The following is a 112,944-nucleotide window of genomic DNA, read 5'->3' as shown; positions in this document are numbered from 1 at the left end:
ATACAGATCCTCCGACACGGGGCGGACCTCCGTGAGACCGCTTTCCTCCCGGACCTCCCGCAGCGCCACGGCCAGCAGATCCCGGTCTCCGTCGGCGTGGCCGCCCAGCCAGGCCCAGGAGTCATAGAGCCTGTGATAGGCCATCAGGACCTGCTTCCGGTCCGGGCTGACCACCCAGGCGGAAGCGGTAAAATGGGCGGCGGTATTGGCTCTGGTGTACAGATCCTCGTGGCTGTCAAGACGGCGGAGCAGCTCTTCCCGGTCCCGTTCCTCCTGCTCGTTCCACGGGCGGTAGGCGATGAGCTGTTGACGCAGAAGCTCCATAATGATCCCTCCGAAAAAAGCGTACAGCGGGAGAGTATCCGCTGTCGGATACGGTAGTTGCAGTCGACGAAAATATTTTTATATCCGGAAAAAGCGACAAAATATTTCTTGGGCTTATCATACCATATTTTGTGGAAGAAGAAAAGAACTACCACAAAAAAAGAAGACAGGCTGGACAGATTTCACCATATTTTGCGAAAAATAAGAACAAAAGAACGCGGAAAGTGCTGGAAAATAGGCTGTCTCGTGAAAAATGTCGAACGATTGTTGGAAAATTTAGCTGTGATTCATTGAAAAAGTTAGGAGAACGTGCTATTTTAAATAAAACGCGACTTGAAACCGTTAAAACCGTCGCAAATTTGGGAAAAAGGGAGTGCATTATGGATCAACGTAAGACGGTATTGCTGGCAGACGCCGGCGAGGAATTTCGCACGCTGCTGTGGGAAGAAATGGAAAAGACAGGCGAGTTTTCTGTGGAGATCGCGCGGGATGGAAATGAGATTCTGAAGCGGGTAAAGGAACGAATGCCGGATCTTCTGGTTATGGATGTGATGCTGCCGGGCATGGACGGCATCAGCGTGCTGCGGCAACTGCAGAAGCAGGGAGACGCCCCTATGACCATTCTGGTCTCCGGCTTTGTCTCCGACCGGATGCTGGCGGAAGCATCAGAACTGGGGGCGGCGTATTTTCTGCCAAAGCCTTTTGAAACGGCCGCACTGCTGGATAAGATGCGGGGCTTGTTTCTCAAAGCGCCCCAGGAGAGCTTACCCAGTCTGAAAACCATGGTGACTTCCGTGATCCATGAGATCGGCGTCCCCGCTCATATCAAGGGCTATCAGTATCTGCGGGAGGCCATCATGATCACGGTGCGGGATATGGATGTCATCAACGCGGTGACGAAGGTTCTCTATCCTGAAGTGGCCAAGCGGTTCGCCACAACGCCTTCCCGGGTGGAGCGGGCCATCCGCCACGCCATCGAGGTAGCCTGGGACCGGGGCGATTTGGAGACCTTGCAAAAATATTTCGGATATACAGTTAGTGTTTCCAAAGGTAAACCTACCAATTCGGAGTTCATCGCCATGATTGCGGACCGGCTGACACTGGAGCAGAAAAACGGAAAAGCCTGGCAGGATTGACGTCTCCGGTTCCGATGTTTGCAGAAAATTGGAAATCGGGCTTGGCAGAGAGAAAAAATTGTGTTATTCTGTTTTCCAAACGAATAAGGAAAGAAGGAAACACAATATGACATATACATTCCAGCCCCGGGGCGTCTGCTCCCGGGCCATGTCGGTAGAGGTGGACGATCAGGGCGTGATCCGTGATCTCCAGGTGGTAGGCGGCTGCAACGGCAACCTCCAAGGTATTTCTGCGCTGGTGAAGGGCATGAAGGCAGAGGAGGCCATTGCCCGTCTGAAGGGCATCAACTGCGGCGGCAGAGGCACCTCCTGCCCCGACCAGTTTGCCCGCGGACTGGAAGCGGCCATGGCGCAGAAGTAAGCACCCATTTGTGACCGCATAGGAACCGGAACGGCTTTTGCCGTTCCGGTTTTTCTTTATTGCTGACGAGGGGAAGCACCTGCCGTCCACAGTCCGCATAGAATGGGCCAGCGAAACAGAATCGCGGACCGAACGCAACAGGGGATGATGAACGATGGCTTATTCCGACCGGGAGCTGCTGGCGCGGCTGATCCAATGCGAGGCGGGCGGGGAAGGGGATACGGGAATGAAGGCGGTGGCCGGCGTGGTGATGAACCGGGTCCACGCCCGGGGCGGGGAATACGCCCGGGTGGGCCGGGGCAGCATCCGCAACATCATTTTCCAGCCCTACCAGTTCGTGTGCGCCTCCGAAACGGAACGGGGCACCTACAACCCCCAGAATATTTTCAATATGCGGCCGGAGCAGATCCACTTCGACATTGCCGACTGGGCCATCGCGGGGAACCGCATTCCCGATGTGGCAGAGTCTCTGTGGTTTTACAATCCCTTCGGCCCTCAGTGCCGGAGCAGGTTCCCCTCCGAGGTGGGCTACTGGCAGACCCGCATTGGAGATCATTGCTTTTATAATCCAACGGATGCCTATTATAGAACTTGAGAGGTGTTTTTATGCAGCGTTTCAATACTTACCAGACAGCGCCGGTCCCGTCCGGCGGGAGCGACTGGCAGGCGGAGATCAATGGCGGCGGACAAACGGAGGCAAGGAGCGTCGGTGATGCGCGCTCCTGGCAGTCACCGGAGGGATCGGAGTACGTCACCCTGCCCGGTGGACAGATGATGCCCATGGGCAATATGCCGGGGATGCGGACAGATCTGCCAGAGAACGTGATCCAGAACCCCCTCAGCGTGGAGGAGGCCCACAACGGCTCCATCAAGGCCATGCTGGCCAGAAATGAGGGAAACTATGTAGTGGCTACGTTTCTGGTGGGGACGCAGGGAACGGTTTCCTGGGAGGGAATCCTCTATGATGTGGGCAACGACTTCATCACCATTTACCAGCCGGGGCGGGAGCGGTATATCGTGACGGATATTTACGCCTTGAAGTATATCGAATTTTACGATACCCGCCGCCGAGAGCAGTGCGAGGCTATGCTGAAGCAGAACGGCCTTTGGAACCAGAGGTAAAAGTTTACAGAAGGGGATTGCGGAGAAAAAAGCACTGTGATACAATCAAATACTGTCGATAAAGTGGTAAATTCTCCGCGACGGAAAGGAAGAGTGTGCGCGGGAAACCCAAGAGGGGGAAACGGGCGATGCGCTGCCAGTGGCGGAAAGAGCGAGCCCGTTTCGAGGAAGGCCCCCGGTTTTCGGGTGCAAAGCGCACGGAAACCGGCTGGGTCAACGGTGTATTCCTGCTCCACGCGGGGCGAAAAGACTTTTTCGACACGCTGCAATCAGCACGATCAAACAAATGAGGAGGAATCCCAATGGATTTTGAAAAGCTGTCCGCAGAGAGATACTCTCTCCGGAAATTTGATACCCGCCCTGTGGAGCAGGAGAAGCTGGATCTGATTCTGGAGGCAGGCCGCAACGCTCCCACCGCCCATAACAATCAGCCCCAGCGGATCTTCGTGTTCCGGAGCCCCGAGGCTCTGGAAAAGGCAGACGCCTGCATGGACTGCCACTTCCACGCCCCTGTGGTCATCGGTGTAGGGTATGACCCCAAGGAGTCCTGGCACCGGGAACATGACGGCAAGGATCACGGCGAGATCGACGCCGCCATTGCTGTGACCCAGATGATGCTGCAGGCGGCAGATCTGGGCCTTGGCACTACCTATGTGGGTATGTTCCGGCCGGTGGATCTGGTCAAGACCTTCCCGGAGATGGAGGGATTGAACATGATCGCCATGCTGCCTCTGGGGTATCCTGCGGAGGGCGCCCATCCCGCCAAGCTCCACGGACTGCGCAAGCCCATGGAGGAACTGGTGAAGTACCTGTAACCCCTAAGAAAACACCGAGGCTTTCAAGAAAGCCTCGGTGTTGAGTCTGTCAATAAAGTAGCAGATTCTCCGCAACGGTAAGGAAGGGTGTGCGCGGGAAACCCAAGAAGGGTGTCCTGCGCCATTGAAATCCTAAGTTTTCAGAACTTTTATAAAGTTCTGAAAACTTGTTCAGCGGGGAGAAAAAATTTTTTCGACACGCTGAAACACCGAGGCTTTTAAGAAAGCCTCGGTGTTCTTTTTTTGAGATGGAGAGAAATTTGATCAGCGGTGTCTGCGGCCCCGGTAGCCTCTGCTGTAACTGCGGGCATTGCGGCCGTAACGGCGACGGCGGCTGAGACCGGTCAGCCGGAAAATCACCAGCAGCACCAGCAGTACCGCCAGCACGATGGCCACGGTTTTCACGGCGGGCTTCTTGAAAAACAGCGTTACGTTATGGCGGAACACCATAAACTTGTCCGCAGTCACATCGCTGCTGGCAAGAAGATCCACGGAAGCATAGACGGTGTCGCCGTCCCGCAGTTCCATGGTGCCCAGCTTGTCTCCGGCGGTGATGGGGGCTTCCACGGCCTCCGGCAGGGAGATGACCCGATCCAGCTCCGCTGGGTCCAGATCCCGGGGGAACAGGGACTCCACATTGTTGGCGGGATGCACCGTTACATAGTCGGTTTTGGACAGGCTCACCGGAACCTCCTGAATGATCTCCTTGTCCTCTAAAATGGTGCGGTAGGCGAAATTCTTGAAGCCGTAGTCAAAGAGGTGGGAGGTTTCGGAAAAGTTCAGCAGGTTGCCTACGCCGTTTTCCTCGATCCGCTCCGCACCCATGACCACGCTGACAAAGTGCAGTTCCCCTTCCTGGGCGGAGGAGATGAGGCAGTGCCCAGCATCGCTGGTGGAGCCGGTCTTGATGCCGTGAGCCCGCTTATCCCGGTAGCCGATGACACGCCAGGTGGACAGCAGATGGTTGGTGGTGTACAGCGTCCGCTCCTTGCTGAGATTGGTGGCGGGGATGACGGCCTTGGCGCTGTCGCAGATCTCCATGAATTCCGGATACTGCATGGCGGCCTTGGTGATAAGGTAGAGATCCCAGGCGGAGGTGTAGTGATCCGGGTCATGCAGTCCGCTGGGGTTGACGAAGTGGGTGTTCTCACAGCCAAGGGCTTTGGCCTTGGTGTTCATGGTGTCCACAAAGGTGGCGATGGAGCCGGCGTCCCACTCCGCCAGAATGTTGCAGGCCTCGTTGGCGGAGACGATGAGCATACATTGCAGAAGCTGCTTGACCGTCATGACCTCCCCGGCCTTGATCCCGGCACTGCTGCCGTCCGCATGGTAATAGGTGTCGCTGAAAGCGCTTTCAGAGGCGGTGACCTCCTGATTCAGCAGTGTTTCGTTGCCGCTGACCTTCTCCAAAATCAGCAGAGCCGTCATAACCTTGGTCAGGCTGGCAGGATAGTTTTTCTCATGGATGTTTTTGGCATAGGCCACGGCGTCGGTGTTCACGTCCGCCAACAGCGCAGCCTTGGCCTGAATGTCCGGGACCTCCAGCGCTCCGGCAGCGGGGGTGAGAAACAGCCCGGTAAGGCAGGTGCAAAGTAAAAAAACCGAGATAAAGCGTTTGAATTTCATATCTTTCTCCTGAAGAATATGGTATACTGGTAGAGACAGAAATCGTCAATGACCGTATTCGTTGTGATTCGACATTTTTAGTATATCAGATTCGTCAAAGGAGTTCAACCATGGGAGCGAAGTTAAAAGCTGTCAGAACGGAACTGATCCTTCTGGGCCTGACGGCGGTGTTTCTGGGCGGACTGCTGACGGTCTCTTACCGGGACCGGACCACCGCGGAAGTGGCGGTGACGGCGGAGCACACCCTGCCGCCGGAGGAGGTCGAGGTCACGCTAGTGGATCTGAATACCGCCGAAGCGGAGGAGCTTGCCACTTTGCCGGGGATCGGCGAGGGGCTGGCGAAGCGGATCGTTGACTACCGGACGGAGCATGGACCCTTTGAAGGCCCGGAGGGGCTGATGGAGGTCTCCGGCATCGGCGAGAAGAAGTTAGAGGAGCTGCGGGATTACATCACCGTGAGCAATGGCGCATAAAAGGAGCGGAAACTTGAAAATTTTAGTGGTGGATGACGAAAAGACCCTGGTAAAGGGTATGAAATTCAACCTGGAAAATGAGGGCTACGAGGTGGAGTGTGCCTACGACGGCGCGGCGGCGCTGGAGCTGGCCCGGGAGGGACGGTTCGACCTCATCATTCTGGATGTGATGATGCCGGAGATGGACGGGCTGGAAGCCTGTATGAAGATCCGGGAGTTTTCCAACGTGCCCATCATCATGCTGACGGCCAAGAGCGAGGACGCAGACAAGCTCATGGGTTTTGAGTGCGGCGCGGATGACTATCTCACCAAGCCCTTCAACATTCTGGAGCTGAAGGCCCGTGTCCGGGCACTGCTGCGGCGGGCCGCCGGGGTCCAGCGGAGTCAGGGAAGTCTGCTGACCGTAGGCAAGCTCACCCTGAATACCGAGGAACGGGTGGCTATTCGGGACGGGGAACCGGTGGAGCTCACCGCCAAGGAATATGACCTGATCGAGCTGCTGATGCGGAACCCCCGGCGGGTGTACAGCCGGGAGAACCTGATGAATGTGGTGTGGGGCTACACCTACGCCGGAGATTACCGCACGGTGGATGTGCATATCCGCCGCCTGCGGGAAAAGCTGGAGGAAAACCCGGCGGAGCCGGATCATATCCTGACCAAGTGGGGAGTGGGCTACTATTTCAAAGGATAAGGCTTCCAAGAGCAGGCACATGGCCCTTTGGGGCAGCCTGCAAGTCAAATTCGGACTGAGCTACATCGCCGTCATCGCGGCGGTGCTGCTTTTGCTGAACACCTATCCGCTGCTGGTCAGCGAGGATCTGGTGTTCCGCTCCAAGGAGACGAATATGACCGGCAGCGTGTCGGTGGTGGTGTATTCTCTGGCAGGTCTGAACCGGCTGAATCAGGAAAACGTGGCGGCTGCCATGGCGGTGGTGGAGGAGACGGGACTCAGCCGTGTTCTGGTGACGGACAGCGCCGGGTTGGTGCTCTACGATACCCGGGAGACCGGCAGCGCCGTTGGAAAGTACACCTTCTATTCCGAGATCGTGCAGGCATTGGAGGGATATGACGCCTTTTCCTGCTCCTACCGGGACGGGGCCTTCCGCAGCCGCACGGCCTCTCCGGTGCTGTATCAGAACCGGATCATCGGCGCGGTGTACGCCTACGAATATGACACAGAGCAGGCGGCGCTGTTAGAGGGACTGCAAAGCAACCTCCTGAAGCTGTCCGCCGGTATCGCGGCGGCGGTGGTGCTGCTGAGCATCCTGCTCTCCCGGATGCTGACCCGGAAGATTAGCACCCTGCTGACGGCCATCCGCAAGGTCCGGGCCGGTGCCTACGAGCACCGGACCAACATCTCCGGCCGGGACGAGATCGCCCAGATCGGAGAGGAATTCAACAGCCTGACGGATCGGCTTCAGACCACGGAGACCTTGCGCCGCCGGTTTGTGTCTGATGCCAGCCATGAGCTGAAAACGCCGCTGGCTGCCATCCGGCTGCTGACGGATTCCATTTTGCAGACAGACCAGATGGATATGGAGACAGTCCGGGATTTTGTGACGGACATCGGCAGCGAGGCGGAGCGGCTCAGCCGCATCACCGAGGACCTGCTGCGCCTGACCCGGCTGGACAGCGACCTTCTGGACGCACCGGAGACGGTGGAGGTGGCTCCGGTGCTGGAACAGGTCATGCGGATGATGAGCCTGCTGGCCCAGAAGAAGGGCACGGAGCTGACCTACCGCATGGAGGAAAACTGCCGGGTGTCGGCCACCAAGGGGGAAGTCCATCAGGTGATCTACAACCTGACGGATAACGCCGTGAAATACAGCGGCAAAAACGGTAAGGTCCGGGTGGAACTGCGACATGAGGACCATGACGTGGTGCTGACGGTGGCGGATAACGGCCCCGGCATCCCGGAGGAGGATCTGCCAAAGGTGTTCGAGCGGTTTTACCGGGTGGACAAGGCTCGTTCCCGTGCCGCAGGCGGCACTGGTCTGGGACTTTCCATCGTTCAGGATACGGTGAAAAAACGGGGTGGTATGGTTTCTGCTGCCAACCGGCCCAATGGCGGTGCGGTATTCACCGTTCGCTGGCCTGAGGCGGAAGGAGGCGATCACTCATGAAAAAACGCTGGATCGCCATTGCGCTACTGGCCGTGCTGCTGATGGGGATCGGCGGTGCCATCGGGAAAGTCGGCGTCCGCCAGGAGAGCGACGGCAGCGCCTATGCGTTGTATTTTGTGGAGCGGGATCTGCGTTCCGCCGATGGCGGAGACGCCCTCCGGTCCGAGGAACGGACATTAGAGGACAGCGGCCTCTCTACGGAGGAACTGGCGGCAGCGCTGGTGACGGAGCTGTTGAAGGGTCCGGCAGACCCCACGTTGAAAAGCCCGTTCCCAAAGGGAACAGCCCTGCTTTCCGCAGAGCAGAAGGGAACGGAGCTGCGGGTGGATCTCTCTGCGGCTTACAGCACCCTTTCCGGCGTGGGACTGTCTCTGGCGGACTATGCCATTACCCTGACGCTGACGCAGCTGCCGGACGTGGCCCGTGTGCGGATCACCGTGGCGGGCCGGGAGCTGGACTACCGCAGCCGGCAGGTGTTTTTGGCCCGTGACATTCTGACCGTCCCAAAGGAGGACGTGGTGGGCACTGTGGACGCTTCCCTGTACTTTGTGAACGGCGATGGCGCGCTGACGGCGGAAGCCAGAACACTGAACCTCTACGAGGGCGATACGCAGGTTTCCGCCGTGGTGCGGGCACTGGAAAACGGTCCGGAGACCAAGGGCCTGTCCACCGTGCTGCCGGAGGGGTTCAAGGTCCGGAAGGTGTGGCTGGAAGAGGAGATCTGCTATGTGAGCCTGTCCTCGGCGTTGCTGGAGGGCCAGCCGGAGCCGGAGACCCTGTCTCAGGCGGTTCTGGCGCTGGAGCAGTCCTTACTGTCGCTGGAGAGTGTGGAGGAAGTGCGGTTCCTGGTGGACGGCGAACTGGCAGACACCTACGGTCCTATTGACCTGCCGTAAAGAAGAACGAAAAAAGGGCCGTCCGGAAATATGCCGGACAGCCCTTTTCTCAATCATTGAATTTGTCGATGGTAACGGTATCGCAGAACTCTGTTTTCAAGGCTTGCAGCTTGGCGAAGGTCTCCGTCCCGCAGTGGCGCTGCTGGTCCTCCGGGGTTTGCCAGGTTTCCACCAACAGAAGCGCGTCAGGGTCCTGAGCGTCCAAAAAGTAGTCGTATTTCAGGTTGCCGGTTTCGTGAATGGAGCAGGCCCGGACGCCTAAATCGGAAATGGCCTTGAAGAATTCCTCCCGCTTGCCGGGTTTGCAGTGATAGGTGACATTCCATGTGAGCATAGTGGTTCCTCCGTTAAATCAATTTTTCCATGTCCGCCGGAGTTGGGGCGGTGAAATACAGGTGAGTGCCGGTGACCGGGTGGGTCAAGGCCAGCGCGTAGGCGTGGAGAGCGGGGCGGGAGATCAGGTCCGGGTCCTCCGTGCCGTAGAGCCAGTCTCCGGCCAGCGGACAGCCGATGTGGGCCATGTGGACCCGGAGCTGGTGGGTGCGGCCCGTTTCGGGCCGTAGCTTTACGAAGGAGAGGCCATCCCGCTGGGATAAGACCTCGTAATGGCTGACGGCCCGCTGCCCGTCGGAGCGGACCATGCGGCGGACGGCAGAGGTCTCATCCCGGCCGATGGGGGCGTCGATGATGCCGGTGGGCGGCTCCGGGCAGCCCACGCACACCGCCCGGTATTCCCGGGAAAAGCCATCCGTGTGGAGGGTGCGCCGCAGGCGGTCATGGATATAGCCGCTTTTGGCCACGGCCATGAGGCCGGTGGTGCCCTTATCCAGCCGGTTTACCACATGAAAGATAAAGTCCGGCCCCCGCTGATAGGCCAGCGCCCCCGCCACGGTGGGGGTGTCCGGCAGAAAATTGGAGGCGTGGGCCGTCATGCCGGCGGGCTTGTTGAGGATCAGCAGGTGTTCATCCTCATAGACGATGGGAAGGGGCCAGTTTCCCGGCGAGGGAAGGAGCTTAGGCGGGCGCAGATCGTCAGACCGCACCGCTACCACATCCCCGGTATGGACCGGGTCCACCGTCCGGGCGTGGATGCCATTGACCCGGATGCCGTTTTCCGCACGGGTGAGCCGGGCTACGGCGTGGGTGGAGAAGTGGAGCTTCGCCTTCAAAATGTGCCGAACGCAGACGCCGTCCTCCTCCGGCGTCACGGTGTAGGTGATAACCTCCATCAGCTTTTCGCCAGATAGGTCCTGAGGCTGCCCAGCGATGCCGCGGCGTCGCCGGTTCCCAGATCATACACCGCTTGCAGCTTGTCGCTGCGGCGCTCCAGCCGCCCGATCTCAATGGGTTGGCTGGGGTGCAGTACCCACGCCTTTCCCTGCTGTTCCCAGTTCAATAGCTCCCGAAGGGCATTGTTATAGACGTTGTGGCGGTTTTTGAGCTGCTCTGCCAGCGCCGGGTAATGCTTGTACCACAGGTCGATGGGCTTGGGGTTCATGGGCTTCTTTACATAGCTTTTGTCACGGGTGAGGATCACCACCACCCGGTCAAAGCCCAGCTTTTCGGCGGCTCTGAAGGGAATGGAGTCCGCAACGCCGCCGTCCAGATACAGCTTGCCGCCGATCTTCACCGGCTGGGACACGAAGGGCATGGAGGCGGAGGCCCGGATCACGTCCATCTGGGCCATGGCGTGTTCCAGACGGATATATTCCGGCTGGCCGGTCTCCACATTCGTCACCACCGCCCAGAAGGGGACGCCGGAGGCGTCGAAGGTGTCATCGTCAAAGGGGTCCAGCTCTCGGGGGACCTTTTCATAGGCGTATTCCGTGTCTACGATGTTGCCGGTTTTCAGCAGGGGGATCAGCCCCATGTAATGATGGTCGGCGTTGAAGCGCTTGTTGTAGCGGATCACCCGTCCCGGCTGCCGGGAGAGGTAATTCACACCGAAGGCGGCCCCGGCGGACACGCCGATGATGCCGTCGAACTGGATTCCGGCGTTGTAGAAAACGTCTAAGGCCCCAGCGGTATACATTCCCCGCATGGCTCCACCTTCCAAAACAAGACAGGTTTTCATAGCTTAGCCTCCTATCGACACTTGCCGGTTTCAAAAAATTAGTATATAGTATATCACGGAAAAAACAAAACGGCAATCTCGGATTGTCGGAAAAGGAGAACCGCTATGCTTTTATCCGCGGAGCATCTGTCCATCAACTTTGGCAGCCGCCAGCTGTTGGAGGATGTGAATTTTTATCTGAACGAGGGGGACAAGGTAGGCGTCATCGGTATCAACGGCACCGGCAAGTCCACCTTTTTGAAGGTTCTGGCCGGGAAATTAGAGGCTGACGCCGGAACAATCTCCCGAAATCCCAACGTGCAGGTAAGCCTGCTGGAGCAGAATCCCCCCATGGAGGATGACGCCACCGTTCTGGAGCAGGTATTCCTGCATTTCCCCAAGGAATTCCGGGAGCTGAACGAGTACGAGGCAAAAACCATGCTCAACAAGCTGGGCCTGCCGGACTATGAGCAGAAGGTGGGGACCCTCTCCGGCGGACAGCGGAAGCGGGTGGCGCTGGCGGCGGCGCTGATCCACCCGGCGGATGTGCTGGTGCTGGACGAACCCACCAACCATCTGGACGCGGAGATGACTGCCTGGCTGGAGGACTGGCTTCGCCGTTTCAAGGGCGGACTGGTGATGGTGACCCATGACCGCTATTTTCTGGAGCGGGTGGTGAACCACATCACGGAGCTGAGCCGGGGCAAGCTGTATCATTACGAGGCTAACTATTCCAAATATCTGGAGCTGAAGGCACAGAGGGCGGAAATGGCGGAGGCCAGTGAGCGGAAGCGGCAGTCCATCCTGCGGACGGAGCGGGAGTGGATCATGCGTGGCTGCCGGGCCCGGACCACCAAAAGCCGGGACCGTATCGAGCGATATGAGGCCCTGAAAAATCAGGAGGCCCCGGAGACGGACGATACCATGCAGCTGGCGGCGGCGTCCAGCCGTCTGGGTAAAAAGCTGATCGAACTGCACGATGTCAGCAAGACCTACGAGAGCCGCACGGTTATTCGCGACTTCTCCTACAATCTGCTGCGGAATGACCGCATCGGCATCGTGGGGCACAACGGCGCCGGAAAATCCACGCTGCTGCGGCTGTTTGCGGGGGAACTGTCCCCGGACAGCGGCACGGTGGACATCGGCACCACTGTGAAGATCGGCCACTTTTCTCAGGAGGGTCGGGAGCTGGATCTGAACCAGCGTGTCTACGATTTTATCCATGACATCGGCGACGAGGTCCGCACCGACGAGGGTACCTTCACCGCCAAGGCCATGATGGAGCGGTTCCTGTTCCCCAGCGATTTGCAGTCAGTCCCCATCGGACGGCTCAGCGGCGGAGAACGGCGGCGGCTGTACCTGCTGTCCATTCTGATGGAAGCCCCCAACGTCCTGCTGCTGGACGAGCCGACCAACGATCTGGACGTGATGACCCTCTCCATTCTGGAGGACTATCTGCAGGGTTTCCCGGGTCCCATCCTCATCGTGTCCCATGACCGATTCCTACTGGATAAGCTGGCGGAGCAGGTCTTTGAGGTGCGGGACGGCGAGGTGCTGCGTTACAGCGGCAACTGGTCCGACTGGAAGGCCAAGCGGAAAGAGGAAGAAGCGCCCGCCAAGGCGGAAAAGCCCAAGGCGGCTCAGGAGCGGCCCCGGGAGCGGAAATTGAAATTCTCTTTCAAGGAGCAGCGGGAGTTCGAGACCATCGACGAGGACCTGGCGGCTCTGGAGCAGCAGATCCGGGAGTGCGAGGAAGCCCAGGGGGCCTGCGGCAGCGATTATGTGAAGCTTCAGGAATTGCAGGCTAAACAGGCGGAGCTGGAAGCCGCTCTGGAGGAAAAAACAGAGCGGTGGATGTACCTCACGGAGCTGAAGGAAAAAATCGACGCACAGTGAGTTTGCGTTAGAATGGATTCAATCAAAAGAAAAAGGAGCGGCAAAGGGCATCCCGCATAAGAACAACAAAGATATACTGTTCGGACCGCATTGAGAAGCTGCCTGCACTAATATTTAGGGCAGGCAGCTTCTTTGGCATATATCCGGTTGTCGTACTCCGCAGTCAGCTCCTGTATCGTAAAGGGACAAGTGCAGTATATTGACGAGATACTTGTTAAACCATTCCTCTGTCCAGTAACTTCCACAGTTATAGTTGTAATAGCAGAGCACCCCTATTTCATTTTGGCAATTCACCCGTTTCCGGAACGTAGCAATGACCTTATATGCCTCGTTCTTTCGAACAGCAGATCAAGGTATACAATGAACGATTTGAGCGAAGCACAAAAACATTTATGGAGACACTTGCCGATATTTAAGAGAGCTGTATTCAACCAACATCAAGTCAGGCCAATGATAGAACGTTAAAAAATAAGTATTATGATATCACATCTCAGCCTATCATCAATCATGAAATTGACTGATGGATATAGGGATCCAAAGGTCAGAAAGTCAAAAATGACTTGTGAAAAATCAGAGAAAGGCCGAAAGATGTCCCATATTGAACTGCATGATATCGTGTGTGGTCCCGTCAAGATTTGGACCTGTTGACAAAGTGGCGCGCAGATCCTTTCTGTGGTAAAATAGTTATAGGAGGGATGCAGCATGATGGGACACCAAAGCAGACAAATGGCAATGCTTTTCGTAGATATAGAGTCACTGATTCCAGAAACCCATCTGCTGCGGAGATCGAGCGGATGGTATCCTTTGATTTCATCTATGATCTTCTGGCACCATATTATCCGGCAACAGGCCGTCCATCTGTCGACCCTGTCAGTATGTTCAAAATGCTCTTGATCGGATACCTGTATGGCATCAAATCAGAGCGGCGGTTGGTGGAGGAAGTTCAGCTCAACATCGCCTACCGATGGTTTTGTGGATTTGAACTGGATGACACGATCCCAAATCACTCCACATTCAGCAAGACCAGAACACGAAAATGGCAGCAGAGCAGCCTTTTTCAGAAAGCCTTTTATGAAATAGTCAAGCAATGCATAGACAGCGGGCTGATTGACGGAGAAGCCATGGCTGCGGATGGAAGCTATATTCCGGCCAACGTATCAAGAGAAAGCTGGATCAATGTAGAAACAGAAGTTGAACAGAGTATGCAAAGCTATCTCGATTCTTTGGATGAAGAGCTTTCCAATCAGCCGGGTTTCAAAAAGCCGCCAACAAAAATTGTAAGGAAGTGCCGTACCACCAGCCAAACAGATCCAGACAGCGGTTATATCAATCACGGCAGCAAACGCGGCATCGGGTATCTGATGGAAGCAACTGTGGATTGCAAACACGGCATCTTAACAGGCGTTGATGTGTATTCTGCCAATGAGAAGGAAAGCGTCCTGATCTTGCGGCATTTGGAACGGCAAATCAATCTTGGCATCCCAATGAGCCGGCTTGCTCTGGATCGCGGATACGAAACTGGTGCTGTTCACCGGGGGCTGGAGCTTCTGGGCATTATCGGATATATCCCCGCAATTCAATTCTCCAATCCACCTGAGAAATATGGATTCTCCTACGATCCACAGCTGGACGCATTCATCTGTCCGGAAGGAGTTCCTCTTACGTACCACAGGCTAAATTGCAGCAAATCGACGGGCAAATATCTGCGTTGCTGCCAGGTCGAGGGCGATGTCTGTATGCACTGTCCAAAACGGCTGGGCTGTTTTGACAAGGCTGGAATTCGGCGCAGAGTGCTGGCCAGCAGCTGCTATCCGGCATTTTTCAGAGGGCATCAGCGCGTGGGAACTCCTGAATACCTGTCCATGATGCGGCTTCACAAAATCTGGGCCGAGGGCAGTTTCTCCGTCTTGAAACGGGAACACTGTATTTCAAGGATTCGAGAAAGGGGCATTCTCGCGGCTACGGAAGAATGCCTCCTTGCCGCCATGGCCCTAAATCTTAAGCGGATGGCAAAATGCCACCTTTCGCTATCTCACAATTTATTATTCTGCTGGAACCACTGTGGGTTTCAGCAGTTTTTTGCTTTTGTCAACAGGTCCAGATTTATGCGCAAATTTATTTGCAGGTTCCAGCTGAATGAAGTCAGCCGGCAATAGAGGCGTCGTCCAGAGCCGCCTCCAAATGCTTCATGTCCATGTACTTCTTGTTGCCCCACTGGGTGCCGGCCACATGGCGAAGCCGGGCGCCGACCAGCATCAGGGCAGAATTGCCGTCTGGGAAACTGCTATCCGGATTTTTTCAGAGGACATCAAGCAAGGGGTGGGAACGCCTGAATACCCGTCCATGCTGCGGCTTCGCAGGATCTGGACTGTGGGCAGTTTCTCCGCCTTGAAACGGGAACACTGCATTTCAAATATTAGAAAAAGGGGCATTCTTGCAGTGATGGAAGAATGCCCCTTTGCTATCATGGCTCTACATCTTAAACAGATGAGAAATGCCATTTTTTCTATCTCTAAATTTGCAACAGCCCATCAAAAGGGGTGTACCATTCGTTGAAATACCGCGACGCATAATGGCAAAAAATCATGGCTATGCCAAATACAGAACGCATATATCTTGTAAACAGGCATTATAAACAGAAGGAGTCTGTCATTCAAAAGTCGATCCGCTCTGCACAGCTATGGAAAAGTGCTGCTACGGTCAGTTGTTTGCAGTCAGTGCACTATACAGAGGATTTTTCTCGCCATCTGCCACAAGCTGAGAGAGCATCATATCCAAATGCTGAAACGCCACAGTTTTCAAATCATAGCTGCCATTTTTCAGCGCCCAGTCAATGGTGAGTCCGCGCGAAAAAATAAGCAGAGAGTTTGCGATAAAGTCCACAGGAAACTGTGCTTTCAGCTCACCGCTTGCAATACCGTTTTGCAGGATGTTCAGCAGCGTTCTATACATCACACGCTCCTGAGAGTAAAAAAAGGTATTGCCGTTATCGATTTGCTTGAACTGTCCGGAATACTGGCGCACGATAAACTGCACGCCCTTTTCCGACACATAATCATACTTTAAAGAAAATAGCTGATACAGCTGGTCGATGCTGGCGCCGCTGAGCGGTTTTTCCCGAATCGATTTAGAGATAAACTCATCGTATGCGATGTACTGTTCCTGAAAGACCGCATCCAGCGATGTGAAATAGTGGTAAAATGTACCGACGGAAATATTGGCCGCCTTGCATACATCTGTAATTTTCAGCGCCGCAAACCCTTTTTTGGTTCCCAGCTCCATGGTTTTCTTAAATATTTTCTGCCGTGTCCGCAGTGCTTGCTTTTTTCTGGAGGTCAGCTCCTGATTCTGCTTACCGGCCTGATCATTTTTTTCCAATATAGACACCCTCACAATTCCGTGCAGAGTTTTTATTGAATATATTCATATTACCTGTTATCGCACATAATTGCAACAAAAGTTTCTATGAAAAAATTCGATTCATGTTAAATTTTTCCACCAGATAAGATCTATAGGAAAAACTCTGAACAAGCTTGACATGATTTCAAAGCAATGCAGCACATGATTGGTCGCTGCTGCGATTCGATATAATAGATGCGGATCGCTGGGGAAGCCTGTTGCCTGCAGTCAAACACGCGGTCAAATACAACCCAGCCATTTCCAATACGGGACACTGATCAGAAAAGCTGTTAGAGACAGCATCTCGTATACAAAGCAGGCTTTTATTGTTCCCCGATGAGAGATGGTATTCTGCATACAGTTGAACGCCGGAAGGAATACTAAATTCTGGTAAGGCGTGAACCAGCAGAGCATAGTTGCGTAAATAACAAAGCCGATGCCCAGCGGACAGATTCCTACTGCCTGAAAAACCGGCAGCAATACTGTCATTGTCAGGGTAATGGTTGCCATCAGGGAGATCAGCAGCAGCCTTAGCAGCATAACGCTCACCGCCACTACAAGGATCAGAAGCCAGGTATTGTCCACTATGCTGAATATCGGCAGCAGCAGTTCCTGAAGCCACTTATTGATGCCAACCTGTTTCAATAGGATTCCGATGTTTAGTGCGCCGCCCAAAAATACAATCAGCGGCCACGGCACAGATGTAGATAGCTCATTGGGCTCCAACACCCCCAGAAGGAAGCAAGCCAGCGCACCGCAGAGAGAAACTGTTGTGGCATCGATGTGCAGAATATTCTCGAAGATCCATAGTAGCAGGCAGACCCCAAGAATCACGCCGATCTTCTTTTCATCCTTAGAAGGCTTGCCCATCTCATCCAGCTTCTGCCGAATATATGCCCCTGAGATTTGCCGTTTCTCACTGGGGCGGCAGGCCGTGAGGATGAATAGAAGCATTCCGCCTGCTACGATCACCAGCCACGGTAGCATGCACGCCAGCCAGTAGAGGAATGTTGCGCGCTGCTGAAGCTCCTGCGGCAAAATGGCCAGCATAGCATAGCCGTTGGTTCCTGCCGTTTTGAATGCCGGACAAAGGAAGCCGAACCCGATCACAGCGGCCAGAAACAGTCCGTATCGCCCGGAAGCCTCCGCCGGATATTCCATGGCATCCGCAACGCTGCAGGCCATGGTCGCTCCCAGGATCATCTTCGCTGTAGCGCTTGGGATCAGCGGCGAGCAGATCAGCCCCACCGTCAGCAACGCTAATACCTGGCCTAAAAAGGTGGGGGGGAAGTGCTGCATCAGCTTCAGTGCAATCCGCCGGATTAGTCCGGTACGATTTACTGCCGTCGTGATACAGAACACACCTACAAACAGCCAAACCGTGGAATTGGTGTAGGAGCTGAATGCACCGGATACATCTGTGATTTTCATTATGACCCACAGACATTGAAGCAGAAGCGCGACCATCCAGTCGCTGATGACCGCACCTGCCCACCAGCATATCGCAAGGAACACCGTACCCAGCACCATCATGGCACTGCGGCCGGTGCTGCCAACGCTTTCCGCTGCAGCCTGCAGTGCAGCCGGAGACGGCAGTACCACGCAGAACAGGATGCACAGTAATGCACCTAAGCATCCCATTATGGCCCTTTTTATAGAAATATGCCCTTTCACCAAAGCTGTCCCCCTTCGATGGAGTAAAAACAGGGCGGATCGCCGTGAGAATTCTCTGGCGATGCCGCCCCGTTCTGTTTTAGCTGCACCGATATACTGGCATCAGGTCATTACTCACACAACCATCCGCCATCCGCCGCAATCACAGCGCCGGTCACATAATTGGACGCATCAGATGCAAGGAAGATCACACTCCCGATCACATCCTCCACGCTGCCCAGCCGCCGCATGGGAATCTTGCGCACAATGCTGTTGTATACCTTTTCGTTTTCAAATTCCTTCTTGTTGATCTCTGTCACAATATAGCCGGGAACCAACGCATTGACGTTGATATTGTAGCGGGCCCATTCCATCGCCAATCCCTTGGTGACCTGAGCCAGACCACCCTTGGCCGCGAGATATGGCAGCACCAGCTTGCCGCCTACATAACCATAAACGGAGATGGTATTGATAATACGGCCATAATTCTGCCGGATCATCACCTTGCCAACAGCCTGTGCCACCATAAACGCACCGCGCAGATCCACATTCACCACGCGATCCCATTCTTCCATGGTCAGATCTTCTGCTTTTTTGGTGATTGCGGCGCCGGCGTTGTTCATCAGAATATCAATGCGGCCAAACTCCGCCATAGCCTTGTCCACCATGGCGTTGATAGCGCTCTGATCCGTTACATCCGTGGGAACCGCCAGTGCGCGGCGGCCCATGGCTCGGATTTCCTCTGCTGTGGACTCACATTCAGAAACCGTGCGGCCGACAACGACGATATCGGCGCCGGCATTGGCCAATCCGAGTGCCAGAGCATGACCAATATTTTTCGTTGCGCCAGTGACCAAGGCCACCTGCCCAGTCAGGTCAAAGGTAGGAAACTTCATATTTAATCCTCCATATGTACTTGATCAGATTGCATGATCCAGAGAGCTTTCCAGCATAGCAATATATTTCTCAAAGGTCAGCTCCTTCAGACCATTTCCAATAAAGATTCCCTGCGGGTCCAGCATGTGAATGATCTGCAGCTCCTTCTCAGTAGGTGCCTTCGTTTCCTTCAGATCATTAGATATCAGCAGCTCCCATGGAATCTCCTTTTTCACATCCTCCACCGTTACATTCGGGTGGATGCTGTCCAGCATCAGCTCCCGCGTTTCCGGATGGAACCGGAAGATGCATTTGTCCGTAATGACTGCCGCCGGACCGCCTCTTGGCAGGCCGGAGCGTTCCCGGCTGTCTCCGCCAGTAAGATAACCGGGAGAGGTGATGTAATCTACCCGTTCCAGAAAGCGCCGCCGCTGCAAAGGAATGGAAATGACAGTGCGGCCCGCACAGCTGGCGATATCGTTGGCGCCGCCGCTGCCGGGAAGCCGAGAGGCCGGGGCAAAATAATTGCCGTCCCCGAAAATCGCCGTACTGTTCAAGTTTCCGTAGCGATCGACCTGTGCGCCGCCCACCATGCCGACATCTACAAAGCCGTTCTGCTGATCGGCAAACAGCCGCCACAGCGGCATGACGGTCATGGCATTCTCGCTGCATGCGCTGTCACCAATCCCCAGGATCAGCCGCTTCGGCCGGGGCCCCAGCGCACCGCCCTCTGTGGCAATCATGGCACTGGGGGCATGGGTCTTCTGCGCCAGCAGAGCGCCCAGGAGTGGGTTGCCCACGCCGGCAAAGATCACCTCGCCGTCCTGTATCTCACGGGCAGATGCAACAATCATCAGCTCACTTAATGTGTACTCCATGTTCCCCACCCCTTAATAAACGCTGGGGTTGAACTTCTCTTCCATCTGATGGAGCTTCATGAGACGTTCAAAACCCACTTCACGCAGATATTCATTCCAGTCCTCTACACCATAGCAATAGCGCTCCATCCAGATCTCAAAGCCCTCGCGGGTTTTAAACGCCTTCATCTGCTGACTATGGAAGGGCAGGTCGTAAATGTAATCATAGGCCATGTTCCATGGATGGCTGGCAAAGGGCACTTCACACACCGCATCCACGGTGTAACCCGGAACAATGGTCAAATTCGGCGTCTTTCGGATCAGCTCCTGGTCCACCAGCTTTTCACAGGTCAGAATCGTATGCTTTGCAGCTCGGGCTATATTTTCTGCGCTGGCGGAAATGCCAAAGTACTGCCCGTTTCCAAACCGATCTGCCCGGGAACAGTGAATCAGAGCCACATCGGGCTGTGCTGCCGGCACCAAAGAAACTTTTTCCCCAGTATAGGGGGCTTCCATTTCCTGGATCCGGCTATTATATTTTGCAAAATCAGATCCGAGGAAAGACTTTGTCGGCAGGAAGGGCACCCCCATAGCGCCAGCCAGAAACCGCAGGGACATACCGTAATTGGAATACTCTTCCAATTCTATCTCCCTAGGTACCTTCTGCTCCACACAACGCCGGAAGTTATAACCAAGGCCAGCCACGGCATAAGCAATCCAAGCTACCTCCGCCTTCTTCACCAGTCCTGCGCCGATGAGAATATCTGCGGGTTCTGCAGGGCTTTCACAGATCAGCGTTAGGTTTCCGATTCGCTGCCGGGCAATCTCGTACGCATGAGCCACACACTGGGTTCCGCCCATACCGCCAAAGGCCACCGTACTTCCCTCATGAACAAACTTCTGGACAGCCTCTGTCAGGGTCATCCTCTTATCCTGTTTTTTTCTGAATTCATTTGCACCCAAGAAATTACACTTCCTTTTGTAGGAGAACCGGGATTTGCTTCCGCAAATCCCGGCCCCCAGTCTTGTTTTACACAGAGGGCATTCCTTTACAGGCACTCGATCAGGACGGCCGTACCCATACCACCGCCTGCACACAGCGTTGCTACGCCGTACTTCTGACCTCTCCGGCGCAACTCATACATCAGTGAGATGATAATACGCACACCAGTGGCACCTACCGGATGGCCAAGAGAAATGCCGCCTCCGTTAACGTTCAACTTCTCCAAGGGAATGCCCAGTTCTCGCTGACAGGCCACACACTGGGCGGCAAAGGCTTCGTTGATTTCAAAAAGGTCAATGTCTCCAATCCCAAGCCCTGCCTTCTCCAGAACTGCCCGAGTGGCGCTGATGGGGGCGATGCCCATCACCTCAGGAGGCACTCCGGTGGTAGCAACGGACACTACCCGAGCCAGTGCCTGTACGCCGCTAGCCTCCGCATAGGCACGATCCATCAGCACTACACCGGCTGCAGCGTCATTCATGCCAGAGGAATTGCCGGCAGTCACGCGGCCGTTCTCTTTAAAGGATGGGTTCAACTTTGCCAGTGTTTCCAGTGTTGTACTCCGTCTGGGATACTCATCGGTGCCATATACTATATCTCCCTTTTTGCCATGCACCGTTATAGGGATAATTTCCGCCTGAAAATGCCCTGCATCAATGGCGGCTGCTGCCCGTTGCTGAGAAAGCAGTGCGTAGCGATCCATGTCCTCACGGGTGACGTGATAGGTATCCGCCACATTTTCTGCGGTAATACCCATGGCGGGACCTACACCCAGATTCGTCAGAGAATCCCACATGGAGTCTCGCAGCTCCATATGGCCGAACTTCTGCCCATAGCGGGCGTTGAATACCATGTGTGGTGCGGTGCTCATGCTGTCAGCGCCCCCAGCAAAAATACACTTTGCTTCACCGGCCTTGATCTGGTAGTAGCCCATTTGCACTGAGGACATAGATGAGGTGCAGTTTCGATGCACCGTAATGCCCGGAACAGAATCTGGGAGGCCTGCCTTTATCAGTGCCACACGGGCCAGATTGTTCTCCTTATAGGTCCGCTGGTAGTTGCACCCCCAGATCACATCGTCCACGCAGGCAGGATCAATGCCGGAACGGAGCACCAGCTCCTTCATGATGGGGATGGACAGATCCAACGCGGTCAGGGTTTTGAACTGGCCGCCGATGGTGCCGATGGGGGTTCTGCATCCGGCGGTAATTACAATGTCGTTCATCATTTCAGTTATCCTTTTTCTGTAGACTGATGGCCGCCCGTTCAGCGGTCGGCAAAAGAGGGCTTCCGCTTCTCCAGAAACGCATGCATGCCTTCTTTCTGGTCATAGGTAGCGAACATACCGCTCCAGTTTTCCGCCTCCATGGCAACGGCCTCCGTTACAGAGGTCATCTCCATGCCGGCCAGAATTGAGTGTTTAGCAACCTCCAGTGCCGCGCGGCTCTTTTTTGCGATTTTCATCGCCATCTCCATGGCTGCTGTCAGCACGTCTCCATCGGATACCACTCGGTTTACCAGCCCGATCCGCTCTGCATCGGCTGCAGAAAGCGAACTGCCTGTAAAGATCATCTCCATCGCCTTAGCGCCGCCGATCAAACGAGGCGCACGGATGGTACCGCCTGCTCCGGGCATGATACCAAGGCCGATCTCCGGAAACCCAAGCTTTGCCGATTCTCCGCAGATGCGGAGGTCACAGGCCAGCGCCAGCTCCAGTCCGCCGCCCAGCGCATAGCCCTCCATAGCGGCGATCGTTGGCACCGGCAGTTGCACCATGCGATTATAGACTGGAGAGAATGCAAACGCCTTCGCCCCTTCAGGGTCACAGTCGGCCATTTGGGCGATATCGGCGCCGGCAGCAAAGTTCTTGCTGCCGTGAAGAATCACGCACTTGACCTCTTTTCGGGACTCGATTTCGCTGATGCATGCATCCAACTGGTCAATAAGCTCTCTGTTTAGGGCGTTCAAAGCCTCCGGGCGGTGAATGGAAACTACCGCCACAGCACCTTCATAGCGTACAGAAATCCCCATACCCTTACCCCTTCGGTGTGTAGTCGTAGAAACCCTTACCAGACTTTCGGCCATACTCGCCCTTTGCATAGTGCTCCGTCAGGCAGGCAGCTGGCAGGTCGGCCTTGTCACCGGATGTGCGGAATCGCTCCATGTAGACATTGTACTCTAGATCCAATCCGGTCATATCCAGGGTCTCAAGCGGCCCCATGGAGTGACCCAACGCCCCCTTGACGGCGGTATCAATGGCCTCTGGCGTTGCAATACCGGCATCAACCAGATAACAGGCTTCACGAGTCAGTGCGCTAAAAATCCGGTTTACCACAAATCCATAAATTTCCTTTTCAATTTTCACCGGCGTCTTGTCAATGGACTGCACAAAGCGGAACGCCGTATCAAAGGTATCCTGTGAGACGTGGGGGCCTTTCACCACTTCCACAATCTTCATCACCAGTGCCGGGTTGAAGAAGTGAACATTCAGCACGTGGGAAGGATCCTTCACCGCATGACAGAAGCGGGAACTGACGATATAGGAGCTATTGCTGGCATAGATACAGTGAGCGGGAGCGTATTCATCTAATGCCTTCAGGGACTTGATTTTGATCTTCAGAATATCGGGTACCGCATCAATAATTAGGTCTGCCTCCCCCGCGGCCTCCTGAATGTCTGAGGAGTAGTGCAAAGCTGCCTGTGCCTTTGCAGCAGCCTCAGCGGAAAGCTTCCCCTTCTGTACCCGCTTAGCAAACCAGTCATCCGCAAAGGCCTTTGCCTTTTCCAACTGGGCGGGGAATACGTCATAGGTGGTCACTTGGTAACCATGGAGTGCCACCTGCATAGCGATCTGTGTGCCCATCAGGCCCGCCCCGGATACTGTTACATGTTTGATTTCCATCTATCAGCCCTCATTCTTGGAGTCATCAATGCCGGCCAGGCGCTTGACAATATTCTTCCGCTTCTCCACATCGTAGTTGGTGCGGATACCGATTTTCTCCATGATGGGAGAACCACCGCCGTGGATACCCGCGGCCTGCTCCATACCACACCATGCAGAGACAGTGAAATCGTCTAAGAATCTGAACAGCCGGTGTTGGTTTTCCGCACTGATCTTAGGGTTGCGCATGATATACTTCTCCAGATAGGGTCGAGTCTCGGGGTTCAGCCAGTCACCCTCGAAGGGCAGAGTCGCCGCCATGCCTCCGGTGGTGGAGATAAGAATGTCATACTCATGCATAATGTTCTTACCCGCATGGAAGCGGCCGCAGTTGGTGTACATAAAGTTGGGCTCCCGCGCACCGGATGGAGTAACCTTGGAGGTGGTAGAGGCGGCAATACCCGCACCGTAGACTAGTTCGGCGGTAGCCTCCAGCTCGGCCAATTCGTCCTGAATATGGGGTGCCTTTGGCACACCGTTGTATTCCGCCACCAGTGCAGTGGCACCGATGAACACATCCGTGATGGCAGGCTTGCAGCCGCAGTAGCTGAAACGGTGGTTGTTGGCGAAGGACAGTGCCAGACGGCCGCCGAAGTCCGCCTCACCGCACATGAAGATACGCTCGTTGGGAATGAACACATGATCCAGCACAGTCATGGTGTCACAAATACCATAGTTATTATAGGGGGCTTTCAATTCAATGCGGGGATTGGGAGAAACGGGGCGGGAAATCAGAGTCACACCTTCAGCGTCGGCGGGAACCGCAAAGGCCACGGCCCAGTCGGCATCAGCTCCCTTCAGAGCGCGGGTGGGCAGCACCAGAATTTCGTCGGCATAGGGAGCAGTGGTGTTGTGGGCCTTGCAGCCGGAAACGATAATGCCGTCCTCACGGCGCTCCACAATGCGCATGTACAGATCGGGATCCACCTGCTCAGAGGGACGCTTGGATCGGTCGCCCTTCACGTCGGTCTGACCAGCATTGCCAACCAGATCGTTATCCTGATACCACGCCAGATACTTCTTGAAGCGCTCGTGGTAGTTAGTGCTATAGTGCTGATCCACCTCATAGGTAGAGACGTATAAGGCATTAATGGCATCGCAGCCCATGCATCTCTGAATGCAGCCGCCAGCCAGATGACCCAGTTCCCGGATCATGGCCTGTTTTTTCAGCAGATCGTCTGGCGTCTGATAGATATGGGTAAAGCGGTTAATCGTGTGACCGGTAAGATGAGAGGTTGCGGTAGCCAACTCCCGGAGTTCGGGATCGTCGGACATGGCAGCATCGAAAGTGATGCCCATAATGTTCTGGCCACCCAGCAGTCGAGGGTCGTTACGCTCCACCAGTTCGCCATTGATATAGACGTTTTTGCGCATGGAGTTCAGTTTTTCCTGGTATTCTTTGAATGTACGCATTCCTATGCTCTCCTATTTGTTAGTTAAAAGAAAGGGCTGGCAGTCATATGTGTTTCAAATGACTGCCGGCCCTGTTTCATCACATTCTGTCGATCAACGCTTTCTGGCCGGAAGATCAGCAATCGATCTGGGGGATATACTTCTTTTCCTGTTCGCCGATCTTGCTCATGCCAAGGAAGTTCACCAGTTCGCTGTGGTTTGCCTTCTCCAGAGGAATGCCGGCCTGCTCGTGGTTCTCTCCAACAAATTCGATAGCCTTGCGCAGAGCGGGATACATGTAGTTGATAGGCACCAGAGCGAAGTGGCAAATCTTGGGCTTGATATACTCGATGTCCTTACGGGTCAGGGAATCCAAACCGCCGCAGACCACCAGAGAAACACGACCGTCCATGGCATCCACAAACTGCTTGATATTCTCCACCATGTTGCCGCTGGCGGTATAGGACTTGCTGATGCCCTGCACCAGATCGGCACCGGCTTCCAGATACATCTGGGCGCGTCTGTTGCGCTCCTCAACATTTGTAATGTCTGTACGGGCAATGATCAGGGTGTCCTTATAAAGGCGGTTTTCCGCAGCGGCACGGATCTTACCGGCAGCCTCTTCGGCAGAAATGGTGGTGTTCAGGTCGGTGACACAGATGGGGCAGCGCTTGGGACTGATTTGATCCTCGATAACAACACCGGAAGCACCGGCTCTCTCAAAATCATTCACCGTCTTGATGGTAGTCACGGCATTGCCGTAAGCGGTATCAATATCAGCAATCAAGGGCTTGTCCAGCACATAGCACATATTGCTGACAGCATAGACGTTGTCGCTTCTGCTGTACAGCTCGGCATCAGGCAGTCCCATCGCCATAGCAGCCAGCGTAAAGCCACTGGAGAGAACGCCGTCAAAGCCATCCACTTCGTTAATAATTTTAGCGGAAATTGCGTCACCGCAGCCGCAGGTGATCACGGTTTCCTTTTCCGCCATAAGGCGGCGGAGGGTGCTTCTGTCAGTCATCATTGTAGATCATCCTTTCATAAACACAATTAGAGCACAACTATTGGAGGAATTCTCAGAAAAATGATAAGGAACATGGTTTCTTGCTAACAGTTTTTTTCATGGAGGAGGAAAGCCGGGCGGGCCGGATCAAACATGCGGGGCCGACCAGCCCGCCCGGAATGGATGGATCAGATACTGGCGTTCTCCTCGTCAGGATCCACGCCCTTATATAGAATAGTGGTGTTGCCGGTCAAAATGTTCTTAAGCAGCACAAACAGGCTTTCAACCGTCATCATCACATACGCTACCGGAGGCAGATAGTACATGAACCACACCGGCAGAGACGTAGTGCCCGCAATGAAGGTCAACTGGTCATTGGTTGCAGAGATGGCATACTTGATGGAAAATCTGCACATTAGAACATAAGCCGCAATCTCCAAAATCGGCAGAATAATGGCGTCGATCCGCTGTGCCTTCTGGGGCAAGCGGTTGGTCATTGCCACAATACGCGGCATAACACCGGAAGCCAGCGCTAAGCACATAGAAGGGAGAATCGTAAGCGGCATAATATAATAGGAAACGATTTCAAACGTGCCTATCAGCGCCGTGTTGGAAAGGTTCCGCACCAGCACATCTACGGTGATGTAGAGCATCATGACAAACACGCCCGCACCTCCCAGCGCAAGGAAGATGTTTTTGATCTTGCTGTGAATAGCATACAATTGATCCAATGTTTTCATAGCAATGATCCTCCTTTACAGCATCATACTGGGCAGGTAGGTGACAACCTGCGGGAACAACACCATCAAGCCGCCCACAATAACCGTTGCCACAAGAGCAAATATCATGGACTTTTTGAAGGGGCCCTCCACCGGGATGCCCGCTGTGCCGCACACAGAGTAGACGCACACGCCCACAGGCGGCGTCAGCTGGCCGATGACACAGCAGAAGCAGACGATGATACCGAACCACAGCAGATCCACATTCATCTGCTGCATGACGGGCAGCAGTACTGGAGTAGTCATAACGATGACGGCGGTGCCCTCCATCAGCATAAACAGGATGAAATAAACCAGAATGCAGATGCAGAGGATGATCTTGGGCTGGCTCATCAAAGGCTGAAGCAGTTCCACGAACGCGTCGGAAACCTTGCTCAAAGACATGAACTTGCCAAAGATCTTGGCGCCGATCATAATCAGCATGACCATGGCGGTAATATTCACTGTGCTTTTTGCGGAACGGATCAAAAAGTCCTTGGTCACCTTTTTCAAGCACAGCGCACAGATGAACGCCACGGTAGCGGAAACCGCACCAGCCTCGGTAGCTGTCATAAAGCCGGAATAAATGCCGCCGAAGATGGTAATGGCAATTATGCAAGCCACGGTGATAGATACGATGGCATTCTTGCGATCCACATGGACAGGCTTGAAGGTCTCCACCGGCTTGTTCTTACCCTCTCTGTTGAGGAAGAACAGGTTGCAGCCGATGAACACCAGCGTGGTCAGGATGCCGGGGATCAGGGAGGCCACAAACATCCGGCCAATGGGAGTCTCGGTGGTGATGCCGTAGACAATAATGGTTACACTGGGAGGAATAATACCGGCCAGAGATCCGGCAGAGGCAGAGGTTGCCGCCGCCAGATCGGAGCTGTAGCCCCGCTTGACCAGCTGGGGATAGGCTGCCTGCCCCAGAGCCGCAGATGTAGCCGTGCCAGAGCCGCAGACTGCGCCCAAAAACGCGCCCAGAATGCAGCAGAAGGTTCCCAGAACACCTTTGCGGCCCTTAGAGATGTTGTAGAGGATGTTGAATAGATCCTCCACAACGCCAGCCTCCAGAATCAGCTGTGCGCAGAGCACATACAGCGGAATGGTAGTCATGGAATAGGTTGCGACCGTGGTAAATGTGGTATAGCTCAAAAGGCCGGACAGCAGAGCGCTTTTTCCCAGCGCGATGATGCCCACGATGCCTACTGCCAGCAGCATGGAATGGATATACAAGCCGCCCAGCAGCAGTACAATCAGGGTAATACCGGCGATCAGTATCGCGGCACCTGTTGACATAGATTACCTCCTGTTATCTTACATTTGCGAATCGGGTGAAATGCAGAATTTACGCACCGTACTTTTCAATCAGGCCGTCCAGAGCCTCATCAACGCCGTCAATCATTTCGGCGCCGTTCTGAACCATGCAATCTCTCCACAGCTTGCAGATCTTAGCGCCGGGAACGCCGCTGTCTTCCAGCATCTCAGCATACTGAACCCAAGTATTGACACAGGCAGCGTTGACCTTGTCCTGCAGTTCCTGAGGCAGAGAGGTATACTCCACAAACTTGCCGCCCCGGCTCTCAACAGTGGCCTTGACCTCTTTGGTCTTCTCATCCCAGTAAGCGCAGCCATCGGGACGAACCCGATCGGCAGCGTCAGTAAGGATCTGCTGGTAAACCTCGGGCAGGCTGTCCCAGAAGTCCTTGCTCCAGCCCATGCCGGCGGTGAAGTGGCCAAAGCTCAGGCCTTCAATGGCATACTTGTAGAGCTCGTCCAAACCGTAAGAAGCCCAGTCAGGAATCTGCTGGAAGCCGCCGTCCGCGGTGCCGCGGGACAGGGTGTCGTACAGGTCATATGCGGTCACATTCAGAGGAGTAATGCCCAGGTCGGTGGCCAGGAACTGCTGGGGACGGCTGGAGGTACGGATAATCAGACCGGACCAGTCGCTCATGGTTGTGATATCCTTGGTGGTGGTGGAAATTGCATTTCTCGGAGGATTGTTATGGGCGATGAAGTGAACGCCGTTATCCTCGAAGTACAGCTGGTTGAAGTTCTTGCCGTCAGCGATTTCCTCTGTGCTGTTCAGCAGATCCACATATGCGTTGGACACGATCTCGGAGGTAGAGACCTTGATGGGCAGCTGAGGCACATCGCCGGCAGGGAACCGAGAGGTGTCATAGATGGGGGTCAGGGGCATAGCCACATCGGCCACGCCATCGCGCAGAGCGTCGTACTCCTTGCCGCCCTCCACCAGCTCGCCGGACATGTAGGTTTCCCAGGTGATCTTGCCATCGGACATTTCGGTGACCAGATCCATGAACGGCTGATAGAAGCCGGCATAGCAACAGTGAGTGGCGTTCAGAGCAGAGGTGCTGACAATCTTCAGAGGAGCCTCGGCAGAAACGTCATAGCCGTAGGAGTTGGGGCCAGAGGAAGCAGTAGCGTCGTTGCTGTTGTCCTGAGCGGGGGCATCAGTCTTACTACCGCCGCAGGCAGCCAGGGAAAACACCAGTGCAAGGGACAAAATCAGAGCCGTGATCTTTTTCATTTGGTTCTTCCTTTCTTGTTGTCTGTTTCATATTTTACCGGTCTCACCAGGGGATCACAATCTTTTTTCGCGGATGTAGTTAATGAGGTTCCCGCACTCCACGATGTCCTTTGTTCTTTGAGGAATAGGGATGCAAGGCAGAGTGGTTTCACCGTTGATGGTAACTTCGTTCTTGTCCCAGTCCAATTCAATGGTATCCCAGCGCTTCACAGCCTTCAGAATACCGGGGACCTCGACGAGTGCCACGCCATTGGAAACCTCGCCTTTGTAGAAGCTGGGATTGAAGCTCTCCGCAAATACGGTACGAATACCAAGGGCTCGCAGAGCCTTAAACGCAACATAGTGGGGATGCCCGTAGCCAAAATTTTCGCCGCCTACCAGCACATCACCATCCTGAACAGCGGCGGCAAAATCAGGGTCATAGTCCGTCATGCAGACCTTTTTCATCTGCTCAATATCCGTCAGGGTAATATTGGCAACACCCACAATATTATCAATGTCGTAATTGGTCTCCTTAAAGACCCAGGCAGCCCGTCCTTTGATTTTGGGAAGCATGAAAATTCCTCCTTTCTTCTTGATTTACAGAACCTTGCGGGGGTCAGTGATCTTACCGTTCAGCAGGGATGCTGCAATGGTATAGGGGCTGGCAGTATAAATATCTGCCTTGGTGCAACCCATGCGGCCGGGGATATTCAATGTGCCGGTGGACAGGGCCACCTCTCCGGGAGTCAGGGTGCCCAGCTTACCATAGCAGAAGTCGCAACTGGGATAATACACGCAGGCGCCGGCGTCGATGAGCTTGCCCATCATGCCGTTACCAGCAATTTCTTTCTGGAGCTTGACGGAAGCGGGGACCGCATAAAGCCGGGTGCCATTTGCAATGTGCTTGCCTTCCAGGACCTCCAAAACCTGACGGAAGTCACTGATACGGCCGCTTGCGCAGGAACCGACATAGCCAGCGTCAATTTTCATGCCCTCGAAGTCGGAAATCGAAACCGTGTTGGCAGAAGAAGGCGGTGCAACCAGGACAGGAGCGACTGTAGCCAAATCCAGCGTATACTCCTTGGCATAGTGCGCATCGCTGTCAGGTGTCACATGTGTGTATTCTTTACAGCCCGTACCACTGAGGAAGGCATCTGTAACGTCATCCTGTTCACAAACGGCTGTTACGGCAGAAAGGAACATGGCCTGATTGCAGAGAGTAATACGATCATCCATAGTGAGGTTTTTTAGCCCTTCGCCGCCGAATTCCAGGCACAGGGAGCAGGCGCCGGAGGGGCCAAGACGCTGAACCAGTGTGTGGAACACGTCCCGTGCGGTAACACCCTTTTCCAGCTTGCCAATAAAATTCACCCGCAATGTGCCGGGAACTACAATGGAGACCTTTCCGGTAGCCAGTGCCTCAATCACCGCGTTGCGAACACTGATAGCGCCAGCGCCGACGGAGCCAAGTGTGCTGACATGTCCATCAAAGTGGATCAACATGGTACCAGGAACTACATAGCCCTTTTCCATAATGACCTGATGGCCAATGCCTACGTCCTCCCACAGCTGAATTCCCATTCGTTTGGCAAAGCTCCGGGTTTTCACATGAACCTCGCGGCTCTTAGAATCCCCTGCAGGATTGAAATGATCGATGAAAAAAAGAAATTTATCCGGATGGGCTACGCTGGTCACACCCAGCTCATCCATCTGCTTTTCGTAGGAGTCAATGTAGCCGGGGTAATCGTATGCCACGGTCAGATCTGGTTCAAAAAGTGCTTCATCACCGGCGCGCACCGCACGGCCGAGGTTCTTAGAGAGAATTTTCTCAATAATCGTTTGACCCATAAAGGTCTCCTTTCCCACCGTTTTATCGAACATTTTCATAGAATGAATTCGATGAATGTATTTCATATATAACTCGTTTTCCCGAATTTGTCAATATCAACAGGCTAAAAAGATAAATCCCCCGATATTTTTGACTGCTTGCATAGTTTTTTGACGTTTTTTTGTGACTTTTGCTTGCGCAACGCACATTTGCTTTGCTTAATAAATCTAATAACCCGCAAAAAATAGTGTGAACAGCACCCCATCTGTTAGACAGTATGATATACTATCTAACAGATGGGGTGGCTGGATCAAGGAAGAACGGTTTCTCGATTTCAATCCGGCCATCGCTAAGGATGTTCCGAACCTTTTTGACGAGTATGTCCATTACTATAATTATGAGCGGCCAGCGGCCGCTCTGGGCTACAAGAGCCCAGTTCAGTATAAGACCGAACTGGGCTTCTAAAATTCGGCGTTTTTGGAGCGTCTACTTTTCCTTGACAGATGCATTTCAAGATGGTTTTAATTACACGCGATTTTACATGTAAAAAGGAGCAGCAAACAAGCGATACACAACGGAATTCAAAAAAGAGCTGTAGAAGCAGTGAGAGTGTATGAGGTTGGAGGGCATGGCCGCATCCAAAGCTGGGAACGCATCTATCTGGCCGAAGGTCCGGAAGGCTTTGCTGTTGAACGCCGCGGCAGCGGCTGCGGCTGCGGGCAGAGGTGGATTACTTAAAAAATTTGCAGGCCTTGGTTTTGGGAAACGAGCGACGCCGGCGCAGAAAACGCAGGTAGTTCAAAAGCTGAGGCGAAAACATTCTCTGGATATTCTTCTATCAATTGCTCAACTGTCCCGTGCGGCGTTCTACTATCATCTGAAACGGATGGATTGCCCAGACAAATACGAGGCTGCCAAAGCAGAAATCGCAGCCATCTACCACGAAAATAAAGGTCGATACGGTTACCACCGTATTACAACAGAACTGTATAGTATTTCCAAGGAGGTAGAGAAAATGTTGTCTGAAAGAATATATAAGTTCAGACGCAAGAGTGGACTTTCTCAAGAGCAACTTGCAGAGAAAATAGGCGTTTCAAGACAGGCCATATCTAAATGGGAAAGTGGAACATCAACGCCTGAATTAGAAAAACTGTTGGCATTAAGCGAGTGCTTCAACATTACTCTTGATGACCTTGTGAAGGAAAAAACAATCAATCAGGGTACAATGGAAGCACCGCCGAAGGTAGAAGATGCCAAAGTTTCGAAAGCCATAGAGATGAAGGTAGGTATTGGCCTTTGTTTGATTGGTGCTGTATGTCTAATCCTTTTCGGAGTTTTGATGGTCATGAGTCCAAGCGCAACAGAGCAACTAAATACTGCTTCGACGATTACTCTAAGTGAATCTGGCGCACTTCCCATCCTATGTGTGTTTTCGATGGTTGTAGGCCTAGTACTAATACTACGCAAAAAATGAAATGGATGGTAAAGCGTATGAAAAAGCTGAGTTATTTGTTTATTGCTATTGCAATCTTGCTATCTGACATTATGTGTTTCGTGGTTGCCTATAATTATCGTGATATGCTTTGTGGCATTGAGCACGCAGCTTATAGTGCACCCGCTAATGTTGCATTTCTTTCTGCCATTCCATTTGGCATTGGAATTATCATATGTGCTGTTGTGGCATACACACTTCACAAGAAAGCCCGATAATATGCATCAAGCCCACAGAGTAAATCCGGTAAATTTATGAGAGGCTCCACCCAATAAGGATGGAGCCTCTTTTTATGTCCCCTAATGAATAAATCTACATTAGGATTGGCTAACCGAGCAGTAGCAACAATTAACATAAAAGGGAGTTGCAAAAAGGGAAATGGGCGCTTCTTTTCTGTTTCAGCCTGCCGAAAACCCGGTCAGGCTGTTCATGGTTCACATACGGAATATAGATTCCGTTTCAGAGCACCAGCTGCAGCCGTTCCAACTGACGCCGGTGTTCCTGTCCTGTGGTCATCAGGTAGATGCGGGTGGTTTCAATGCTGGAATGGCCCAAGATGTCCGCCAGCTTTGCAATGTCCTTGTAGACCCGGTAATAAATCGTGGCAAACAGATGCCGGAGATTATGGGGAAATACCTTGGAGGGCTCCACATCGGCTTTTTGGCAGAGCCGCTGCATCTCCGCCCAGATCTGGCATCGCCCCATGGGCTTTCCGCCTTTGGTGAGGAAAATCTCACCAGAGGTAATTTTTTGCTTTTTCGCGTATTTCAGCAGCCTCCTGCACAGCTTTCCCGGCAGCAGGATGGTGCGGATCTTTCCCTTCAGAGAGATGGTGGTACGGCCTTCCTGTGCCGCCTCCACGGTGATATAGCGCACCTCGCTGACTCGGATGCCGGTGGCGCAGATTGTTTCCATGACCAGCGCAATCCGCTCCCGTCCTGACTCGCGGGCTGCCGTGATGAGACGCTCATAGTCCTCACGGCCCAATTCCTGTCCGGCGTCCCGGAACAGACGATGCTGAACCTTCAGATAATGGATGCGGCAATCCGGCCAGCTGAGAAAAGTAAATAGATCATTGATGGCAGCCATGGATGCGTTGACGGTGGAGGGGGAATAGCCACCCACGCTTTGCAGATGTTCTTTCCAAGCTACGACAGCGTCTTTGGTAACAGGCCGCCCATCCAGGTACAGGAAGAAAGCCCGCACGCTTCGGAGGTATTTTTCAATGGTCGCAGGGGTTCGTTCCGCCCGAACAAGGTGGGAAGCGAAGGCGGCGATCTGTTCGCCGGTAAGATAGTGTTGTTCCATGGCAGTTCTCCTTATAATGAAGTATGATGTGTTTCATTTTACCGGTTGGAAGATACCCTGTGCAAGAGAAAGCACAACGCATCAATTCGGGCACTTCTCAGGTGGGTGTGATATTAACTCTGTTAGAGCAAAGATTCAAGTCTTTACGGATTCTTTCTGGCCTTTGGATACCGACTTTGGTCAACAGCACGGATTGGCAGGTATGAAGCCAACGCCGCCTGTGGCGGCGCTGGCGCAAGCATAGCATTTGTATGACAAACGCGCTTACTGGGGCTCGCCCCAGTCCCCAATGCCGCCTGCAGGCGGCAACTTTTCGGCAGAATTGCCAGAATGTGAGTGCAAAAATCGGGTTCGGCCATATTGCCAAACCCGATAACAGCGGACTGCCCTAAAGCGCTTCAGACAACATTGTCAAAAGCGGTAGACGCTGAAAACCGGGTTCGGCGAAATCACCGAACCCGGTCAGACTTTTTGACAAAGTTGTCTAAAAGTAAGGGTTGACAAAGTGTCAAACCTTACTTACCAGATCATCTCCCACACTACACGAACCAGCGTTACCATCCAGGACAGCACCGCAAGCCCCACCAGCACAAGGAAAATGCCGTCCGCCAGAGCGATATGGGCCAGATACCACGGGCGGAATACCGTGATGACCAATGCCCCGTACAGCAGTGGTACGGACAGGCGTAACATTTGCGCCAGACGGATACCCCCCCCCAACAGCGCCAGCCCCAATGATAAAACAGCATACATCATGTTCCGAGCCTCCTTCTTCGATTTGTGGTATGTTACCATCGGCAGACAGACTTTACAAGAGCCTGTCTGCCGATTTTCCCTTCTTTGGGTGTCAATAAGACACCCTTGATTGGACGCCCAGGGTGTCTATTGCACACCCTTGACCTTAAAGCTTTTGCAGGAGCTTTTGATTCCGGGATATTCACCACGCTGTTTTTTCGGGAGGGGTAGTGAGGGGTATCTGTAAAAAACGAAAACCGCTCTCGGCAACATTGCCGGAAGCGGTCTGGAGGTAGTTTATGAGCAAACAGACACATCGGACCTGCGTCCGCATGAGTGCCGAAGAATACAGCTGGCTCATGGAACGAAGCAGGGCGGCAGGGCTGTCTGCCAACGCATGGCTTATGGAGCAGCTCGCTGGCAATCGTCCCATCATCAGTCGAAATGGCGTCATGCCGGACTTTCTCTGCCTGCTCAATCAGAAGGGGCGGGAGATCAACGCCGTGGCTCGTGCCTTCAACAGCGGATATGGCACGGCAGAGGAACTCCGGCAAGCACTCGACTGTCTGAAGGACATTGCCCAGGCAGCATACGAGATCAGGAAGGAGGGATTCACCCATGCGCCGTAAGCGCAAAAAGCCGCTTCCCAGAGGGAACCTGCGGGACAACAGCAAAAGCATCTCCGTCCGGATGACAGAGGAACAATCTCAAAGGCTGGAACGCTATCGGGAACTGACCCGCCTGCCGGTCACCACCTACTTCCGCAAGCTCATTGCAGAGAGCGAGATCGTGGAAAGGCCCAGCCGGACCAGGTTTCGGCTCTACGAGGAAGTCAACAAGATCGACTCCAATATCCGCCAGATTCTGCGGAATCCCCGCGCAAAGGAACTGGACCGGGAGGCGACGGATGGAATACGTCTCCTGCTGGAACACATTCTTGAACAAGCCTACCATATAAACGCCCACCATGATCTGAACCACAAGGATGGGCAGTAAACCCCCGCCCATTCGCCCCGTGCCGCCCTGTGCGGCGTTCTTCCGCAATGGGCAGTGTCCTTGCCCATCCCCTCCGGCAGAGGCCCCACAGGCGGCGTGTGGGCAAACTTAGTAAACAAGAGTAAGAGGAGAGCCTATGGAGCAAAAAGCCAATATCACCATCGATAAGGAGCATATCACCGTGGAGCGGACGCAGACAGCCTGCGGGCGGGAGATTCAAGTCATCTCCGTGTTTCCACGGCATGGCAGTGAAACCGTGGAGGATAAGCTGAAAGCCCTTGCGGAACTGGACTTCCGGCAGGGAAAGCTGTGCGCGTAAAGTGCTGGACAATTCAGACCGTTCGGGGTATTGTGGCGTCGCAATGCTCTGAACGGTTTGACAAAGAAAAGGAGGGCTGTATGAATCAGTCAAACCAAATCAGGAAAACCGCTCTTTACTGCCGTCTCAGCCAGGACGATGGGATAGAGGGCGATTCGAACTCGATCCAGAATCAAAAAGCCATTTTACAGAAATTCGCGGAAGATCACCATTTCCCCAGCCCCTGCTTCTATGTGGATGACGGTTTTTCGGGAGGAACCTTCCAAAGACCGGCGTTCCAGCAGATGATCTCAGACATGGAAAACGGCGAGATCGGGATCATTGTGACCAAGGATCTCAGTCGCCTCGGTAGAAATCAGCTTCACACGGGACTCTACATTGAGGAACGCTTCCCCATGTTCGGCGTCCGCTACATTGCCATCAATGACAATGTGGACACCGACAGCAGCGAGAGCAACGACCTCATGCCGTTCAAGAATTTGTTCAACGAGTGGTTTATTCGGGACACCAGCCGGAAGATCCGTGCGGTGCTGAAGGCCAAAGCGGAACGGGGCGAACGGCTGGGGACCAGAGCACCTTACGGCTACCGAAAGGACCCGGACACGAAAAAACTAATCGTGGACGAAGAGGCGGCAGCCATCGTCCGCAGGATCTTTGCCATGTGCGCCGGCGGCAGTGGCCCCAGCCAAATTGCCCGCATTCTCAAGAAAGAGCAGATCCTAACGCCCACCATGTACGCCTATACCAAGTACGGCATGACTCATACGGGATTGGATACCCAGCGCCCATATCACTGGTCTGGGGATACAGTAGCGGATATGTTGGAAAACGAGATCTATCTGGGCAATACCGTCAATATGAAATACAGCACTAAATCCTATAAGGATAAGCGACGGGTGGAGCATTCCAGAGAAGAATGCCTGGTGTTTGAGAATACCCATCCCGCTCTCGTTACACAAGAAGTTTGGGACATTGTGCAGCGGGTACGAAAGAACAAGCGCCGAAGAACCAATATGGATGAGCAGAACAAGTATTCCGGCCTTGTATTCTGCGCCGACTGCGGTTCCAACATGGTACTGCACTGGACGCATACCATGTCTGCCAGCTACAACCACTTCACCTGCCGCACCTACAAAAAAGATGGTGAAGCCTGCACAGGCCACTATATTCGAGAGTGCGTTCTGGATGAGGTGGTACTAGAGGACTTACGGAGAGTAACGGCCATGGCACGGGAACATCCGGAGGGATTTGCCGCCTATATCGGCAGCAGGCAGTCCACCGAGATCCAGCGGGAGATCCGCAGGCAGGAGAAAGAACTGGCCGCCATGCGAAAGAGGAAAACGGAAGTGGACACCATCTTCAAGAAGCTGTATGAGGACAGTGTGCTTGGATGTATCTCCACGGAGCAGTTCCAGATGCTTTCCGGCAGCTATACGGAAGAGCAGAATCAAATCGCCGCAGGTATCCCGCAGAAAGAGATGGACATCCAACGCCTGCGGGAAACGGTGAATGGGACGGATGGTTTCATTGACAAGGCGAAGCGGTACACAGACATTACGAAACTGACACCGGAACTGCTGCGGCTGTTCATTGAAAAGATTGTGGTTCACGAAAAAGAGGTGAAATGGTCTAAACACGCGCCCCAGACCGTGGAGATCTACTACAATGGCATTGGCTATGTCGGCAGCGGCCAGCAGGATGTGGAAGAAACGATGGAAGCACCGGAACCCCTACAAACCCAGGAAACGGAAGAACCCCGGCAGGCATCGTAAATACGATGACCTGCCGGGGTATCCCCGGAATTAGTTATTACCCCTGTCAGGGGGGAACAAAAGCCGCTCCTTTTTCATTTGGATTTGAATATGCGCTTTTACAGCCGGTCTTCTTTCGTTTCCGCGTACCAGAGATTATAGGTCTGGCGGTAGATGTTCGCGGCATCCTCCGTGTGGCAGACCATCCGCACCCGGCAGGGATGGTCATGGGTCCGAAGATCCTCCATGATGGCTTTCAGCGCTACGGAGGCCGCCTGGGCCATGGGATATCCGTAGACCCCGGTGGAGATGGAGGGAAAGTCCACGGAATCAATGCCGTGTGCGCGGGCAAGCTCCAGACAGCTCCGGTAGCAAGCGGCCAGCGCCGCCGCCTCGCCATGCCCGCCGCCCTGCCAGATGGGTCCTACGGTGTGGATTACGTACCGGGCTTTCAGGCGGTAACCCCGGGTCAGCTTGGCCTGGCCTGTTTCACAGCCGTGGAGGGTCCGGCACTCCGCCAGCAGCTCCGGTCCCGCGGCGGCATGGATGGCGCCGTCAACGCCGCTGCCTCCCAGCAGAGTGCGGTTGGCGGCGTTGACGATGGCTTCCGCGTCGGACGCGGTAATGTCTCCTGTAACAATGGCAAAACGGTCCATATAAGCACCTCCCGGATGTAGAGAATCGTGAATGGTATAAAATCAGCATAGACTGTCTGAAATAAAAAAGCAAGAGACTGTCAATAAAATGGTAAATTCTCTGCGATGGGAAGGTAGGGCAGCCGTTAGCGGCTTTGCCGCTCTACGGATGCCGCATACCCCTTGCGGGTGAAGGGTGTGCGCGGAAAACCCAAGAAGGGGAAACAGGCGAAGTGCCGCCAATGGAGATTTCCGCGACGGAAAGAAAGGGTGTGTGCGGGAAACCCAAGAGGGGTGTCCCGCACCATTGAAATCAAATATTTTCAGAACTTTTACAAGTTCTGAAAATAAGGGCAACGGGAAGAAAAGATTTTTTCGACCCGTTGCGCCCCCGATTTCCGGGCGCAAAGCGCACGGAAACCGGCTGGGCCGACGGTGTATTCCTGCTCCACGCATGGCGAAAAGACTTTTTCGACACGCTGAAGGCAAGTGTAAACTTTTTTTGAACTGGTGAAAAATTTCACGAATTGGGTTGCCGTCGAGGCAAAACCACAGTATAATAAATTTAATGCATTAAGAAATCGTTAAGAAGCAGGAGGAGACCCGTGAACACGAGCCGCTATTATCAGTATATTTTTCCGGGGACCATTGCGTTTTCCGTTGTGCTGATGCTCATTGGCCTCAGCATGGGCCATCCGGAACAGCTCCTGTCGGGGCTTTGGAAGATCGTCACCATGCAGGATCTTCTGATCACAGACTATATCCACATTGCGGGCCCTGCCGCCGCTTTTGTCAATGCGGGACTGGTGACCATCATTTCCATTCTCATCATCAAGCTGGCCAAGGATCCCTTCAACGGCTTTACCATTGTGGAGATGGGGCTGATGGCGGGCTTCTCCCTGTTTGGAAAAAATGTGTTCAACATCTGGCCCATCATTTTAGGGACATGGCTGTATGCCCGGTATCAGAAGGAGCCGTTTTCCAAGTATGCCTCCGTGGCCCTGCTGGCGACAGCGCTGGCACCGCTGGTGAGCTATATGGCACTGGGCAGCGTCCACGCCAGCCTGCCGCTGGGCGTGTTCACCGGTATTCTGGTGGGCTTTTTGCTGCCATCCCTGTCGGCCTACACCTATAAGATACAAAACGGCATGAACCTCTACAACATGGGCTTTGCCTGCGGTCTGTTCGCCATGATGGTGGTGCCGATCCTGACGGCCTTCGGTGACAAGCCGGACTCGGTGCTCTACTGGTCCACGGGCCTCAATTTTGAACTGAGCCTTGCCTGCGGCGCCCTGTGCGTTGTGTTTATCCTCATTGGCACCTTCGGCTGCGGCGATCCCGCATGGGCTGTGTGGGCCGGATACCGGCGCCTGCTGAGCACCACGGGCCGGGCGCCCAACGATTATCTGCGTATGTTCGGCGCCGGGCCGGTAATGGTGAATATCGGCATCAACGGTCTGATCGGCATTGCCTATGTGCTGTTGGTAGGGGGTGACCTCAACGGCCCCACTCTGGGCGGTATTTTCACCATTATGGGCTTCTCCGCCTTCGGAAAGCATCCCCGGAACATCATCCCCGTGATGTTCGGCGTGTGGCTGGGGGCCTACGGTATGCACTACGAACCCAATTACCCGGCACTTCAGCTGGCGGGCCTGTTTGGGACCACGCTGGCCCCCGTTGCCGGCCACTTCGGCCCGGTATGCGGCATACTGGCGGGGTTCATCCACTCGGCGCTGGTGCTGCAGACCGGCGGCCCGGTGGCGGGATTGAACCTGTACAACAACGGCTTTTCCGGCGGCCTCATCGCCATTGTGCTCTATCCGACTCTGACGGCCATTATCCGCCATCGCCGGCCGAAGCTCCGGGATGCGGATTACTATGACCTCTTTGAGGCAGATCAGCCCATCAATATGTCTAACTGGCATACCCACCGCCCCACGCCTGAGGAAAAGGCCGCGGAAGCGGCTGGCCGCATGACGGATGATCTGCCGGAGCGGGAGGGCTTTCAGCGGATGCAGAAAAATGAGAAGAAAGAAAACGGGTAGGACTTGCCCTTTGGGTAAGTTTGTGACATAATATCCTCTGAACCATTAAGCTTTTGGGTATAAAGGAGCAGAAAAAATGACCCCAAAGAAAATTGCCCTGCTGACGGACTCCAGTGCCGACCTGCGTTGGGATAAGGCCAGGGAAAACAATATCTTTTTTGTCCCGCTGCGGATCCTGTGCGAGGACGGCGAATATCTGGACGGCGTCAACATCACCGGCCCGGATATTTATCAGCGGCTTCATAACGGCGAGCTGCCCCAGACCTCCCTGCCCCGTGTGGAGGACTTCAGCGCGAAGCTCCGGGAGATCTTTGATCTGGGATATGACGGCGTGATCGCCGTCATGCTGTCCAGCGGCCTGTCCGGGACCTATAATCTGGCCCGGATCCTGGCGGGAGAATGTGCGGAGCAGGGCTATGCCATGAAGGTGTTTGACTCTGTCAGCGGCGCTTTGGGTCAGGGCATGACGGTGCTGCAGCTGGCTGAGGACATCAAAAACGGCATGGACTGGGAAGAACTGACGGAGCGCCGGGCTCCGCAGCTCATCGCCAACACCTATCCCTTCTTTTCTGTGGATACGCTGGAGTATCTGGTGAAGGGCGGCCGGATCGGCAAGGTCACGGCTATGGCCGGCACCATGCTCCAGATCAAGCCCATCATCACCTTTGCGCCGGACGGACAGCTGCAATCTGTGGCCAAGGTCCGGGGACGGCATCAGGTGATGCGGAAGCTGGTGGATATGGCTGTGGACCGCTGCGGCGAACACAAGCGGTACAATCTGGCGGTGGCTCATGGCGGCGCACCGGAAGAAATGGAGACCGTGCGGCAGATGCTGACAGAGGCACTGCCCAACAGCGACCACCTGTGGGACGGCGAGATCGACGGCACCCTCAGCGTCTACATCGGAGACGGCGTGCTGGGCGCTGCCGTTCAGGTGCTGGACTGACAGGGGAATATAAAAAACGAAACAGCAGAAACAAGGCACCCCGCCTCGGCGGGGTGTCTTTCTATCATAGACAAAATGGCGGAAAATGCTTGCAAAACAGAAAAGACTGTGATACTCTTAAAATTAGAGAAATGTAACAAAGGAGGAGCGCTCATGCTGGATATTTTTGAGATCCTTGGACCAATTATGGTAGGTCCCTCCAGTTCCCACACGGCGGGAGCTGTGCGCATCGGGCGGATGGCCCGGACCCTTTTGGGAGAACCGCCGGTGAAGGCGGACATTGGATTGTACGGTTCCTTTGCGGAGACCGGCCGGGGCCACGGTACGGACCGGGCGCTGGTGGCAGGGCTGCTGGGTATGAAGCCTGATGATCTGCGGATCCCGGAGAGCTTCTCCGTGGCAAAGGAGCAGGGACTGTCCTTTGTGTTCCATCCCGCCGAGCTGCGGGAGGCTCACCCCAACACGGCAGTGCTGACGGTGGAGGGTGCCAGCGGAAAAAAGACCAAAGTACAGGCGGCGTCCATCGGCGGCGGCCGGATCCGGGTGGATCAGCTGGACGGTGTGGCGGTGGACTTTACCGGCATCTTCAACACCTTGATCGTCCGCCACATGGACGTGCCCGGTGAGCTGGCGACCCTGACCAAGGTGCTGTCTGACGGCGGCATCAACATCGCCAATATGAGCTTGGTGCGTGACCGCCGGGGCGGCAGCGTTATGACGATTTTTGAGATCGACCAGCCGGTGCCCGCGGCGGAGCTGGAGCAGCTGAAGGCAGTACCCCAGGTGCTTGGCGTGATCTATTACGAGAAGGAGGATGACTGATATGGCCTTGAATTCCATGCAGGAGATCTTTGAAAAGGCGGCTTCCCGGTCCATCCCCTTCTGGCGGGTGGTTCTGGAAACCGATATGGAGGAGCGGCAGGTAACGGAAGAGCAGTCCATGGAAAAAATGCGGGCTGCCTGGCATGCTATGCTGGAATCTGTCGTCAGTTATCAGGGCGACCAGCGCTCCCGCAGCGGCCTTGTGGGCGGAGACGGCGCCCGGATGCGGCGTTACGCCGCGGCGGATACTACATACAGCGGCCCCTATGTGCAGGAGGTCATTGCTACGGCCCTCAGCGTAGGCGAGTCCAACGCCTGCATGCGGAAGATCGTGGCGGCACCAACCGCAGGCGCCTGCGGTGTACTGCCTGCTGTTCTGGTGCCTCTGTACCAGATGGGCCGCGCCACCGAGGAAGAGATTTTGCAGGCTCTGTATACCGCTTCCGGCATCGGTGCGGTGGTCAGCTTCCGGGCCTGTATCGCCGGTGCTTCCGGCGGCTGTCAGGCTGAGATCGGCACGGCTTCCGCTATGGCGGCTGGCGCGCTGACCTCCCTGCGGGGCGGCGATCCTCAGCAGATCGGCCACGCGGCGGCCATGGCCCTGAAAAATCTGATGGGCCTGGTGTGCGACCCGGTGGCGGGTCTGGTGGAGGTCCCCTGCGTGAAGCGGAACGTGGTTGGCTCTGTCAACGCCGTCAGCTGCGCGGATATGGCGCTGGCCGGCGTGGAAAGCCGGATCCCTGTGGATGAGGTCATCGACTGCATGGGTGAGGTAGGCCGCCGGATGCCTATGGAGATGCGGGAGACCGCTCTGGGCGGTCTGGCCGCCACACCCACCGGCAAGGCTGTCAAGGAACGGATGGAGCAACAGGACTGACCTGAATTGAATCAAAAAAGCGTTGGGAACAATATGTTCCCAACGCTTTTTTTGATAGTTGCGGTTTTATTTGTCAAGTATGTGGACGTTGAGGTGATCGTAGGTCATTTCAACATTGTGCTTGGCGAAGGTGTCCCGCAGCTTCTCATTGATGGAGTGGTAGGCGGGCCAGTAGTTCTCCACGGTGCACCAGCAGTAAATGGTGTATTCGATGGAGCTTGCGCCGTAGTCGGTAAGATGCACCGCCGGGGCCGGGTCCGGCAGAATGTTGGCGGTGGCCTCCACGGCCTCCATACAAGCGGTCATGACGGTTTCCGTAGGTGCGTCATAGGAGGCAGTGACGGTCCGGACGATCCGGCGTCGGCCCAGAACGGTATAATTGATGATCTTGGAGGAGGAGAGGTCCTTGTTGGGCATCAGGATCATCTGACCGTTGGCGGTCTCCAGCTTCGTGTGGTTCAGACCGATTTCGCGGACAGTACCGGAGGTGCCGCCGGCTTCGATGAAGTCCCCCAGAGCGAAGGGGTGGGAGGAGAGGATCACCAGCCCCCCAGCCACGTTGCCTAAAATGTCCTCCGCCGCAAGGGTGATGCCCAGGGTCAGGACGGACAACAGCGCCGTCAGGGAGGAGGTGTTGATGCCCAACGCTTCCGCGGTGATGATGACCGTCAGCACATAGAGGAGAACTTTTATACTGGTATGAATGACCTTTTGCAGCCGCTCGTTGACCTTCTGCATCCGGCTCAGCAGCCGGGTGACGACCTTCATAATGAGCCGCACAGCGATGAGGCAGACCAGCAGCGTCACCAGAGCAGAGAGGATCTTGCTGAGGCTGTAGCCCCCCACGGCGGTGTTCAGAATTTGCTTAATATCCATGGAACCGTATCTCCGTTACCGTCCGGCCTTCCGGTCGGCCTCGATGAGCCGCTTTAGCCCCTCCACGGCCACCTTTACGGAGGTGGAGGTGTCCTCGCTCATTTTCTGATCCAGACCCGCCGCCTCCCGCTCCTGATTCCAGATCACATGGAAGCAGCTTCCGCAGCGGCAGCCCAGCGCGGCGGCCTCCACGAACAGCGCGGCGGATTCCATCTCGCTGGCTTTGACGCCCAGCCGCTTCCAACTCTCCCACTTGGCCTTCAGTTCATAGCTGACGGGGGAGGCGTCGGGGCTGTGCTGGCCGTAAAAGCTGTCCTTGCACTGGACCACGCCGATGTGGAGGGGATAACCCATCGCCTTGGTAGCGTCTACCAATGCGTTGGTGATCTCCCAGTCCGCCACGGCGGGGAATTCGATGGGGGCATATTCCAGGCTGGTGTGCTCAAAGCGGATGGCGCCGGTGGCCACCACAATGTCGCCGGACTGCACATTCAGGTCGATGCCGCCGCAGGTGCCGGTGCGGATAAAGGTGTCCGCGCCGCACTTGTGCAGCTCCTCCATGGCGATGGCGGCAGAGGGGCCGCCGATGCCGGTGGAACAGGCGGTGACCTTTTCGCCCAGCAGCGTGCCGGTCCAGACGTTGAACTCCCGGTTGTAGGCCACCTGATGCGCATCGTCAAACAGGGCGGCGATGGCGGGCACCCGGCCCGGATCTCCGGGGAGGATGCAGTAGCGGCCTACGTCGCCGGGGACGCAGTGAATATGAAATTGCTTTTCCAGTTTCTGCATGGTATTCACGATCCTTTCACACGGCCGATCCGACCGGCTGATAACCTTTCGTATAACAGATAGTATAACAGATAGTATAACAGATAAAAGTCTGATTTGTAAAGCCTCGGCAAAAGGACGGGAGAGGAAGGCGGTTCTCGCCGCTGACTTGTCTGAAATTTGTCAATTATGCCGAATTGATTCCTTGCGAAATTCTTAACTTGAGTTTAGTGACTAAAAAATATATAATAATGGTTGTTTTGCAAGTGCAAAATGACGAAGATAGGAAGAAGCGAAGGAAAGGTGTGAAACCGACGATGTTGGATCAGAGTTATTACGAAACTGCCAACGAAATTATCAGCCGGTACCCTCTGGAGGAAAAATCCCTGATCCCCATTATTCAGGACATCCAGGCGACCTACCGGTATCTTCCGCCGGATCTTTTGGACTATGTGGCCAAAAAGATCGGCATTACAGAGACCAAGGCTTACAGCGTGGCCAGCTTTTATGAGAACTTCTCCTTTGAACAGAAGGGAAAGTATGTGCTCAAGATCTGCGACGGAACGGCCTGCCATGTCCGCAAATCCACGCCGGTGCTGCAGTACCTGCGTCAGGAACTGGGACTCAGTGAGACCAAGCAGACCACCGATGACCTGATGTTCACGGTGGAAGTGGTGTCCTGCCTGGGCGCCTGCGGTCTGGCCCCGGCCATGATGGTCAACGAGCAGGTCCATCCCAAAATGACGCCGGAAAAGGCGGCGGAGCTGCTCAAGGAGCTTCGGGCCAAGGAAGAGGAGGGGCGGAACGATGATCAGAATTGAAAACCGGTTCCAGCTCAAGCAGGTCCGGGCGGAATGCCAGGCTGAGACTAAGCAGGAAAAGTGCCGGGTGCTGATCTGCGGCGGCACGGGCTGTCTGGCCGGCGGCTCCGCCAAGCTCTATGAGCACATGAAGGAGTTGGCTGCGGAGCATGAAAACGTTCAGGTGGAGATCGGCCCGGAGATCGCCCATATCGGCGTCCACAAGAGCGGCTGCCACGGCTTCTGCGAAATGGGCCCCCTGATGCGGATCGAGCCTTACGGCTATCTCTACTTAAAGGTGCAGGAGAGCGACTGCGGCGAGATCTTTGAAAAAACGGTCCTCCGGGGTCAGCCGGTGGAGCGGCTGATGTTCCGTCAGGATAACAAGGTCTATCCCTCTGAGGAGGAGATCCCCTTCTACGCCAAGCAGACCCGTCTGGTGCTGAAGAACTGCGGCCATATCGACGCGGAGCGTATTGAGGCGGCCATTGCTGCCGGCGCTTACGAGGGCCTTGAAAAAGCCCTCTTTGAAATGACGCCCAAGGCTGTCATTCAGGCTATTACCGACTCCAAGCTCCGGGGCCGCGGCGGCGCGGGCTTCCCCGCCGGCAAAAAATGGAGCCAGGTGGCCGCTCAGAAGGAGACCGTCCGCTATGTGGTCTGCAACGGCGATGAGGGCGACCCCGGCGCGTTTATGGACCGCAGCATCATGGAGGGCGATCCCCACCGGATGATCGAGGGTATGCTGATCGCAGCCTATGCCGTAGGCGCGCAGGAGGGCTATATCTATGTCCGCGCGGAGTATCCTCTGGCTATTGAGCGCCTGAAGCTGGCCATTGCGCAGGCAGAGGAAGCCGGATTCCTGGGTGACAACATTCTGGGTACGGACTTCTGCTTCCGTCTGCATATCAACCGGGGCGCCGGCGCCTTTGTCTGCGGCGAGGGCAGCGCATTGACCGCCTCCATCGAGGGCAAGCGGGGTATGCCCCGCGTCAAGCCGCCCCGCACTGTGGAGCACGGCCTGTGGGAGAAGCCCACGGTCCTCAACAACGTGGAGACCTACGCCAACGTTCCCATGATCATTCAGCGCGGCGCGGAGTGGTACCGGGGGATCGGTACGCCGGAAAGCCCCGGTACCAAGGCCTTCGCCCTTACCGGCAACGTGTGCAACACCGGTCTGATCGAGGTCCCCATGGGCACGCCTCTGCGTGATATCGTGTTTGACGTAGGCGGCGGTATCCCCAACGGAAAGAAGTTCAAGGCCGTACAGATCGGCGGCCCCTCCGGCGGCTGCCTGTCCGAAAAGGATCTGGACCGCCACATGGACTTTGACTCCCTCACCAAGATCGGCGCCATGATCGGCTCCGGCGGCATGGTGGTCATGGACGAGGACACCTGCATGGTGGAGGTGGCCCGGTTCTTCATGAGCTTCACTCAGCGTGAAAGCTGCGGCAAGTGTGTTCCCTGCCGGGAGGGCACTCAGCGGATGCTGGAGATCCTGGAGCGCATCGTGGCCGGTCAGGGCACCATGGAGGATCTGGATACCCTCCGGGATCTGGCGGATATGATCGAGAATACCGCCCTGTGCGGCCTGGGCAAGAGCGCGCCCAAGCCGGTCATCAGCACCCTCAACGCCTTCCGGGACGAGTATGTGGCCCACATTCGGGACCGCCGCTGTCCCGCCGGCGTCTGCTCCAAGCTTCGGGTGTACAGCATCGACCCCGCCAAGTGCAAGGGCTGCTCCAAGTGCGCCCGGAACTGCCCGGCGTCGGCCATTCACGGTACGCTGAAGTCGCCGTACACCATTGATCAGGACGCCTGCATCCGCTGCGGAAGCTGCGTGGAGCAGTGTGCGTTCGGCGCGATCACCGTAGAGAAGTAAGGAGGACGCTGCTATGGGATTTATGACCATTGACGGTCAGCGGGTGGAATTTACCAACGAACCCAATGTTCTGACCGTGATCCGCAATGCGGAGATCGATATACCGACCCTTTGTTACCATTCCGAACTGTCCATTTACGGTGCCTGCCGTCTGTGCACCGTAGAGGATGACCGGGGCAAGACCTTTGCCTCCTGTGCGGAGCCGCCCCGGGACGGCATGGTGATCTACACCAATACCCCCCGGCTCATGCGCTACCGCCGGACGATCCTGGAGCTGCTGCTGGCAGCCCATGACCGGGACTGCACCACCTGCGTGAAAAGCGGCGAGTGTCATCTGCTGGAGCTGGCTCACCGCATGGGCGTGGACCGGATCCGCTTCAAGAACCGGGAGGCCAAGTACCCCATCGACGAAAGCTCTCCCGCCATCGTCCGCAACCCCAATAAGTGCATTCTCTGCGGCGACTGCGTCCGTATGTGCGACAATGTCCAGTCCGTGAACGCCATCGACTTTGCCTACCGCGGCACCAGTACGCTGGTGACCCCGGCCTTCAACAAGACCATCGCCCAGACCAACTGCGTCAACTGCGGCCAGTGCCGGGTGGTGTGTCCCACCGGCGCGATCAGCATCAAGACCAACATCGATGAGGTCTGGGACGCTTTGGCGGACCCCAACACCATTGTAGTGGCGCAGGTGGCTCCGGCGGTCCGCGTGGCGCTGGGCGACAAGTTCGGCATCCCCAAGGGCGAAAACGTCATGGGCAAGCTGGTCAATGCCCTGCACCGACTGGGCTTCCATGAGGTCTATGACACTACCTACGGCGCGGACCTCACCGTGATCGAGGAGGCGGAGGAGCTGCTGGAGCGGATCTCCAGCGGCGCCAAGGGTCCCCTGTTCACCTCCTGCTGCCCTGCCTGGGTCAAGTTCTGCGAGACCCGGTATCCGGAACTGGCGGACAATATTTCCACCTGCCGCTCTCCCCAGCAGATGTTCGGCGCGGTGATCCGGGAATACTACCGCAATCCTGAGATCAATCAGGGCAAGAAGCTGGTGTCGGTGTCCATCATGCCCTGCACCGCCAAGAAGGAGGAGATCCTCCGCCCTGAGTCCATGACCAATGGCCGACAGGACGTGGACTATGTGCTGACCACCACCGAGGTGGCCTCCATGATCCGCAAGTCCGGTATCCGCTTTGAGAATATCGACGGCGAGTCCACCGATATGCCCTTTGGTATCGGTTCCGGCGGCGGCGTCATCTTCGGCGTCACCGGCGGCGTGACGGAGGCGGTGCTCCGCCGCCTTCAGACCGGCCACAGCCGGGTGGAAATGGATCGCATCCGCACCAGCGGCGTCCGGGGCGATGACGGTTTGAAGGAACTGACCTTTGACTACATGGGCAAGGAGATCCGCGCCGCAGTGGTCAACGGTCTGGGCAATGCCGACAAGCTCATCAAGCGTATCCAGAGCGGCGAGGTCAGCTATGACTTCGTGGAGGTCATGGCCTGCCGCCGGGGCTGTATCATGGGCGGCGGCCAGCCGGTCGGCGCCGGTCCCCGGACCCGGAAGGCCCGCGCCAAGGGTCTGTATGATACCGACGTCAATATGCAGATCAAAAAGTCCAACGAGAACCCCATGGTCCTTGCTCTGTACGAGGGCCTGCTGAAGGGCAAGACCCATCAGCTTCTGCACCGTAATCTGGGCAGCACAGAGAACTGAATCACAGGAACAGCCGCTGCGGAAACTCCGCGGCGGCTGTTCTCTGCGTATGGGGAGAGGCTCTGAGTGCCCTGAAAACTGATGAAAAAGCTGCGAAAACCTTTCTCACCGAGGAAGAAAGAAATCAAAAGCCAGCCCGTAAAGGCTGGCTTTCAGCGTATCGAAAAAGTCTTTTCTCCCCGCTGAGCAAGTTTTCAGAACTTCATAAAAGTTCTGAAAACTTAGGATTTTAATGGCGCGGGACACCCTTCTTGGGTTTCCCGCGCACACCCTTCCTTACCGTCGCGGAAAATTTATCACTTTATCGACAGCCTCAAAGCCAGCCCGTAAAGGCTGGCTTTCGGCTTATTGGAATGTCCAGTGGGAAATGTCCGTATCGATGCTGTAAGCGTCAACGGTATCCGACCCGGTACTGCCGGGGAATACGAGGGACTGGCCGTCGCTGTCCAGCGTCAGGGGAAACCAATCAGGGCAGATGACCTCCCGGCCGTACTCATCGGTGAGAACAGCCGCTGATTCCAGAATATCCCCGGCGGCAAAGGGGAAGGAGAGAGGCTCCAGCCGATAGAAGGTGGCGTTGTCATAGCCTCGGTAGCTGGTCTGCTCATCGGCGCTGATGGGCCGCGCCCAGGCGACAAGCCGCTGGTTTTTGAACAGGCCTACCCGAATGGAAACAGCCTTCGTCCGGGGGATCAGGATATTGTCCAACTGCGTGCTGAGCGTCAAGGCATACTCCATGGCATCCGGCAGGGTCAGCTTGCCGTTTTCAATCTGCGCCCGGCCTTGGAGATCCGCATCCACAAGATTGGCAACGTCCGGCAGGGAGCCGGAATACAGACCGGAATACGTTTGCAGGGGCTGGGTCTGCCGGGTGCCGTCCGGCATGACGAATACCGCAGTGATGGCGATGTCATCCGTCAGTTCGCAGGTCAGCTCCGCCGAGAATTTCTCGCTGACCGGCTGCCCATTCTGATCTGGCTCAGACAGGACGGTTTTGCTGTTGGAGCTGTGGCCGTTGTCCACTGAAAATTCAACGCGCATACCCTCCACGTAGGTTTTGGGGACGGCGTAGACGGAGAAGGTCACAGAGTTTTTGGACAGATCGGCGGATACCAGCTTCGTTCCATAGTCCGCCGTCAGGCTGTTCTGCTGTTTGAGAATTTCCTCCACCTGACCGGAGATGCCGTATACCTGATTGGACATACTGCGTTCCATCTGGTTGATCCGGTTGTAAACGCCATCGAATTGCCAGCCGATTGTCCGAATGGAATCATAGATATTGTAGGCGGCGCACAATACCGCCAGCGCTGCCAGCACATAGGGCCATTTTTTCCGAGGTTTCGGGGCGGTCTGGGCGGCGAGATACCGCTCCGTGATCTCCTCCACCATTTTCAACTGAGCGTCCGTTAATTCGCCACTGTCCGGGGCGGGGGGCGTCTCCGGCGCTTCCTCTACACCCAGCAGCCAGCCTACGGTTACACCGAACCGGCGGCTGAGGGCCACCAGCTTGTCAATCTCCGGTAAGGCAGTATCCGATTCCCACTTGTAAATGGACTGCCGGGAAACGCCCAGCTCCGCGCCCAGTGTCTCCTGGGACAATCCGGCCTCTTTTCGCTTCAGGGCGATCCGCTGGCCTGTGGTCATACGCGTCACATCCTTTCGTGGGAACAGTATCGCTGAAAGCGGGCAAAATCGCCACCAACTTCCCGGCGAAATTTGTAAACCGTGGGTTTACACAGGGGTTTTACAGCTTTTTTTCGTAGAGATTCAGGGGACAGTGGACGTAGCCCATGAAGAAGGTGTCCACCGTCCCGGCGAAGCGGTAGCCGATGGCAGGGTAGAGGTGGTTGGAAACGGCGTTGCTCACGCCAGTGTCGAACCGCATGACGGTCTTGCCCTGACTGCGGGCGGTGTCCTCGGCAAAGGCCACCATCTGCCGGGCCAAGCCCTGCCCCGCCCGGTCAGGATGGATGGTCAGGGTGTGGATAACGGCGACCTGATCGTCCTCGGCGGGGATGGACCAGCCGCCGTTTTTGTATTCCGGCAGCTGGACGCCGTTGAGATTCATGCTGCCCCAGACGGTGCCGTCCTCGTCCACGCCTACATACAGGGTCCCGGCGTTGAAAATGCTCCGGGCGGTTTCGGTGGTGGGGTAAGCGCCCCGCTTCCAGCCAGTGTAGTGGAGGCCGGTGGCGTCCTCATGGTCTAAAATAGCCTCATAGACGGCGGCTACGGCAGGCAGGTCGGATTCCTTGGCAATACGGATCATGGTGATTCCTCTTTTCTCTCGTTTTCAAAAACAGGCGTACCATCCGGTACGCCTGTTTGGTGGTTATTCGGATTTGGTGTCATTTTCCTGCTTGGACTCAGGCTTCCCGTCAGACGGCGCTTCGTCAGAAGATGGTTTATCCTCGTTGTTCGTCTCCCCGTCGGCGGGAGCGTTCTCCGGGGCCTCGATCTTCTCGGAGATCATGTGGACCTTCCGGGCGGCAGGCTCGATGACCTCCGGCTGAGAGGGGCGGAAGCCATTCTCGTGGGCCAGAGTGGAGGCGTAGGCGTCCTCTACGGTGGAGGGGTCCCGGCCTTCGATGATGGCTACCATCTCCGCACCGGTGATGGTCTCCTTCTCCAGCAGATAGGCCACCACCTTGTCCATGTCGGCCCGGTTTTCCCGGATGATGTTCACGGCGTCGGCATAGCACTTGTCCAGGATATCCTTCACGGCCTTGTCCATAGCGGCGGCGGTGTCCTGCGCGCAGTCCAGACCGTAGCCGCCGTCCAGATACTGGCTGCGGCGGGAGGCCAGAGCCATCATGCCGAACTGGTCGCTCATGCCGAACATGGCAACCATGTTCCGGGCCACGCCGGTGGCCTCCTGGATGTCCTGAGAGGCGCCGTTGGTCATGGTGTTCATCACCACTTCCTCGGCGGCGCGGCCACCCATGGACACAGCGATCTTCGCCATCAGCTCGTCCCGGGTCCGCAGCTCTGTCTTATCCTCCTCCGGCATCAGCAGGGTGTAACCCAGCGCGCCTTGGGTGTGAGGGACAATGGTGATCTTCTGGACCGGTTCTGTGTTCTTCTGCTTGTAGGCCACCATGGCGTGACCGACCTCATGGTAGGCCACCAGCTTTTTCTCAAATTCCGTCAGGACGCTGCCCTTTTTCTCCGTACCGGCGATAACCAGCTCGAAGGCGGCCAGCAGGTCCTCCTGGATCACCAGCTTGCGGCCCTTCCGGACGGCCCGGAGAGCGGCCTCATTCACAAGGTTGGCAAGGTCGGCGCCCACGCAGCCGGCGGTGGCCAGCGCTACCTTCTTCAAATTGACGTCCTCGGCCAGCTTGATGTTCCGGGTATGGACCTGAAGGGTGGCCAGACGGCCCGCCAGATTGGGACGGTCGATGATGATGCGGCGGTCGAACCGGCCGGGCCGCAGAAGGGCCTGATCCAGCACCTCGGGCCGGTTGGTGGCGGCCAGAAGGATGATGCCCTTGGTGGGGTCAAAGCCGTCCATCTCGGCAAGAAGCTGGTTCAGGGTCTGCTCCCGCTCATCATTGCCGCCGAAGCGCCCGGAGTCACGGGATTTGCCGATGGTGTCGATCTCATCGATGAATACGATACAGGGGGCTACCTTGGCGGCCTCCTTAAAGAGGTCGCGGACACGGGACGCGCCCACGCCCACGAACATCTCCACAAAGTCGGAGCCGGAGATGGAGAAGAAGGGCACATTGGCTTCGCCGGCCACGGCCTTGGCCAGCAGCGTTTTGCCGGTGCCCGGAGGGCCTACCAGCAAAGCACCCTTGGGGAGCTTGGCACCGATGTCGGTATATTTCTTGGGATTGTGCAGGAAGTCGATGATCTCCGTCAGGGATTCCTTGGCCTCGTCCTGACCGGCCACATCGGCAAAGGTGACGCCGGTCTGCTTTTCCATGTAGACCTTGGCGTTGGCCTTGCCCACGCCGCCGATCCCGCCCATGCCTCCCATGCCGCCCTTTTTCGCCATGATCCGCATGACGAGGGAGAACATGAGCATGATGAACACAAAGGGCAGAATGAAGTTGATGGCGAACAGGAGGAGCGGGCTCATCTGAGGCTCGTACTTCGTGTCATAGTCTGTTTTTCCGGCCTCGTGCATCCGCTCCACCAGAGTGTCATTAGACTCCATCTTTACGGTAAAGAGCTTCAGCGCCGCGGTATGCTCCTTGCCGTCGGCGTCGGTAAAAGCGTAAACGGCCTTGCCGTCCTGATCCGTGGACTTGGTGTAGGCGGTGCCGTTCTCAGCAGTGTAGACATAGCCGTCCTTGGGGACGATATACAGCAGGCCCTCGGAGAGGTCCACGGTGACGTCCTCCACCTGCTTGCTCTCCATCATGGCGATGAAATCGCTGTACTTGATGTTGATGTTGGAGGCCTGCTTTCCGGCGGATCCCATGTAGCTGCTGGTGCAGTAGAACACCAGCGTCAGCGCCAGCGCCCAGGCCACCAGCTTACCGGCACCCAGCAGGTTGCGGTTGCCCCGTCGGTTTTTATTGTTTTTATCGTTCTGGTCCATTGAGAACTCCTTTCAGAGTGTGTGAAATTAAAAAGCAGTATAGCACAACCTCCTTGAAACCACAAGGAAAAGAGACTGCCTTTTCATAAACTTTCTGTAAACTTGGACGTGCTGAACGGAAACGTTTTTTTAAATTCATCTTTATTGTGGACCGGTTCTGTGATATACTGTAAAAAGTATACCCCGCAGATTTTGACAAATTCCGATCATGAGAGGATTTCAATATGACAGACGAAAGAAAAGACCAGCTGACCGCCGAGGCCGACGGCCTCATTGAAGGCCGCAACGCGGTGATCGAAGCCCTGCGGACGGAGGCCAGCATCGACAAAATTTTCATCCAGAAGGGTGAGGTGGACAAGACCCTGGGCCACATCGCCTCCAAGGCCCGGGCGGCGGGCATCGTGGTGGTGGAGGCCGACAGGCGGAAGCTGGACGGCATGAGCCGCACCCACGCCCATCAGGGCGTCATCGCTCTGGCAGCGGTGCGGGAGTACGTCAGTGTAGACGATATTCTGGCAGATGCCGCCGCCAAGAACGAGTCGCCCCTGATCGTGGTGTGCGACGAGATCTCCGACCCCCACAATCTGGGCGCCATCATCCGGACGGCTTATTGCGCCGGCGCTCACGGCGTGGTCATTCCCAAGCGCCGCAGTGCGGGTCTGACCAGCGTGGTGGCCAAGACCTCCGCAGGCGCGGTGTCTCACATGAAGGTGGCTCGGGTGCCCAATATCCCCTCCTTGCTGAAGGACCTGAAAAAGCAGGGGGTCTGGGTATTCGGCACGGCGGCCAACGGCACCACCGGCCTGTATGACACGGACCTGAAGGGCGCTGCTGCCATCGTCATCGGCAGCGAAGGGGACGGCATGACCCGTCTGGCTGCCGAAAACTGCGATTTTCTGGTGAGCATCCCCATGAAGGGTGATCTGAATTCCCTGAACGCCAGCGCCTCGGCAGCGATCCTGCTGTATGAGGCCGTGCGTCAGCGGATGAACTGAGAAGTTTGGAGAGAACACGGTGTCAAAGGATGTCGAGAAAACAGAATACGGCACAGGCACCTGGGATACGCCGCCGTCTGACGAGGATTACACCTTAGAGGAGATTCTGGCGGAGTACGGCTCCAGCCGCCAGCAGAAAATCATGGAAGAGGTGGAGCGTGAGACCGCTCCGGCAGAGCCGGATACGCCCAAGGCACCGGCTCCTGAACAGCCTTCCGCCCCTAAACCGACAGAGACGGCCCCATCTCCAACGCCCAAATCGGCGATGGCCCTCTGGGAGGAACGGATCGCTGCGGCGGCGCTGGAACAGGACGGGGAGGCCCCCTTTGCCGACGATTCGGACCCGGAGGAAGAACCACGGACAGATGACGGCCCGGAGCCGGAGGCTACCCGCTTCCTGAGTCTGGAAGAACTGGTAGGGACAACGGTAGGGGCCGTGATGGAGGAGCACCACGAAACGCTGCTGAAGCCGAAATGGGGGCTGTTCTCCCGGAAGCGGCAGGAGGAAACGGAGCAGCTCTACGATTCCATGGAAGCCCCGGAGGAATCGGTAAAGCCTCTTACCGAGGCAGAGAGCATCGGGGAAGAACCGGAGCTTAGCGAGGTCGCGTCTGAGGAGCGGGAAGCCTATAAGAGCCGTCACCGGTCTCTGGGATTTGCCTTTTTTACAGCGCTGGTGCCTATCGCCGCTATGGCGGCGGAGCAGTACGGCGTCACGGTCCCCTTCTGGACCGGAGACCGGCAGATCCAAGGCGTTGCCATGCTGGCCTGTCTGCTGATCGAATTGGTGCTGTGCTGGCACGTGCCGGTGTACGCGATCCGGAAGCTGAGTGAAAAACGCTGCGTCAGCGCATTGCTGGTGTCGTTGGCGGTGGTGGCGGCGGCGGTGGACTGCGCGTTGTGGCTGCTTGTTCCGGGGCGGGGAGAAGCGCTTCCCTATACCGCTGCGGCGGGACTGGCGCTGTGCTTTGCCCAGTGGGGCATCAGCCGGGAAAGCCGGGGCAGCTATGATAGCTTCCGTTTGGCATCGCTGGACGATCACCCCCCTTACTTGGTCACGGAAACTCCAAGGGGTGCCTGCAAGCAGAGGGGAGACCTGCGGGGCTTTTACACCACCGCCATGCGGGATGATTATGCCTCCCGTCTTCAGACGGTGTTCCTGCCGGTGATTTTTATGGCCGCGCTGGTATTCGCGGGCTTGACCTCTTTGGGACGGGGACACGGAATTGACTTCCTGCGGAACTGGTCCGTGATCCTGACGGCGGGAGCCACCTGTTCCCTGCCGCTGTGCTGGAGCCTGCCATGGTCCCGGCTGACCCGCCGACAGCAGAAAAGCGGCTGTGCCGTGGCGGGCTGGGACGGCGCGGCCCGGGTAGGAAAGCGCCGGGGCATGATCCTGACGGATACCGACCTGTTCCCGCCGGGGACCATCCGGCTCAACGGGGTGAAGGTCTACGGCGAGGAACTTGGAAAGGTGTCGGCTTATGCGGCGGCAGCCGCCCGTGCGGCGGGCTGCGGCCTGGAGCGGGTCTTTGAGGGACTGGCGGTGGGGGAGAACGCCCCACGGGAAACGGCTCAGGACCTGAGCTTTTACGAGCAGGGCGGCTTTGGCTGCACGATCCACGGGGAATCCGTCCTGTTGGGGACGGCCTCCTTCCTGCGGAAGCAGGATGTGCGTCTGCCCAGCAACATCAATCTGAAGACCGGCATTTTCCTGGCCATCGATCATCAGCTGGCGGCGGTGTTCGCCGTGAAGTATGAGGCATCGGAAAATGTGGACTACGCGCTGCGGACCCTGCACCGCAGCCGGATCACGCCGATTCTGGCGGTACGGGACCCCAACATCACCCCGGCGCTGCTGAAGCGGAAGTTCTATAAGAAGATCAAGGTGGAGTATCCGCAGCTGACGGACCGGGTGGCCCTCAGCGAAGCGGAGGAGGACCGGGGCCTGCCCCGGGCGCTGCTGCTGCGGGAGGGCCTGCTGCCCTACGCCGAAGCAGTGGTGGGCAGCCGCCGTCTGCGAACGGCGGTGCGCCGGGCTACATGGCTGTCCCTGGCGGGCAGCGCCGCCGGCGTTTTGCTGACGGCGTATCTGGTGTCTCTGGGGAAGTTCGATTTGCTCACCCCCTTGTCCCTGACGGTGTTTTTGCTGCTGTGGACTCTGCCGGTGCTGCTGATGAGCGACTGGACCGGCCGATATTGACACTTGACAGAATAAAGTACCGGGAGGCAGGCTTTTTCCCTGCCTCCCGGTACTTTTTCGCACTGTCCAGGACCAAAAGACTTTTTTTCAAGAAAAATGATTTTTGCGGGACCCCACAAAAATAGGCGACCCTTTTTGCCTACCCCTCCAAAATGTGAGATCTCACAAAATTCTTATTGTATTGCCCATGAAAAAGCGGTATAATTAACACATTGAGTGAGTCTCAATGGTTGACAGATCTTTTATCGGCCCATTCGGGCCGTGTCAACAGCATCAACATAAGGAGTGGAACAAACATGAGCTATTCAGTACAGAACATCCGTAACGTCTGCCTGCTGGGTCACAGCGGCAGCGGTAAGACTTCTCTGGCAGAGAGCCTGCTGTTTATGACCGGTGCCATCGACCGTATGGGCAGAGTCGCGGACGGCAATACCGTTTGTGATTACGATCCCGAAGAGGTCAAGCGCCAGATCTCTCTGTCCACCGCTGTGGCGCCTATCGACTATAAGGGCTGCCGCATCAACGTGCTGGATACTCCGGGCGCATTCGACTTTTCCGGCGAAGTGATGGAGGCTCTCCGGGCCGCCGACGCCGCCATCATCGTGGCCTCCGCTAAGGACGGTGTGTCCGTGGGCGTTGAGAAGGCGTGGAAGTATTGCGAAGAGCGGAATATGCCCCGCTTTATCTATATCTCTAAGATCGACGAGGATCACAGCGACTATAACGCCACCTTTGATGCGCTCCGTGAGCGCTTCGGCAACAAGATCGCTCCCGTTGTGGTGCCTACGCTGGACGAAAACAAGAAAGTCACCGGCCTCATGGACATCCTGAATAAGCGCGCCTATGAGATGCAGGACGGCAGGCGTGTGGAGATCGAGCTGCCTGAGGATAAGGTGGCCGTCATCAACGAGTTCAACGATGCGCTGAAGGAATCCGTGGCGGAGACCAGCGAGGAATTCATGGAGCGCTTCTTCAACGGCGAGGACTTCACCTACGCCGAGATGGCTCAGGGCCTCCGTCAGGGCGTCCGTGAGCTGAGCGTGTTCCCCGTGCTGTGCGGCAGCGCCGTGGCTGATATGGGCACCTTGATGCTGCTGGACAACATCATGGAGCTGCTGCCCTCTCCCGAGCAGGGCAACTATCATAAGGCCACTCTGGCTGACGGCACCACCGAGGAATTCGTGGTGTCCGCCGGTGGTGTGCCCACGGCTTTCGTGTTCAAGACCATTTCCGACCAGTACGGCAAGTACTCCTTCGTGAAGGTCCTCTCCGGCAGCATCACGCCGGATATGACCATGGTCAATGCCCGCACCGGCGACAACGAGAAGCTGGGCCGCCTGTATACCATGCGTGGCAAGAAGGCCACCGAGGTCAAGGAGCTGGTGTGCGGCGATATCGGCGCCATCGCTAAAATGGATAAGGTCAAGACCGGCGATACCCTGTGCGACAGCCGTAAGGTCGTGGCGCTGAAGGGCATCCCCTTCGCTGAACCCTGCTACTCTGTGGCCATCGCCCCCAAGACCCGCGGCCAGGACGATAAGGTGGCTCAGGGCCTGAACCGTCTCAATGAGGAGGACCCCTCCTTCTCCGTGGTCAACAACGCCGAGACCCATCAGATGGTACTCTCCGGCGCCGGCGATATGCAGGTGGATGTGCTGGTCAGTAAGCTCAAGACCCGCTTCAACGTGGAAGTGGAGCTGAGCCCTGTCCGCGTGGCTTACCGTGAGAAGATTCGTAAGACCGTGCAGAAGCAGGGCCGTCATAAGAAGCAGACCGGCGGCAGCGGCCAGTTCGGTGACGTGTGGATCCGCTTCGAGCCCCAGACCGAGCAGGATGATATGATCTTCGCTGAGGAAGTGTTCGGCGGCTCCGTGCCCAAGAACTATTTCCCTGCTGTGGAAAAGGGCCTGCGGGAGGCCTGCGTCCACGGTCCTCTGGCCGGTTATCCGGTGGTGAATCTGAAGGCCGTTCTGTATGATGGCTCCTATCACCCCGTTGACTCCTCCGAAATCGCATTCAAGACCGCCGCTCAGCTGGCCTACAAGGCCGCTCTGCCTGAGGCCAACCCCTGCCTGATGGAGCCTGTGGGCGAGCTGAAGGTCACCGTGCCTGACAGCTACATGGGCGATGTCATGGGTGACCTGAACAAGCGCCGCGGCCGCGTCATGGGTATGGACCCTGCTGGCAATGGCGAGCAGGTCATCACCGCTGAGGTCCCCATGGGCGAGATGAGCACCTATGCCATCGACCTCCGCTCCATGACCCAGTCCCGCGGCACCTTTACCCTGCACTTTGTCCGCTATGAGGATTGCCCTCCCGCGGCGCAGGAGAAGGCGATCGCAGAGGCCAAGGCCCGGAACGAGGAATAAGATCAACCAGTGTGGCCGGGGAAGCGATCGCTTCCCCGGCCGCTGTATCTGTGTGGGATAGTCTTTGAATAGTTCAATAGCTCTAACAAAGCGTGAACAATTTTATGTTCTTTCAAAAAAGTTGCATTTGCAACTTGCAAATAGAAATAATTCCTGATATACTACACTCACAAAGCAAAAAACGCTCAAGGAAAGGGCAAAGATAAGGTAATTATTTAAGGAGGATATAACTATGAAGAAGTGGGTCTGCAAGGTTTGCGGTTACATTTATGAGGGTCCCGAGGCTCCCGTCGAGTGCCCCGTCTGCCACGCCAAGAATGCGTTTGAAGAGGTCAAGGGCGAGCTGAAGCTGGCTGCTGAGCACAAGTTCGGCATCTACGCAGAGACCGTGAAGAACAACGCTGATATCTCCGAGGAGGATAAGAAGTACATCTTCGATCAGCTCATGGCCAACTTCAACGGCGAGTGCAGCGAGGTGGGTATGTATCTGTGCATGGCCCGGATCGCTCACCGTGAGGGCTATCCCGAGATCGGCCTCTACTGGGAAAAGGCTGCTTATGAGGAAGCCGAGCACGCCGCTAAGTTCGCCGAGCTGCTGGGCAGCGACCTGGAGAGCAATATGACCGCCTCCACCGAGAAGAACCTGGCCTGGCGCGTGGACTGCGAGTACGGTGCTACTGCCGGCAAGTTTGAGCTGGCCGCCTGCGCCAAGAAGAACGGTCTGGACGCTATTCACGACACCGTCCATGAGATGGCCCGCGACGAGGCCCGTCACGGCAAGGCTCTGGAGGGCATGCTGAAGCGTTACTTCAACAAGTAAGTTCCGCAAAAACCAAAATCTTTTGAGGGGGAATCGGGAAACCGGTTCCCTCTCTTTTTGCGTCCTCCGCCGTTGGGATGGAAGTTTCTGTGGAAGTCTATCTCTGTTTTCCTTCTGAAAATGCCATATGTGGAAGTCAGCAATGTGAATGTGTCCTATTTTGCTGTTTTTCTGTCATGTTGACTGATTTGTTCTAACATACCAAAATGCGGTCCGCAGACATCTGCGGACCGCTTTTTGACGATATGGACAGGTAAACCGTTTGGATGCTGCTTTTACAGCTTTTCCAGCAGATAATCCACGAACTGGGCGCAGGAGGCCCCGTCCCGGTGGCCGGTCATGATCACTCGCTGCTCCGTTTCCGTGCAGAGGTACATAGTGGCGGCGAGCTGATCTGCCTTGTCCGCCATGGCGATGTGCCGCAGCAGCAGCTCTGCCGCCTTCAAAATGCTGGCGGGATTGGCGTAGTCTCCCTCACCATCGGCGATGAGCCGGGGGGCAGTGCCGTGGACGGCCTCGAACATAGCATATTGACTGCCGGTGTTGGCGCTGCCCGCCGTGCCTACGCCGCCCTGAATCTGGGCGGCCTCGTCGGTGATGATGTCGCCGTACAGATTGGGTAGCACGAATACCTGAAACCTGCTGCGGATTTCCGGGTTCACCAGATTGGCGGTCATGATGTCGATGTACCAGTCCTCGGCGGTGATCTCCGGATAGTCTGCCGCGACCTCATGGCAGATGCGGGTGAACATTCCGTCGGTCTTTTTCATAATGTTGGCCTTGGTGACGATGGCCACATTGGTTTTGCCGTTGGCCCGGGCAAAGTCAAAGGCGGCCTTGGCAATCCGGCGGGTACCGGCGTCTGTGGTGACCTTGAAATCCATGCTCAGCATACCGGGCACCTCAACGCCCCGGCTGCCCAGAGCGTATTCGCCCTCCGTATTCTCCCGGAAGAAGGTCCAGTCGATGCCCAGCTTCGGGACGGATACAGGCCGCACGTTGGCAAACAGGTCCAGCTCCCGGCGCATGGCCACATTGGCGCTTTCCAGCGTACCGCCCTTGGGAGTCTCCGTGGGGCCTTTCAGCAGCACGTCGCAGTCCTTGATGGAAGCCAGCACCTCGTCAGGAATGGCTTTGCCCTGAGCAGTGCGGTTTTCAATGGTCAACCCCTCGATGTCCCGCAGTTCCACCCGGCCATTGGCAATCTCGTCCGCCAGCAGCTTTTCCAACACCCGCCGGGCCTGGGCCATGAGGATGGGACCGATGCCGTCACCGGGGATCAGGCCGATGACGATGCGCTCCATACGGGAAAAGTCCTTGGCGGGGGAGCCTTGGGCCATACGCTCCTGCCGGTTTAACTGCTCAGTCAGTAAGGTGCGGAAATGTGCCGCCGCCTGCTCGATATATGCGTTCTGATCCATCAGTCATTGCCTTCTTTCGTGTAATTCAGCAGACCGCCTGCCCGGAGCATCGCTGCCTGCCGCTTGGTGAAGCTGCCGCAGACGGGAATTTCACGGTTTCCGGCGTGAAGCGTCATGGTGCCGCTGTCCAGACCGGCGTCGATGCCGGTGAGGGTCAGGGTCTCGCCCTGGGTCAAGGCATCATAGTCATCGGGGTTGGCAAAGGTCAGGGGCAGGATCCCGGCATTGATGAGGTTGGCGGCGTGGATACGGGCGAAGCTCTTGGCGATGACTGCCCGGACACCTAAGTACAGGGGCACCAGCGCCGCGTGTTCCCTTGAGGAACCCTGTCCGTAGTTGCTTCCACCTACCAAAATGGTCTCCCCGGCTGCCTTGGCGTTTTGGGCGAACTCCTTGTCGCACACGGCGAAGCAGAACTCTGACAGCTTGGGGATGTTGGAGCGGTAGGGCAGGATCTTAGAGCCTGCGGGCATGATGTGGTCGGTGGTGATGTTATCCCCTACCTTCAAGGTCAGCTTGGCGGTGATGGCGTCCCCCACAGGCTTGCCCTGAGGGAATTCCTTGATGTTGGGACCGCGGAGCACGTCCAGATGGGCTGCCTCCTCCGGGGAGGCGGGGGCCAGCACGGCGCTGTCATCGATGAGAAAGCGGTCCGGCAGATCCACATGGAGAGCGTCCAGCCCCAAATCGCGGGGATCGGTGATCTCCCCGGTGAGGGCGGCGGCCACGGCGGTCTCCGGAGACACCAGGTACACCTTGGCGTCCGCCGTGCCGCTGCGGCCCTCAAAGTTGCGGTTGAAGGTCCGCAGGCTCACACCGCCGGAGTTGGGGGAGAAGCCCATACCGATACAGGGGCCGCAGGCACATTCCAGCAGCCGCGCACCGGAGACCAGAATATCCGACAGCGCGCCGCAGTTGGCCAGCATGGTCAGGACCTGCCGGGAGCCGGGGGACACGGACATACTGACAGAGGGGGCCACGGTCCTGCCCTTCAGCATGGCGGCGGTTTTCAGCAGATCGTACAGAGAGGAATTGGTGCAGGAGCCGACGCAGACCTGATCCACCTTAACGCCCTTCAGACTGCGGACGGGCACCACCTTATCCGGCATGTGGGGGCAGGCGATCAGCGGCTCCAGCGTGTCCAGATCAATGTGGATAATCCGGTCATAGGCCGCATCGGGATCGGCGGAGAGGGGGGTGAAGTTGGCTTCCCGCCCCTGAGCCCTCAAAAAGGCGCGGGTCACTTCATCGGAGGGGAAGATGGAGGTGGTAGCCCCCAGTTCCGTACCCATATTGGTGATGGTGGCCCGCTCCGGAACGGACAGTCCAGCGATGCCGGGACCACCCCATTCCATCACATGACCCACGCCGCCCTTGACGGAGAGAAGCCGCAAGACCTCCAAGCTGATGTCCTTGGCGGTGACGAAGGGGCGCAGCGCACCGGTCAGTTCGACCTTGATGACCTTGGGCATGGTAATGTAGTAGGCTCCGCCGCCCATAGCCACGGCTACGTCCATGCCCCCCGCGCCGAAGGCCAGCATCCCGATGCCGCCGCCGGTAGGGGTGTGACTGTCGGAGCCGATAAGGGTTTGCCCCGGTACGCCGAAGCGTTCCAAATGCACCTGATGGCAGATGCCGTTGCCGGGGCGGGAGAACCAGATGCCGTGCTTGGCGGCAACGGATTGGATGTACCGGTGATCGTCGGCGTTTTCAAAGCCGGATTGGAGGGTGTTGTGGTCGATATAGGCCACGGAGCGCTTTGTTCTGACCCGGTCAATGCCCATGGACTCAAATTCCAGATAGGCCATGGTGCCGGTGGCGTCCTGGGTCAGGGTCTGGTCGATGCGCAGGGCCACCTCAGCCCCCGGCTCCATGCTGCCGCTGACCAAATGAGCGGCGATCAGCTTTTCTGTCAATGTCTTTCCCATGGTTCAGCCCTCCTTTTGGATGATGTCTGCCAGATTGGCCCGGGCGTTTTCCACATGGCGCAGGGACGCCTCCGCAGCCCGGTCCCCATCGTGGGCGGCAAGGGCCTCGTAGATGGCGGTGTGCTCCTCTAAGGCGTGGACCGCCCGGCTGTGGTGGGTGACGGAGGCCTTGCGGTACTTGATGATCTTCTTATGGAGGGAGATCAGCGTATCCGCATAGGGACGGCTGCCGCAGCTGTTGTAAAGCAATTCATGGAACCGGGAGTCCAGGTTTTTGATCTGATCGGAATTTTCACCCGGCTCCTTTTCACTTTCAATGTAGAAGCGCTGCAGGTCCAGAACCTCTTTCATTTCACTCAGTACATCGTCTGTGATGCTGGCGGCGGCCCGCTTTGCAGTCAGACCCTCCAGCTGAAGGCGGATCTCGTAGATATCCAGCATATCCTGCCGGGAGATGCCTACCACAACGAGTCCGTGGCCGGTATCGTCTAAAATGCGCTCCTGCTCCAAGCGGCGGATGGCCTCCCGGATGGGGGTGCGGCTGACGCCCAGCTCGCCGGACAGCCGCAGCTCGCTCAGAATCTCGCCCTGAGGGTATTTACCGGACAGAATATCCCGTTCCAGCTTTTCGAAAACCTGATCGGCGATGGAAATGGGCTTGTGATCTCTCATCATGGTGGGTTCCTCCTCAATGGCGGGGCTTCAGCACGCCGCCGGACAGTTCTGCGATTTTTTCTTCCAGTTCCTCGTTGGAAAGGGCGGTGGTGCGGCCTCCGGCGTACTGTTCGTCCACCCAGACCTTCAGCTTTTCCACCAGTGCGTCATGCTTACTGAGCTGGTGGTCGCTGCGGAGCCGGTAGTTCTGGTTGATCCAGTAGGCGATGCCCGCCAGCCCGGATGTTTTGCTGATGGCTACGGCGGCAGGCCGGTCCAGCAGCTTTTCCGTATTGAAAATGTTGTAGATCTCCTCGTCCTTCAAAAGCCCGTCAGCGTGGATGCCTGCACGGGTGACGTTGAAGTTCCGGCCCACGAAGGGCGTCATGGGGGGGATGTGATAGCCGATCTCGTGCTCGAAGTAGTCGGCGATCTCGGTGATGGCAGTGGGGTCCATACCGTCCAGAGAGCCACGGAGAGAGGCGTATTCAAACACCATGGCCTCCAACGGCACATTGCCGGTGCGCTCACCGATGCCCAGCATGGAGCAGTTCACGCCGCTGGCGCCGTACAGCCAGGCGGTGGCGGCGTTGGCAACGGCCTTGTAGAAGTCGTTATGACCGTGCCATTCCAGATATTCGCTCTCCACGCCGGAATAGTGCTGCAAACCGTAGATGATGCCGGGAACGCTGCGGGGCAGGGCCACCTCCGTGTAGGGGACACCGTAGCCCATGGTGTCACAGGCCCGGATGCGGACGGGGATCTTGGCCTGGTGGGAAAGCTCCATCAGCTCATTGACGAAGGGCACCACGAAGCCGTAAAAGTCCGCACGGGTGATGTCCTCCAGATGGCATCGGGGCATGACCCCGGCGTCAAAGGCGTCCTTCACCGTGGCCAGATAGTAGTCCAACGCCTGCCGGCGGGTCATCTGCATTTTCTTAAAGATATGATAGTCGCTGCAGGACACCAGAATACCGGTCTCCTTGATGCCAAGGTCCTTCACCATCCGGAAGTCCTCCCGGGTGGCCCGGATCCAGGTGGTGATCTCCGGGAAGCGCAGCCCCAAAGCCTGACAGCGTTCGATGGCCTCCCGGTCCCGCTTGCTGTAAATGAAAAACTCTGTCTGGCGGATCAGGCCGTAAGGCCCGCCCAGCTTGCTGAGGAGCTTGAACAGGTGCTCGATCTGCTCCGGCGTGTAGGGGTTCATGGATTGCTGACCATCCCGGAAGGAAGTGTCCGTGATCCAGATATCGGCAGGCATGGATGTAGGCACCCGCCGGTGGTTGAAGGCCACCTTGGGGACCTCGTCATAGTTATATACGTCCCGGTACAGCACCGGGTCCTTCACATCCTGAAGGGAATAACGGTAGTCATTTTCCTCCAGCAGATTGGTTTTGGCGGATAATTCAAGCATGGCGGGCTCCTTTCCAGCGATACGCTTGCTGTATACTTGTATACATATATACACCCGCGGCGGAAACTTGTCTACCCCTCCGAACAAACTTCGTGCAGGATCACAAATGGGTCCCTTCATGGCGGTCATTGAAAAGACAGATGTCCTCGATGTGCGGAGTTTTTGCGAAATGCACTGCATTTTCGCCAGAATTTCTGTACAGTCCGCGCAGAGCGGGGAAAATTGACCGATTTCCCCCGTATCCGGAAAAATCCCTTGCAAACCGGGGCGAATAGTGCTATGATACCCTTTGTCAACAGGGGAGCTTGCGCAAGCAGGCTGAGAGTGGGATGTATTGCCCAGACCCGTAAACCTGATTTGGATAATGCCAACGTAGGGAGATACCGTCGCTGACACGCTCATGGAGCTCGTAATGCGGATATGTCTTTCAGGCATATCCGCGTTTTGTTTTCTATCCGGTCCTTTGTGCCGGACAGACAAGAGCGGTGCCCGCCGGGATTTCAAAAGATGCAGAGGTGTTCAATATGAAATGTGATCCCAAAGATCTGCTGCTGTATGCCGTCACCGACCGGCACTGGCTGAACGGACGGACGCTGGTGGACGTGGTCAAGGAGAGTCTGGATGGCGGCGTCACCATGATCCAGCTCCGGGAAAAGTCTCTGGATGAGGGCAAATTTCTGGAAGAAGCCAAGGAACTGCAAGCCCTGTGCCGGGAGCGGCATGTTCCCTTTATCGTCAATGACAACGTGGACATCGCCAAGGCCATGGACGCTGACGGCGTTCATGTGGGGCAGGACGATATGGCGGCGCTGGATGCCCGGGCCAAGCTGGGACCGGACAAGCTCATTGGTGTCTCCGCCCACACGGTGGAGGAGGCTCTGCTGGCAGAGAAGCAGGGGGCGGATTATCTGGGCGTGGGAGCCGTGTTCCCCACCAGCTCCAAGAGCGATGTGGGGGAGATGTCCTACGAGACCCTGAAGGCTATCTGCAAGGCCGTGTCCATTCCTGTGGTGGCCATCGGCGGCATTTCCGGCGAGAATGTAGGCAAGCTGGCGGACAGCGGCATCTGCGGCGTGGCGGTCATCAGCGCTATCTACGCCGCCAAGGATGTCAAAGCCGCCGCCGCTGATTTGAAAGCCACCGTGGAAGAAATGCTGCGGGTATGATCCGGGGGGCCATTTTCGATTTGGATGGCGTTCTGCTGGACTCTATGGGTATCTGGGAAGATCTGGGCGCTCGGTATCTCCGGCAGCTGCACATTCCTCCGGAGCCGGGACTGAATGAGATCCTCTTTTCTATGAGCATGGAGCAGGGGGCAGCCTATCTGAAAGCGCATTACCCCCTTCAACAGAGCGAGGCGGAAATCTGCGGCGGCATTGCCCGGATGCTGAAGGACTACTATGCTCAGGAGGTCCCTGCCAAGCCCGGCGCGGCGGCGCTGCTGGCATTTCTGGCGGAACGGGGCATTTCCATGGCGGCGGCTACCTCCAGCCCGCGGGCGCACGTGACCGCCGCGTTGGATCGGCTGGGCCTGCTGCCCTACCTGAAAACAGTTTTCACCACCGGCGAGGTGGGCGTCAGCAAGCATGAGCCGGTGATCTACCATCTGGCGGCGGAAGCGTTGGGGACGGCCCCGGCAGAAACGCTGGTATTCGAGGATTCCCTATACGCTCTGAAAACCGCCAAGGCGGCGGGTTTCCGCACTGTCGGCGTATTGGACGCCCACGGGGAAACAGATCAGGCGGGGCTGAAAGAGGCGGCGGAGGTCTATCTCACGTCCCTGACGGAGTTTCCCGACCATTGGGTACATCTCAACAAGTAAATTCGGAACGCTCAGGGCCGTGCCCTGTGTTCAGGCGGTACATTGGGGGCACCACCTTGTATCGCTTTATAAAACGTGCTGTAAAAGAGAAAGGAAGTATTCACATGAAAACAGCATTGACCATTGCTGGAAGCGATTCCAGCGGAGGCGCCGGTATCCAGGCGGATATGAAGACCATGACGGCCAACGGCGTTTACGCCATGAGCGCCGTCACGGCCCTGACCGCCCAGAACACCACCGGCGTCACAGATATTCTGGAGTCCACTCCTCATTTCCTGGGTGAGCAGCTGGACGCTATTTTTACCGATATTTTCCCCGACGCGGTGAAGATCGGCATGGTTTCCTCCGCCGACCTCATCGTGGTCATCGCGGAAAAACTGAAGCAGTACAAGGCGAAGAACATCGTGGTGGACCCCGTGATGGTGGCCACCTCCGGGGCAAAGCTGCTGCGGGATGATGCGGTGGAGGCCCTGTGTCGGGAACTGCTGCCGTTAGCGGCGGTCCTGACCCCCAACATCCCCGAGGCGGAGATCCTCTCCGGCATGACCATCACCGATGCTACCGGCATGGAGGCCGCCGCCAAGTACATCAGCGAGAAATACGGCTGCGCCGTGCTGTGTAAGGGCGGCCATAAGGTCAACGATGCCGACGATCTCCTGTGGCGGAACGGCTTCGGCAAGTGGTTCCACGGCAAGCGGATCGACAATCCCAACACCCATGGCACCGGCTGCACCCTCTCCAGCGCCATTGCGTCCAATCTGGCCAAGGGCTATGATCTGGACGAGTCCGTGGAGCGGGCCAAGGAATACATCTCCGGCGCGCTGGCGGCCATGCTGGATCTGGGTCATGGTTCCGGTCCCATGAATCACATGTTCGCTCTGAAAGGAGCGTTCACGGAATGATCACCTCTACGGTTGCGATCTTATTCGCCGTGGGGTACCTGCTGGCAACGGTCTGGCTGTGCCGGGGCTTCCGGCTGACGGCCCGGGACCTGTGTCTGGGCGGTATTGTCTGCGCCATGACGCTGGTGCTGGCCACGATCCGCATCCCCCTGCCCACCGGTTCCAACATCACCTGCGGTTCGTGGATCCCGCTGATGCTGCTGGCCCTGCTGTATGACTATCGGCTGTCCATGCTGAGCGGCTGGGTGTGCGGTATTCTGGCAATGATCCTGATCCCCGGCTGGCAGGCGGTCCACTGGGCTCAGATCTTTGTGCAACAGTTGGTCTGCTTCTCCTGCTTGGGCTATGCCGGCGTGTTCGGCAGCGACAAGCGCTGGAAGGCCATCTGCGGCATGGCGCTGGCGGTGGCGATCCGCTGCTTCGGTCATGTGATCAGCGGCGTGATCTTCTACTCCCAGAACGCATGGGACGGCTGGGGCGCCTGGGGTTACAGTCTGGCCTTTAACCTGTCCTCCCGGCTTCCGGAGGGGATCTTGAGCATTTTGATCGTATCGGTGCTGCCGCTGACGCTTATGCGGCGGGCCATTGCCAGAAGGGAGGCAAAATGATGGGTACTGTTGATCGGCTTCTGAAAGCCACCGAGGATATCTGGGCCAGCTACCACGAAAAGCCCTTTGTGCAGGGATTGAAGTACGGCACGCTGGACCAGAAGAAATTCCGTAGCTATATCATTCAGGATTACTGGTATCTCATGGACTATACCAAGGTTTTTGCCATCGGCGTAGCCAAGAGCAAGAGCGTGGAGGTCATGAAACTCTTTGCCAAGTACATCCAGGCGATCCTGGACGGCGAGGTCAACGTTCACAACGGCTATATGGCCGATTTCGGCATCACCCAGGAGGAACTGGACCACACGCCTATCCAGCAGGATAACCGCTCTTACACCTCCTATATGCTCAGCGTTGCCTATCGGGGCGGTGAGGCGGAAATTCTGACGGCCATCTTCTCCTGTGCTTACAGCTATGAGGTCATCGCCCGCAAGATCGTGGAGGAGTGCCCCTCCGCTCCCGAGCACCCCATGTACGGGCGTTGGGTGCGGGGCTACATCACTCCCCGCTACACAGGCAACAACGTGATCCTGAAGGATATGCTGGAGCGGCTGACCAAGGACTATACCGAGGAGCAGCTCCGCTATCTGGAGGAGATCTTTACGGCGTGTTCCCGCTATGAGGCATCCTTCTGGGATATGGCGGACCGCTTCGGAACGGAAGGCGGGGCGCAGGTATGAAAAAGACATCCACCTTCCAAAACGGACTGATCTGGTTCGGCGCAGGTGTTTCTCTGGCGGAGATCCTCACCGGCACCGCCTTTGCGCCTTTGGGTATGGCCAAGGGTCTGGCGGCGATCGTCATCGGTCACATCATCGGCTGCGCCATGATGCTTCTGGCGGGTCTCATCGGCGGCCGCACCGGCCGCAGCGCCATGGAGACCGTGAAAATGAGCTTTGGACAGAAGGGCGGCTTGCTGTTCGCCTTCCTGAACGTGCTTCAGCTGGTAGGCTGGACTGCCATCATGATCTATGACGGGGCCTTGGCTATCGGAGGTATTTTCAATCTTGGTCATTGGGTCTGGTGTCTGGTCATCGGCGTCCTTATTATCCTGTGGATCGCTGTGGGCATCACGGATCTGGGCTGGATCAACAAGCTGACCATGGCGGCCCTGTTTCTTTTGACCTTAGTGCTGTGCAAGGTGATCTTCTTCTCCGGCAGCGCTATGGCGGCCTCCGGCGAGGCCATGACCTTCGGTGCGGCGGTGGAGCTGGCGGTGGCCATGCCTCTGAGCTGGCTGCCCCTCATCAGCGACTACACCCGCGAGGCGGAAAAGCCTGTGCAGGCCACCTGGGTCAGCGTTCTGGTGTACGGGCTGGTGTCCTGCTGGATGTATGTCATCGGCATGGGCGCGGCGATCTTTACCGGGGAGTATGACATTGCCGTTATCATGGTGAAGGCCGGTCTCGGCATTGCCGCCCTGGTGATTTTGGTGTTCTCCACGGTCACCACTACCTTCTTGGATGCCTGGTCCGCCGGTATTTCTGCCGAGTCCCTCTCCAAGAAGCTGAACGGGAAAAAGACCGCCATTGCGGTGACGGTCATCGGCGCTGCGGGGGCCATTCTGTTCCCCATGGATGATATCACCGGCTTCCTGTATCTGATCGGCTCTGTGTTTGCACCCATGATCGCGGTGCAGATCGCGGATCATTTCCTCCTCAAGCGGGATCGCTTTGCCGTGGCGGCGGACGGCCGGAATCTGGTGATCTGGCTGGTGGGCTTCATCGCCTATCGCTGGCTCATGGGCGTGGACACCCCGGTGGGCTACACTCTGCCGGATATGGTCCTGACCGTTCTCCTGTGCGTCCTTGCGGAAAAGCTGTGCGCCGGCAAGAAGAACGGCTGATCGGCTGACCGAACAATAAATGACCGGCGGATACGTGTATGCGTATCCGCCGGTTTTACTGTGTGTGATTTGTAGGTTTTTCCCTTGCCCTCCGGCCGGTTCCGTGGTACACTTTCTTCCTGTACGAGCATTGACCGAAGGGAAAGGATAACCATGAATCAAAAAGAACTCAACGAGATCCGCCGGCGCTTCAAGCTGGATAAAAACAGCATTTCCAAGATTTTTGGCTGCTATGTCAACAGCAATAAGGAGATCATTTCCTGGATCGACGCCTCTATGGGCCTCATGCAGCAGGAGGAGCAGGAAATGTATCTGGGCCTTCTGAAAAAGGCCCTCTCCGGGGCCTTGGGCAAAAATCTGGTGGATATCACGTTTTCCACGGCGCAGGTAGCGGACAGTGACGAGCACCGCCTGCTGCAGACCATGCGGCAGACAGAGTTAAAGGACCCCGCCTCCCGGGAGGATTTCTGCCGTCGGCTGATCGACGCACTGAACATGGGAGAGACCAACTACCTGATTCTGCTGGCTGCGGACACCTACGATGTGCCCCACAAGAGCCGGGACGATGAATTTCAGGCGGACGCGGGGGACACGGTGTACCGCTACTTTGTCTGCGCCGTCTGCCCGGTAAAGGCCCCTACTCTGGAGCTGCGGTACGATCATGACCTGAACGAATTCCATCCCGGCTCCACCGGCCATATCGCGCTGGCCCCGGAGCTTGGCTTCCTGTACCCCGCCTTTGACAGCCGCGCCGCCAACATCTATGACCTGCTGTTCTATGCCAAGAACCCGGCGGAGCTGCATCAGGAGGTCATTGACGCGCTGTTCCGGGTGGAGCCGCCCATGTCTGCGGCAGAACAGAAAAACGTTTTTGATACGGCGCTGACGGAGGCTCTGGATCAGGATTGCAGCTATGACGTGGTGCAGTCCGTCCATGAGCAGATCCGGGCGAAGATCGAGGACCACAAGGAAAGCCACGATCCGGAGCCGCTGGAGCTGACGGTTTCCGACGTGGGCTGCATACTGGCCAACAGCGGCGTAGATACCGAAAAGGTGGAGGCGTTCAAAGCGAACTGCGAAAAGCAGTACGGCGAAAACGCCGCACTGAATCCGGTGAATATCATCGAGAGCCGCAAGTTTCAGGTCACCACCCCGGAGGTGAAGATCTCCATCGCCCCGGAAAACAGCTATCTCATCGAGACCCGGATCATCGACGGCCGCAAGTATCTCCTGATCCCCGCCGATGACGGCGTGGAGGTCAACGGCATCGGCGTGAACATCGCCGCCGACCAGCCGCAGGAATAAGCGCAAAGCCTTTCCTACATGATAAAAGCCCCGCCGGATTCCGAAAGGAATCCGGCGGGGCTTTATTTATTCGGAACATATTACGGGCGGAAGGGAACTCAGCCCTCCTCCGCGATCTTGCGGCCCATGAGGACACCCATGACGGAGGCCATCATCAAGCCGCGGGTCCAGCCGGAGCTGTCGCCCAGACAGTGAAGGCCCTGAAGGCTGGTGTTGAAATCCGTGTCCATCTTCACCCGGTTGGAGTAAAACTTCAGCTCGGGGGAATACAGCAGAGTCTCGTAGGCGGCGAAGCCGGGCACCACATAATCCATAGCCTGAATGAAGTTGATGATGTTGGTCATGGCCCGGTAGGGCATGGCGGCGGTGATGTCGCCGGCCACGGCGTCCGGCAGAGTGGGGCGGATGTTGGACTGGGCCAGCTCCTTCTGCCAGGTGCGTTTGCCGTCCAGAATGTCACCGAAGCGCTGCACCAGGATCTGGCCGTTGGCCAGCATGTTGGTCAGTTCGCCCACCTTCTGAGCGTAGGCAATGGGCTGGTTGAAGGGCACGGAGAAATTGTGGGAGCAGAGAATGGACAGGTTGGTGTTGTCGCTCTTCTTCTCCTTGTAGGAGTGGCCGTTGACCACCGCCAGGTTGTTGTCATAGTTTTCCTGACTGACAAAGCCGCCGGGGTTTTGGCAGAAGGTGCGCACCTTGTTCTTGAAGGGCCGGGGATAGCCTACCAGCTTGGACTCGTACAGGACCCGGTTTACGGTCTCCATGACCTCATTGCGGACCTCCACACGGACACCGATATCCACAGTGCCGGGGGCGTGAGCGATGTTGTGCTCGGCGCAGAGCTTTTCCAGCCAGTCGGCGCCCCGGCGGCCGGTGGCCACCACGGTGTGCCTGGCGTAGATCTCCATGTCCACCTTGCCGTTGGACACGGAAACGCCCTTGCAGACGTCATTTTCCAGAATCAGGTTGCTGCACTCGTAGCCGAAGTACATCTCTACGCCGTGCTCCTGTAAGTACTTCTCGATGGCGTAGTAGATACCCTGAGCCTTTTCCGTGCCCATGTGGCGGATGGGGCAGTCCACCAGCTTCAAGCCTGCCTGAATGGCGTGCTTGCGGATCTCCTTGCGCTCCTCGTCATTGCCGAGACCCTCAATGTGCTGGTCCGCACCAAAGTCCAGATAGATCTGGTCAGCGTAGTTGATGGTCTCCTGTGCCAGCTCCGGGGTGATGAGGGTGGGCAGATCGCCGCCTACCTCATAGCTGAGGGACAGCTTGCCGTCGGAAAACGCACCGGCGCCGGAGAAGCCGGTGGTGATGTGGCAGTAGGGCTTGCAGTTGACGCACTTCTTTGTCTTGTCCTTGGGGCAATGGCGGTTTTCTACCGCCTGGCCCTTTTCCACCATGATGATCTTCTGCTTGCTGCCCTTTTTGACCATTTCCAGGGCGGTGAAGATGCCGGCAGGACCGGCACCGATGATCACAACATCTGCGTTCATAATATCTCCTATCTCCTTATTTGGCTGACAATTCTACCTGATGGCGTACCAGCGTCATAGGCGGCACCGGACGGGGCAGCCTGAGCTTCAGCAGCATCTGGGGATTTCGGGGTTCTTCGATCACGGTTCCGACCTCATCCCGCATTTCCGGGACCGTCATGGAAAAGGGACGCAGGTCCGGCCCTACCAGCTCCACCGTGTCACCGGTGCGGAACTTGTTCCGCAGGGAAATGACAGCGTTGCCGTCGGAGTCACATTCCGTGACCAGCGCCACCACCTGCCATTCCCGGATGTAGCGGGAATTTTCGTAGTACTGGCCGGGATAACCGTAGTAAAAGCCGGTGGCATAGGGCCGGTGGCTGACGTGCTCCACCTCGTCCCGCCACACCGGGTCAATGGGGCGGCCCGCAGCGGCATCGTCCAGACAGTGCCGGTAAGCACCGGTGACGATGGCAGCATAATAGGCGGATTTGGCCCGGCCCTCGATCTTCAGACTGGACAGCCCCACATCCAGCAGGTCATCCAGATGGTCGATCATGCACATATCACGGGAATTTAAAATATAGCTGCCCTTTTCGTCCTCTTCAATGGGGAAATATTCGCCGGGGCGTTTTTCCTCCATCAGGGCGTAATGATAGCGGCAGGGCTGGGCGCAGGCACCTCGGCTGGCATCCCGGCCCGTCATATAATTGCTCAACAGACACCGCCCGGAATAGCTGACGCACATGGCCCCGTGAACAAAGGCCTCGATCTCCAACTCTGCCGGGGTGTTCTCCCGGATGGTCCGAATTTCTTCAAGGCTCAACTCCCGGGCTAAAATCACCCGGGAAGCGCCCAGATCATACCAGGCGTTGGCAGTGACATAGTTGGAAATGCTGGCCTGAGTGGAGATGTGGCGCTGGCAGTTGGGGGCATATTTCCCCGCCAGCGTAAAGGCACCCAGGTCCGCCACGATCACCGCATCCACACCGGCGTCATTCAGCCGTTCCAGATGTGCCGGCAGACGGACGATCTCATCCCCCCGGGGCATGGTGTTGATGGTGCAGTGGACCCGTACATTGTGCGCATGGGCATAGGCCACTGCCGCCTTCAGCTCGTCCGGGTCAAAGTTTCCGGCGAAGGCCCGCATACCGAAGTCGGTGCCCGCCAGATATACGGCGTCCGCGCCGTAGAGCACGGCCATTTTCAGCCGTTCCATATCTCCTGCCGGAGCCAGCAACTCCGGCAGCGTTCTCTGTTTATCCACCATAGGAGCTGCTCCCCACAAAGGCATTGTGCTCAGACAGGGTCTTGGAGAAGTGGTGCTTCCCGTCGGTGCCCAATGCGTAGTAATAATAATCCGTGTCGTTGGGGTCCATAGCCGCTTTCAGAGCCGCACTGCCGGGGTTGGCAATGGCCGTAGGCGGCAGTCCCTTATGGAGATACAGGTTGTAGGGGGTATCGACCGCCTTGTCCGCGTTGGTGATGGCGCCGGTGTGATCCGGCAGACCATAGAGCAGGGACGCGTCGATCTGGAGCAGTCCTGCGGTCTCGCTGGGCTTTTGCAGGCGGTTATAGATGACGGAGGCGATATCCCGCTGATCCGTACCGTCCGTCTCCTTTTCAATGAGGGAGGCGATGATGACCACATCCTTCATGCTGTAACCCATGGATTTGGCCTTGGAGGAGGCGAACGCATCCTCGTCAATATGGTCGGCAAAGGCGTCGATCAGCTTACCCAGAGCGTTCTTGGCGTTGTGATTCTTGTAGAACTCATAGGTGTCCGGGAACAGGTAGCCCTCCAGACGGCTGGGGTCTTCGGAATTGTTGTTGATGAAGCTGTAATCATACGTGGCGGTCTTGGCGGCCTCCAGCAGATTTTCTTCCGTATTGACGCCCTTTTCCGCCAACAGACGGATGGTCTGCCGCACGGTATAGCCCTCGGGGATGGTGACGGTGACAGTCTCCGCCGTCAGGTTGCCGGAGGAGTTGTGCATGCCCAGGATCAGCGCCCGGTAATCCATCTCCGTATTCAGTGTATAGGTGCCGATGCCGATCTTTTTGTCGGCATGGGAGATCCCGGCATAGAGCTTGAAAAACCACTTGTACTTGATGAGCCCTGCATCCTGGAGCTTATCCGCCACGGTGGACACGCTGTCCTCCGCCGTTACCTCCACCGAGGTCTCCCGCAGAGCACCCCGGTTGAAGGCACAGAAATCCGAGCCCAGCATCCAGCCCACACCCGCCAGAATGGCGGAAGCCAGCAGGACAAAGATCAGGTAACCGACCAGCACCGCCAGCGAATTCCGTCTCCGCCGGCGGTGACGGCTTTTGCTGTGGTGAGCGGGTGTCGGCTCCCGCCGCGCCCCCTGCGCCTGCCGGACCTCCTGTGCGTCCCAGCTGGCAGTATCATCTCTTCTGAATTCAGACATTGGTTCCTCCTTGCTTTCCCGGTCCCCGGCAGGGAAGGGGAATACAATTTCCGGATTTTTGTCCGGTCCAAGCCCGGTTTCCGGTGACAGCGGCATAAGATAGCCTATCAAACAGAAAGCGGGGTAGTGGTATGTGCTGCAACAACAATGACAGCTCCTGGCTCTGGATCATTCTCGTTCTGATCGTGGTACTGGTATGCTGCAGCAGCGGATATAGCTGCGGAAACGGCTGTGTCCACAACGGCTGCGATTGCTGCTGAACCGGCGGGGACGCACCGCGTCCCGCTGGGGGGACAGGCATTACAGCAGCGACTTGACAGTCTTGTACACCTCGTTGTGGATGTCCTCCACGGTTCGGGGCGCATCGTCCCTGGCACAGCGGATCACGGTCCAGCCGCAGTCCTTCACGATCTCCCGGGCGGCTGCCCGGCAGTTTTTCAGATAGGTCTCGTCCTGCTCATGGATATCCGCATGGGTGCCGGTGGCGGCTTCCCGCTGGCGCATCATCTTCTCCGTGATCTCCGTGGGCATATCCAGATAGAGCACCAGATCCGGCTTCGGCAGGCCCAGCTTGCCGTATTCCAGCTCAAAGAGCCAGTTCAAAAAGACCGTCCGTTCCTCCGGTGGCAGCTTGGACGCCTGATGGACGGCGTTGGACGTGGTGTAGCGGTCCGCGATCACCAGCCCGCCGGCCTCATAGAAAGCGCCCCAGTCCTGCTTGTAGGAGGCATAGCGATCCATGGAAAACATCAGCGACGCTGCGTAGGCGTTCACATCGCCGGGGCGCCTGCCTAAATTGCCATCCAGATACTCCTGCACCATGGCGGCGGAGGGCTTGCCGTACCGGGGAAAGGTGATATTTTTGTAGGGGATGTTTTCCCGCCGCAGATGCTCACACAGCAGCCGGGACTGGGTGGCTTTTCCGGAACCGTCGGTCCCTTCAAATACGATCAAACGTCCGTTCATTTCCGTTTTCCCTTCTCCTGCCGCACATGGACCAGAAACAGCGGCAGCTTCATCATCCGGCCGATGCGCTTCGGCTCCTTACACAGGCGGTAAAACCATTCCAGACCGTGATCGGACCAGAATTTCGGCGCACGCTCCACGGTGCCCGCGAATACGTCCAGACTTCCGCCGAGGCCGCACAGCAAATGGGCGCCGGTGGCGGGGCCGTTCCGCGCCATCCACAGCTCCTGCTTGGGGGCGCCCAGGCAGACGAACACACAGTCCGCGCCGCTTTCCCGGATGGCTTCCACCACAGGGGCGTCCTCCTTGAAGTAGCCATCATGAGTTCCGGCGATCTTCAATCCGGGGTACTGCTTTTGCAGCCGTTCCGCCGCCAGGTCCGCCACGCCGGGCTTGGCGCCCAGCAGATAGAGGGATCTCCCGCGCTCGGCCATTTTTCCCATCAGCCCCGCGGCAAATTCGATGCCGGGGGTCTTTTCCTTCAGGGGCGTTCCCAGCATAGCCGCCCCCTTGATGACACCGATGCCGTCCGGCAGCACCAGATCCGCGCCGTTGACCGCCCGCATAGCCGCCGGATTTTCCCGGCAGACCTCCACGATCTCCGGATTCGGGGTCACTACATAGTGGCACCCTGGTTCCTCCAGCAGTGCCGCTCCGCGGGACACGGCTTCCGTCATGGTCAGATTATCAAAACCAACGCCTAATACGTCGATCCGCATATTTTTCACCTCGGTTATGGATTCCATACTCATACAAACTAAAGTATAGCACATACCTTTGCGAATGTCCACGAAAAAAGCGGAGCCAACAGGCTCCGCTTCCGAAAAAACACGCAGGGCTTATGCTTTTTTTCTGTCCGGCAGCTGTGCCAGCACCACCGCTGCCAGCATCAGGGCGCAGCCGAAATATTCCCGCCCGCTGAGGCGGTCTCCCAAGATCGCCGCACCGGAAATAGTAGCGAACACGGATTCCAGACTCAGCAGCAGAGAGATCACCGTGGGGTTGGAGCCTTTCTGAGCCAGAATTTGCAGCGTATAGCCCACGCCGCTGGAAAGGAGACCCGCATACAGAATGGCACCCGCCGCCATGGTCAGGCCCGCCCAGGTGGGATGCTCGAAAAGCAGGGAGCCAATCAGGGAAAACGCTGTGACAAAGAAGAACTGACAGCAGGACAGCTCCACGCCGTCCACCACGGTGACAAAGTGATCCACCAGAAGGATCTGTGCTGTAAACACAAAGGCGCACAGCATCACGCAGAGGTCGCCGGGGGCGATGGTAAAGCTCTCCGTGATGCACAGGCAGTACAGTCCCGTCACCGCCAGCAGCACGCTGACCCACACCGCCTTGGGTACTCGCTTCTTCAGGAAAATGCCGAAAATGGGCACCAGCACGATGTAAAGGGCGGTGATGAAGCCCGCCTTGCCAGGGGAGGTGGTATCCAGACCCTTTTGCTGAAGGAAGGAGGCCAGTCCCAGCGTCAGGCCGCACCAGAAGCCGCCCAGCAGCAGATCCTTCCGGGAGCGGGTGACGGAGGCAGCCTGCCCCTTCCGGCGGCGGCCGGATCGCATGACGGCGCACAGCACCAGCAAAAACACAAAGGCGATCACCGACCGGGCGGCATTAAAGGCCAGCGGCGGGACATGTTCCGCGCCCACGCTCTGGGCTACAAAGGCGGTGCCCCAGATCAAAGCCGTCAGAACCGCATAGGCGGACGAACGCAGAGAACCCTGCTTCATATACTTGCTCCTCCCCACCGGATGTGGTATGATGATAAAAATTTCTCCCGCCGGTTTTGGACGGCAGGCAGCGTGGATTAACGCATCGAATCAGCCCTGCGCGAAGGTTGGCGCAGAGACAGCGAATGTAGCGATTATAGTGGAAAACTGCCGCCGCCGCAAGAGGGGCTGGCCGACTTCTCCGAAGGCCGCAAAGGAAGTTCGGGAAACACGGCTGTTTTTGTGGATTTTTACTGCTTTTCTGCAAAATCCCACACATTTGACAAAGGAGGCCCTATGGCGAAGCTGACCCATGATTTCTTCAACGGCGACACCGTTGCCATCGCGCAGGCGCTGCTGGGAAAGTATCTGGTGCGGAACCGGAACGGCGAGCTGCTGGCGGGCCGCATTACGGAAACGGAAGCCTACGTGGGCCGGTGCGACAAGGCCTGCCACGCCTATAACTACCGCCGTACGCCCCGGACGGAAACGCTGTTCATGGCCCCCGGCCACGCCTACATCTATTTCATCTACGGGATGTACCACTGTCTGAACTTCGTCACGGAGCCGGATGGGGAACCTTCCGCTGTGCTGCTGCGGGGACTGGAACCGACGGCGGGGGCAGAGACCATGAAGCGCCTGCGGTTCGGGGACGCGCCCATGAACGCCTACCGGCGGAAAAACTTTCTCAACGGTCCCGGCAAGGTCTGTAAGGCACTGGACCTCACCACGGCCCAGAATAAGCTGGATCTGGAGGGAGACGTTCTGTTTCTCTGCGATTCCATGGCGGATGTGGGGCTGACGGACCCGGTGACCGGACCGGAGCACATCTGCGCCGGCCCACGGATCGGCGTGGACTATGCGGAGGAGGCCAAGGACTTCCCGTGGCGATTCTGGCTGGAAAAGGAGAACTGATATGTATTTATTTGATATGGACGGCACCCTCATTGATTCCAACGATGTCTGGAAGGACGTGGACAGGGAATTTCTGGCCCGGAGGGGTCTGCCCTACACAAAAGCCTATTACGAGGGGGTGGCCCACACCATTTTCCCCTTGGCGGCTAAGTTCACCAAGGAGTTCTGTAATCTGCCCGACAGCGAGGAAGACATCATGGCGGAGTGGATGGAGCTGGCCAAGGACGCCTACGCCCATGTGACGGTGAAGCCCGGCGTCCGGGCGTTTTTAAAGCAGTGCAAGGCGGAGAACCGGCGGATGGCGCTGGTGACCTCCAGCGTGCCGATGCACTGCCGCACCGCGATGGAAAAGCTGGATCTGATGAAGTACTTCGAATCCGTTACCTTTGCTCAGGAGTTGGGTATTGAGAAAAAGGACAAGCGCCTGTGGTTAGGGGTGGCGGAGCGGTACGGCGTGGAGCCGGAAACCTGTACCCTGTTTGACGACAGCCTTGCCGCCTGCAAGGGCGCCCGCAGCGCCAAAATGCGGGTGGTAGGGGTCTATGACAGCTTTTTCGCCGGGGATGAGAAGGAAATGCGCTCCTTCTGCGACGTGTATATCAAGAGCTTTGAGGAACTGCTCTGGAAGCCGGAGTACCGAAAGGACTGACGAATAAAAAGGAACATAGCAAACATAGTAAAAGTCAGGCGTTGGTTTTCCAACGCCTGACTTGAGGCTGTCGATAAAGAGGTAGATTCTCCGCAACGGAAAGGAAGGGTGTGCGCGGGAAACCCAAGAAGGGTGTCCTGCGCCATTGAAATCCTTAGTTTTCAGAGTTTTTATAAAACTCTAAAAACTTGCTCAGCGGGGAGAAAAGACTTTTCGACACGCTGAGTCAGGCGTTGGTTTTCCAACGCCTGACTTTTTATGCGGTTCAACTGCCCGAGCGCCAGTGGGACACAATTTGCCATTCGTCCGTTCCCGGCGTCAGACGCAGGGTCAGGACTGCAATATTTCCGTTTTCAACAGATTTACGCAGATAAACGTAGTTTCCGACCTGTTCGCCGGATTCCGCTATAAAATAGAACATATTGAAATCTGAGGTATATGTATAGTAAGCGTCATATTCCTCCAGATAGCAGACGCCGGCGGTGTCCAGATCGCTCGTGGTGATGCCGCCCCAGCGGGTCAGCACCTCGTTGATGCTTGAAACCGTGTGCCGGTGGATGGGTACCGGCATATCCTCCATGCGCGCCACCCGATTGAACGGCCAGTCATCCAGCTTTTTCAACGCCTCAAATTCCGCCTCGGTCGCCTGGCCGCTGTCCGGGAAATAACGGATAAATTCCTCAAAATTCAGGTTCCTAACATTTTTATAATAGGAGGAAAAGAAGTAACTGAAGGGCTGGATGTGAAAGTCCACAATGTCACCGCTCTCATCCCGGACCGCAGGGTCCATAACGGCGTTGTAGGCGGCCAGCTCCTCTTGCGTCAGGGCGCGCCGGGGGCTGTACTGCCCTGTCAGCGAGATCTCCACCACGGCCTGAAAGGTTTCCCAGCCGCTGCCCCGGTCGGCCTCGTAGGATACTGGAACGAGGTACTGATATAGGCCCGAACCGAACAGCGACTGATGCTGCTCCACCGTGGCTGCCAGATGCACCTGCTCCCAGCCGTGAACGTTTCTGGCCCGGGCACTGTCCAGAGAACAGAGCCGCGGCTCGCCGTTTTTCTGCTCCACCGTGTAGGAGACCGTAAGATCCGCGGCACGCCCGTCCACCTCCGCCCGGTAGGTGGAGGTCATCGTAGTCCGGGTGGACGCGCCGGCGGCGGGAAAGCTCTCCGTCGGCGTGAAGCTCTCCGCCATGAGATACATCACCTGAGGCTCGATGAAGATATGCACGTAATTGCTGATACCCAGATCCGACCACAAAGTCCAGATCCGCCAGCAGCCGTTCCCATCGGCGGCGGGGTAGAAGTAGTAGCGCTCGTTTATGCCGCCCTGCCGCCGTTTCCAGATCTGCTTGGTATCGTCCAGCGGCTCGAAGCCCTGCTTCCGGGAAGTAATATATTCGTCCTCCAAGGTCTGGGTGAACCGGTCTACCGTAAGGATGGAGCCGGTATCATAGCCGGAATACCATTCCCAGTGACCGTGACTGCGATGGGCCGTCACGTCCGCCATGATCCATGCGCTGCCGGGGATATAGAGGTAACCGCCGTCCACATCGTAGCGGTGGACGGGATAGTTGCCGGGCTTGTCATTGGGGTTGTTGTAGTTGATCTGGTCGATCCAGTCCTCCACATACAGCGGCAGATCCAGCTTTCGGTCCGTCACATACCAGTCGTAAATGGCCTCCTCCATGGTGTTGTGATAGCCGAAGAAATCGCCGCCGTCATTGATGGAGTCGTCGCAGAGGATGTCGTAGCTGCCGTCATCGTGCCGCAGGGCCACTATTACATGACGATCATCTAACGAGAAGTATTCCTCGTCGTCATAATACTGTCCGCCCACCAGCGCCACCGAAGCCGTGTCCACATCCAGCTTTACCAGATAGTAATACTCCCATTCCTCCAACACGCCGTCGGGAGCCAGTCCGGCCAGCTCGCCGCCCTTCGTCAGATATTCCAGCTTTCGATCCGTCACCGCGGCGGTATGGGGCTGGTCGCTGACAGTGCCGTCGGCGTTTTCCGCGTAATACCGGGCCTCCGTCTGAGACAGCATCACCTGCTGGACGTAGGCCTCCACGCTGGCCCACTGGCCGGTTTCCGTCCGGTCCGCCGGGGGATCTTCCGTTGGGGTGCCGCTCCCCTTGGGATTGGCGGCGCAGAGGGCGATCAGTCCCACGCAGACCACGGCGCACACGGCGATGATCCACGGCTGGGGCCGTTTCCAGTTCAGCAGGTTCCGGATGCGTCCGCCGGTGTCGCCTTCGCCGAAGGCAAGGGGCATCCCCGCCACGATGCGGCGGCCGGTGGCAAGGCTCAGAAGGGAGGCGGAGTAGTCCGCCCGGATGTCCTCGCCCAGTTCCCTTACCACGGCCTCGTCGCAGCTCATCTCCATGTCCTTCCCCGCCAAAATGAACGCCGCCCACACCAGCGGGTTGAACCAGTGGACGCACAGAGCCAGAAATGACAGGAGCTTCACCACATGATCCCGGCGACGGAGGTGATACTGCTCATGCCGCAGGATGTAGCCCCGCTCCGTTTCCGTCAGGGTGGAGGGCAGGTAGATCTTGGGCCGGAACAGGCCCATGACGAAGGGGGAGGGGATGTAGTCCGCCAGATAGATGTTGTCCTCCAATCGCACGGCTCCCACCAGGCGGCGGCGGAGCCGCAGCAGGGAGACTACGCTGTAAAGGAGCAGCAGGGCCATGCCCGTCAGCCACGTCAGGGTCAGAACCGCCACCGGGCCACTAAGGGGTGAGACCGGGGCAGCATCAGGCTGAGTCACGCTGGGGGCGGCGCTGACGATGTTCTCGCCGGGTTCCGTCGGAAACGGCTCCTGAGGCAGCGGCGTCACCGTGGGGGCCATATCGCGGACAATGTCCGCCGGGACATACTCCACCACGCTGGTAACGGCGGTCCGCTCCTGGGCTGGAGCGCCCAGCGCTCCCAGCAGGGACACAGCGGAGGTGACGGACACCGGACACAGCAGCCGGAACAGCACCACCGCCCACAGGGCATAGGAAAAGACCTTGGGAGCCCGCCGCAGCAGCAGGCGGACTGCCAGCACCGCCAGAATCACCACGCTGGCGGTGAGACTCATATTACAGACGATGGGAAACAGCCGGTGCATTACAAACTCGCCCATACGCTACCTCCTGTTCTGATCGATCAATTTTTGCAGCTCCGCGATTTCGTCCTCCGTCAGCTTTTTTCGCCGGGTAAATGCCGTGATAAACGCGGGCAGGGACCCGGAAAAGCTTTCCTCCACGAATTGCTGACTCTGGGCGGTGTCATAGTCCGCCCGGGACAGACGGCTGGTGACGGTGCCGCCCTCGTTTTGGAAGATGCCCCGGTCACACAGCCGTTTCAGAACGGTGTAGGTGGTGGACTTTTTCCAACCAAGGGCCTCATCCGCCAGTCGGACCAACTCCGTGGAGCCCACCGGCTCCCTGTCCCAGATGATCTCCGCGAACCGGGTCTCCACCGGCCCCATTTTCAAATCGCTCATAGGTTCACCTCCGAGGTTTACTACATGTAGACCTTCTGCTTGCAGTCTACAATGTGTAAACCAAATTGTCAAGGGGCTTTCAAGGAAAAAACGCCGGGAGAGCGGCATGAAAAAGAAACTGTCAGTATGTTTCTGTACAAATGCAGAAGAATACTTGACAAAAGAGAGAAAAAGCAACATAATAGTACCAGTTTTGGGCAGCACAATGTTCTGTGACGACCGTTTGGCCGTCGCTTTTTTATGCGGCGGCGGGGAACTGTCTGCCGTCCGGACCGCTGTCCGGCTATGACGGATAATAAAAGGAGCCTGCGGGAAAACCGCGGACTCCGTGATGAAAGGATACCGACATGATCACAGTCAACAATGTAAGCATGAACTTCAGCGGCCAGACCCTGTTCAAGGACGTGGAGCTGAAGTTCGTTCCCGGCAACTGCTACGGCATCATCGGCGCCAACGGCGCCGGCAAGTCCACCTTCCTCCGCATCCTCTCCGGGGATCTGGAGCCCACCACCGGCGAGGTCATCATCCCCAAGGAAGAGCGGATGTCCATTCTGAAGCAGGACCATTTCCAGTATGACGCCTACACCGTGCTGGATACGGTGATGATGGGCAACCAGCGCCTCTATGACGTGATGAAGGAGAAGGACGCCCTCTATGAAAAAGAGGACTTCACCGACGAGGACGGCGTGAAGGCCAGCGAGCTGGAGGCCGAATTTGCCGAAATGGGCGGCTGGGAGGCCGAATCCGACGTGTCCCGGCTCATTCAGGGCCTTGGCCTCTCCAACGATATTCTGTACAGCGAAATGTCCAGCCTGACCGCCAAGGAAAAGGTGAAGGTGCTGCTGGCTCAGGCACTGTTCGGCAAGCCGGACATCATCCTGCTGGACGAGCCCACCAACCATCTGGACATTCAGGCCATCGAGTGGCTGGAGGATTTCCTGATGGATTGCGAAAGCCTGATCCTTGTGGTGAGCCATGACCGTCACTTCCTGAACACCGTCTGCACCAACATCGTGGACGTGGACTACGGCCATATCAAGATGTATGTGGGCAACTATGAGTTCTGGTACGAGTCCAGCCAGATGGTCCAGCGGATGATGAAGGACCAGAACCGGAAAAACGAGGAAAAGATCAAGGAATTGCAGCTGTTCATCCAGCGCTTCTCCGCCAACAAATCCAAGAGCAAGCAGGCCACGGCCCGCCGTAAGCTGCTGGACAAGCTGACGGTAGAGGAAATGCCCGCCTCCTCCCGGCGGTATCCCTTCGTGGGCTTTACTATGGAGCGGGAGTGCGGCAAGGAGATCCTGGCGGTGGAGGGCATCTCCAAGACGCTGGACGGCCGCAAGGTGCTGGATAACGTGTCCTTCCGGGTGAACAAGGGAGATAAGATCGCCTTTGTAGGCGAGGATGAGATCGCCAAGACCACCCTGTTCAAGATCGTCATGGGCGAGATGGAGCCGGACGAGGGCACCTACAAGTGGGGCACCACCATTACCACCAGCTATTTCCCGCTGGATAACTCCGCTTTCTTCAACGACTGTGATTTGAATCTGGTGGATTGGCTGGCCCAGTTTACCCCCAAGATCCCGGAGGCCAACACCGAGTCCTTCAAGCGGGCCTTCCTGGGCCGTATGCTGTTCTCCGGCGACGATGTGTTCAAGCCGGTGAAGGTCCTCTCCGGCGGCGAGAAGGTCCGGTGTATGCTCTCCCGCATGATGCTCTACGGCTCCAACGTGCTGGTGCTGGATCAGCCCACCAACCATCTGGATCTGGAATCCATCACCGCCGTCAACAACGGCCTGATGGACTTCAAGGGCGTGGTGCTGTTTTCCAGCCATGACCACGAGTTCGTGCAGACCATCGCCAACCGCATTATGGTGCTGGAGGACGGCAAGCTGACCGACCGTCTTGGCACCTACGAGGACTATATCGCCTCGATGGCCAATACTGCTGAATGACCCAACCCGGGGACTGCTTAAAAAGCAGTCCCCGTGATTTTTTACGAAAGCAATGACAAAACGAACCGGAAGATACCGTTTGCCGGCCTGCGATAAAAATGCGGTCCAGATCCTTTTAGATAACGGTGCCGGGCATAATACTGGCGAAAATTGAGAAAAACACAGATTTTACCGTTTTTATTTCCGCATAGCCGATCCTTTTCGTGTCAAACTATGCTTGCGATACCCAAGTGACCCACACATGTAAGAGATTGAAAAGGAGAAACTGCTATGTCCAGTAAGAACACCAACAAGATCAACGTTCCCGAGGCCCGCGCTGCTATGGATAAGTTTAAGATGGAAGCCGCCGCTGAGATGGGCGTCAATCTGAAGCAGGGCTACAACGGCGACCTGACCAGCCGCGAGGCCGGTTCCGTGGGCGGCCAGATGGTCAAGAAGATGATCGAGTCCTACGAGAAGAACCTGTAAGCGTCTGCGCAGAAGGAACTTCTCTGGAAAAAGGAAGAGCGGACGGCTGTCCGCTCTTCCTTTTTTTCACAGGATATGCTATAATACCACGTTACTTACTTGTTCTGATTTCCGGCAAAAGAAACGGTCCGGGGGAGGGATTCGTATGGAAAATATCCATCAGGGACATCGTGAAAAAATGCGGCAGCGTTTTCTGAAAAGCGGGCTGGAGGGCTTCGCGGATCACGAAGCGTTGGAGCTTTTGCTGTATTACGCCATCCCCCGGCAGGACACCAACCCCATCGCCCACCGGCTCATGGATCGCTACGGCTCCCTGACCGCCGTGCTGTCAGCCCCGGCGGAGGATCTGAAAAAAGTGGAGGGCATCGGCGAGAGCGCAGCGGTGCTGCTGAAGGTGGCGGGGCAGATCGGCCGCAAGGCCCGCCTGGCGGACGCTGTTCAGAGCTGTCCCATGACAGATGTGGAAACTGTGGGCGCCTACTTGCTGGAACGGTACGCCGGGGAGACCCACGAGATCGTTTACGAATTGTGCCTGGATCGAAAGGGCAAGCTGTTAGCCTGCAAGCGGCTCAACGACGGCGGGGCGTCCTCCGCCGCACTGGACATCCGAAAGGTGGTGGAGAATGCCATCCTCACCTCTGCCAGTACGGTGATCCTGGCACATAATCATCCCAGCGGCATCGCGCTGCCCTCGGACGATGACTGCGCTGCCACCACCCGCGCGGCGCAAGCCTTGCAGACCATCGGCGTTGCATTGGCGGACCACATCATCGTGGCGGATGACGATTTTGTATCCATGGCCCAGAGTGGCTACCTGACCTCATGGGAGCACCTGTGACCGGGCGGCTCCCTGTAGACAACGCAATAGAACAAGCGTTTGAAATTTTAGAAAAGCTGTGGTAGAATAACCGGGAAACGGGGAGAGCCACAGACTGTCTTTGCGAAGGGGGAGAGAACCATGCAGATCCGGCGTGGACGGGAGGCCGACACGGAGCGGCTGGTGGCTCTGGCGGGCCAGATTTTTGAAACGGAACAGGAGATCCCCCGGGCGCTGACCCCGCTGCCGCCGGAAAACCGCCCTCAGTGGTGGTGCGTGGAGGAGGACGGGACACTTCTGGGTGGCGTGGCCCTGTATTGGGAGGACGACGCATGGCACATGGGCCGCTTCGTCATCTCCCCGGAACTGCGGGGGCGTCATGTTGGGACCGCGCTGCTGGAAACGGCCCTGACGGACATTTTTGCGCAGGACATCCGGGAGGTCACCATGGAGGCCCGGGATACCACGGTGCATATCCTGAAAAAATTCGGCGCGGAGACCACCGGCGCGCCCTTTTCCTTTTATCGGGGCACGGTAACGCCCATGCGCCTGACCCGTGAGGCATTTTGGAACAGCCACACCGGCGGGCAGATTTGAATGTGATGGAGAGACGGCTATGCCGAAATTTGAAGTAGTATCCCCTTATCAGCCATCCGGCGACCAGCCGGAGGCCATCGACGCACTGGCGGCGGGCATCGAAAACGGCTTGAAGGAGCAGGTCTTGTTAGGCGTCACCGGCTCCGGCAAGACCTACACCATGGCCAAGGTCATTGAGAAGGTCCAGCGGCCTACGCTGGTGCTGGCCCACAATAAAACACTGGCAGCCCAGCTTTGTGCGGAATTCAAGGAGTTTTTCCCCAACAACGCCGTGGAGTATTTTGTCTCCTACTACGATTACTACCAGCCGGAGGCCTATATCCCCCACACGGATACCTATATTGCCAAGGACGCATCTACCAATGATGAGATCGACCGCCTGCGGCTGTCCGCTACCTGTGCCCTGTTGGAGCGGCGGGACGTGATCGTGGTGTCCTCCGTGTCCTGCATTTACGGCTTGGGCGAGCCGGATGACTTCGCCCAGATGGTGATCTCTCTGCGTCAGGGGGCGGAGTGGGACCGGGACGAGCTGCTGCGACGTCTGGTGGAGAACCGTTACGAGCGGAATGACGTGGCCTTTGAGCGGAACCGCTTCCGGGTGCGGGGGGACACGGTGGAGATCTACCCCGCCTACTATAAGGACCACGCCATCCGGGTGGAGTTCTTCGGGGACGAGATCGACCGGATCTCCGATTTTCACCCCCTCACCGGCACGGTGAACCGGGTGCTGAACCATGTGGCCATCTACCCCGCCAGCCACTATGTCACCACCAAGGAGAAGATGGACAGGGCCTTGGGCCAGATCCGAACGGAGTTGGAGGATCAGGTAAAATATTTCAATGACAATGAGATGCTGGTAGAGGCCCAGCGCATCCGCCAGCGGACGGAATATGACATGGAAATGATGCGGGAAATGGGATATTGCTCCGGCATCGAGAACTATTCCCGGATCATTTCCGACCGTCCGGCGGGCAGCGCCCCTATGACCCTGCTGGACTTCTTTCCTGATGATTTCCTGCTGTTTGTGGACGAGAGCCATGTGACGCTGCCTCAGGTCCGGGCCATGTACAACGGCGATCGGGCCAGAAAGGAATCGCTGGTGCGGTACGGCTTCCGCCTGCCCTGCGCCTTCGACAACCGGCCTCTGAAATTCGAGGAATTTGAGAGCCGCATCGGTCAGGCGGTGTTCGTCTCCGCCACGCCGGGGCCCTACGAGCGGGAGCGGGCGGACAACATCGTGGAGCAGGTCATCCGCCCCACCGGACTGCTGGACCCCCGGGTGGAGGTGCGCCCGGTGGAGGGCCAGATCGACGATCTGATGGAGGAGATCCGCGCCCGGGCCAAGCGGAACGAGCGTGTGCTGGTGACAACTCTCACGAAAAAGATGGCGGAGGATCTGACGGAGTTTTTCCGGGCCAACAGCATCCGGGTACGGTATATGCACGCTGACGTAGCCACCATCGAGCGGATGGAGATCATCCGGGATCTGCGGCTGGGCGAGTTCGACGTGCTGGTGGGCATCAACCTCCTGCGGGAGGGTTTGGACTTGCCGGAGGTCTCTCTGGTGGCGGTATTGGACGCCGACAAGGAGGGCTTCCTCCGCAGCGAGACGTCCCTCATCCAGACCATTGGCCGGGCGGCCCGGAACGCGGAGGGTCTGGTGATCCTCTACGCCGATACCGTCACACCCTCCATGCGGGCGGCGATGGACGAGACGGAGCGCCGCCGGAAAATTCAGGACGCTTACAACAAGGCCCACGGCATCGTGCCGAAAACCATCATCAAGGACGTCCGGGAAATTCTGGAGATCTCCAAGAGCGAGGACGCCGGACACAAGGCCAAGGGCAAGCCCAAAAAGCTGACGGAGGCGGAGCGGACGGCGGAGATCGCCAAGTTGGAGCAGGAGATGAAGGAGGCCAGCAAGCTGCTGGAATTCGAGTATGCCGCCGTGCTGCGTGACCGCATCATCGAGCTGCGGGGCGGCAAATAGCGGACAGATTTCAAGAGAAAATGCGCCAAGACCGAAAACGAGCCGTATAAAACAATCAGAAAAATACAGGAGGTATATATGGAAAAACGCTCTGTTTTGCAAAAGGTCGTCCTGATCTCCGTTGCGGCTATGGCGGTGGCCTTCGCCATTCTGACGTTTGTATTTCACAGACTTGAGGGCGTGAAATTTGAAGAGGGTTTCCTGCGGGTGTCGGCACAGGCCGATGACCCCGCCGCGACGGTCTACGCCGGGAAGATTCAGGGTGAGCGGGTGAAGATCACCGTGACGGACTGCCCCGATGAACAGCGGACGGCGGTGGAGGTTCAGGTCGGGGACCGCGTCCGTGACGAGTGCGTGGTGGAGACCGGCCTGCCGCCCATTCAGGCGGACCAGCTGGGACCGGTGGAGCACATCCGAATCACCCGGAACGGTCAGCTCCTTTTTGAGGGCGGCTATACGGCGGAGCACGACATGGGATGGTACGATCTGGACGGGAACTGGGATCCCTTTACCATGTCCGTTTCCTATAGCAGCACTGCTGGAGACGATTACTGGGAGCATTATGAAACGGATAGAGGGACGATTCTCAGCTTTGCCCGTGGGCCGCAGCTGGTGAGCCGGGGCAGCTGGATGCTGTATTTCACCATGCTGCTGTTTTCCGGCCTGCTGGCGCTGGACGCCGCATACCCATTGGCCCTGTTCCGCTGGCAGCATATGTGCGACGTGAAGGACCCGGAGCCGTCGGACTTCTATCTGGAAATGCAGCGGGCGGGCTGGTGCATTTATCCCTTTTTGATTCTCATTGGGTACATCATCGCCCTGCGGGCGCTGCCGTAGCCGACTGAAAACGGGGTGACCCAAAACAGACAAATGTATGTCCGAACGGGCATTTTACATACAGAAAAACACAAAAAACATTGCAAAGGAAAACATACTATGGAACACACAAAAACCAAGGGGTGTCTGGACAGCCTGACCTTAAAACTGCTGGCCATGGCCCTCATGCTCTGCGACCACCTGTGGGCCACGGTGCTGCCCGGCGTCATGTGGCTGACGGCGGTGGGCCGCATCGCTTTCCCCATTTTTGCCTTTCAGGTGGCGGAGGGCTTTCAGCGGACCCATGACCGGAAAAAATACCTGCTGCGGATGCTGGTCTTTGCCCTGATCTCTGAGATCCCCTTTAACTACCTGTACTACTCCTCCCCTGTGTTCCCCTTCCATCAGAACGTGATGTTCACCTTCTTCATCGCCCTTCTGCTGATGCTGGGGCTGGAAAAGGTCCGGAGCAAAGGGATGGGGATGTATATCCTCGCCGCCGTTTTGAGCCTGCCCGTGGGTTATTTCCTGGGAACGATCGGCATGGTGGATTACTACGGCAGCGGCGTGGTCACGGTGCTGATCTTCTACCTCTGCCGCCAGATCCCTCACGGCTGGATCGGCGAGGTGGCGGGACTGGCCTTCCTGAACTGCAAACTGCTGGGGGGCATGACCATCCCCCTGACGCTGGGGAGCTGGACCTTGGAATTCCCGGAGCAGGGCTTGGCGCTGCTGGCCCTGATCCCCATTTGGCTGTATAACGGCAGACAGGGCGCTCACAATAAGGCCATCCAGTATGCCTGCTACGCTTTTTATCCCGCCCACATGCTGATCCTGGCATTGCTGCGGATGTATTTGTAAGAGGTGAGATCTGTGTCCAAGCACAAGGAAGAAAAAACCAACGTCATGCGGACGCTGGAGCAGAAGAAGATCGCCTACACGCCCCATGAGTACCCGGCGGACGGCCCGGTGGACGGTGTCTCCGTGGCGGCGTATCTGAATCAGGACCCGGAGCAGGTGTTCAAGACCCTGGTGACAAAGGGCGCCGGCGGCGGATACTATGTGTTCGACATTCCGGTGGCGGAAAATCTGGATCTGAAAAAGGCAGCCAAGGCGGTGGGGGAGAAATCCATCGCCATGCTGCCTCAAAAGGAGCTGCTGCCCCTGACGGGCTATGTCCACGGCGGCTGTTCTCCGGTGGGCATGAAAAAGCAGTTCCCCACGGTGTTCCACGAGACGGCGGAGCTGTTCGACACCATCTGCGTCTCCGCCGGAAAGATCGGCGCGCAGGTGGAGGTGGCCCCGGCGGACCTCATTGCCCTGCTGGGGGCTCAGACGGCGGACGTCACTGCGGAATGAATATAAAAGTTTAAAAAAATGTCGTTTTTGCAGATTTAAACGCATAGTTGACATTAAAAAATGGTTTGTGTATGCTATGACCGAAAACCGGTTTTGACTACATGAAACAGGAGCGGAAAAGCAGATCATGCAGGAAAATATCATTGTAAAAGGTGCCCGGGCCAATAACCTGAAAAATATCGACGTCACCATTCCCCGGGACAAGCTGGTGGTGATGACCGGTGTATCCGGCAGCGGAAAATCCTCTCTGGCCTTCGACACGGTCTACGCCGAGGGCCAGCGACGGTATGTGGAGAGCCTTTCGTCCTACGCCCGGATGTTTCTGGGCCAGATGGACAAACCGGATGTGGACTATATCGAGGGCCTCAGCCCCGCTATCTCCATCGACCAGAAAACCACCAGCAAAAACCCCCGGTCCACCGTGGGCACCGTGACGGAGATCTACGATTATCTCCGTCTGCTGTGGGCCAGAGCGGGTACGCCCCACTGCCCCAACTGCGGCAAGGAGATCCGCCAGCAGACCATCGACCAGATCATCGATCAGGTGCTGGCGTTGCCGGAGGGAACGCGAATTCAGGTGATGGCTCCGGTGATCCGGGGCAAAAAGGGCGAACACGCCAAGGTGTTTGAGGATGCCAAGCGCTCCGGCTATGTCCGGGCCAGAGTGGACGGCAGCCTCTACGAACTGGACGAGGAGATCAAGCTGGAGAAGAACAAAAAGCACTCCATCGAGATCATCGTGGACCGACTCATTATCCGGCCTGACATCCGCCAACGGCTGACGGACAGCGTGGAGACCGCCGCCAAGCTCTCCGGCGGACTGGTGATCGTCAACCTTCTGCGGGAGGAAAAGGATCTCTCCTTCTCCCAGAACTACGCCTGCGAGGACTGCGGTATCTCCATGGAGGAGCTGACCCCCCGGATGTTCTCCTTCAACAATCCCTTCGGCGCCTGCCCCACCTGTACCGGTCTGGGGAACCAGTTAAAGGCCGACCCCGCCCTCATGATCCAGGATGGGGGAAAGTCCATTTTGGACGGGGCGATTCAGGCCAGCGGCTGGAACAACATCCGGGGGGACGGCATTTCCCGGATGTACTTCGACGCTTTGAGCAAAAAGTACAAGTTTTCCCTGACGGAGCCGTGGAACAGTCTCAGCGATGAGGCGAAAAACATCATCCTCTACGGCACCAAGGGGGAGACACTGGAGCTGCACTATGACCAGCCCCGGGGCAAGGGCGTTCTGAAGCAGGCCTTTGAGGGCATCTGCAACAACATTGAGCGCCGCTATAAGGAGACCCAGTCCGATGCCAGCCGGAAGGAGCTGGAGGAGCTGATGAGCGAGTGCCCCTGTCCGGACTGTCAGGGCCGCCGTCTGCGGAAGGAATCCCTGGCGGTCACGGTGGGAGAGAAGAACATCTATGAGTTCACCACCCTCTCCGTAGAGGACGCTCTCGTGTGGATGGACGGCCTGACACTGACGGAGCAGCAAATGCTGATCGCGGATCGAATCCTGAAAGAAATTCGCTCCCGGCTGGGCTTTTTGAAGTCCGTGGGCCTGGGCTATCTGACGCTGGCCCGCAGCGCCGGGACCCTCTCCGGCGGCGAGAGCCAGCGGATCCGGCTGGCTACCCAGATCGGCAGCAGCCTGATGGGCGTGCTGTATATTTTAGACGAGCCGTCCATCGGGCTGCACCAGCGGGACAACGATAAGCTGCTGGCAACGCTGAAAAACCTCCGGGATCTGGGCAACAGTCTCATCGTGGTGGAGCATGACGAGGACACCATGCGCTCCGCCGATTACCTCATCGACATCGGCCCCGGCGCCGGTGTTCACGGCGGTCAGGTGGTGGCGGCGGGCACCCCGGCGGAGGTGATGGCCAACCCCGACAGCCTGACGGGGCAGTATCTGTCCGGAAAGAAGAAAATTGAGGTGCCTGCTGTCCGCCGTCCCGGAAACGGCAAGGTTTTGAAGGTCATCGGCGCGTCGGAGAATAATCTCCGGCATATCGACGTGGAGTTCCCCCTGGGCACCTTTACGGTGGTCACCGGCGTGTCCGGCAGCGGCAAAAGCTCTCTGGTGAACGAGGTGCTGTTCAAGCGCCTGGGTGCGGAGCTGATGCGGATGAAGGTCCGCCCCGGCAAGTGCGACCGCATCGAGGGCATCGAGCAGTTGGACAAGGTGGTGAACATCGACCAGAGTCCCATTGGGCGGACGCCCCGCTCCAACCCAGCCACCTACACCGGCCTGTTCAACGACATCCGGGATCTGTTCGCCTCCACACAGGAGGCCAAAAGTCGGGGTTACGGGCAGGGGCGGTTCAGCTTCAACGTCCGGGGCGGCCGATGCGAAGCCTGCTCCGGCGACGGCCTGCTGAAAATCGAAATGCACTTCCTGCCGGATATTTTCGTCCCCTGCGAGGTCTGCAAGGGTAAGCGCTACAACCGGGAGACCTTAGAGGTCCGCTACAAGGGCAAAAACATCGCTGATGTGCTGGATATGACGGTAGACGAGGCGCTGGACTTCTTCTCTGCTCTGCCCAAGCTGAAAAAGCGGCTGCAAACCTTGCAGGATGTAGGCCTTGGTTATGTAAAGCTGGGCCAGCCCTCCACGGAGCTCTCCGGCGGCGAGGCCCAGCGGGTGAAACTGGCTACGGAGCTTTCCAAGCAGGCCACCGGCAAGACCATCTATATTCTGGACGAGCCCACCACCGGCCTGCACTCCGATGACGTGCGCAAGCTGCTGGAGGTCCTCCAGCGGCTGGTGGACGCGGGGAACACCGTGGTGGTCATCGAGCACAATCTGGATGTCATCAAGTGTGCCGACCACCTCATCGATCTTGGCCCTGAGGGGGGCGACGGCGGCGGCACCATCGTCGTCACCGGCACGCCGGAGGAGGTGGCGGCCTGTCCCGCCAGCTTTACGGGGCAATATCTGAAACGGATGCTGAATTAAGCGGAAAACCGGCACTCCACGCAGCGTTTGTTGCGGGAGTGCCGGCTTTTTGATACAATCAAACCAGCAAAAACCAAAGGGGGATACGTTATGCGGCAGACGGATACCGGTGCGCTGATCGCACAGCTCCGAAAGGAACAGGGACTGACTCAAAAGCAGCTGGCAGACCAGCTTCATATATCAGACCGTACGATCAGTAAATGGGAGCGGGGGGCCGGGTTTCCGGATGTATCTCTGCTGGAACCGCTGGCGGATGCGCTGCACTGCTCGGTGGTAAGTCTCCTGGAGGGACGGCTGGTGGAGGAACCGGCGGAGATCGACGTCCGGTCGGCTTTGACGGTGCTGATACGGGAGAGCCGCTCCGCTCTGCGGCGGGACTGGAGCCGCCGGTTCGGGATACTCTGCTGTCTGCTGATAGCGGGCTTTGTGATCTTTGGAATTTTGGATCGCAGCGGCGCGTTTCTTCAAAAGGTAGAGCGGTCCTATACAGTTGGGATCTGGCAGGATGGAGAGAAAATCGGTGAAACAGCCGTTACGATTTCCGGGGAAAGAAGCATCTGGGGACGGAGCTACGTTGGGCGGTTTGCCATAGACGCAGTGGAGAAAACCTGTCGGGAACGCATGCAGGCAATGATCCGTTGGGAGAAGAAAAGCAACTGCGCCAATATCACATTTGCTGCGCCGGGATTTTTTGGCGCTCAGGCGGGAATCGAACATTTCTTGTACTGTGACCGGGAACTGAACTGGTTTGCCCTGTCCTTGGAGGATGGCCGGATCATCGCCAGCGATCAGGGGTGGGCCCAGCTTCAGGCGCTGCGGCCCTATGAATATCCGGTATATGTGAATTGAGAACGAAAAAGCAGACGCAGGTTTTATCCTGCGTCTGCTTCAGCGTGTCGAAAAAGTCTTTTCTCGCCGCTGAGCAAGTTTTCAGAACTTCATAAAAGTTCTGAAAACTTAGGATTTTAATGGTGCGGGACACCCCTCTTGGGTTTCCCGCGCACACCCTTCCTTACCGTCGCGGAGAATTTACTACTTTATCGACAGTCTCAAGCAGAAGCAGGTTTTATCCTGCGTCTGCTTTTTACCGTTGATCGAAAAAATTGTGTTTACAGAACCTTGGAGAGGAAGTCCTTTAGCCACAGGACGGAATTGCTGCAAAAAAATGGCGATATAGCTAAAAAACGCCATATTTGCATGGAAAATAGATAATTCATTCACGAATTGGCAAATGCTTGAATAATAGAATGAATATTTTGCGGAATATTCATTCTGGGCAGCTCATCAGCCCCAACTGGTAAAAGGCCACGGCGCTGGCTGCCGCCACATTCAGGGAGTCCACCCCGTGAGTCATGGGAATCATCACCGTATAGTCGCAGTGAGCAATGGTGTTGGAGGCGAGCCCGTCTCCTTCCGTGCCCATGACCACCGCCAGCTTGGGTTCCCGGGCAAGCTGAGGGTCATTCAGACGGATGGAGTCCTCCCGCAAGGCCATGGCAGCAGTCTTGAAACCGTATTGCCGCAAAGTTTCCGTCCAATCCACGCCTTCGGGCAGATAGGTCCAGGGCACCAGAAACACGTTGCCCATGCTGACCCGGCTGGCCCGGCGGTACAGGGGGTCGCTGCCGGCGGCAGTCAGCAGCACCGCGTCCATCCCCAGCGCCGCAGCAGAACGGAAAATGGCGCCAATGTTGGTAGGGTTCATCACGTTTTCCAGCACGGCGATCCGCCGGGACATGGCGCAGATCTCCTCCACCGTGGGCAGCGGCGGCCGCCGCATGGCGCAGAGCATCCCCCGGGTCAGATGAAAGCCGGTGAGCTGGGTCAGGACCTCCAGCTCCGCCGCGTAGACGGGAATATCTGCCGGACAGCGGGCCAGGATCTCCGCACCCTTGCCGTTGACGTGCTTCGTCTCCATCAGGAAGGATACCGGCGTACACCCAGCGTCCAGCGCCCGGCCAATGACCAGAGGACTTTCCGCCACGAACAGGGCGTTGGCCGGGTTTGCCCGGTTCAAAAGCTGATTTTCCGTCAGCCGGGCATAAATATCCAGTTCCGGGGCGGCAAAATCGGTGATGGGGATAATCGTGGGCATGGCGGCTTCCTCCTACGCGGTATCGTCTGAAAATGGGGCGATGCGACAAAAAAACTCTGTCCCTCTATTATAAAGGGACAGAGTGGGAAAGGCAAGAGGTGTTACAGCTCTGGGAACCGCTTACGGCCAAGACCTCCGGCGGGGATCAGAGAAGCGGCTCCGGCAGGTACCCGATAGATCAGGGGATAGGCTGCGGCGCAGACAGCCAGCCCCGCCAGCACATCCAGAACGGAGTGCTGCTTGAGGAATACGGTAGACAGGCTGATGAGCACGGCCATGGTCAGAAAGCCCAGCCGCCAGCCCTTGGCGCGGAAGCGCCGGATGTCCCGGGCAGCGAAGTACACCGCAAAGGAGCCAATGACGTGAATAGAAGGGCAGACGTTGGTGTTGGTGTCTGCGGCGTACAGCTTTGCGGTGAACCGCGTCAGCAGGTCGCCGCCCAGCAGTGTGGGCCGCAGATGCTGGCAGTTGGGGAAGAGAAGGTAGGTCACCAGAGCAAAGGAGTACGTCAGGATGATGAACCACATCATCCGCCGGAAAGCGGGAATGTTATAAAATAAGGTGTAGAGCAGCATCCCTCCTACAAAGAGAAACCAGAACGCGTAGGGGATGACGAACCACTTGCAGAAGGGGATCCAATGATCCAGCGCACAGCGCATGGGGGCGTAGTAGACGGTAGGGCGGTAGTTTTCCAGATAACAGAATACCAGACTGAAAATCGGCCAGAACAGCAGCAGCTTCAGATGCCGGAACTGCGGGGTATTCAGCCGGCTCAGACGGAACTGACGGTAATCGATTAGAGGCAGCTTCATAATCAGGATCCTCTCAGCCGCGGAAAAAACGCGGCGTGTCAGTAAAATAAAAATCACATTTTGGAGATTATAGGCGGTTTTGCGAGAAAAAGTGTGAAAAAATTTTTAACAAATGTTAAACACTTGCAGAGAACAGAACATAGCGCCGCTGGCCGGAAAAAACGACAGGCACCTCTGTAAAAGCTTGCTTAGGAAATCTTAACAAAAATTAACGGCTGTTTTGTGCAAAACGACCATTGCAAAAATCGGGGAAAGCGATAGAATAAGGGCCTTGTGAAAAAATGTGTGTATGCGGTGGAACCGCATGGAGAGGAGTTTTTTGTGTCATACCATTATTTACTGGATCTGGCGTTGATTTTGTTAAGTACGAAGCTGCTGGGCCTTCTGACACAGCGGTTTCAGATGCCTCAGGTAGTGGGCGCTTTGCTGGCGGGCCTGATCCTTGGCCCTGCGGGACTGAATGTTCTGACAGAAACTGAATTTATTTCCCAGCTCAGCGAATTGGGCGTCATCGTGCTGATGTTCTCCGCCGGTATGGGAACGGACATCAACGAGTTGAAAAACAGCGGCAAGGCTGGCTTTTGGGTGGCTCTGCTGGGTGTGATCGTGCCCCTGCTCATGGGTACGGCTCTGGCATGGGGCGCTGCCGCCGCAGGCTTGATTGAGAGCAACGGTATGCTGGAAAATGTATTTGTGGGCACGATCCTTACGGCAACCTCCGTCAGCATCACGGTGGAGACACTGAAGGAGATGGGTAAGCTGGAAACGAAGGTAGGCAACACCATTCTGGCAGCAGCCCTGATCGACGATGTGCTGGGTCTTGTGGCGCTGACTCTGGTCAGCAGTCTGGCCGGTGGCGGGGAGAGCGTTGGACTGGTCCTGCTGAAGATCCTGGGCTTCTTTATCTTCGCGGCTGTGGCCGGTGTGGGGGCCAACCGCCTGTTTTGCTGGATGCTGAAGCGGCAGGGAGGCTGGTCCACCCACCGCAACTCCGTTCTGGCCTTTGTGCTCTGCCTGGTGATGGCCTACTGCGCGGAGGAGTTTTTTGGCGTGGCGGACATCACCGGCGCCTATGCCGCCGGTCTGGCCGTGGCCTGCACCCCCAAGGGAACCTATATCCAGTCCAAGTATAATCCGCTTGGCTATCTGCTGCTGACGCCGGTGTTCTTCGCCGCCATCGGTATCAACGTCAAGCTGGACGGCGTCAGCGGCGGGATGCTGGCATTTTCCGTCCTGCTGCTGGTGATCTCCGTTATTTCCAAGCTGGCGGGCTGCGGCTTGGGCGCAAAACTCTGCGGCTTTACGGAACGGGAGAGCATTCAGGTGGGTGTGGGCATGGTCTGCCGCGGCGAGGTGGCGTTGATCGTAGCCAACCGGGGACTGTCCATGGGCGTTCTCAGCAGTGCGATGATGACACCGGTGGTCATCACCGTGGTAGGCGGCACGATTCTGACGCCGATCCTGCTGAAGCTGGTTTTCCGGGGCGAACCGCAGGAAAAGCTGGTGGAGAGCAGCTTGGCGGACCGCTACGAGAAGACGGCGCAGTTGGAGGATGCCTCTCAGCAGCTGTTGGATGCTGACGCGGCCATGATGCGGAAGAACAAGTAACACGGCTGCCAAAGAAGGCCCATTCAATTTTAAATCTGCAATAGAAACATACGAAGAACCGCCCCGGCCTTGCTTCACGGCAAGCCCGGGGCGGTTTTTGGCAGATGATTATGCGATCATAGGGCAGTGGGCAGCATGGCCGCGCCGATGATCCCGGCGTGGTAGCCCAGCGTACAGCCGAGGATGCGGGTGTGAGTCTGCAAATACTGATTGCCATAGACCTGGGGCGCAACGGCTTCCCGCAGGGGAGCCAGCAGCGCCTCTCCCTGATTGGCGATGCCGCCGGAGAGCGCCACCACCTCGGGATAGAAGCAGTTGATGACGTTGGCGATACCTACGGAGAGGTAGTGGATGTACCGCTCCACCACGGCGACGGCGGTAGGGTCCCCCTGCTCCTTGGCACGGAAAATGGTCTGCCCGTTGACATCACCAACCTCTGCGGCGGTGGCGTGGAGCAGGCTTTCCGGATGCTGGGCCATGGCCTCCTTCGCCATGCGGATCAAACCGGTGGCGGAAGCGTAGGTTTCAAAGCAGCCTTTTCTTCCGCAGGCGCAGAGCGCGCCGCCGTCCTCCACCACCATGTGTCCCAGCTCTGCTGCACCGCCGGTGCAGCCCGTCAGGATCTTTCCATTCAGCACCACACCGCTGCCTACGCCGGTACCAAGCGTCAGGATCACGGCGCTGTCCACATTCTGAGCACAGCCCGCTACTACCTCGCCCAGCGCGGCGGCGTTGGCGTCGTTGGCCAGACGGACGGTATAACCGCTGTATTTCTGAACGGCGGCCCGGAGATCAAAATTTTCCCAATGGAGGTTGGCGGAGTAGCGGACGATACCGCTGTGATCCTCCACAATGCCGGGACAGCCCACGCCCACGCCGCCGATCGCCTGGGGATCGTATCCTTCCGCCAGAGCTGTGATCAGACCTGCGATCTCGCGGGCCACGTGCTCAGGCCCCAATTCCCTCTGGGTGGGGCAGGAGGCTTCCTTCAGGATCGTGCCGCCTTCTGTGACAACGGCCCCCTTGATGCTGGTGCCGCCGAGATCAATACCGATGTAGTGCATATGTTACCTCCTTGATGCGTTCCCCGCAGGGCGGTGAGAAATTTAACTTATATGCAATTATATAGCAGAAGCCGGAAAGAAGCAAACGGTTCCGGCGGGAAGTACGAAAAAATTGGCGGACGGCATCTGTACGGGGATTTGGCGGGGGGCCTTTTGTGCAGAGCTTCAAAAGTTGAAATGAAAATTTTACAGATTGCTGTCTTTTCATAAGAACAGGTTTGTGATAAAATGACTGAGAAAAACGATTACTTCATAATGGGAGAGAATCGGCGTTTCTTTTGAAATGGCGGAAGGAGTGCGTGAGATGCGAAAGACAAAGATTGTATGTACCCTTGGTCCCTCCACGGACAGGGAAGGCGTCCTGCGGGAGATGATCCAGGCAGGGATGAACGTGGCCCGCTTCAACTTTTCCCACGGGACCCACGCGGAGCATAAGGCGCGGCTGGACGCGCTGAAAGCGCTGCGGGAAGAACTGGACGCCCCGGTGGCGGCCATGCTGGATACCAAGGGCCCTGAGGTTCGTCTGAAGGACTTTGCCGGCGGACGGGTCCATCTGACCGCCGGCCAGGAATTTACCCTGACCACCGTTCAGGTGGAGGGCGATGCGCACCGCTGTTCCATCACCTACGGAGAACTGCCCGGTGACGTCAAAGCGGGAGATACCATCCTGCTGGACGATGGTCTGGTGCGGCTGACTGTTCTGGAGACCAGCGAGACGGAGATCCGCTGCCGAGTGGAAAATGACGGTAATATGAAGAATCACAAGGGGGTCAATGTCCCCGGTGTGCGGCTGAATATGCCCTACATGAGCCAGCAGGACCGGGACGATCTCCTCTTCGGCGCGGAGCAGGGGTTCGACTATGTGGCAGCCAGCTTTGTCCGTTCCGCCGCAGATGTGCGGGAACTGCGGCACGTGCTGGACAAGGCCGGTTCCCGGATGCGGATCATCGCCAAGATCGAAAATCAGGAGGGCGTCAGCAATCTTCCGGAGATCCTGGACGCAGCGGACGGCATCATGGTGGCTCGCGGCGATATGGGTGTGGAGATCGACTTTGCGGAGATCCCCCTGATCCAAAAGAATATGATCGCCCGGTGTGTGGCCTGCGGCAAGCCGGTCATCACCGCTACGCAGATGCTGGATTCCATGATGGAAAATCCCCGGCCCACCCGTGCGGAGATCACCGACGTGGCCAACGCCATCTATGACGGCACCTCTGCCATCATGCTCTCCGGCGAGACGGCAGCAGGCCGATATCCGGTGGAATCCGTGAAAACCATGGACGCCATCGCCCGGCGGACGGAGAGTGACATCAACCATGTCAAGCGCATGACCCAGATGGCTGGCGGACGAAACCGGCTTTCCGTGGCGGCGGCTACCGCCCACGCCGCCTGCACCACGGCGCAGGAGATCGGAGCGGATGCCATTCTCACCGTCAGCCAGCGGGGCACTACCGCCCGGCTGGTGAGCCGCTTCCATCCCGGCACCCCCATCATCGCCTGCCTGCTGGATCAGCAGGTCCGGCGGCAGATGGCCCTGTACTGGGGTGTAGAGCCTATTATGATGCCCTACGCCAGCAGCACTGATGAACTGGTGGACTTTGCTGTTCAGGCGGCGGCGCAGGCGGGTGTGGTCCACGAGGGCGATCTGGTGGTAGTCACCGCCGGCGTGCCGGTGGGTGTAGCCGGTACCACTAATATGATCCGAATTCAGCAGGTGGGCGGCGCTCTGGTGAACGCCGTGGGCATCGGGGAGAAAAAAGCCTCCGGTCCGCTGTGCATCTGCCGCAGCACTGACGAGGTGGCGGAGAAATTCCAGCCCGGCGATGTTCTGGTGGTGCCCTATACCACCAATAAGCTGCTGCCCTATATCCGGCAGGCGGCGGCGGTCATCACTGAGGAAGCCAGCGTGGAGTGCCATACCGCCACCATCGGACTGGCTCTGGACAAGCCGGTGATCGTGGGAGCCGCCGGCGCTGTTCAGCGGCTGACGGACGGCACGATGGTCACGGTGGACTGTGCCCGCGGTCTGGTCCGGGCCATGCCCTGAATTACTGTATATAACCGCATGTATTAGAAGCCCGGGAGGAAAGATCCTCCCGGGCTTTTCTGTACCATCTGCATACAGGTAAGCTTGTCCTCGTGAGCGGATGGTGGGCTTGAGAAAGCAGAAAAAGTATTGTATGCTATACATACAGGGACATTTTGCGATTTTTAGCGTCTATATTGGTATAAGGCAAATGACAAATTTGAAAAGAGGGGGATGGCTGCATGAAAAAGAAAGTGATGATCGGCATCTGCGTCTTGCTGGCGATCGTTCTTCTGGTACCGATCCCCATGCGTCTGAAAGACGGCGGCACAGTTGTCTATCATGCGGTCTTGTATCAGGTTGAAGACGTACATAGGCTGGGTGCGGTGGATACGGCCGAGGATGAATACCTTGAAGGGATGATCGTAAGAATTCTTGGGATGGAAGTTTACAACAGTGTTGAATAAGCGTTTGCTTTGGCGGACTGAATAGCACATACTGAAAATAAATAGGAGCAAGGCCGAAAGATGCCCTGCTCCTGTTTTGCACCCCTGATAAAGAAAGGTTGGTTGACCAAGCGGCAATCAACTTAAAAAGGAGATAAAAATCGCACTGCCGTGGACAAGCGAAACAAGCCATGCTATAATAAAAAAATACGTTTGGCCGCTTTCTCTATTTAAGGATCGGCGGCTGTTTTTGAAAGGATCATAGCGATGAAGCAGTGCGATAAAAAGTCCCTCCTGACTCTCTGCCTCGGCGCCGCGGGTATGTCCTTGCGGCTGCTGCAAAACATGACCGGGTTTGAACCGGGCACCGGACTGCCCATTCCCGGCAGTATTCCGGGAATTTTGTTGCCGGTGCTGCTGGCGCTGTCGGCGGTGATATTGTTCCGGATGAACAGCAAGCTGCCCAAGGGGCCGGTGGAGGTCCCGCTGTCACGGCTCCTGAACTGGAATGACAAGGAGGGGCTGTTTGGGATTTTGGCCGGCGGCTGCGTCATGGCATTTTCCGGTGTGCTGGAGATCGCCAATGCGTTTGGACGGACGGTCACGGCGGTTTCTGCGGACGGCATGGAGATCGTTACGGTCAGCGCTGGGACCGGCCGCTCCGGTGTGGTGATGGGCCTGCTGGCCGTTGTCGCCGGGATCTGCCTGCTGGCAGGCGTGGCCATCTGCCGCAAAACGCCGGATACGGAACCACAGATTCTGCTGGCGGTGCCGGTGCTGCTGCTGGCCCGGCTGATCTTCGCCTACCGGCTGTATTCCGTTGACCCGGTGCTGGCGAACTACTACCTGGAGCTGCTGGGGCTGATGCTGCTGATCCTGGCCTCCTACCGGCTCTCCGGCTTTGCTGTTCAGGCGGGCGGGCCCCGGATGTTCGGGTTCTATGCCGACCTGACGGCTATCCTGGCCGTGACGCTGCTGGCGGACGGCCACAGCGCCGCTCTGCTGCCGCTGGGCGGTGCCGCCGCTCTGGAGGGCTTCCAAAGAGCCATGAGAATGTCCGGCGCTGCAAAGGGCAAAACGGAAGAATAAAAAAGTGCATGGCCCTGACGGCTTCCGTCAGGGCCATGTTTTTGCGGCAGACATACAAAAAGACCGTCTTTCGACGGTCTCTTTGTATATGATTGGGAAGATTGGATGAAAAGAAGTTTTGTCTCTTGCAAGTATTAAGATACAGGAGAATTATTAAGCAAACCAGCAGGAGTTGTTACAAAAGTTTTAAATTTTTTCTGGACTTTTAAAAAACTCTATGTCGAAGGCTTTCCCTGACGGAGTTTCTCGAAAAATTCCGCCAGCACCGCTTGACAGTCCTCTGCCAAAATTCCGCCCACCAGAGCGGGCCGGTGAGGGAACTGCTCCATAAACAGGTTGGTCACGCCGCCGCAGGCGCCGAAGGCACTGTCCCGTGCACCGTAGAACACCTTGGGAATCCGGGCGTTGAGAATGGCCCCGGCGCACATGGGGCACGGCTCCAGCGTCACATATAACGCGCAGTTGTCCAGCCGCCAGCTGCCCAGCGCGGCGTTGGCCTGGGCCATGGCTTCCATTTCCGCGTGGGAGCAGACCGCCTGCTTTTCCTCCCGGCGGTTCCGGCCCCGGCCGATCACGGCCCCGTCCCGGACGATGACGCACCCCACCGGGACCTCACCGGCATCGGCGGCTTCCCGGGCCAATTCCAGGGCTTGAGACATATAGTATTCATGCGGCTTTGTCATGTGAGTCCTCCTGTATGAAAAATGGTATATTTGTCAAGACTTTCCGTAAACTGATAGTGCCGAGACAGGAACTGCTCCGGCGGTGGGAGGGAGATTATGATGAAACAATCCAGAAAATACGCCCCGGACTCGGAAACGCTAGCGCTGCGGGCGGAACTGCAAGCGGCCCAGAGTGAGCTGGCTCTGGCTTATCGGCAATTCGATCAGGCAACGGCCCCGGAGCTGGTGGAGTCCTGTATTTACCGCATCAGCGCTGCCAAGGCCCGGTGTGATTACTACCTCCGGGTGCTGAAGGCGCGGGAGCCTGTGGCGGCGGGATCCGCCAAGGGAGGGGCTGTATGGACCTGAATCAGAAAATCATTGCCGGCTTGCTGCTGGCTTTTTTTCTCATCACACTGCTGCGGATCTTCCGGACGCCCCTGCGCCTTGCCCTGAAGCTGCTGATGAACACGGCACTGGGGTTTCTGGCTCTGTGGGCGGTGAACGCCACCGCTGCCGTCACCGGTGTTGCGCTGGGACTGAACCTGCTGAACGCCCTGACCGTCGGCGTTTTGGGGCTGCCGGGTTTCGTGCTGCTGTTGTTGGCGCAGTGGGTGCTGTAAGGGTACATAGCTTGTCCTGCCGCAGGGGATGTCATGCCCCTGCGGCATTTTTGAAAATACAATTTTAGATTTCGAGAGATAATAAGAGAAAAACAGAGATTCTAAGAGATTTACATGAGTTAAATAAAAACCGTGTTGACATGGGTGAGGAATCATGGTATAACTATCCATGCTCCGATTTTACCCCGGAGCTCTTGATTTGTAAAGAAATCAAATTTATATACGGAGGAAACGATCCATGTCCACTTTTATGGCGAACAAGGCCAACATCGAGCGCAAGTGGTACATCCTGGACGCTGCCGGTAAGCCCCTGGGCAAGACCGCCGTTCGGGCTGCTGACCTGCTGCGCGGCAAGACCAAGGTTACCTACACTCCCAACGCTGACTGCGGTGACAACGTCATCATCATCAACGCTGGCCAGGCTGTCCTGACCGGCAAGAAGCCCGAGCAGAAGATTTACCGGACTCACTCCGGTTGGATTGGCGGTCTGAAGGAGACCAAGTACCGCATCCTGATGCAGGAGAAGCCCGAGACTGCTATGCGTGTGGCTGTCCGCGGCATGATGCCCCGGAACACCGTCTGCAAGGATTCTCTGAAGCGCCTGCACATCTACGCTGACGCCAACTATGAGCAGCAGGCTCAGAAGCCCATCGTGCTGGAGTAAGGAGGAGTAAGAGAATGTATCAGTCTAAGAAGCCTTATCTGTATGGCACCGGCCGCCGTAAGTCCTCTGTGGCCCGCGTCCATCTGTTCCCCAACGGCACCGGCTCCATCACCATCAATGGTCGTGACATCGACGAGTATTTTGGTCTGGAGACCCTGAAGATGGTCGTCCGTCAGCCCCTGGAGGCTACCGGCAACACCGGCAAGATGGACATCGTGGCTACCGTCACCGGCGGCGGCGTGTCCGGTCAGGCCGGCGCTCTGCGTCACGGTGTGGCCCGCGCTCTGCTGCTGGCCAGCGAGGATAACCGCGCCATCCTGAAGAAGGCCGGTTTCCTGACCCGCGATCCTCGTATGAAGGAGCGTAAGAAGCCCGGTCTGAAGGCCGCCCGTCGTGCTCCCCAGTTCTCCAAGCGCTGATATTTCTATCACGCGCCGAAGAGCGAACTTTTCAACAAGAAGCCCGAAACCGTCAGGTTTCGGGCTTCTTTCTTTGTGTCTTGACAAAAATCTGCCGCCAATGAAGCTAAAACAGGAACTGTTTTTTTGATGCGAGGATCTGCTGTCTGGTACGATCAGATTCGTGGAGACTGGGGCAGATTGGCAGACAGAGCGCAGCACAGAAGCGTGACGAGGGAATAGCGTAAAAAATAAGTCCCTCCGGACGGAGGGACTTAAATAGCCAAACACAAGAGCACAGACAGAAAAAGAATACCGAGACTAATGCAGCAGACGATTTTCAAACCAGTATCCATTCCATGCACCTCTTTCTACCTTATTATTCTATCAGGCCGCATACAAAAGTCAATAAGAGGTGAAGCTGCCGACGGATGTTCTCCTGGTGTGCTGGCGTGAGAGTGCCGGGGCACGGTTGGAGTGGGCCTATGCGGAGAAGATCGGGAAAGAGATTGTCATGGCGGAACAGGGATGGATCGAGGAATATTTGGAGAGGGTGGAGACAGTCACTGGAATTGAATAAAGCAAAAGAAACCCCCTCACTTTTGCAGCGAGGGGGTTCCGTTCGTAAAATCGAAGATAAAATGTCTTTTTTGAGTTTTTTATTGTCGTAATGGAAAATATTTTTACCGCCTAAAACGGCTGAAAACGTTGAAATATAAAGAAAACCATGCAATCACAAGGATTGCGTGGTTGGCGCGGAAGGAGGGATTTGAAGAGGATAGGATTCGTTTTTTATAACCTATTTGGCTGAAATATGTGATATTTAGTTCTGAAATTATAAAATTCTGTACCAGTCAGTCCAGTTGTTTTATAAGGGACAACCCGCTAAAGGATCAAAATAAGGGTCAGATTTGACCACATGAAAGGACAATCACATAATGGAAATTACCTACCGAGAAAATGAAAATTTTTATGTACCGAACTTGTTTATGCCGAAAGAAGAACCTGCCACCTACGGGCGCTTTGGAAGAATGCGGCTTAAGTATCTGAAGGAGCACCGCAGAGCAGTCTATATCAATTTAAAGGTCTCCGGCCAATTGACACATCATCTCAATGAAATCGACCGTGAAGCAAACGAAATGCTGCGGCTGCTGATCGAGCAGATAGCTCAGGCGCAGGGCATCACGGAGCAGATGAAAGCTGCTGGCCAACTGACATGGGTCGGGGCAATGAACAATATCCGCAGCGCGGTGGAGGAAATTGTGTTAAATGAACTGATCTGCTGTTGATAAAATGAAAAGCCTGCCGTTCAAATGATTTTGGATGGCAGGTTTTCCGTATTCCCTTATTATGTTACACTTTTCCTGAATATTTGTTCTATATTACGAGAAAGCAATATTATCCATAAAAAGATTCGCAACTATTTGGAGGGAAAAAGATGTCCAATCACAAAATGCAGTTTCCGTCTCATATTTCTAAAAGCTGGCTCTCTGTGTGCATATTTATTTTTTTCTTGGCTGTTTGTGTGGGTTTAGCAATCCATGTCACCAGTGAAGAAGATGCGATATGTTCTGATTCTGATCATTCTGAAGTGCCCATTGTTTCGAATGAAAATGTTTCAGAGAAATCAGGCTCAGATATAGAGCATGCGAAAAATTATGTGCCAACGGAAGAGGACGTTCTTGCAGCACGCCAACAAGCAACCGAAGGAATGTCTCAACAGCAAATAGAAAATCTGACCGAGGTGGTTAAGACTGCAAATTTGTGGTTTGAGCATAAATATATGAATGGAGATCTTTTTGAGCAACTGTCAGATCCCAATAATTTGTACTGGAATTACTTCCATCAGACCGGAGAGATTCAAATTGGCTGGGCAGTTGACGGTGGTCTCGATATGGATGCTGTATGTGAACGAGAAAAGCTTTCCATAGAAGAATTTTATGCCAAGTATGGAACGCCCGTTGTTACAACGAATCTCTATGATGCAGATGGGTTCATTGGTCTGTTGTCAGAAATAAATTCATTCATTCAAAATGAAAATCTTAAATCCGAACTTCAGTATCTCATGGATCAGACGGAACAGGCAAAAGAAACCCATAGGATGGAAATTGTAAATGACATCTACAAAAAGCTACATGATCTGGATTATTTTTTGCTGCGATATGGTCCTAAAGATGTCGCTAAGTATGTCGAAGATGATTCTACGGTATCTAAATACTACGGCACACTGCCTTTCTATCAGTAATCACAGTGCTTCGTACAAGCCAAAAATATGACCCCAGGTCATTTTCTATAAATTTTGAATACGCAGCCGTTCACTTTAGGATTGATCCAAGGCGATTCGCCGTGGTTCGGAATGGACTGCCTGGCATCTCAGGGGAAATACTTTGTAAAGGACACATAAAACGCGACTTGCAACCTAATCAATCACAAAAATATTTTGGGCTATTTTTTCAACTACTTCACCCGGTACGTGCTCGGATGAACAAATGTCAATAAAAATATTCTTGTCAGTATTTGCGAGGGCAATATGTGTCTGGTCGTTTTTTACAATGCGCAACCCAGAGTTCCCATTTATCATGATTTCCTCTACTATTTCGGCTCCCTCCGTATCTACATTGTAAGTAGAAGTCCCATCAAACCTGTTAATGATTATCCAGTTATTTTCATCGTTTGCAAAGATGGCCTGATAATCGTATTCTCCTGATAAATATTCGTATCCGTCAGGAAGCCATGCCAAACGTATATTTTTAAAAAATTCATTGTTGTCTGTAACCATAGAGTTGCCGGATTCTTGAGGGGAATCCTCTTGCTTCATTTTCAATTGTGTGTACTTCTCATTTGCAGTGATCACCAAATTAAGAGTGGCTGTTCTAAATTCATCGGAAATTGCAAATGCTGATGTAAAAAGTAGAGTTGAAATTGCAATCAATATTGCTGCCAGGTTAATTGCCTTTTTTACAATTCTAAGGCTGCTGCTTCTGCGCATATTTGAAAAATGCGCATTTATTGTTTTCAAACACCTTTTTGTGAGTTCTTCAGGAACTGCGGCGTGAGGGTCATTCTGCAATTCTGTGTTGAACCGGTCTAACCGGGCATTTTCCATTTGTGCAACATCTTCCATCAACAGTGCAAAATATGCATCTTCATAGTTTTCCAGCAGTCGTTCGTGTCTCGTCATTCGTACCCTCCCCTTTCATTAACCTTAGAGATTTTCGCCTTGCGCGTGAAAGACGCATCCGGATACTGTCTCTGCTGCACTGAAAAATTCCTGCGAGTTCTTCTGTTGTTTGTTCTAGAACATATTTTCTATACAGCAATTCTTGTTCGGCATCAGTAAGCTGCATCCACAATTTAGTCAGGCTGGTTCTTTTTTCTTGGAGGTCTTCTATTCTTTCAATTATTGATTCAGGCTGATCGTATTCACTGTTTGAATCATCACCTGATAATTGTTGAATATGGCGGTTTATCGTTGATTGGTGCTTTCTAAAATTTATGGCCGTATTTCTGACCGCGTAAACTACGTATGCCCGAAGTGCGGAATTCGGTAGTCCTTTTATCTTGGCAATATTTTTACAAAGTTTTTCAACCGTATCATGAACAATATCTTCACAATCCTGTGTGTTGGAAGCATATTTTAATGCGATTGCATACATCAGGCGCTCGTTCTGTTGATATACTTCTTGCATAAATGCACGATCATCAACGTCATTTATCATAGTAGCAAAGATAAGCATATATCTAATCCTCTCCATCAGTTATGACAGTAATCACCAGGGAGAATGAACACACTTTTCCAGTGAACGGTTAATCAAGAAAGTTCAAAAGAAGGTTTTGACCTTACCGGAATTATTACTATTATAGCAATTTTTCGATATATTTCATACTATTATCCATGTAAACAATAGAATGCTGGCCTTGATTGCTCTGACAGGGCCGGAGCACGGTGAACTCCCATTTTCCGGGAGGCTGTTTTACACCCCGGCAGGGATGATTCGTTCATTCCGCGCTATAATCATAATACTTCTCAAGGAAAACACCTTTCAGCATCTCTCTGAGTTTACTGTAATCCTCTGCGGGAACGTCATTCTTGTCAACAAAGAGGACGGGACCTACATCAACAAGTTCGATGTCCGAACCCACAAAATACATGCCGTTTTTTGCTTCGATAATTTCTCCAATCATCTGGTGCTTCTTAGGTAGGTTTCGTTTTCCCTTTTTTATTTGTGCCTTATAGATAAATATTACGGGTTTACCTTCTGAGTTATATAATTCCAGATGGGATGCAAGAATGAGTACCCGGATTGCATATTTTTTCCGCTGCAAGATTTTCCTGTACCACCTTCTCCTTTTGAATCTTACATAATATGATTACTTCCTATTAGGAACACTGTAAATACAAGGCTTTTCGGAGCCTGCAAACCAGAAAAAATAATATTTGATCTATCACATTACGCAAAAAGCCGTCCGGCATGAGAAACGGGCGGCTTTTTTGCGTGGATAGACGGAAAGGAGGCACAAAAATAACTACAAAATTTTAGCACTCTAATTTGTGCAACTTTAACGAAAAGGAGGATCGTAAATGGCCGATGAAAAACTGAATACTGGCCCTGCGGAGAATATTTCCCCGGAGGCCGCCGAGCCTATCGCCACACCAGAACAGGCCGCAACATCTGAACCCCAGCAGGAACAGACCGGGCCTGCCATACCTGAGCCCGGCGATGTGGTTGTGTCCTTTGACAAAATCAATGAGCTTATGGCAGAAAAGAGACAGAACGCCCGCGCCGAAGTCGAAAAGGCGGAAACCCCCGAAGCGCCGGAGGCGGCAGCCTCCGGAGAAATACCGCAGCCCGCCAATACGGAGGAACCGAAAAAGCCGCGCCGTGGCCGTCCGCCGAAAGCAGAAAAGGCCGCGACTGAAAATCAGAAAGCGGAGAAATCGGCTGGGGCTCGCAAGGGCCGCCCACCCAAGGCGGATAAGGCGGCCCCTGACAAGCCCAAGCCGTCCAAACGAGACAAAGTGTCCCGAAGCGATGGAAAGGCTCCGGATGCCAAGGAGCCCATTAAGCCCGCACAAGATACGGCACCGAAGGAGACTGTTGCGGAACAGACAGCTCCCGAGCCGACTACACCGCCCCGCCCGGTTGAGGAAGGCAAGCTGGTTTATCTGAAACTTTCCGAGGTTCATCCGTTTCACACATTCCGTCCGCACCCCTTTAAGGTACGGGACGATGCGAAGATGCAGGAAATCGTTGCTTCTATCCGCGTAAATGGTGTAATGGTTCCCGGTCTTGCCCGCCCGGAGAAAGATGGAAACGGCTATGAAATTGTAGCGGGTCATCGCCGTACCCACGGCAGTGAACTGGCCGGGTTGGATGAAATGCCCTTTATCGTCCGTGAAATGACCGACCACGAAGCGGTTCAGGCCATGAAGGACAGCAACAAGCAGAGGGATCAGACGCTCCCCAGCGAACTGGCCGCCCTGCTGGAGCTGGAAGTGGAGGACATCAAGCACCAGGGCGGGCGGCTGAAAGGCGTTGCGGAAGGCGATGTCGGGAAACGCTCGGTTGAGATTGTGGGCGAGGCGCATGAAATGAACTATAAAAAGGTCATGCGCTACTTGCGGCTCAACTCCCTTGTGCCGGAGCTTCTGGACAAGGTAGACGATAAAAAGATGGGCTTCATGCCTGCCGTGGAGCTTTCCTACATCAAACCGAAAAATCAGAGGCTTATTGCTGTTTCCATTGACGGGGAGCAGGCTTCGCCCTCGCTGGCCCAAGCTAAACGGCTCCGGGAGCTGGATAAGGAAGGCAAGCTCAACGGCGATGTCATTGACGGCATCTTATCAGAACAGAAAAAGGAGGATCGAGGCGTGATTATTTCTACTGCGGAACTGGAAAAGTATTTTGGCAAGGAGGTCACTCCCGCCAAAATGAAAGAACAGATTATGTCCCTGCTGGATGACTGGAAAGAAAAACAGCCGCCGGAGCTGGCAAAAGCCCCGAAAAAGCAGGAACTTGACAAGTAACAACTTCGAGACACTTTGTCCCGAGGGCCCCGCCCTCGCGCAGAGGCTCTGGTGGTATATATCCCCCGTCGCCGCCTGTTTTTTAGTACAGCCGGGAGTGGGCCGTCAAGGGTGCAGCGCACCGCCGTTTTCGGCGGCTCGCCCTTGACGGTCTGCCCCGGCTGTGCTATTTCCCCGGCAAGCGGCGGGGGTATATCCTCCAGAGCCGCCCCCTTTCCCAAGACTGGGAAAGGGCGTGGGGTTTGGGTTGAACTTTCTTATTAAAATATCGGAGGTATGAACGATGAAACGACCCCTTGCTTATATCACCGCTGCATGGCTCGGCGGCGATAGCGAAAACGCAGAACTGGCGGCGCAGTATTGCCGCACCGTGTATGAGGCAGGCTTTTCTCCTATTTGTCCGCCTTTGTACTTGCCCCTGTTTCTCAATGATGCTGTTCCCGAGGAGCATAAAAGCGGCATCGACATGAGCCGTGACCTGCTCCGCCGTTCTCATGTGCTGGTTGTTTGCGGGCACAGTATGACCGAAGCCATGAAAAATGATATTGCCGTGGCCCAGCGGCTGGGAATTACGGCAACAACCCTTGAGGGCATCCTGACCGTCAAGGGACAGGGCCGCCGCTAATGGCGACCCTGTTTGAAGCCTACGTTACCAACGCGGGGAAGTACAGCGAGGGCCAACTTGTGGGTGAAACACTGAAATTTCCCACAACCGCCCAGAAGGTGGAGGCTCTCTTGAAACGGATCGGCGTGGATGGAGTCCGCTATCAGGAAATTTTTATTACCTCTTTCGATGGGGATGTGCTGGGGCTCTATGACCATTTGAGCGAGTATGAAAATCTGGACGAGCTTAATCATCTGGCCTGCCTGCTTTCCGAGCTTACCTCATCGGAGCTGGAAACACTGGAGGCCGTCCTCGACAGCGGCGATCACTGTTC

Annotated in this window: 110 protein-coding genes, 1 pseudogene and 1 riboswitch (1 of these 112 only partly in view); of the genes and pseudogenes, 63 read left to right on the top strand and 48 right to left on the bottom strand. The window is 56.4% G+C overall.

Annotated features, from left to right (window positions below; all coding sequences use genetic code 11):
- Nucleotides 1–324: the 5' portion of an NUDIX hydrolase gene (locus H8Z83_RS08040; RefSeq protein WP_187014562.1), read on the bottom strand. Its footprint begins 240 nt before the window's first position; the window shows 324 of its 564 coding nt (coding positions 1–324); the start codon lies at nucleotides 322–324; its stop codon lies beyond the left edge, outside the window.
- A gap of 380 nt (nucleotides 325–704) precedes the next feature.
- Between H8Z83_RS08040 and spo0A the strand changes: the two genes are divergently transcribed.
- From spo0A to H8Z83_RS08015, 5 genes are all read left to right on the top strand, one after another.
- A complete protein-coding gene (gene spo0A / locus H8Z83_RS08035) occupies nucleotides 705–1,460 on the top strand; it encodes a sporulation transcription factor Spo0A (RefSeq protein WP_187014561.1) in 756 nt (251 codons plus the stop codon).
- A 106-nt stretch (nucleotides 1,461–1,566) separates the two neighbouring features.
- The gene (locus H8Z83_RS08030) at nucleotides 1,567–1,821 is read left to right on the top strand and encodes a TIGR03905 family TSCPD domain-containing protein (RefSeq protein ID WP_187014560.1); all 255 of its coding nucleotides are present in this window, start codon (nucleotides 1,567–1,569) and stop codon (nucleotides 1,819–1,821) included.
- 154 nt (nucleotides 1,822–1,975) lie between these two features.
- Nucleotides 1,976–2,416 carry a cell wall hydrolase gene (locus H8Z83_RS08025; RefSeq protein WP_187014559.1) on the top strand — a complete coding sequence of 147 codons (441 nt, stop codon included), beginning with the start codon at nucleotides 1,976–1,978 and terminating at the stop codon, nucleotides 2,414–2,416.
- Nucleotides 2,417–2,427: 11 nt separating this feature from the next.
- Nucleotides 2,428–2,943, top strand: a complete 516-nt coding sequence (locus H8Z83_RS08020) for a hypothetical protein (protein WP_187014558.1) — start codon at nucleotides 2,428–2,430, stop codon at nucleotides 2,941–2,943.
- Between the two features lie 302 nt (nucleotides 2,944–3,245).
- Entirely contained in the window at nucleotides 3,246–3,758 is a 513-nt protein-coding gene (locus H8Z83_RS08015) for a nitroreductase family protein (RefSeq protein WP_187014557.1), read from the top strand.
- Nucleotides 3,759–4,022: 264 nt separating this feature from the next.
- Here the strand turns inward: H8Z83_RS08015 and H8Z83_RS08010 are convergent, their stop codons facing one another.
- Complete coding sequence (locus tag H8Z83_RS08010) at nucleotides 4,023–5,384, bottom strand: D-alanyl-D-alanine carboxypeptidase family protein (RefSeq protein ID WP_187014556.1); 1,362 nt, start codon at nucleotides 5,382–5,384, stop codon at nucleotides 4,023–4,025.
- A gap of 110 nt (nucleotides 5,385–5,494) precedes the next feature.
- On the opposite strand from H8Z83_RS08010, the gene H8Z83_RS08005 reads away from it, so the two are divergent.
- The 4 genes from H8Z83_RS08005 to H8Z83_RS07990 are packed head-to-tail and all read left to right on the top strand — an operon-like array spanning nucleotide 5,495 to nucleotide 8,876.
- Nucleotides 5,495–5,857, top strand: a complete 363-nt coding sequence (locus tag H8Z83_RS08005) for a ComEA family DNA-binding protein (RefSeq protein ID WP_187014555.1) — start codon at nucleotides 5,495–5,497, stop codon at nucleotides 5,855–5,857.
- 13 nt (nucleotides 5,858–5,870) lie between these two features.
- Nucleotides 5,871–6,548: a response regulator transcription factor gene (locus tag H8Z83_RS08000; protein WP_243184835.1), complete on the top strand. Its 678-nt coding sequence runs from the start codon at nucleotides 5,871–5,873 to the stop codon at nucleotides 6,546–6,548.
- A gap of 19 nt (nucleotides 6,549–6,567) precedes the next feature.
- Nucleotides 6,568–7,980 carry a sensor histidine kinase gene (locus tag H8Z83_RS07995; protein ID WP_187014553.1) on the top strand — a complete coding sequence of 471 codons (1,413 nt, stop codon included), beginning with the start codon at nucleotides 6,568–6,570 and terminating at the stop codon, nucleotides 7,978–7,980.
- Nucleotides 7,977–8,876 carry a GerMN domain-containing protein gene (locus tag H8Z83_RS07990; RefSeq protein WP_187014552.1) on the top strand — a complete coding sequence of 300 codons (900 nt, stop codon included), beginning with the start codon at nucleotides 7,977–7,979 and terminating at the stop codon, nucleotides 8,874–8,876. The genes H8Z83_RS07995 and H8Z83_RS07990 overlap by 4 nt, the downstream gene beginning before the upstream one ends.
- A gap of 49 nt (nucleotides 8,877–8,925) precedes the next feature.
- Here H8Z83_RS07990 and H8Z83_RS07985 read toward each other — a convergent pair whose 3' ends face one another.
- The 3 genes from H8Z83_RS07985 to H8Z83_RS07975 are packed head-to-tail and all read right to left on the bottom strand — an operon-like array spanning nucleotide 8,926 to nucleotide 10,950.
- Nucleotides 8,926–9,210, bottom strand: coding sequence for a putative quinol monooxygenase (locus H8Z83_RS07985; RefSeq protein ID WP_187014551.1), 285 nt, complete (start codon nucleotides 9,208–9,210; stop codon nucleotides 8,926–8,928).
- A gap of 13 nt (nucleotides 9,211–9,223) precedes the next feature.
- On the bottom strand, nucleotides 9,224–10,105 hold the full coding sequence (locus tag H8Z83_RS07980; protein ID WP_187014550.1) for an RluA family pseudouridine synthase: 882 nt from the start codon (nucleotides 10,103–10,105) through the stop codon (nucleotides 9,224–9,226).
- A complete protein-coding gene (locus tag H8Z83_RS07975) occupies nucleotides 10,105–10,950 on the bottom strand; it encodes a patatin-like phospholipase family protein (protein ID WP_187014549.1) in 846 nt (281 codons plus the stop codon). The genes H8Z83_RS07980 and H8Z83_RS07975 overlap by 1 nt, the downstream gene beginning before the upstream one ends.
- Nucleotides 10,951–11,055: 105 nt before the next feature.
- Here H8Z83_RS07975 and H8Z83_RS07970 point away from each other — a divergent pair, with 105 nt between their 5' ends.
- Nucleotides 11,056–12,825, top strand: coding sequence for an ABC-F family ATP-binding cassette domain-containing protein (locus tag H8Z83_RS07970; RefSeq protein ID WP_187014548.1), 1,770 nt, complete (start codon nucleotides 11,056–11,058; stop codon nucleotides 12,823–12,825).
- A 695-nt stretch (nucleotides 12,826–13,520) separates the two neighbouring features.
- Nucleotides 13,521–14,981, top strand: coding sequence for a transposase (locus H8Z83_RS07965; RefSeq protein WP_494546116.1), 1,461 nt, complete (start codon nucleotides 13,521–13,523; stop codon nucleotides 14,979–14,981).
- Here the strand turns inward: H8Z83_RS07965 and H8Z83_RS07960 are convergent.
- The 16 genes and pseudogenes from H8Z83_RS07960 to H8Z83_RS07885 form a co-directional block, all read right to left on the bottom strand.
- Nucleotides 14,968–15,108 (bottom strand): annotated as a pseudogene (locus H8Z83_RS07960) (IS256 family transposase); the annotation flags it as partial. The gene H8Z83_RS07965 and the pseudogene H8Z83_RS07960 overlap by 14 nt on opposite strands.
- 417 nt (nucleotides 15,109–15,525) lie before the next feature.
- Complete coding sequence (locus H8Z83_RS07955) at nucleotides 15,526–16,203, bottom strand: TetR/AcrR family transcriptional regulator (RefSeq protein ID WP_187014546.1); 678 nt, start codon at nucleotides 16,201–16,203, stop codon at nucleotides 15,526–15,528.
- Between the two features lie 261 nt (nucleotides 16,204–16,464).
- Nucleotides 16,465–17,898, bottom strand: coding sequence for an SLC13 family permease (locus H8Z83_RS07950; protein WP_187014545.1), 1,434 nt, complete (start codon nucleotides 17,896–17,898; stop codon nucleotides 16,465–16,467).
- Nucleotides 17,899–18,008: 110 nt separating this feature from the next.
- The gene (locus H8Z83_RS07945; RefSeq protein WP_187014544.1) at nucleotides 18,009–18,773 is read right to left on the bottom strand and encodes an SDR family NAD(P)-dependent oxidoreductase; all 765 of its coding nucleotides are present in this window, start codon (nucleotides 18,771–18,773) and stop codon (nucleotides 18,009–18,011) included.
- A gap of 24 nt (nucleotides 18,774–18,797) precedes the next feature.
- The gene (locus H8Z83_RS07940) at nucleotides 18,798–19,631 is read right to left on the bottom strand and encodes a CoA-transferase subunit beta (protein ID WP_187014543.1); all 834 of its coding nucleotides are present in this window, start codon (nucleotides 19,629–19,631) and stop codon (nucleotides 18,798–18,800) included.
- Nucleotides 19,632–19,643: 12 nt separating this feature from the next.
- Entirely contained in the window at nucleotides 19,644–20,534 is an 891-nt protein-coding gene (locus H8Z83_RS07935; RefSeq protein ID WP_207732021.1) for a CoA transferase subunit A, read from the bottom strand.
- A gap of 125 nt (nucleotides 20,535–20,659) precedes the next feature.
- Nucleotides 20,660–21,841: a thiolase family protein gene (locus H8Z83_RS07930; protein ID WP_243184834.1), complete on the bottom strand. Its 1,182-nt coding sequence runs from the start codon at nucleotides 21,839–21,841 to the stop codon at nucleotides 20,660–20,662.
- A gap of 38 nt (nucleotides 21,842–21,879) precedes the next feature.
- Nucleotides 21,880–22,644 (bottom strand): enoyl-CoA hydratase/isomerase family protein, encoded by a 765-nt coding sequence (locus H8Z83_RS07925; RefSeq protein ID WP_187014541.1) that lies wholly within the window; start codon nucleotides 22,642–22,644, stop codon nucleotides 21,880–21,882.
- A gap of 4 nt (nucleotides 22,645–22,648) precedes the next feature.
- Complete coding sequence (locus H8Z83_RS07920; RefSeq protein ID WP_187014540.1) at nucleotides 22,649–23,515, bottom strand: 3-hydroxyacyl-CoA dehydrogenase family protein; 867 nt, start codon at nucleotides 23,513–23,515, stop codon at nucleotides 22,649–22,651.
- Nucleotides 23,516–23,518: 3 nt separating this feature from the next.
- Nucleotides 23,519–24,967, bottom strand: a complete 1,449-nt coding sequence (locus tag H8Z83_RS07915; RefSeq protein ID WP_187014539.1) for a 4-hydroxyphenylacetate 3-hydroxylase family protein — start codon at nucleotides 24,965–24,967, stop codon at nucleotides 23,519–23,521.
- Between the two features lie 115 nt (nucleotides 24,968–25,082).
- Complete coding sequence (locus H8Z83_RS07910) at nucleotides 25,083–25,973, bottom strand: isocitrate lyase/PEP mutase family protein (RefSeq protein ID WP_187014538.1); 891 nt, start codon at nucleotides 25,971–25,973, stop codon at nucleotides 25,083–25,085.
- A 167-nt stretch (nucleotides 25,974–26,140) separates the two neighbouring features.
- Nucleotides 26,141–26,692 (bottom strand): TRAP transporter small permease, encoded by a 552-nt coding sequence (locus H8Z83_RS07905; RefSeq protein WP_187014537.1) that lies wholly within the window; start codon nucleotides 26,690–26,692, stop codon nucleotides 26,141–26,143.
- 15 nt (nucleotides 26,693–26,707) lie between these two features.
- Nucleotides 26,708–28,012, bottom strand: a complete 1,305-nt coding sequence (locus H8Z83_RS07900; protein WP_187014536.1) for a TRAP transporter large permease — start codon at nucleotides 28,010–28,012, stop codon at nucleotides 26,708–26,710.
- Nucleotides 28,013–28,061: 49 nt separating this feature from the next.
- Nucleotides 28,062–29,264 (bottom strand): TRAP transporter substrate-binding protein DctP, encoded by a 1,203-nt coding sequence (dctP, locus tag H8Z83_RS07895; RefSeq protein ID WP_187014535.1) that lies wholly within the window; start codon nucleotides 29,262–29,264, stop codon nucleotides 28,062–28,064.
- Between the two features lie 54 nt (nucleotides 29,265–29,318).
- Entirely contained in the window at nucleotides 29,319–29,819 is a 501-nt protein-coding gene (locus H8Z83_RS07890) for a 3-isopropylmalate dehydratase small subunit (protein ID WP_187014534.1), read from the bottom strand.
- Nucleotides 29,820–29,843: 24 nt separating this feature from the next.
- Nucleotides 29,844–31,094, bottom strand: a complete 1,251-nt coding sequence (locus H8Z83_RS07885) for a 3-isopropylmalate dehydratase large subunit (protein ID WP_187014533.1) — start codon at nucleotides 31,092–31,094, stop codon at nucleotides 29,844–29,846.
- 229 nt (nucleotides 31,095–31,323) lie between these two features.
- Here H8Z83_RS07885 and H8Z83_RS20145 point away from each other — a divergent pair, with 229 nt between their 5' ends.
- The 3 genes from H8Z83_RS20145 (at nucleotide 31,324) to H8Z83_RS07870 (ending at nucleotide 32,784) form a co-directional block, all read left to right on the top strand.
- Nucleotides 31,324–31,539, top strand: coding sequence for an IS3 family transposase (locus H8Z83_RS20145; protein ID WP_187014532.1), 216 nt, complete (start codon nucleotides 31,324–31,326; stop codon nucleotides 31,537–31,539).
- 163 nt (nucleotides 31,540–31,702) lie between these two features.
- On the top strand, nucleotides 31,703–32,548 hold the full coding sequence (locus H8Z83_RS19540; protein WP_243184832.1) for a helix-turn-helix transcriptional regulator: 846 nt from the start codon (nucleotides 31,703–31,705) through the stop codon (nucleotides 32,546–32,548).
- 17 nt (nucleotides 32,549–32,565) lie between these two features.
- Complete coding sequence (locus H8Z83_RS07870; protein ID WP_207732020.1) at nucleotides 32,566–32,784, top strand: hypothetical protein; 219 nt, start codon at nucleotides 32,566–32,568, stop codon at nucleotides 32,782–32,784.
- Between the two features lie 241 nt (nucleotides 32,785–33,025).
- Here H8Z83_RS07870 and H8Z83_RS07865 read toward each other — a convergent pair whose 3' ends face one another.
- Both H8Z83_RS07865 and H8Z83_RS07860 read right to left on the bottom strand, forming a co-directional pair.
- A complete protein-coding gene (locus H8Z83_RS07865; protein WP_187014530.1) occupies nucleotides 33,026–33,874 on the bottom strand; it encodes a tyrosine-type recombinase/integrase in 849 nt (282 codons plus the stop codon).
- Nucleotides 33,875–34,393: 519 nt separating this feature from the next.
- Nucleotides 34,394–34,630, bottom strand: coding sequence for a hypothetical protein (locus tag H8Z83_RS07860; RefSeq protein WP_187014529.1), 237 nt, complete (start codon nucleotides 34,628–34,630; stop codon nucleotides 34,394–34,396).
- A 278-nt stretch (nucleotides 34,631–34,908) separates the two neighbouring features.
- Between H8Z83_RS07860 and H8Z83_RS07855 the strand changes: the two genes are divergently transcribed.
- The 4 genes from H8Z83_RS07855 (at nucleotide 34,909) to H8Z83_RS07840 (ending at nucleotide 37,696) form a co-directional block, all read left to right on the top strand.
- Nucleotides 34,909–35,238 carry a hypothetical protein gene (locus H8Z83_RS07855; protein WP_187014528.1) on the top strand — a complete coding sequence of 110 codons (330 nt, stop codon included), beginning with the start codon at nucleotides 34,909–34,911 and terminating at the stop codon, nucleotides 35,236–35,238.
- Entirely contained in the window at nucleotides 35,228–35,605 is a 378-nt protein-coding gene (locus tag H8Z83_RS07850; protein WP_187014527.1) for a plasmid mobilization protein, read from the top strand. The genes H8Z83_RS07855 and H8Z83_RS07850 overlap by 11 nt, the downstream gene beginning before the upstream one ends.
- Before the next feature lie 136 nt (nucleotides 35,606–35,741).
- A complete protein-coding gene (locus H8Z83_RS07845; RefSeq protein ID WP_187014526.1) occupies nucleotides 35,742–35,924 on the top strand; it encodes a hypothetical protein in 183 nt (60 codons plus the stop codon).
- A gap of 80 nt (nucleotides 35,925–36,004) precedes the next feature.
- On the top strand, nucleotides 36,005–37,696 hold the full coding sequence (locus tag H8Z83_RS07840) for a recombinase family protein (RefSeq protein ID WP_187014525.1): 1,692 nt from the start codon (nucleotides 36,005–36,007) through the stop codon (nucleotides 37,694–37,696).
- A gap of 98 nt (nucleotides 37,697–37,794) precedes the next feature.
- On the opposite strand, the gene H8Z83_RS07835 is transcribed toward H8Z83_RS07840, so the two are convergent.
- Entirely contained in the window at nucleotides 37,795–38,331 is a 537-nt protein-coding gene (locus H8Z83_RS07835; protein WP_187014524.1) for an O-acetyl-ADP-ribose deacetylase, read from the bottom strand.
- A gap of 584 nt (nucleotides 38,332–38,915) precedes the next feature.
- Here H8Z83_RS07835 and H8Z83_RS07830 point away from each other — a divergent pair.
- The 4 genes from H8Z83_RS07830 to sdaAA all read left to right on the top strand — a co-directional run bounded on the left by H8Z83_RS07830 (nucleotide 38,916) and on the right by sdaAA (nucleotide 43,000).
- On the top strand, nucleotides 38,916–40,355 hold the full coding sequence (locus tag H8Z83_RS07830; RefSeq protein WP_337765592.1) for a DUF1576 domain-containing protein: 1,440 nt from the start codon (nucleotides 38,916–38,918) through the stop codon (nucleotides 40,353–40,355).
- A gap of 76 nt (nucleotides 40,356–40,431) precedes the next feature.
- Nucleotides 40,432–41,301: a DegV family protein gene (locus tag H8Z83_RS07825; protein ID WP_187014523.1), complete on the top strand. Its 870-nt coding sequence runs from the start codon at nucleotides 40,432–40,434 to the stop codon at nucleotides 41,299–41,301.
- A gap of 153 nt (nucleotides 41,302–41,454) precedes the next feature.
- The gene (gene sdaAB, locus H8Z83_RS07820; protein WP_187014522.1) at nucleotides 41,455–42,123 is read left to right on the top strand and encodes an L-serine ammonia-lyase, iron-sulfur-dependent subunit beta; all 669 of its coding nucleotides are present in this window, start codon (nucleotides 41,455–41,457) and stop codon (nucleotides 42,121–42,123) included.
- A gap of 1 nt (nucleotide 42,124) precedes the next feature.
- Entirely contained in the window at nucleotides 42,125–43,000 is an 876-nt protein-coding gene (gene sdaAA / locus H8Z83_RS07815; protein WP_187014521.1) for an L-serine ammonia-lyase, iron-sulfur-dependent, subunit alpha, read from the top strand.
- 66 nt (nucleotides 43,001–43,066) lie between these two features.
- Here the strand turns inward: sdaAA and H8Z83_RS07810 are convergent, their stop codons facing one another.
- Together H8Z83_RS07810 and udp are read right to left on the bottom strand one after the other, a co-directional pair.
- Nucleotides 43,067–43,876, bottom strand: coding sequence for a mechanosensitive ion channel family protein (locus tag H8Z83_RS07810; RefSeq protein WP_187014520.1), 810 nt, complete (start codon nucleotides 43,874–43,876; stop codon nucleotides 43,067–43,069).
- A gap of 15 nt (nucleotides 43,877–43,891) precedes the next feature.
- Entirely contained in the window at nucleotides 43,892–44,665 is a 774-nt protein-coding gene (gene udp / locus H8Z83_RS07805; RefSeq protein ID WP_187014519.1) for a uridine phosphorylase, read from the bottom strand.
- Between the two features lie 296 nt (nucleotides 44,666–44,961).
- Here udp and H8Z83_RS07800 point away from each other — a divergent pair, with 296 nt between their 5' ends.
- From H8Z83_RS07800 to H8Z83_RS07790, 3 genes are read left to right on the top strand one after another with little or no spacing between them, the layout of a single operon-like run.
- Complete coding sequence (locus H8Z83_RS07800; protein ID WP_187014518.1) at nucleotides 44,962–45,465, top strand: NADH-quinone oxidoreductase subunit NuoE family protein; 504 nt, start codon at nucleotides 44,962–44,964, stop codon at nucleotides 45,463–45,465.
- Nucleotides 45,455–47,326 carry an NADH-ubiquinone oxidoreductase-F iron-sulfur binding region domain-containing protein gene (locus H8Z83_RS07795; RefSeq protein ID WP_494546117.1) on the top strand — a complete coding sequence of 624 codons (1,872 nt, stop codon included), beginning with the start codon at nucleotides 45,455–45,457 and terminating at the stop codon, nucleotides 47,324–47,326. The genes H8Z83_RS07800 and H8Z83_RS07795 overlap by 11 nt, the downstream gene beginning before the upstream one ends.
- Before the next feature lie 13 nt (nucleotides 47,327–47,339).
- The gene (locus tag H8Z83_RS07790; protein WP_187014516.1) at nucleotides 47,340–49,040 is read left to right on the top strand and encodes a [FeFe] hydrogenase, group A; all 1,701 of its coding nucleotides are present in this window, start codon (nucleotides 47,340–47,342) and stop codon (nucleotides 49,038–49,040) included.
- 345 nt (nucleotides 49,041–49,385) lie between these two features.
- Here H8Z83_RS07790 and H8Z83_RS07785 read toward each other — a convergent pair whose 3' ends face one another.
- From H8Z83_RS07785 to ftsH, 3 genes are all read right to left on the bottom strand, one after another.
- The gene (locus H8Z83_RS07785; protein ID WP_187014515.1) at nucleotides 49,386–50,684 is read right to left on the bottom strand and encodes a helix-turn-helix domain-containing protein; all 1,299 of its coding nucleotides are present in this window, start codon (nucleotides 50,682–50,684) and stop codon (nucleotides 49,386–49,388) included.
- A 100-nt stretch (nucleotides 50,685–50,784) separates the two neighbouring features.
- Nucleotides 50,785–51,309 (bottom strand): GNAT family N-acetyltransferase, encoded by a 525-nt coding sequence (locus H8Z83_RS07780; protein WP_187014514.1) that lies wholly within the window; start codon nucleotides 51,307–51,309, stop codon nucleotides 50,785–50,787.
- 63 nt (nucleotides 51,310–51,372) lie between these two features.
- On the bottom strand, nucleotides 51,373–53,592 hold the full coding sequence (gene ftsH / locus H8Z83_RS07775) for an ATP-dependent zinc metalloprotease FtsH (RefSeq protein ID WP_187014513.1): 2,220 nt from the start codon (nucleotides 53,590–53,592) through the stop codon (nucleotides 51,373–51,375).
- Nucleotides 53,593–53,816: 224 nt separating this feature from the next.
- Here ftsH and rlmB point away from each other — a divergent pair, with 224 nt between their 5' ends.
- The 4 genes from rlmB to H8Z83_RS07755 all read left to right on the top strand — a co-directional run bounded on the left by rlmB (nucleotide 53,817) and on the right by H8Z83_RS07755 (nucleotide 59,979).
- Nucleotides 53,817–54,587 carry a 23S rRNA (guanosine(2251)-2'-O)-methyltransferase RlmB gene (gene rlmB, locus H8Z83_RS07770; RefSeq protein WP_187014512.1) on the top strand — a complete coding sequence of 257 codons (771 nt, stop codon included), beginning with the start codon at nucleotides 53,817–53,819 and terminating at the stop codon, nucleotides 54,585–54,587.
- A gap of 19 nt (nucleotides 54,588–54,606) precedes the next feature.
- Nucleotides 54,607–56,790 carry a hypothetical protein gene (locus H8Z83_RS07765; RefSeq protein ID WP_187014511.1) on the top strand — a complete coding sequence of 728 codons (2,184 nt, stop codon included), beginning with the start codon at nucleotides 54,607–54,609 and terminating at the stop codon, nucleotides 56,788–56,790.
- Between the two features lie 296 nt (nucleotides 56,791–57,086).
- Nucleotides 57,087–59,159 carry an elongation factor G gene (locus H8Z83_RS07760; protein WP_187014510.1) on the top strand — a complete coding sequence of 691 codons (2,073 nt, stop codon included), beginning with the start codon at nucleotides 57,087–57,089 and terminating at the stop codon, nucleotides 59,157–59,159.
- Nucleotides 59,160–59,391: 232 nt separating this feature from the next.
- The gene (locus tag H8Z83_RS07755; RefSeq protein ID WP_187014509.1) at nucleotides 59,392–59,979 is read left to right on the top strand and encodes a ferritin family protein; all 588 of its coding nucleotides are present in this window, start codon (nucleotides 59,392–59,394) and stop codon (nucleotides 59,977–59,979) included.
- A 275-nt stretch (nucleotides 59,980–60,254) separates the two neighbouring features.
- Here the strand turns inward: H8Z83_RS07755 and H8Z83_RS07750 are convergent, their stop codons facing one another.
- From H8Z83_RS07750 to H8Z83_RS07735, 4 genes are read right to left on the bottom strand one after another with little or no spacing between them, the layout of a single operon-like run.
- The gene (locus H8Z83_RS07750) at nucleotides 60,255–61,400 is read right to left on the bottom strand and encodes an isocitrate/isopropylmalate family dehydrogenase (protein WP_187014508.1); all 1,146 of its coding nucleotides are present in this window, start codon (nucleotides 61,398–61,400) and stop codon (nucleotides 60,255–60,257) included.
- Nucleotides 61,400–63,328, bottom strand: a complete 1,929-nt coding sequence (locus H8Z83_RS07745; RefSeq protein WP_187014507.1) for an aconitate hydratase — start codon at nucleotides 63,326–63,328, stop codon at nucleotides 61,400–61,402. Before H8Z83_RS07745 ends, H8Z83_RS07750 begins: the two co-directional genes overlap by 1 nt.
- A 3-nt stretch (nucleotides 63,329–63,331) precedes the next feature.
- A complete protein-coding gene (locus tag H8Z83_RS07740) occupies nucleotides 63,332–64,003 on the bottom strand; it encodes a GntR family transcriptional regulator (protein WP_187014506.1) in 672 nt (223 codons plus the stop codon).
- A gap of 13 nt (nucleotides 64,004–64,016) precedes the next feature.
- The gene (locus H8Z83_RS07735; RefSeq protein WP_187014505.1) at nucleotides 64,017–65,396 is read right to left on the bottom strand and encodes a hydroxymethylglutaryl-CoA lyase-like TIM-barrel protein; all 1,380 of its coding nucleotides are present in this window, start codon (nucleotides 65,394–65,396) and stop codon (nucleotides 64,017–64,019) included.
- 287 nt (nucleotides 65,397–65,683) lie between these two features.
- Nucleotides 65,684–65,792: riboswitch (TPP riboswitch) on the top strand.
- Nucleotides 65,793–65,920: 128 nt separating this feature from the next.
- Here H8Z83_RS07735 and thiE point away from each other — a divergent pair.
- The 7 genes from thiE (at nucleotide 65,921) to H8Z83_RS07700 (ending at nucleotide 71,879) form a co-directional block, all read left to right on the top strand.
- Complete coding sequence (gene thiE, locus H8Z83_RS07730) at nucleotides 65,921–66,562, top strand: thiamine phosphate synthase (protein WP_187014504.1); 642 nt, start codon at nucleotides 65,921–65,923, stop codon at nucleotides 66,560–66,562.
- Nucleotides 66,559–67,218, top strand: coding sequence for an HAD family hydrolase (locus tag H8Z83_RS07725; protein ID WP_187014503.1), 660 nt, complete (start codon nucleotides 66,559–66,561; stop codon nucleotides 67,216–67,218). The genes thiE and H8Z83_RS07725 overlap by 4 nt, the downstream gene beginning before the upstream one ends.
- Nucleotides 67,219–67,322: 104 nt before the next feature.
- Entirely contained in the window at nucleotides 67,323–68,120 is a 798-nt protein-coding gene (thiD, locus tag H8Z83_RS07720) for a bifunctional hydroxymethylpyrimidine kinase/phosphomethylpyrimidine kinase (protein WP_187014502.1), read from the top strand.
- Nucleotides 68,117–68,728, top strand: coding sequence for an energy-coupled thiamine transporter ThiT (locus H8Z83_RS07715; RefSeq protein WP_187014501.1), 612 nt, complete (start codon nucleotides 68,117–68,119; stop codon nucleotides 68,726–68,728). Before thiD ends, H8Z83_RS07715 begins: the two co-directional genes overlap by 4 nt.
- On the top strand, nucleotides 68,728–69,408 hold the full coding sequence (tenA, locus tag H8Z83_RS07710) for a thiaminase II (protein WP_187014500.1): 681 nt from the start codon (nucleotides 68,728–68,730) through the stop codon (nucleotides 69,406–69,408). The genes H8Z83_RS07715 and tenA overlap by 1 nt, the downstream gene beginning before the upstream one ends.
- Nucleotides 69,405–70,574, top strand: a complete 1,170-nt coding sequence (gene cytX, locus H8Z83_RS07705; protein WP_187014499.1) for a putative hydroxymethylpyrimidine transporter CytX — start codon at nucleotides 69,405–69,407, stop codon at nucleotides 70,572–70,574. The genes tenA and cytX overlap by 4 nt, the downstream gene beginning before the upstream one ends.
- A gap of 153 nt (nucleotides 70,575–70,727) precedes the next feature.
- Nucleotides 70,728–71,879 carry a DUF4317 domain-containing protein gene (locus H8Z83_RS07700; RefSeq protein ID WP_187014498.1) on the top strand — a complete coding sequence of 384 codons (1,152 nt, stop codon included), beginning with the start codon at nucleotides 70,728–70,730 and terminating at the stop codon, nucleotides 71,877–71,879.
- Between the two features lie 98 nt (nucleotides 71,880–71,977).
- On the opposite strand, the gene H8Z83_RS07695 is transcribed toward H8Z83_RS07700, so the two are convergent.
- From H8Z83_RS07695 to mltG, 3 genes are read right to left on the bottom strand one after another with little or no spacing between them, the layout of a single operon-like run.
- Nucleotides 71,978–73,375 carry an NAD(P)/FAD-dependent oxidoreductase gene (locus H8Z83_RS07695; RefSeq protein ID WP_187014497.1) on the bottom strand — a complete coding sequence of 466 codons (1,398 nt, stop codon included), beginning with the start codon at nucleotides 73,373–73,375 and terminating at the stop codon, nucleotides 71,978–71,980.
- Between the two features lie 16 nt (nucleotides 73,376–73,391).
- Entirely contained in the window at nucleotides 73,392–74,624 is a 1,233-nt protein-coding gene (locus H8Z83_RS07690; RefSeq protein WP_187014496.1) for a peptidase U32 family protein, read from the bottom strand.
- The gene (gene mltG, locus H8Z83_RS07685; protein ID WP_187014495.1) at nucleotides 74,614–75,786 is read right to left on the bottom strand and encodes an endolytic transglycosylase MltG; all 1,173 of its coding nucleotides are present in this window, start codon (nucleotides 75,784–75,786) and stop codon (nucleotides 74,614–74,616) included. The genes H8Z83_RS07690 and mltG overlap by 11 nt, the downstream gene beginning before the upstream one ends.
- Nucleotides 75,787–75,917: 131 nt before the next feature.
- Here mltG and H8Z83_RS19875 point away from each other — a divergent pair, with 131 nt between their 5' ends.
- Entirely contained in the window at nucleotides 75,918–76,046 is a 129-nt protein-coding gene (locus tag H8Z83_RS19875) for a hypothetical protein (RefSeq protein WP_256435321.1), read from the top strand.
- Between the two features lie 40 nt (nucleotides 76,047–76,086).
- On the opposite strand, the gene H8Z83_RS07680 is transcribed toward H8Z83_RS19875, so the two are convergent.
- The 3 genes from H8Z83_RS07680 to H8Z83_RS07670 form a co-directional block, all read right to left on the bottom strand.
- On the bottom strand, nucleotides 76,087–76,752 hold the full coding sequence (locus H8Z83_RS07680; protein WP_187014494.1) for a dTMP kinase: 666 nt from the start codon (nucleotides 76,750–76,752) through the stop codon (nucleotides 76,087–76,089).
- Nucleotides 76,749–77,471, bottom strand: a complete 723-nt coding sequence (locus H8Z83_RS07675) for a WecB/TagA/CpsF family glycosyltransferase (protein ID WP_187014493.1) — start codon at nucleotides 77,469–77,471, stop codon at nucleotides 76,749–76,751. The genes H8Z83_RS07680 and H8Z83_RS07675 overlap by 4 nt, the downstream gene beginning before the upstream one ends.
- Before the next feature lie 120 nt (nucleotides 77,472–77,591).
- Nucleotides 77,592–78,488, bottom strand: coding sequence for a DMT family transporter (locus H8Z83_RS07670; protein WP_187014492.1), 897 nt, complete (start codon nucleotides 78,486–78,488; stop codon nucleotides 77,592–77,594).
- A 276-nt stretch (nucleotides 78,489–78,764) separates the two neighbouring features.
- Here H8Z83_RS07670 and H8Z83_RS07665 point away from each other — a divergent pair, with 276 nt between their 5' ends.
- Nucleotides 78,765–79,382, top strand: a complete 618-nt coding sequence (locus tag H8Z83_RS07665; protein ID WP_187014491.1) for a DNA-3-methyladenine glycosylase — start codon at nucleotides 78,765–78,767, stop codon at nucleotides 79,380–79,382.
- 1 nt (nucleotide 79,383) lies between these two features.
- Nucleotides 79,384–80,031: an HAD family hydrolase gene (locus H8Z83_RS07660; protein ID WP_187014490.1), complete on the top strand. Its 648-nt coding sequence runs from the start codon at nucleotides 79,384–79,386 to the stop codon at nucleotides 80,029–80,031.
- A gap of 265 nt (nucleotides 80,032–80,296) precedes the next feature.
- Here H8Z83_RS07660 and H8Z83_RS07655 read toward each other — a convergent pair whose 3' ends face one another.
- Together H8Z83_RS07655 and H8Z83_RS07650 are read right to left on the bottom strand one after the other, a co-directional pair.
- Nucleotides 80,297–83,170, bottom strand: a complete 2,874-nt coding sequence (locus H8Z83_RS07655; protein WP_187014489.1) for a M56 family metallopeptidase — start codon at nucleotides 83,168–83,170, stop codon at nucleotides 80,297–80,299.
- 3 nt (nucleotides 83,171–83,173) lie between these two features.
- Nucleotides 83,174–83,533, bottom strand: coding sequence for a BlaI/MecI/CopY family transcriptional regulator (locus tag H8Z83_RS07650; RefSeq protein ID WP_187014488.1), 360 nt, complete (start codon nucleotides 83,531–83,533; stop codon nucleotides 83,174–83,176).
- 347 nt (nucleotides 83,534–83,880) lie between these two features.
- Between H8Z83_RS07650 and H8Z83_RS07645 the strand changes: the two genes are divergently transcribed.
- The 10 genes from H8Z83_RS07645 to H8Z83_RS07600 all read left to right on the top strand — a co-directional run bounded on the left by H8Z83_RS07645 (nucleotide 83,881) and on the right by H8Z83_RS07600 (nucleotide 95,340).
- Complete coding sequence (locus tag H8Z83_RS07645; protein ID WP_187014487.1) at nucleotides 83,881–85,491, top strand: ABC-F family ATP-binding cassette domain-containing protein; 1,611 nt, start codon at nucleotides 83,881–83,883, stop codon at nucleotides 85,489–85,491.
- Nucleotides 85,492–85,761: 270 nt separating this feature from the next.
- Nucleotides 85,762–85,959: an alpha/beta-type small acid-soluble spore protein gene (locus H8Z83_RS07640; protein ID WP_187014486.1), complete on the top strand. Its 198-nt coding sequence runs from the start codon at nucleotides 85,762–85,764 to the stop codon at nucleotides 85,957–85,959.
- Between the two features lie 145 nt (nucleotides 85,960–86,104).
- Nucleotides 86,105–86,797 carry a JAB domain-containing protein gene (locus H8Z83_RS07635; RefSeq protein WP_187014485.1) on the top strand — a complete coding sequence of 231 codons (693 nt, stop codon included), beginning with the start codon at nucleotides 86,105–86,107 and terminating at the stop codon, nucleotides 86,795–86,797.
- 120 nt (nucleotides 86,798–86,917) lie between these two features.
- Nucleotides 86,918–87,373, top strand: a complete 456-nt coding sequence (locus tag H8Z83_RS07630; protein ID WP_187014484.1) for a GNAT family N-acetyltransferase — start codon at nucleotides 86,918–86,920, stop codon at nucleotides 87,371–87,373.
- A 19-nt stretch (nucleotides 87,374–87,392) separates the two neighbouring features.
- Nucleotides 87,393–89,363, top strand: a complete 1,971-nt coding sequence (uvrB, locus tag H8Z83_RS07625; protein WP_187014483.1) for an excinuclease ABC subunit UvrB — start codon at nucleotides 87,393–87,395, stop codon at nucleotides 89,361–89,363.
- 78 nt (nucleotides 89,364–89,441) lie between these two features.
- A complete protein-coding gene (locus tag H8Z83_RS07620) occupies nucleotides 89,442–90,200 on the top strand; it encodes a DUF6199 family natural product biosynthesis protein (RefSeq protein WP_187014482.1) in 759 nt (252 codons plus the stop codon).
- 99 nt (nucleotides 90,201–90,299) lie between these two features.
- Complete coding sequence (locus tag H8Z83_RS07615; RefSeq protein WP_187014481.1) at nucleotides 90,300–91,040, top strand: TraX family protein; 741 nt, start codon at nucleotides 90,300–90,302, stop codon at nucleotides 91,038–91,040.
- A 12-nt stretch (nucleotides 91,041–91,052) separates the two neighbouring features.
- A complete protein-coding gene (ybaK, locus tag H8Z83_RS07610) occupies nucleotides 91,053–91,538 on the top strand; it encodes a Cys-tRNA(Pro) deacylase (protein ID WP_253098808.1) in 486 nt (161 codons plus the stop codon).
- A gap of 127 nt (nucleotides 91,539–91,665) precedes the next feature.
- Nucleotides 91,666–94,491, top strand: coding sequence for an excinuclease ABC subunit UvrA (gene uvrA, locus H8Z83_RS07605; protein WP_187014480.1), 2,826 nt, complete (start codon nucleotides 91,666–91,668; stop codon nucleotides 94,489–94,491).
- 90 nt (nucleotides 94,492–94,581) lie between these two features.
- Nucleotides 94,582–95,340 (top strand): helix-turn-helix domain-containing protein, encoded by a 759-nt coding sequence (locus H8Z83_RS07600; RefSeq protein ID WP_187014479.1) that lies wholly within the window; start codon nucleotides 94,582–94,584, stop codon nucleotides 95,338–95,340.
- A 418-nt stretch (nucleotides 95,341–95,758) separates the two neighbouring features.
- On the opposite strand, the gene H8Z83_RS07595 is transcribed toward H8Z83_RS07600, so the two are convergent.
- Both H8Z83_RS07595 and H8Z83_RS07590 read right to left on the bottom strand, forming a co-directional pair.
- The gene (locus tag H8Z83_RS07595) at nucleotides 95,759–96,586 is read right to left on the bottom strand and encodes a TrmH family RNA methyltransferase (RefSeq protein ID WP_187014478.1); all 828 of its coding nucleotides are present in this window, start codon (nucleotides 96,584–96,586) and stop codon (nucleotides 95,759–95,761) included.
- Between the two features lie 101 nt (nucleotides 96,587–96,687).
- A complete protein-coding gene (locus H8Z83_RS07590) occupies nucleotides 96,688–97,398 on the bottom strand; it encodes a phosphatase PAP2 family protein (protein ID WP_187014477.1) in 711 nt (236 codons plus the stop codon).
- Between the two features lie 321 nt (nucleotides 97,399–97,719).
- Between H8Z83_RS07590 and H8Z83_RS07585 the strand changes: the two genes are divergently transcribed.
- Nucleotides 97,720–99,006, top strand: a complete 1,287-nt coding sequence (locus H8Z83_RS07585) for a cation:proton antiporter (RefSeq protein ID WP_187014476.1) — start codon at nucleotides 97,720–97,722, stop codon at nucleotides 99,004–99,006.
- A gap of 116 nt (nucleotides 99,007–99,122) precedes the next feature.
- On the opposite strand, the gene H8Z83_RS07580 is transcribed toward H8Z83_RS07585, so the two are convergent.
- Nucleotides 99,123–100,070 carry an ROK family protein gene (locus H8Z83_RS07580; RefSeq protein ID WP_187014475.1) on the bottom strand — a complete coding sequence of 316 codons (948 nt, stop codon included), beginning with the start codon at nucleotides 100,068–100,070 and terminating at the stop codon, nucleotides 99,123–99,125.
- Nucleotides 100,071–100,374: 304 nt separating this feature from the next.
- Between H8Z83_RS07580 and pyk the strand changes: the two genes are divergently transcribed.
- From pyk to H8Z83_RS07565, 3 genes are all read left to right on the top strand, one after another.
- Nucleotides 100,375–102,117: a pyruvate kinase gene (gene pyk / locus H8Z83_RS07575; protein ID WP_187014474.1), complete on the top strand. Its 1,743-nt coding sequence runs from the start codon at nucleotides 100,375–100,377 to the stop codon at nucleotides 102,115–102,117.
- Nucleotides 102,118–102,338: 221 nt separating this feature from the next.
- A complete protein-coding gene (locus H8Z83_RS07570; protein WP_187014473.1) occupies nucleotides 102,339–102,563 on the top strand; it encodes a hypothetical protein in 225 nt (74 codons plus the stop codon).
- Between the two features lie 246 nt (nucleotides 102,564–102,809).
- Nucleotides 102,810–103,631, top strand: coding sequence for a hypothetical protein (locus tag H8Z83_RS07565; RefSeq protein WP_187014472.1), 822 nt, complete (start codon nucleotides 102,810–102,812; stop codon nucleotides 103,629–103,631).
- A gap of 215 nt (nucleotides 103,632–103,846) precedes the next feature.
- Here H8Z83_RS07565 and H8Z83_RS07560 read toward each other — a convergent pair whose 3' ends face one another.
- Complete coding sequence (locus H8Z83_RS07560; RefSeq protein ID WP_187014471.1) at nucleotides 103,847–104,314, bottom strand: nucleoside deaminase; 468 nt, start codon at nucleotides 104,312–104,314, stop codon at nucleotides 103,847–103,849.
- 96 nt (nucleotides 104,315–104,410) lie between these two features.
- Between H8Z83_RS07560 and H8Z83_RS07555 the strand changes: the two genes are divergently transcribed.
- The 7 genes from H8Z83_RS07555 (at nucleotide 104,411) to H8Z83_RS07525 (ending at nucleotide 108,223) form a co-directional block, all read left to right on the top strand.
- On the top strand, nucleotides 104,411–104,662 hold the full coding sequence (locus tag H8Z83_RS07555; RefSeq protein ID WP_243184828.1) for a DUF2508 family protein: 252 nt from the start codon (nucleotides 104,411–104,413) through the stop codon (nucleotides 104,660–104,662).
- A complete protein-coding gene (locus H8Z83_RS07550; RefSeq protein ID WP_187014470.1) occupies nucleotides 104,653–104,916 on the top strand; it encodes a pro-sigmaK processing inhibitor BofA family protein in 264 nt (87 codons plus the stop codon). The genes H8Z83_RS07555 and H8Z83_RS07550 overlap by 10 nt, the downstream gene beginning before the upstream one ends.
- Before the next feature lie 238 nt (nucleotides 104,917–105,154).
- Nucleotides 105,155–105,580 carry a 50S ribosomal protein L13 gene (gene rplM / locus H8Z83_RS07545; protein ID WP_187014469.1) on the top strand — a complete coding sequence of 142 codons (426 nt, stop codon included), beginning with the start codon at nucleotides 105,155–105,157 and terminating at the stop codon, nucleotides 105,578–105,580.
- Between the two features lie 14 nt (nucleotides 105,581–105,594).
- Nucleotides 105,595–105,999: a 30S ribosomal protein S9 gene (gene rpsI / locus H8Z83_RS07540; protein WP_187014468.1), complete on the top strand. Its 405-nt coding sequence runs from the start codon at nucleotides 105,595–105,597 to the stop codon at nucleotides 105,997–105,999.
- A 394-nt stretch (nucleotides 106,000–106,393) separates the two neighbouring features.
- Nucleotides 106,394–106,558: a DUF4406 domain-containing protein gene (locus H8Z83_RS07535; RefSeq protein WP_187014467.1), complete on the top strand. Its 165-nt coding sequence runs from the start codon at nucleotides 106,394–106,396 to the stop codon at nucleotides 106,556–106,558.
- A gap of 358 nt (nucleotides 106,559–106,916) precedes the next feature.
- Nucleotides 106,917–107,267, top strand: a complete 351-nt coding sequence (locus H8Z83_RS07530; RefSeq protein WP_187014466.1) for a TnpV protein — start codon at nucleotides 106,917–106,919, stop codon at nucleotides 107,265–107,267.
- A 149-nt stretch (nucleotides 107,268–107,416) separates the two neighbouring features.
- Nucleotides 107,417–108,223, top strand: a complete 807-nt coding sequence (locus H8Z83_RS07525) for a hypothetical protein (protein ID WP_187014465.1) — start codon at nucleotides 107,417–107,419, stop codon at nucleotides 108,221–108,223.
- Nucleotides 108,224–108,397: 174 nt separating this feature from the next.
- Here the strand turns inward: H8Z83_RS07525 and H8Z83_RS07520 are convergent, their stop codons facing one another.
- The 3 genes from H8Z83_RS07520 to H8Z83_RS07510 form a co-directional block, all read right to left on the bottom strand.
- Nucleotides 108,398–109,159 carry a DUF4367 domain-containing protein gene (locus tag H8Z83_RS07520; protein ID WP_187014464.1) on the bottom strand — a complete coding sequence of 254 codons (762 nt, stop codon included), beginning with the start codon at nucleotides 109,157–109,159 and terminating at the stop codon, nucleotides 108,398–108,400.
- A complete protein-coding gene (locus H8Z83_RS07515; protein WP_187014463.1) occupies nucleotides 109,125–109,715 on the bottom strand; it encodes an RNA polymerase sigma factor in 591 nt (196 codons plus the stop codon). Before H8Z83_RS07515 ends, H8Z83_RS07520 begins: the two co-directional genes overlap by 35 nt.
- Before the next feature lie 262 nt (nucleotides 109,716–109,977).
- Nucleotides 109,978–110,304 carry a hypothetical protein gene (locus H8Z83_RS07510; RefSeq protein WP_187014462.1) on the bottom strand — a complete coding sequence of 109 codons (327 nt, stop codon included), beginning with the start codon at nucleotides 110,302–110,304 and terminating at the stop codon, nucleotides 109,978–109,980.
- 256 nt (nucleotides 110,305–110,560) lie between these two features.
- Between H8Z83_RS07510 and H8Z83_RS07505 the strand changes: the two genes are divergently transcribed.
- From H8Z83_RS07505 to H8Z83_RS07495, 3 genes are all read left to right on the top strand, one after another.
- Entirely contained in the window at nucleotides 110,561–112,006 is a 1,446-nt protein-coding gene (locus H8Z83_RS07505) for a ParB/RepB/Spo0J family partition protein (protein ID WP_187014461.1), read from the top strand.
- A gap of 283 nt (nucleotides 112,007–112,289) precedes the next feature.
- Nucleotides 112,290–112,631: a DUF7768 domain-containing protein gene (locus tag H8Z83_RS07500; RefSeq protein ID WP_003020223.1), complete on the top strand. Its 342-nt coding sequence runs from the start codon at nucleotides 112,290–112,292 to the stop codon at nucleotides 112,629–112,631.
- On the top strand, nucleotides 112,631–112,944 hold a 314-nt coding region (locus H8Z83_RS07495; RefSeq protein WP_187014460.1), incomplete at its 3' end, for an antirestriction protein ArdA. The genes H8Z83_RS07500 and H8Z83_RS07495, both read left to right, overlap by 1 nt.

It is taken from the genome of Dysosmobacter segnis (assembly GCF_014297285.1).
Classification (GTDB): Bacteria; Bacillota; Clostridia; order Oscillospirales; family Oscillospiraceae; genus Oscillibacter; species Oscillibacter segnis.
This window is presented reverse-complemented; position numbering and strand designations above follow the sequence as displayed.

Coding starts and splice junctions, on each gene's coding strand:
- H8Z83_RS07920 (WP_187014540.1), bottom strand. CDS start 23,515: ATGGAAATCAAACATGTAACAGTATCCGGGGCGGGCCTGATGGGCACA.
- H8Z83_RS07555 (WP_243184828.1), top strand. CDS start 104,411: ATGATGAAACAATCCAGAAAATACGCCCCGGACTCGGAAACGCTAGCG.
- sdaAA (WP_187014521.1), top strand. CDS start 42,125: ATGGCCTTGAATTCCATGCAGGAGATCTTTGAAAAGGCGGCTTCCCGG.
- H8Z83_RS07695 (WP_187014497.1), bottom strand. CDS start 73,375: ATGAACGCAGATGTTGTGATCATCGGTGCCGGTCCTGCCGGCATCTTC.
- H8Z83_RS07860 (WP_187014529.1), bottom strand. CDS start 34,630: ATGATGTATGCTGTTTTATCATTGGGGCTGGCGCTGTTGGGGGGGGGT.
- uvrB (WP_187014483.1), top strand. CDS start 87,393: ATGCCGAAATTTGAAGTAGTATCCCCTTATCAGCCATCCGGCGACCAG.
- H8Z83_RS07530 (WP_187014466.1), top strand. CDS start 106,917: ATGGAAATTACCTACCGAGAAAATGAAAATTTTTATGTACCGAACTTG.
- H8Z83_RS07755 (WP_187014509.1), top strand. CDS start 59,392: ATGAAGAAGTGGGTCTGCAAGGTTTGCGGTTACATTTATGAGGGTCCC.
- H8Z83_RS07505 (WP_187014461.1), top strand. CDS start 110,561: ATGGCCGATGAAAAACTGAATACTGGCCCTGCGGAGAATATTTCCCCG.
- sdaAB (WP_187014522.1), top strand. CDS start 41,455: ATGCTGGATATTTTTGAGATCCTTGGACCAATTATGGTAGGTCCCTCC.
- thiD (WP_187014502.1), top strand. CDS start 67,323: ATGAAAACAGCATTGACCATTGCTGGAAGCGATTCCAGCGGAGGCGCC.
- H8Z83_RS08025 (WP_187014559.1), top strand. CDS start 1,976: ATGGCTTATTCCGACCGGGAGCTGCTGGCGCGGCTGATCCAATGCGAG.
- H8Z83_RS07965 (WP_494546116.1), top strand. CDS start 13,521: ATGCAGCATGATGGGACACCAAAGCAGACAAATGGCAATGCTTTTCGT.
- H8Z83_RS07760 (WP_187014510.1), top strand. CDS start 57,087: ATGAGCTATTCAGTACAGAACATCCGTAACGTCTGCCTGCTGGGTCAC.
- cytX (WP_187014499.1), top strand. CDS start 69,405: ATGAAAAAGACATCCACCTTCCAAAACGGACTGATCTGGTTCGGCGCA.
- H8Z83_RS07675 (WP_187014493.1), bottom strand. CDS start 77,471: ATGCGGATCGACGTATTAGGCGTTGGTTTTGATAATCTGACCATGACG.
- H8Z83_RS07905 (WP_187014537.1), bottom strand. CDS start 26,692: ATGAAAACATTGGATCAATTGTATGCTATTCACAGCAAGATCAAAAAC.
- ftsH (WP_187014513.1), bottom strand. CDS start 53,592: ATGGACCAGAACGATAAAAACAATAAAAACCGACGGGGCAACCGCAAC.
- H8Z83_RS08005 (WP_187014555.1), top strand. CDS start 5,495: ATGGGAGCGAAGTTAAAAGCTGTCAGAACGGAACTGATCCTTCTGGGC.
- H8Z83_RS07925 (WP_187014541.1), bottom strand. CDS start 22,644: ATGGGGATTTCTGTACGCTATGAAGGTGCTGTGGCGGTAGTTTCCATT.
- H8Z83_RS07810 (WP_187014520.1), bottom strand. CDS start 43,876: ATGGATATTAAGCAAATTCTGAACACCGCCGTGGGGGGCTACAGCCTC.
- H8Z83_RS07635 (WP_187014485.1), top strand. CDS start 86,105: ATGGAAAATATCCATCAGGGACATCGTGAAAAAATGCGGCAGCGTTTT.
- H8Z83_RS07975 (WP_187014549.1), bottom strand. CDS start 10,950: ATGAAAACCTGTCTTGTTTTGGAAGGTGGAGCCATGCGGGGAATGTAT.
- H8Z83_RS07915 (WP_187014539.1), bottom strand. CDS start 24,967: ATGCGTACATTCAAAGAATACCAGGAAAAACTGAACTCCATGCGCAAA.
- H8Z83_RS07620 (WP_187014482.1), top strand. CDS start 89,442: ATGGAAAAACGCTCTGTTTTGCAAAAGGTCGTCCTGATCTCCGTTGCG.
- H8Z83_RS07715 (WP_187014501.1), top strand. CDS start 68,117: ATGATCACCTCTACGGTTGCGATCTTATTCGCCGTGGGGTACCTGCTG.
- H8Z83_RS07615 (WP_187014481.1), top strand. CDS start 90,300: ATGGAACACACAAAAACCAAGGGGTGTCTGGACAGCCTGACCTTAAAA.
- uvrA (WP_187014480.1), top strand. CDS start 91,666: ATGCAGGAAAATATCATTGTAAAAGGTGCCCGGGCCAATAACCTGAAA.
- thiE (WP_187014504.1), top strand. CDS start 65,921: ATGAAATGTGATCCCAAAGATCTGCTGCTGTATGCCGTCACCGACCGG.
- H8Z83_RS07590 (WP_187014477.1), bottom strand. CDS start 97,398: ATGAAGCTGCCTCTAATCGATTACCGTCAGTTCCGTCTGAGCCGGCTG.
- rpsI (WP_187014468.1), top strand. CDS start 105,595: ATGTATCAGTCTAAGAAGCCTTATCTGTATGGCACCGGCCGCCGTAAG.
- H8Z83_RS07670 (WP_187014492.1), bottom strand. CDS start 78,488: ATGAAGCAGGGTTCTCTGCGTTCGTCCGCCTATGCGGTTCTGACGGCT.
- H8Z83_RS07970 (WP_187014548.1), top strand. CDS start 11,056: ATGCTTTTATCCGCGGAGCATCTGTCCATCAACTTTGGCAGCCGCCAG.
- mltG (WP_187014495.1), bottom strand. CDS start 75,786: ATGTCTGAATTCAGAAGAGATGATACTGCCAGCTGGGACGCACAGGAG.
- H8Z83_RS07580 (WP_187014475.1), bottom strand. CDS start 100,070: ATGCACTACATCGGTATTGATCTCGGCGGCACCAGCATCAAGGGGGCC.
- H8Z83_RS07945 (WP_187014544.1), bottom strand. CDS start 18,773: ATGAAGTTTCCTACCTTTGACCTGACTGGGCAGGTGGCCTTGGTCACT.
- H8Z83_RS19875 (WP_256435321.1), top strand. CDS start 75,918: ATGTGCTGCAACAACAATGACAGCTCCTGGCTCTGGATCATTCTCGTT.
- H8Z83_RS07980 (WP_187014550.1), bottom strand. CDS start 10,105: ATGGAGGTTATCACCTACACCGTGACGCCGGAGGAGGACGGCGTCTGC.
- H8Z83_RS07735 (WP_187014505.1), bottom strand. CDS start 65,396: ATGCTTGAATTATCCGCCAAAACCAATCTGCTGGAGGAAAATGACTAC.
- H8Z83_RS07660 (WP_187014490.1), top strand. CDS start 79,384: ATGTATTTATTTGATATGGACGGCACCCTCATTGATTCCAACGATGTC.
- H8Z83_RS07600 (WP_187014479.1), top strand. CDS start 94,582: ATGCGGCAGACGGATACCGGTGCGCTGATCGCACAGCTCCGAAAGGAA.
- H8Z83_RS07550 (WP_187014470.1), top strand. CDS start 104,653: ATGGACCTGAATCAGAAAATCATTGCCGGCTTGCTGCTGGCTTTTTTT.
- H8Z83_RS08015 (WP_187014557.1), top strand. CDS start 3,246: ATGGATTTTGAAAAGCTGTCCGCAGAGAGATACTCTCTCCGGAAATTT.
- H8Z83_RS07780 (WP_187014514.1), bottom strand. CDS start 51,309: ATGATCCGTATTGCCAAGGAATCCGACCTGCCTGCCGTAGCCGCCGTC.
- H8Z83_RS08010 (WP_187014556.1), bottom strand. CDS start 5,384: ATGAAATTCAAACGCTTTATCTCGGTTTTTTTACTTTGCACCTGCCTT.
- H8Z83_RS07665 (WP_187014491.1), top strand. CDS start 78,765: ATGGCGAAGCTGACCCATGATTTCTTCAACGGCGACACCGTTGCCATC.
- udp (WP_187014519.1), bottom strand. CDS start 44,665: ATGCAGAAACTGGAAAAGCAATTTCATATTCACTGCGTCCCCGGCGAC.
- H8Z83_RS07680 (WP_187014494.1), bottom strand. CDS start 76,752: ATGAACGGACGTTTGATCGTATTTGAAGGGACCGACGGTTCCGGAAAA.
- H8Z83_RS07850 (WP_187014527.1), top strand. CDS start 35,228: ATGCGCCGTAAGCGCAAAAAGCCGCTTCCCAGAGGGAACCTGCGGGAC.
- H8Z83_RS07500 (WP_003020223.1), top strand. CDS start 112,290: ATGAAACGACCCCTTGCTTATATCACCGCTGCATGGCTCGGCGGCGAT.
- H8Z83_RS07525 (WP_187014465.1), top strand. CDS start 107,417: ATGTCCAATCACAAAATGCAGTTTCCGTCTCATATTTCTAAAAGCTGG.
- H8Z83_RS07865 (WP_187014530.1), bottom strand. CDS start 33,874: ATGGAACAACACTATCTTACCGGCGAACAGATCGCCGCCTTCGCTTCC.
- H8Z83_RS07570 (WP_187014473.1), top strand. CDS start 102,339: ATGAAAAAGAAAGTGATGATCGGCATCTGCGTCTTGCTGGCGATCGTT.
- H8Z83_RS07825 (WP_187014523.1), top strand. CDS start 40,432: ATGACCCCAAAGAAAATTGCCCTGCTGACGGACTCCAGTGCCGACCTG.
- pyk (WP_187014474.1), top strand. CDS start 100,375: ATGCGAAAGACAAAGATTGTATGTACCCTTGGTCCCTCCACGGACAGG.
- H8Z83_RS07985 (WP_187014551.1), bottom strand. CDS start 9,210: ATGCTCACATGGAATGTCACCTATCACTGCAAACCCGGCAAGCGGGAG.
- H8Z83_RS07595 (WP_187014478.1), bottom strand. CDS start 96,586: ATGCCCACGATTATCCCCATCACCGATTTTGCCGCCCCGGAACTGGAT.
- dctP (WP_187014535.1), bottom strand. CDS start 29,264: ATGAAAAAGATCACGGCTCTGATTTTGTCCCTTGCACTGGTGTTTTCC.
- H8Z83_RS07890 (WP_187014534.1), bottom strand. CDS start 29,819: ATGCTTCCCAAAATCAAAGGACGGGCTGCCTGGGTCTTTAAGGAGACC.
- H8Z83_RS07650 (WP_187014488.1), bottom strand. CDS start 83,533: ATGAGCGATTTGAAAATGGGGCCGGTGGAGACCCGGTTCGCGGAGATC.
- H8Z83_RS07725 (WP_187014503.1), top strand. CDS start 66,559: ATGATCCGGGGGGCCATTTTCGATTTGGATGGCGTTCTGCTGGACTCT.
- rlmB (WP_187014512.1), top strand. CDS start 53,817: ATGACAGACGAAAGAAAAGACCAGCTGACCGCCGAGGCCGACGGCCTC.
- H8Z83_RS07785 (WP_187014515.1), bottom strand. CDS start 50,684: ATGACCACAGGCCAGCGGATCGCCCTGAAGCGAAAAGAGGCCGGATTG.
- H8Z83_RS07790 (WP_187014516.1), top strand. CDS start 47,340: ATGGGATTTATGACCATTGACGGTCAGCGGGTGGAATTTACCAACGAA.
- H8Z83_RS07750 (WP_187014508.1), bottom strand. CDS start 61,400: ATGGATCAGAACGCATATATCGAGCAGGCGGCGGCACATTTCCGCACC.
- H8Z83_RS07565 (WP_187014472.1), top strand. CDS start 102,810: ATGAAGCAGTGCGATAAAAAGTCCCTCCTGACTCTCTGCCTCGGCGCC.
- H8Z83_RS07900 (WP_187014536.1), bottom strand. CDS start 28,012: ATGTCAACAGGTGCCGCGATACTGATCGCCGGTATTACCCTGATTGTA.
- H8Z83_RS07800 (WP_187014518.1), top strand. CDS start 44,962: ATGTTGGATCAGAGTTATTACGAAACTGCCAACGAAATTATCAGCCGG.
- H8Z83_RS07835 (WP_187014524.1), bottom strand. CDS start 38,331: ATGGACCGTTTTGCCATTGTTACAGGAGACATTACCGCGTCCGACGCG.
- H8Z83_RS07700 (WP_187014498.1), top strand. CDS start 70,728: ATGAATCAAAAAGAACTCAACGAGATCCGCCGGCGCTTCAAGCTGGAT.
- H8Z83_RS07910 (WP_187014538.1), bottom strand. CDS start 25,973: ATGATGACTGACAGAAGCACCCTCCGCCGCCTTATGGCGGAAAAGGAA.
- H8Z83_RS07655 (WP_187014489.1), bottom strand. CDS start 83,170: ATGGGCGAGTTTGTAATGCACCGGCTGTTTCCCATCGTCTGTAATATG.
- H8Z83_RS07645 (WP_187014487.1), top strand. CDS start 83,881: ATGATCACAGTCAACAATGTAAGCATGAACTTCAGCGGCCAGACCCTG.
- H8Z83_RS07935 (WP_207732021.1), bottom strand. CDS start 20,534: ATGACCCTGACAGAGGCTGTCCAGAAGTTTGTTCATGAGGGAAGTACG.
- H8Z83_RS08020 (WP_187014558.1), top strand. CDS start 2,428: ATGCAGCGTTTCAATACTTACCAGACAGCGCCGGTCCCGTCCGGCGGG.
- H8Z83_RS07560 (WP_187014471.1), bottom strand. CDS start 104,314: ATGACAAAGCCGCATGAATACTATATGTCTCAAGCCCTGGAATTGGCC.
- H8Z83_RS07690 (WP_187014496.1), bottom strand. CDS start 74,624: ATGGTGGATAAACAGAGAACGCTGCCGGAGTTGCTGGCTCCGGCAGGA.
- rplM (WP_187014469.1), top strand. CDS start 105,155: ATGTCCACTTTTATGGCGAACAAGGCCAACATCGAGCGCAAGTGGTAC.
- H8Z83_RS07515 (WP_187014463.1), bottom strand. CDS start 109,715: ATGCTTATCTTTGCTACTATGATAAATGACGTTGATGATCGTGCATTT.
- H8Z83_RS07870 (WP_207732020.1), top strand. CDS start 32,566: ATGAAAAAGCTGAGTTATTTGTTTATTGCTATTGCAATCTTGCTATCT.
- H8Z83_RS07740 (WP_187014506.1), bottom strand. CDS start 64,003: ATGATGAGAGATCACAAGCCCATTTCCATCGCCGATCAGGTTTTCGAA.
- H8Z83_RS07990 (WP_187014552.1), top strand. CDS start 7,977: ATGAAAAAACGCTGGATCGCCATTGCGCTACTGGCCGTGCTGCTGATG.
- H8Z83_RS07840 (WP_187014525.1), top strand. CDS start 36,005: ATGAATCAGTCAAACCAAATCAGGAAAACCGCTCTTTACTGCCGTCTC.
- H8Z83_RS07885 (WP_187014533.1), bottom strand. CDS start 31,094: ATGGGTCAAACGATTATTGAGAAAATTCTCTCTAAGAACCTCGGCCGT.
- H8Z83_RS07855 (WP_187014528.1), top strand. CDS start 34,909: ATGAGCAAACAGACACATCGGACCTGCGTCCGCATGAGTGCCGAAGAA.
- H8Z83_RS07995 (WP_187014553.1), top strand. CDS start 6,568: ATGGCCCTTTGGGGCAGCCTGCAAGTCAAATTCGGACTGAGCTACATC.
- tenA (WP_187014500.1), top strand. CDS start 68,728: ATGGGTACTGTTGATCGGCTTCTGAAAGCCACCGAGGATATCTGGGCC.
- H8Z83_RS07630 (WP_187014484.1), top strand. CDS start 86,918: ATGCAGATCCGGCGTGGACGGGAGGCCGACACGGAGCGGCTGGTGGCT.
- H8Z83_RS07640 (WP_187014486.1), top strand. CDS start 85,762: ATGTCCAGTAAGAACACCAACAAGATCAACGTTCCCGAGGCCCGCGCT.
- H8Z83_RS07940 (WP_187014543.1), bottom strand. CDS start 19,631: ATGGAGTACACATTAAGTGAGCTGATGATTGTTGCATCTGCCCGTGAG.
- H8Z83_RS07930 (WP_243184834.1), bottom strand. CDS start 21,841: ATGATGAACGACATTGTAATTACCGCCGGATGCAGAACCCCCATCGGC.
- H8Z83_RS07520 (WP_187014464.1), bottom strand. CDS start 109,159: ATGACGAGACACGAACGACTGCTGGAAAACTATGAAGATGCATATTTT.
- H8Z83_RS19540 (WP_243184832.1), top strand. CDS start 31,703: ATGGCCGCATCCAAAGCTGGGAACGCATCTATCTGGCCGAAGGTCCGG.
- H8Z83_RS08030 (WP_187014560.1), top strand. CDS start 1,567: ATGACATATACATTCCAGCCCCGGGGCGTCTGCTCCCGGGCCATGTCG.
- H8Z83_RS07745 (WP_187014507.1), bottom strand. CDS start 63,328: ATGGGAAAGACATTGACAGAAAAGCTGATCGCCGCTCATTTGGTCAGC.
- H8Z83_RS07845 (WP_187014526.1), top strand. CDS start 35,742: ATGGAGCAAAAAGCCAATATCACCATCGATAAGGAGCATATCACCGTG.
- spo0A (WP_187014561.1), top strand. CDS start 705: ATGGATCAACGTAAGACGGTATTGCTGGCAGACGCCGGCGAGGAATTT.